This window comes from Candidimonas nitroreducens (assembly GCF_002209565.1).
GTDB classification, from domain to species: Bacteria; Pseudomonadota; Gammaproteobacteria; order Burkholderiales; family Burkholderiaceae_B; genus Candidimonas; species Candidimonas nitroreducens.
The window spans coordinates 1-112,293 of sequence record NZ_NJIH01000001.1; the positions used below are offsets into that span (position 1 = coordinate 1).

Here is a 112,293-nt window from a genome sequence, read left to right on the forward strand (position 1 = left end):
TGTTTTATAACCCCGTTCGCATACATTCCACATTGGGGTACTTAGCCCCCGACGCCTATGAGCAAGTAGAAGCCCAAAAAACTCGCTTTAAACTGTCTACTAAAACTTGACCACAACAAGGCCTACATCGCGGCCCGGATAGCTGCGGGCGATGCGTTGTGGGGTGTATTCCCCGCTGATGACCGAACCAAGGCGGATTATCAGAATTGGGTGTCGAGTGGACGCCCGCTCGTGGCGGCCGCGCCTCGGGAGCATTCATGAGCAAGGCGCGTCCCGTGAGGATGGGAACACTGATCGATTGCGAGGCGCACGCCCCGCAAATCAGGTCGTCCGATGGCGTCTGCCACTGGGTGTTGCGTTGCGCCCGCTTCCTGGTCGTCTTGACGCGCACGGTCGATGAAACCACGTTGGTGCGTGAATCGGACGTGGATGAACACATGGCGATCATTCCCCCCGGCATGGAGGCCGTCGCCGATGTCGAGGGCGACCGGCGGGCGTCTTCGGGTGACGCTTTGCTCATTATGCCGCCCGGACGCAGCGAATTGCGCCTGCGCGGAGGCGGCGTCTTGACGCGGGTCTTCTCGAGCCGGGCTGTCGACCTCGCGGCAAGGGCCGTCAATGCGGCAGACTATGAAACGCTTGAGCCAAGTTTGCGGCAGGTAGCCGATTGGCCGCCGCCCCTGGAGGGATATCGCCTACGGCACTACGCCTTGTCGGGATACGCGCCGCATAAGGGCATTTCCAGGGTTTTCCGCTCGACGAACCTCATGGTCAACATCATGTTCCCCTACGAGTCACCGCGTGATCCGCACGATTTGATGCCTCATGCGCACGAGGATTTCGAGCAGATCACGGTCACTCCGGCAGGGCGGTTCATTCATCATCTGCGCACCCCTTGGGACATGGATTCCGCGCAATGGAGGGATGATGTGCACATGCGGGTCGGCAGCCCGTCAGCCTTGTCCATCCCGGATCGCCTGATCCATACCACCCAGGCGATGGAGGCGGGATGTCGAATCATCGATGTATTCGGGCCTCCTCGTATGGACTTCTCTCTTGTCCCCGGCATGGTTCTCAATGGCCACGAGTATCCCATGCCTGAAGCGGGGGCTGGAGCCTCGGGTCTCGAAGATACATAGAAGATATACATAGGGGTCTCAGAGGCCTCGCAAGCGGCAATAGTTTTCTGAAGCAAACCATAAGGTGCGGCATGTTGCGCCGAGCACCGCGGCAGGGTGTTGCCTTTCGGCACGCTTCAAACAATGCAATTTGAAATCAAAAACCAGGAGATATTCATGCGTGCACTGATCAAGGCCTTCTATTTGATGATGGCGTTCGTTTTTTTGCCCTCCGCGTGGGCCGGAGCTTATCCGGACAAGCCCATACGGCTGATCGTCCCTTATGCCGCCGGCGGTGCGACAGATGTTCTTGCACGTATGCTGGCCATGAAGATGGGAGCGCTGCTCAAGCAGCCTATTATCGTGGTCGACCAGGCGGGGGCTGGCGGCACGATAGGCGCTGCCAATGTCGCGCACGCGACCCCGGACGGCTATACGTTATTGTTTGGTACCAGCTCCACCCAGGCGATCAACCCTGTCGTCTACTCGAAGCTGAGCTACGATGCCGTCAAGGACTTTGCGCCCATTACCACCGTGGCCATGAGCGACTACGCTCTAGTAGTTCCTGGCAATTCTCCCTATAAGACTATAGGCGAGCTGCTGCATAGCAAATCGTCCAAGCCTTTGCGGTATGCGTCGAATGGCGTCGGCACCACCAGTCACCTTGCGTCGGCGCTGCTGGCTATAAAGACCGGGCTCAATGTCCTACATATTCCGTATCGCGCCAGTGCGCCCGCCGAAAACGACCTCATGGGTGGGCAAGTCGATTTTCTGATCGACAATTCGTCGACCGCGGTACAGAACGCCAGCACGGGAAAACTGCGGATTCTGGCGACCACGGGCGCTGAGCGCGGAGACATCACCAAGAATATCCCGACGCTTGCCGAAGCGGGTGTAAAGGGCTACGAGATAGTAGGCTGGTGGATGCTTGTCGCTCCCAAAGGAACTCCGGACAACGTCCTGGAAAAGCTGCATTCCGCGGCCGTCCAAGCCATGAAAGACCCGGAGGTGGCCAAACGCATGAAAGCGCTTGGTGCCTCGCCCACTCCGTCTTCCAGCGAAGATGCACAGAAGTTCGTTGCGTCCGAGCTGAAGAAATTCAAGGACATAGCCGCCGCGATCCATCTTCAGCTGGATTGACGTTTTTTTTGAAACACTAATGGAGCCATCATCATGCCGATACGCGATTACGCTCGCTTTCCGGTGGTCTCGGTAGTCTCGGTTCTTCGCCGGCTTTTTATCTGCGAGGGCCTCGACGCGGACAAGGCGCGCAGCGTATCGGAAGCCTTGGTTCGCGCCGATATGATGGGCCACCATAGCCATGGCGTGGCGCTTGTTCCTTGGTACATGCAGGCGCTGACGTCGGGGCAGATGGCACGGCAGGGCGAGCCTGCCGTGCTCTCCGACAGGGGCGCTTGCATTGCCTGGCAGGGGAATCGCCTGCCCGGAGCCTGGCTGCTGGACTTGGCTTCTGATTTGCTGATCGAGAGATCGGCGCAGTTCGGGGTGGTAACCCTGACCATCGCCGGCGCGCATCACACAGGCGCGCTGGCGGTCTACTTGCCGCGGTTCACTGAACGCGGATTGATGCCGATAATCAGTTGCTCGGGGCCGGCGGCCCAAGGCGTTGCGCCTTACGGCGGACGGCAGGGCGTGTTCACGCCCAACCCCCTGGCCTGCGGCATTCCCAGCACGGACGATCCCATACTCATCGATATTAGCGCGTCGATCACCACTACCAACCGAGCGAGGCAATTGACACAGGCTGGAGAGCTGTTTCCGGCCGAATGGGTGCTGGATGCGCAGGGCTGCCCGACACGGGATCCCGCCGCATTGACCTCCGGCGGGGGAACCCTGCTGCCCGTGGGGGGGCTGGATCACGGCCACAAAGGCTACGCAATGGCCTTGCTGGTCGAAGCGCTCACTCAAGGCCTGTCGGGGCTTGGCCGGCACACCGCACCTACAGGGGTGCTGATGAACGTTTTCCTGCAGGTCATCGACCCTGGCGCTTTTGGCGGCGCGGATGCCTTCAAAGAAGAAATGTCCTGGCTCAGACGCTCCTGTAGGGATAATCCGCCTCGTCCAGGCGTAGAGCGTGTGCGTGTTCCGGGCGAGCATGGTTTGGCCGAAATGCGCCGGGCGCAAGAGCAGGGGGTCTTGCTGCCCGCGGCGGCATTGTCCGGACTGGGCCCATATTTGAATAAGCATGAGTTACAGTGGCCCGACTGTGTCGAGGCCGGGTCAGCACGGAGAGTCGAGCAATGAACAAAGAAGCAAGCGATTTGCGGTTCCAAGGGTACCTGCGCAAGGACGGCAAGGTCGGGACGCGCAACTTCCTGGCCGTGGCGATCGTGGGAAACTGCGCAGCCTCGGCCGCGCGCATGGTAGCGCAATGGTTCACCCCGGAACGCCTTGCGCGATATCCCAATGTCGACGGCGTAATTCCCGTCATACACGAGTTGGGCTGCGGCATGGAAAAAAGCGGCGAGCCCATGAACTTGTTGCGCCGTACTCTTGGAGGAGCCATACGCAACCCCAACGTTGCAGGTGCGGTGGTAATGGCTCTGGGTTGTGACCGGAACAATATTTATGCCTTTCTCGAGCAAGAGCATCTCGAGGTCGGGCCGGCTTTGCAGTCCGTGGTACTGCAGGAGGTCGGAGGAACCGCCCGGGCTGTCGAGCGAGGCGTGGCGGCGATCGAAGCCATGCTGCCGTGGGCGAATGAAACCAGCCGCAGGCAAGTCGCGCTCGAGCACTTGTGCGTGGGCGTCCTGCTGGAGCGGGAAGTCCGTGGATCCATGTCGCACGCGGCGATCAACGCGGCGGTCGACCTGCTTGTGGCCGCCGGCGGTACTGTGGTGATGTCGCAGACCATGGATGCCGCCACGGAACTTGCCGGGAGATCCACCGAAACGTCGCGCCAGGCGCTGGAGCAGCGTATTCATTGGTGGAAGTCGCAATTATCGGCTGCGGCGCCGGAGCATACTGCTACCGCGGCGACGCCCGCCCCGGGCATCCCTGCATACACCGGGCGCGCACATGTGGAAGACGTGGTCGCCTATGCGCACGCTGTGTCGGGTTCGGGCTTGATACTGATGGATTCTCCGTCCAACCTTGCCGTGTGCGCCACCGGGCAGATTGCCGCCGGCGCGACTTTGCTTTGTGCGTCGGCCCGCGGCGCTGATGTGTTCAACGCTGCGGGGGCACCGGCAATGTGCATGTCGGCAGCCGACCGCAGTACGCCGGGCCTGAGTGCCGATCTGGACTTGTATTTCGACGCGGATGCCTTGGCCGTTCAGTCGCCCGAGCAGTTGGGATCGATTCTCTTGAATCAATGGATTGCTCATGCGGGCGGTGAGCCGACCAGGGGCGAGGAGTTCGGCATGGCCGAGACCGGATTTGCGCCTTGGCCTATCGGTGTATTTGCGTAAGGAATGATCTCCATGGAAACCAAAACCGTCGAACCCAAACCCTTGAATATCCCGGTTGCAAGCGCGCCTGGCGCTGCGGCCTTGCGCAACCCCTTCATCAGGCTGGATCCCAACGACAATATCGTGGTCGCCCGCGTCGACGTTCCTGCGGGAACTTTCGTGCACAGCGTGGGGGTGACGACACTGCACCGCGTGCCAGCGGGGCACAAGATTGCGGTGCGCGGTTTGAAGAAGGGCGAACCGATTTTGAAACACAACACCACGATAGGGTTTGCCGGCGAGAATATCGAGGCGGGAAGCTGGGTTCATAGCCATAACATCGAGTTCGGCAACCTGGTGAAGGACTATCGCCACGGCCTCGATTATCGGCCGACGGAGTTCCTGCCTTTCGAGCAGCGTGCCCGGTTTCAGGGCATTGTACGCAGCGACGGCTCCGTGGCAACCCGGAATTATGTCGGTGTCATCGCGGTCAGCCAGCGGGCCGCTGCCGTGGTGCGGAAGATATGCGCTGCATTCGGCGCCGACAAAATGCAGCAATATCCGCAGGTCGATGGCGTCGCGCCCTATACCTATACTCTGGGCGCCGATGAGAGATCCGCAGAGGAGGCCATCGGCGTGCTGCAGCGAACCTTGGCCGGGTACGCACGCCATGTCAATCATGCCGGCGTGCTGCTTGTCGCGTACGGGGAAGAGCACTTGGGTATCGAGTCGTTGCTGCAAAACGAGGCGCTTACGCCTTCCGAGACATTGCGGACGCTGGTCATACGCGATGCCGGCGGCATATCCGCCGCAGTGGCGCAGGGCGTGCAGGCCGTCGAGAACCTGCTGGCTACCGCGAATCAGGTGCGGCGCGAAAGTGTTTCCGCCGAACATATCGTCGTCGCGCTGCAGTGCGGCGGCTCGGACGGCTTCTCGGGCCTTTCGGCAAACCCGGCCTTGGGCAGGGCCATGGAACTGCTGATCCGCAACGGCGGTACGGCGGTGCTGTCCGAGACCTCCGAGATTTTCGGCGTCGAGCAGACATTGACCGCACGCGCCCGGACTCCGGACATCGGACGCAAGCTGGTGCGCCGCATCGAGTGGTGGCTGGATTACAACCGGGGCCGGGACACGCAAATCAACGGCCAGGTAAGCCCTGGGAACAACGCGGGCGGCTTGGCGAATGTGCTGGAGAAATCACTGGGAGGCGTAAAGAAGGGGGGCAATGCTCCATTGATGCAGGTCTATGAATACGCCGAGCCTATCAAAGAGCATGGCCTCGTCTTCATGGATACCCCGGGCTATGACCCCGTGGCCGCCACGGGCCAGATCGCCGGCGGTGCGAACTTGGTATGTTTTACTACCGGCCGAGGGTCGTGTTTCGGCTCGTTGCCCGCGCCGACCATAAAACTGGCCAGCAATACGCCGATGTTCGTCCGCATGGAGGCTGATATGGACATCAACTGCGGCCCGGTGATCGATGGCGAAATGGATATCGAAGAAATGGGGCAGCAGATCTTTGCCCGCATTCTTTCCCACGCCTCGGGGGTAGCGACGAAAAGCGAATCTCTGGGCGTCGGCAGCAACGAGTTCGTGCCTTGGCCGGTGGGCGTCATGCGATAACTGCCGCTATTGAGCCGCGTGGGTTCCCATAACGTGGGATTTCTATAAGAAATACCGGCGCATAGGCCAAAAAATACTTTTGCGGAACCGATGCGGCATGCAGAATGAATACGTGTTCATTCTTTGCTGCGGTTCGGGTCGGAGGCGTTCGACTCGATCCGAACCGGGATTCTCATGTATATCAGCGAGCAATTGCTCAATCCGGACGAACGTCGGCTGCGTCTGTCCGCTCAACTCGGTGTGGAGCACGTCGTCCTGGACAATCGCGGCACCGAGATGGTGTCGGCTGCGGGCGGCGTCAATGCCTGGGACTCGGCCAGGCTCAAAGCCTATCGGCAATGGGTCGAAGGTTTCGATCTGAAGCTCGATGTGTTTGCATTGGACGTCGGGTCGATTTTGCTGGATTCCTTGCTGGATCTGGAAGGCGCCCGGCGCCAGCGCGACGTCCTGGCGCAGAACATAAAAAAGGCTGCGGATGCCGGCATCACTTGTTTGAAGTACAACGTGCAGATGGTGGGCATTACACGTACCGGCATGAAGCCGGGGCGGGGTGGGGCACGCAACTCGAGTTTCGTCCATGCCGAGTATCGGCCGGAAGAAGACCGCAAGCATTCGTATTGGGGGGTGGGCTACCCTACAGATCAGGCAGAGGGCGGAACGGATACGGCGATGCTCTGCGGCCAGAAGGTTGCGCGCGAGGTGCCCCCGGTGACGGAAAAGGCGGGATGGGATGCGATCGAGTTCTTGATCGAAGGCCTGGTGCCGGCCGCCGACAATGCGGGCGTGCGCCTGGCGTGCCATCCCCACGACCCGGCCTATCCGGTGGGTGGGTTGAACGGTGTCGAACATGTGGTGGGTTCGGCAGACGGGTTGCGTAAATTCTTGTCGCTGAGCTCGAGCCGCAACCATGGATTGAACTTCTGCCAGGGGACGGTTGCGGAAATGTTCCGTGACCCGGGTGCGGCGATGATTCCGGTCATAGAAGAGTTTGCCGCCACCGGCCGGATTTTCATGGTGCATTTTCGCAATATCCGCGGCGGCTACCTGGATTTCCAGGAGGTGTTCCCGGACGAAGGCGACGTGGACATGTTCCAGGCCATCAAGGCTTACCAGCGAGGCGGCTATGCCGGGCCTCTGTGTCCCGACCACGTGCCCATTTCAGCTCTGGACGAGAAGCGCGAGCGTTTCATGGCGTTTGCCCTGGGCTATACAAGAGGCCTGCTGCAGGCCGCGGGCGTCTGGCATACCCCCGCAAGATGACTGCGCCGTGCGGGTGGCGCCGCCACGGGTGGCCGCTGCGGCGCCCGGTTATGCGCTTTCCCGTTCGATAATTTCGAAACCGACGTCCAGGATGCGTTGGTGGCGAGCCCGAGGCTCGCCACCGAATCTGCGCAACAAGGCTTGCGCAGTCTGCCGCCCGATTTCCCGCGCCTGTACCCGTACGGTCGTCAGGGGCGGGTAGCTGGCTTCGGCCATGGCGAGATCCGAAAAACCGATGACTGCCAAACGTCCGGGAACGTCCCAGCCGCGGCGGCGGCATTCCAGCAGGGCGCCCGCGGCGAGGCTGTCGTTGCTGCAGAACACGCCCTGGATGTCAGGCTGTTTGCGCAGCAGCGAATTCGCGGCCTGGGCGCCCAGGGCGATGGATGAAGGCGGGTGCAGCAGCTCGGCATGCGCAGGCTGGGCTCCCAGCGCCGCCAGGCCCCGGTTGAGGCCGGCCAGGCGCTTCAGCGAGCGTTCTTCGCGCGCGCCGATGAAGCCGATGCGCAGCCGTGCACGACTGCCGAAATAGGCGGCCACGGCCTGGCCCGCGCCCGTATTGGAAAAGCCCACCACCGTATCGATAGGACTGTCGGTCAGATCCCAGGTCTCGATCACGGGCAGGCCGAGCTTGCGCAATTTGCCGCGGACGCCGCGGTCGCGGGTGACGCCGGTGAGTACGATCGCGTCTACGCGCCGGCCGAGAAATGCATCTACGAGGCCGGCTTCCGCACGGGGATGATAATTGGACTGCGCCAGCATCAAGTGATAGCCGCTGGGCCCCAGCACTGCCGCCAGCCCCTCCATGGTGTCGGCGTACCATGAGTTCGACAGTGTGGGCACGATCGCGCCCACGATGCGTGAGCGCGCGGAAGCCAGGCTGCCCGCGGTCAGATCCGGCACATAGCCCAGGCGCCGGATTGTGTCGAGCACCTTGGCCAGCGTCGCGGGTGCCAGCGTCTCGGGATAGTTCAGTGCGCGCGATACGGTCACCCGCGCCACCCCCGCGGCCTGGGCCACGTCTGACATGCGCACCGGCTGTCTGAGCCCTGATGCCGAGGACGAAGAAGATACGGAAGTGGCTGCCGGCGCGCCGATCCGTTTTGCCATGGTTTTACCTCTGTTTGCCGTGGATGCCTGGGTACCGGGATCCGGATGCGGCGTGGCTGCGATTTTGTCTCATATCATGAGACTGAAGCTCTCGAGCAGCGCCGGCACCGCGTTTTGCAGCTTGCAGTATGGGGCCTGGGCGACAAAAATGGAAGCGCGTCCATATTGGAAGATGCAATTTGCTTTGATCCGAATGTGCAGGGCGTTCTTCGTTCGCACAAATGGCCGAAACACCACTAATTCAGTTCGAGGAGATAAAGGCATGAAAAACTACCGACACCTTCTGGCGGCCTGGTCGCTGGCGCTGGGTGCCGCGCTGCCCGGGTTGGCCCAGGCACAGGACAATTACCCTTCGCGGCCCGTCACGGTCATTGTTCCCTTCCCCGTGGGCGGAACCAGTGACATGATGGGGCGCATGATGGCCGATCAACTCGGCAAGCAGCTGCACCAATCCTTTGTGGTCGAGAACAAGGGCGGGGCCGGCGGCATGATCGGTACGGGCGTTGCCGCCCGGGCCAAGCCGGACGGCTACACGCTGCTATTGTCGGGCATAGGCAGCAACGCCATCGCCCATGGCCTGGAGCCCAAGCCCGCTTACGATTCCATGAAGGATTTCGTGCATATCTCTCAGCTGGAGTCGGGCCCGAACGTGCTTGTGGTCAATCCCAAGTTTCCGGCCAAGACCTTCAAGGAGTTTGTAGCGTATGTGAAAGCCCACCCCGGGCAGGTCAATTATGCTGCTACGTATGCGTCGTCCGGCCAGCTGTCCATGGAGTATCTCAAGCAAGTGGCGGGGCTGAATATCGTCGGCATTCCTTATCGTGGTGGCAATCCGGGGCTGACGGACGTAATGGCGAACCGGGTGCAGACCATGTTCGTCAATCAGGATGCCGTGCTCGGCCAAGTGCGCGCGGGTACCCTGCGTGCATTGGCGGTAACCAGCGCCAGGCGCAACCCGCAGTTTCCGGACGTGCCGACCGTGGCCGAATCGGGGTACCCGGGCTTTACCGCCGTGTCCTGGGTCGGCCTGTCTGCGCCGGCGGGGACGCCCAAGGCGATCGTCGACAAGCTGCAGCAAGCGCTGGCCCAAGGATTCGGGCCGTCTTCGCCGGCACGCGCCAAGCTCGAGGCCAGCGGTTTTGTGGTCGTGGTGTCCAAGCCGGAACAATATACGGCTTTCTTGAAGTCGGAAATCGAGCGCTGGGGCAAGGTCATCAAAGAGGCCGGCATCAAGCCGCAGCACTAATGCAGTGTCTGGCGCAGTATTCATAGCAGTATCGATAGCAGGCCGGGCGCTTCCAGGCGCGGTGTCCGGCGAGCAGACAAGGTGGCGCCGCAGTCATTTCAGGATGGAACATGAGCAAGTCCAAGCAAACACTTTCCCCAGGGCAGGCGCTGCCGGTACTGGACACCGACCGCATAGAGCGGGTGCGTGTGTCTCTGGCTTTTCTGCCCCTGGCGGCGCCCATCAGCGACGCCAAAGTTCTTACGGGCCGCCAGAAGCCCTTGACCGAAATAGCTTTTATTTTCGCGGAAATCCAGACCCGGGACGGCCATGAGGGGGTGGGCTTCGGTTATTCGAAGCGTGCCGGCGGCCCCGGCATGTATGCACATGCCAAGGAAATCGCACCGAATCTGATCGGCGAAGATCCGAACGACATCGCCAAGATCTGGAACAAGCTATGCTGGGCGGGCGCTTCGATGGGGCGCAGCGGCCTGACTACCCAGGCCATTGCTCCCTTCGACATAGCCTTGTGGGACATGAAGGCCAAGCGCGCCGGCCTGCCGCTGGCGAAGCTGCTGGGGGCGCAGCGTGATTCGGTGCAGTGCTACAACACCTCGGGCGGCTATCTTTCCATGCCCTTGCCCCAAGTGCTGGATAACATCGACGCCGCGCGCGCCAACGGCATCGGAGGCATCAAGATCAAGGTCGGCCAGCCCGACACGGCGGCCGACTTGAAGCGTGTCGAAGCCGTGCGCAAGCATCTGGGCGACGATTTCTGCTTCATGGTCGACGCCAATCAGCAATGGGATCGCGGCACGGCTCAGCGCATGGGACGCACGCTGGAGCAATACAATCTGGTGTGGATCGAAGAGCCGCTGGATGCCTATGACCACGAGGGCCATGCCGCATTGGCCGCAAGCTTGGACACTCCGGTTGCCACGGGAGAAATGCTCACCAGCTTCGGCGAGCACGCGCAGCTCATTACCTCGGGCGCTTGCGATTTCGTGCAGCCCGACGCTCCGCGCGTTGGCGGCATCACGCCATTTCTGCAGATCATGAGCCTGGCCGATTTTAAGGGCCTGAAGCTCGCGCCTCATTTCGCCATGGAAATCCACTTGCATCTGGCGGCCGCCTATGCGCGCGAACCCTGGCTCGAGCATTTCGAATGGCTGGAACCTTTGTTCAATGAGCGCCTGGAGCTGCGCGATGGCCGCATGCTGGTGCCGAACCGCCCCGGCCTGGGCTTCAGCCTGAGCGAACAGACGCGCAAGTGGACCAGCGAAAGCGCGTCGTTCGATGGCAAATCGTAATCGCTGAAATTTGCGGAAGCCCCGTTTGCCGGGCAGCCGGGCTGCAGTGGTGGCTCGGCCGGGGCTTCGGCAGGCTGGGCTCAGGGCGCCGTGTAGTCCACGGCCGCCCATTCGAAGTAGGGTTTCAGATCGGCGACCAAGGCCTGATGCAGCGGGTGGAACAGATAGGCGTCCAGCGCCTGCGCATCGTCCACTTCCGCCTCCAGTACGTAGTCCCAGCTGATGGCGCGCTGCAGCTCGTTGGGGGCAAAAAACCACTTCCGCACCGCCGGAATTTGCGAGCCAAGCCCGGCCATGCGCGCCGTAAGGGCCTGCTCCTTGTCATGGTCGGGCCGGCCGCCCGGATTGCGGCGGAACAATACGATGTGTCTTAGCATGAAGCGATCTCCGGATCGCGGGCGCCGCAGGGGTGCCCGCGGATCTTGTTCATAAACTGCCGAGATGGTAGCCGCGGCCGGAATAGTCGAAGCCTGCCAGCTCATTGATTGGCGTCTCCGGATTCGCGGGCGAGGCGTAATACGCGCGGATTTCCGCGATGCGGCCGGTTGCGGGGTCGAAGTCGTACCACTCGGCGCCGCGCAGTGCAGTGCCCGACTTGTTCTTCCAGTGGGTCCATTCGATCATGGCTTCCGGCGAATCATGGCTGACGATGATGCGCTCGATGGTCCATTGAGAACCCAGGGTCTGGACGCACCATACCCATTTCCGTGCAATCGTATCCGCGCCGCGCCAGGGCACTTCGGGCAAGCCCGGTGGAAAATAGTGCACGGCGTCCGGTGTGAAGCAGTCTACCAGCGCTTCGTAGTCGCCGGCATTGCAGGCGGCGAAATAGCGTCGGATCAGCGCGGCGTGATCCTCCGGGGTGTGTCGTGAATTCATGCAGCTTCCCTTTGTTGTGGATTCAACGCGAGCCCAGCGGGCGGGCCGGCGCAATCGCCGGCTTGCCCGCGGCAAGCCAGTCCCGGTACTGGCGGCGTGTTGCGTCGCTTGGCGGGTACAGGCCCCACAGCGGTTCGCCGGCCTGGACTCGCAAAGCCAGATAGGCCTCGATTTCGTCGCGCTGTTCGCACAGGTCGGCCATTTCTTCGGCAAAGTGGGCGGGCACGACAGTGATGTTGTCGCCGTCGCCATGGATCACGTCGCCGGGGTAGACCGCCACGCCGGCGCAGCCGATGGGCACCTGCAGATCCGCCACATGATGGTAGGCCAGCCGGGTGGTTGCCGTGACGCCAGTGCTCCAGATGGGAAAAGCCAGCTCCGACAGCTCGGTGCCGTCGCGGAAAGTGCCGTCGGTGACCACGCCGCGCGCGCCGCGCATCATCATCCGGGTGATCAGCATATTGCCCATCGATGCGGCGCGGCCGTCCTTGTTGCTGTCGATGACGAGCACGTGCCCGGGCTCGATCTGTTCCACGCCGACCCATTGCAGATTGTCGGCCGATGGCGATGTGGTCAGGTTGCCGTAGATGTCCACGTCTTCGCGGGCCGGGATGAAGCGCATCGTGTATGCGCGGCCCGCGAAGCGCTGGGTCTGCTTGTTCAGCGGGCGCAAGCCGTGCATGACGGGTTGACGGAACCCTTTGATATAGAGCTGCGTGGTCAAAGATCCGCTGCTCACGCGGGCCAGCCGATCCAGTATTGCGTCGGACACGTGGGGCGCGGCCTTGTGGCGGGGAATTTCGGCAAGAGGTGGGGGAGCGTTGAGAGTCATGATTGTCGTAGCTGATGCGTATGTGGGCGTGGTGTTCCAGAGCTTGGGATAAAACGTGCCTGAACCGTACCTGTCCGGCAGTCCTGGCGTACAAAGGCATGGTAGACACATGGGGGGAAACTTAAAATACGGATAAGCGGCCCGGCTCTCGTGGTCGTGGCGGAATTTCCATATATTGAGATAAAACACTATGCCCGTGAACCCTGGCGATGGAACCGGAGCCATCGAGAAGGCCATCGACGTGCTGGAGAAGGTGGGGGCGGCGCCCGACGGCGTAAGCCAGGCCGAGCTCGCTGCCCAGCTGTCGCTGCCTCGCACTACGGCTTACCGCCTGCTGGCGACATTGGTGGCGCGGGGCATGTTGCGCCGTGATCCCCTGCGCAAGGTGTATCGCCTCGGGCCCCTGTGCTTCGAGATGGCCAGGCGCGCGTACATCATGCCCGACCTGGCCGCCGCGGCCATGCATGAATTGCGGGGCTTGCGCGACCTGACCGGGGAAACCTGCTACCTGGCCGCGCTGGACGGCCTGGAGGTTGTTTCCCTGGAGCGTTGCGACGGGGCGCACAGCGAAAGGTCGGCCGCCGCGCTGGGCCAGCGCAAGAGTGTGTATTGCACCAGCCAGGGCAAGGCGATCTTGTCCGCGATGGCGCCCGAGGCCCGCGATGCCCTGGTGCGCGAGCTGTCGCTCAAATCATTGACTCCGAACACCATCACCGACCGGCGCCGATTGAATGCGGAGTTGAGAATAATTTCGGCGCGCGGCTATGCCATCGACGACGAGGAAATCGTGCCGGGGGTGCGCTGCGCCGGGGCGGCCATCGTCGATGCCCAGGGCGCGGTGCGCGGCGCCCTGAGCGTTGCGGGCCCCGCGTATCGGCTCACGCGCGAGCGCCTGGAGCTTCTGGGCCCCGAAATTGCGCAGGCGGCAAGACGGGTGGGGGCCCAGCTCGCTCCCATGCGGGCTCTGCAGGAGGATGCGGTGGTCAGGGCCGTGTCCAAGCCCTGGGCTTTCCACGGGGCGTTTCCCGCCTGGGACTCGGCGCGGCAAAGACTGGTGTGGGCGGACACTCTCGCGCCGTCGATACGGGTTTTTGATCCGTGTTCCGCTTCTCCGGCGGGCGGCGATTTGGCCTTGCTGGATATGCCCGTCCGCGGCTTGATGCTGCATGGCGACGAGATCTGGGTGGCGCGTGGCGAAGGCTTGGTGGCGGTTGCGCCGGACGGCAGCTGCCGTAGTCTCGGCCCATGGCTGCGCGGCCTGTGCCACGCATTTTGCGCAGGCGATCAAGACGATATCTGGGCGGCGCTGCCGGCTTCGGAAGACACGTCGTCCACGGTAGTGGGGCTGGCCAGCCCCGACGGCGGCTTCAGCGCCCAGTGGCAGCTGAGCGAGGCCGTGCAAGCATTGCGCTGGTCCGCGCAGGACGGGCTGCTGTACGCGGCGGCGCCTGATTCGGGCTCCATACTGGTGTTTAGGCCCGGTACGGCGGCCGTCAGGCGTTTGGCTACGATGCCTCGGGGCGCCGGCCGGGTCTGCGGCCTGGCACTGGATCCGGCCGGAGGCATCTGGGTCGCGCTGTATGAGGGGTGGAGTGTGCTGAGGTTCTTGCGGGACGGCTCGCTCGATCGAGTCGTCGGACTACCCGTGCCGTGTCCCACCGACCTGGCGATCGGTGGCCAAAATCTCGATAAATTGTACGTAACGACAGCCCGGCAGAACGTCCCATTGGAAATGCTGGCCAAGGCTCCCCTGTCCGGCTGCCTGTTCGAGATGCCCGTGGCGGATCTGGGCGAAGAGGCATTGGCCTGATCGCGGGCCGCGATCCGGCCGGCGCCGGCTGCGGTGGCGACGCGGCGTAGGCAAGCGCTGTCGGCCCGGGGCGCCGGGCAGGAAGCTGGCCAGCGCGCATCTGGGTGCCGGGCTGCCGGGTTTTGCCCTATGATGCGGGTACGTCCATCTGTTTATTCCTGAGGAATGACCCGCATGATCCATGTCATCGCCACCATCACCGCCAAGCCCGGGCAGCGCGAGGCCGTGCTGGCCTTGTTCAAGAAGAACGTGCCGGCCGTGCTGGCCGAGAAGGGCTGCATCAGCTACGAGGCGGTAGTCGACGTGCCGGGGTTCGGCGGCCCGCAGACTGATCTGGGGCCCGATACTTTTGCGGTGATCGAACGCTGGGAAAGTGCCGAGGCACTGCGGGCTCATGCGGCGTCGGCGCATATGGCGGAGTACGGGCGCAACACCAAGGAAATGCTGGCCGGTCGGGTAATCAACGTACTGCAGGCCTGCTAGCGCTGCCGGAATTGCGCCGCGCCCTTGCCGGGCGCGGACGCACGACGGCTTCGCCTCTCAGGGCAGCGCTATCCCTTCTTGTTCGAGCGTGCGCCGAACCGCGGGCCGCTCGCCCACGCGGCGGGCATGCTCGGTCCAGACGGGAAAATCGCGTGCCATGTCATAGCCCAGGCGGGTGCTGCGGCCCCAGTTCCAGAAGACGAACGCATAGGCGTCGGCGACGCTGTAGTGCTCTCCCGCCACCCAGGTGGATTTCGCTGCGGCCAGCTTGGCTTCGACCATCTCCCAGGCCTCGCGCGATGCGCTGCGGGCTTTGGCTTTGACGTCTTCGATGGCGGCCTCTGTGTTGGTATAGCGTTCGGGGCGCGACAAATGGGCGTAGGTGACGTGTATGCCCGACGAACCCCAGGCCAGCCATTCCGCGCAGCGGGCCGCGGCCTGCGGGTCGCCGGGCCATAGCCCGGCGGCCGGAAAGCGTTGTGCCAGATAGTAGAGAATGGCGGGGCTTTCCGTCAGCACGAAATCGCCGTCGACGATGACGGGCACGCGGCCCTTGGGGTTCAAGGCCAGGTAGTCCGGCTGCCGCTGGGCGCCCTCGGCCAGGGCGATCCGCACGGCTTCGTATGCGGCGCCGGTTTCTTCGAGCACGATGTGCGATGCCAGCGAGCAGGCTCCGGGAGAATAGAAAAATTTGATCGGGCGGGTGTTCATGGCTGTCTCCTTGGTGTGATGGGCCGCAGCCTACTGCAGCGTGATGTGTGCTTCCTTGATGATGCGCGCATTGCTGACCGACTGGCGCTCGATTTCCTGTTTGAAGGATTCGGGTGTGCCGCCGGTGGCGACGTTGTCGCTGTGCGTCAGGATGCCGGCCACCTTCGGGTCTTTCAGTGCCTTGTTGACTGCGGCGTTCATGCGCTGCAGGATCGCTGCGGGCAGGCCCGCGGGCGCGTAGATGCCGAACAGCGACGACAGGTTGGCGCCCGGGTAGCCCAGTTCCGCGAAGGTGGGTATGGTGGGATATTCAACCAGGCGCTGCGGGGCGGCCACGGCCAGCGGGCGCAGCTTGCCCGCCTTGATCTGCGGCGCCAGCATGGGCGCCGAATTGACCGACAGCACGTCGAACTGGGCGCCCAGGGCGTCCTGCATCTGTTGGCCGGCGCCCTTGTAGGGTACGTCCAGGATCTTCACATTGGCCTTGCGCATGACTTGTTCGGCCATGATGTGGCCGACCGAGCCCTTGCCCGACGTGGCCCATGACACCATGCCCGGCTTGCGGCGCGCCAGGTCGATCAGGGCGGGGAAGTCCTTGACGTCTTTCATGTCCGGGGCCTGGGTGGCCAGCAGCACGACCGGCGAATACATGACGCTGACGACCGGCAGGATGTCCTTTTCGGGATTGAAGGGCGGCTTCATCAGGTGCGGATTCAGGGCCAGCGGGCTGATGGAGGAAAAACCGAAGGTGTAGCCGTCGGGGGCGGCCTTGGCGACCACGTCCATGCCTATGGTGCCGGCCGCACCGCCGCGGTTTTCCACGACCACCGGTTGACCGAGGTCGCCGGTGAGCTTTTCTGCCAGGGCGCGGGTGACCGTGTCGCTGACGCCGCCGGCCGGATAGGCCACGATCATGTGGATCGCGTGCGTGGGCCAGGCAGGCTTGTCGGCCGCGTGGGCCTGGAATCCGGCCACGGCAGCGGTGCAGAACAGGGTGCTTGCAGCAATTCGTGCTAAGGACATGGTAGGGTTTCCGTTGGTTGGGTGCGGGCAATTTTACGCGCTAGCGCCGTCCTGCAGGATCCATGACGGCGAATACGCCGCTGGCTCGCAGAACCTTGTCTTCTTCCACGTATACGGAACATTCGGCAAACGCCATGCGCCTGCCCGCCCGTTGTACGTCGACGATCGCCCGCGCCCAGTCGCCGATCTTGGTGGGCCGCAGGAAATCGGTGCTCAGGGTCACGGTGACCAGGCCGATGGGTTCGTCGTAGCACTCGATGATGGCGTCGCCCAAGGCGCTGTCGGCCAGCGTGACCAGCAGGCCGCCGTGGGCGATGCCGCGCAGATTGCGATGCTTGTCCTGGATGCGCATTGCCAGTTCGGTGCGCACGCCGTTTTCTTTTTTTTCGTAAAAGGGGCCGCACAGATCCGTGAACTCGCTGGGTCTGTGCACGATGGTATAGCCTGAAGGTATGCTCATTGTCTGTCGATAGGGCGGCAAGCCGCGATGTGTCGAAGCTGTGAAGCATAGCGCATCCGGCTCTTGCTCAAAAAACCGGCAGACGGGCGGGGGCAGCCGTAGCCGTACCGGCATGCGGGTGGCGCACGCGGCGGGTGGCACGCCGCGAGCCGCGTGCGCGCCCGCGGCCCGACCGCCGTAGAGCCGGCGCGGGCGCAGGGGCCGAGCCCGGCCGCGCGGCTTATTTCACCTGCAAGGTAATGCCCGAGGCCTTGATCTGCTTGGACCAGAATTCACGCTGCTGGGTTGCGTACTGATGGAATTCGTCCGGGGTCATGTGCATGGCCTGCAGGCCCAGCATGTCGTGCACCTGGCTCTGGAAGTTGGCCGAGGCCAGGCCTTCATTGATGGCCTTGTTCAGCTTCAGCACGACGTCCTTGGGCATGCCTGCGGGCCCGACGATGCCGGTCCAGGCGTTGGACGACAGGCCCTTGACGCCAGCCTCTTCGATCGTCGGCACGTCGGGCAGAATATCCATGCGTTTCGGTGTGATGGTCGCCAGGATGCGCACCCGATGGCTCTTGTAGAAGGGCATGATGGTGGCGATGTCGGTGATGTCCATTACGGTTTGCTTGCTGACCAGGCCTTGAGCCGCGGGCGCGCCGCCCTTGTAGGGCACGTGGGTGATCTTCAGGCCTTCCAGACGTGCGAACAGATCCAGGGTGAGGTGGTGCGGGGTGCCCACGCCGGGCGATCCGCAGGTGACCTTGCCCGGATGCTCGCGTGCGTCCTTGATGAGATCGGCCAGGGTTTTATAGGGCGAGCTGGCCTCGACGGCGATGACCAGCGGGAAGATGCCCAGGCCCGAAATATAGGTGAACTTCTTCGGATCGTAGGGCAGGGACGCGTACAGCGAGGGGTTGTAGGCCAGCGCCGTGGCGTCCATGGTGCCTATGGTGTAGCCGTCGGGCTTGGCGTTGAGTATGGCGTTGGCGCCGATGATGGTGCCGGCGCCGGGCTTGTTCTCGACGATGATGCTCTGGCCCAGTTTGCTGGAAATTTCCTTGCCCAGCAGGCGCACCACGAAGTCTATGCCGCCGCCGGCGGAATAGGGCACGATCCAGGCTATGGAGTGGGACGGCCAATCGTTGGCGGCGGCCGGTGCGGCGGCCGCCGCGGCCATGGCCATGCAGGCCAGATATTTGCTTAGGTGCTTGAACATGTGTCTCCTCGTTGGTGTGTTGGTAGCGTGGGTGGTGGATGGGACTGCGTATGAGCTTGGGTTCGGGTGCGCGGCTTTAGCTTGCGGCGGCGGGGCCGGGCGGCCTTTCGGGCCACGCTACGCGCACCAGTTCGGATATGTCTGCCGGGCCCAGGCCTAGCCGCGCCGCTTCGCGATAGCTGTCCAGCACCGCGCGCAGCCCGCGCATGTCGGTGCCGGTCTGCTGCGCCAGCGCGGCGATGTTCTCGACGTCTTTGAGCATGGTGGCCAGGGCTCCGAGGGGCTGCCCGGCGGGCGCGGTCATGCGCGGCACGAAAATCTGCAATAGCGCGGAATCGGCCCAGCCGCCGGCCAGCGCGCCGTTCAAGACTGATGCGTCCATGCCGCTGTGGGCGGCCAGCGCCACGGCTTCGGCGATGGCGTTGATGGTGCTGGCGACGATGGTCTGGTTGCACAGCTTGGCGGTCTGGCCGGCGCCGCTGTCGCCCACGCGCGTGATGCGCGCGGCATAGGCGCGTATCCACGGCTCGACCTGTTGCAAGGCCTCTGCCGGGCCGCCGGCCATCACCGACAGCGTGCCGGCGGCCGCGCCCGCAGTGCCGCCCGACACCGGAGCGTCGATCCAGACACGGCCGGTGGTCTCGTAAAGCTGACGGGCATAGTCGCGCGTGGCCGCGGGCGAAATGCTGGAATGATCGATCAGCCAGCCGCCCTGGGTCTGCTGTATGCCCTGGGGCCCGAATACGGTGGACTCGACGGCGTTCTGATCCGTCAGGCAAAGGAATACCGCCTGTGCTCCCGCCGCGGCCTCGGCGGGATTGGCGACGGCTTGCGCGCCGTCGGCGGCCAGTGCCTGCGCCTTTGCGGGGCTGCGGTTCCAGACGTGCACCTGATGCCCCGCGGCCAGCAGGCGCCTGATCATGGGCGCGCCCATCAGGCCCGCGCCGCAGAATCCCAGTACCGCGCTCATGAGCCCTCCGGTGTTTCGTAGGGCCACTGCAGGTTGCCGGAGTGGGTGACCGCGCCTTCGTGCGCGGGCCGCACCAGCGCGGCGTATTTTTCCAGTGCGCCGGCCAGGCGCGGCTGGGCGGCGGGCACGTGGCTGGCGCGGCGCGCTTGCAGTTCGGCCTCGCTCAGGTCGACACTCAGCGTGCCCGCTTCGGCGTCGATGTGGATCATGTCGCCGTCGCGCAGCAGCGCGATGGGGCCGCCGGCGGCGGCCTCGGGGCCGATGTAGCCGATGCACAGGCCGCGGGTCGCGCCGGAGAAGCGGCCGTCGGTCAGCAGCGCTACCTTCTCGCCCATGCCCTGGCCATACAGCGCCGCCGTGACGCTAAGCATTTCGCGCATGCCCGGGCCGCCCTTGGGGCCTTCGTTGCGTATCACCAGCGCCTCGCCGGGCTGGTACGTGCGCTGCGAGACGACGTGCATGCAGGACTCTTCGTTTTCGAAGACGCGCGCCGGCCCGGAGAACTTCAGCGATTTCAGTCCGGCGATCTTCAGCAGGGCGCCATCGGGGCACAGATTGCCCTTGAGCACGGTGACGCCGCCGGTCGGGTGCATGGCCTGCGAGCAAGGGCGCAGCACCTTGCCGTCGGGTTCGGGTACGTCGGCCAGGGCCTCGGCCAGCGTGCGGCCGTCCAGCGTCAGCACGCTGCCGTCCACGTAGCCGCCTACCAGCAGCGCCTTGAGCACCGCCGGCACGCCGCCGGCTTCGTGCAGGTCGCGCGCCAGGTAGCGGCCGCCGGGCTGCAGGTCGCCGATCAGCGGGGTGCGGCGGAACACCGCGGCGACGTCGTCCAGCGTGTAGCGGATGCCGGCCTCGTGCGCGATGGCCGGCACGTGCAGGGCGGCGTTGGTCGATCCGCCGGTGGCGGCCACCGCCGCGCAGGCATTGTCCAGGCTGGCGCGGGTGACGAGGTCGCGCGGCAGCGGGCCGCCGTCGTTCAGGCAGCGCATGACTTGCTCGCCGGCGCGGTAGGCGATGGCCAGGCGCTCGGTATAGACCGCCGGCATCATGGCCGAGCCCAGCGGCGACAGGCCCAGCGCTTCGCCCACCATGGCCATGGTATTGGCCGTGAACTGGCCCGGACAGGAGCCGACCGAGGGCAGGCAGGTGCGTTCCATGGCCTGCAGGTCGGTCAGCGGCATCTCGCCGTTCTGCACCCGGCCCACGGCCTCGATGGTGTCGAGTATGGTGGCCTGGCCGCCCAGGCCGCGGCCCGGCAGCGTCGCGCCGCCGTACAGGAATACCCCCGGCACGTTGACGCGCAGCAAGGCCATCATCATGGCGGGCAGCGTCTTGTCGCAGCCCGCGAAGGCCACCAGCCCGTCGTAGCCGTGGCCGCGCACCACCAGCTCGACGCTGTCGGCGATGGTCTCGCGCGACACCAGGCTCATGCGCATGCCGCCATGGTTCATCGAGGTGCCGTCGGATATCGAGATCGTCGAAAAGCTGACCGGCACGCCGCCGCCGGCGGCCACCCCCAGGCGGGCGCGATCGGCCAGCGGCGCCAGGCCCATGGAGCAGGGCGTGTTGTCCCCCTGGGTGCTGACGATGCCGACCATGGATTTTTCCAGGGCAGCATCGTCCAGGCCGGTGCCGCGCAGGAAAGCGCGGTTGGGCGTATGGGTGAGCCCTTGGGTGACGATGCGGGAGCGGTGCTTGTGCAGGGAAGGCATATTGGGAATCCGGTGTGACGGTTATGAGCGGGCGGTAGGTGTGTAAGTGGCTTTGGAGTTTTCGAGTCGGTGTTTTTCAGGTGTATGGCTTTGGGGGTGTTGCTTCCGGCTTTCCAGGCTTCCGGGTGTGTCGGGGCTTTGAGGCGTGTAATTTCTCAGGCATATGTGGGACTGCGTTGCCGCCGCTGCCGCGGCGGCGCGGACTCGGGCGCGATGCCGTGTTCGAGCAGCAGGTCGAACGACCAGCAGATATCGCGCTCGAGCGCATCGCGCGCGCCGCTGGCGTCGCGCTGTTCGATGGCTGCGACGATGGCGGCGTGCAGTTCGACGGGCGGGCGCTCGTCCGCACGCATCAGCGCCCGGGCGGCGCGCAGGCAGGGGCCGGATTGCAGCCACAGGTTTTCTATCATGGCCAGCAGCGATTCCGAGGCGCTGGCCCGGTAGATCGTGAAATGAAAGGCCTGGTTGCTGGTCACCCACTCGGACAGTGCATCCGGGCGCGCCAGAGATTGGCCGATGCGGCGCGCCAGGCGGCGCAGTTCGGCGAGTTCCGCGGTGCCCATGCGCTCGACCGCCCATTCGGTGGCGGCGCCTTCCACCAGCACGCGGGCGCGCCGTATGTCGTGCAGGCGCTGCACCGACAGCACGGGTACGCGCATCGAACGGCTTTTCATGGGTTCCAGCGCGCGCTGCGCGGCCAGGCGGCGCAAGGCTTCGCGCACCGGCATGGCGCTGGTGCCGAAGGCGTCGGCCAGCTCCTGGATGCCCAGTACCGACCCGGCCGCGTAGTCGCCGCGCATCAGGTGGTCGCACAAGCGCCGGTAAACCGCCAGGTTTACGGACACGTGTTCTACGGGGGAGGGTTCGAATCTGCCGTTCGTAGATGCCATGTGGAATGGGAATGCCGGTGTAGGGAAGCTGGCCCGCATGCCGGGCCGTGCAGAAATCAAATCTTTGATCAAAGATTTGTAACTATGTGGGCAGTATATAAATGAAGGTGGGTCGCGGCGTATCCGGACTTTCCCTCAAGCAAGCCGGCTCTGGGCCGCCAATGGACAAGCGGGGAAAAATCGTCATATAATCAAGAGCTTTTCTGGCTGGCTTACAAACTTGTGCGATCGAGGCCTGTTTACCCAGACTATATGGGTTTTCAATAAGATGGACTTCATCGTAACGGTTTGCATTGAATTGGCGTCAGGGTGCTTTGCATGGATAGTGCAGGGCTTCTCGGATCGAATGTCCGAGGTTCGGCCATAGGCTTCTGGCGCATTGCCATCCGGGAAATAAAACAAGTGAAGCTGGGTCGTACAAGCATTGCCGGTACCGTCTTGGTATCAGCGGCAATCACCTCTCTTCACACATCAGTGAGCTATGTCATGCCCAAGATGAAAACCAAGAAAAGCGCTGCGAAGCGCTTTCAGGTTCGCGGCAGCGGATCGATCAAGCGGGGTCAGGCGTTCAAGCGCCATATCCTGACCAAGAAAACCACGAAGAACAAGCGCCATCTGCGCGGTTCTGCCGCGGTGCACGAGACGAATATCGCCTCGGTCAAGGCAATGATGCCTTTCGCTTGATTATCGGAGATCTGCCATGCCTCGAGTAAAACGCGGCGTTACCGCCCGCGCCCGCCATAAAAAAGTCATCAAGGCCGCCAAGGGCTACCGCGGCCGCCGCGGCAATGTATTCCGCATTGCCAAGCAAGCGGTCATGCGCGCCGGGCAATATGCCTACCGCGACCGCCGCAACAAGAAGCGCACCTTCCGTGCGCTGTGGATCACGCGTATCAACGCGGCCTGCCGCGAACTCGGCATTACCTACAGCGTGTTCATCGCCGGCACCAAGAAGGCCTCGATCGAACTGGATCGCAAGGTGCTTGCCGACATGGCCGTGAACGACAAGGCCGGCTTTGCCGCCGTTGTCGCCCAAGCCAGGTCCGCGTTGGCCGCCTGATCGATTTCGATCCTGTAGTGTCGCGAACGGGGCTCTGTCGGGCTCCGTTTGCATTTGGGAAAGCGATAAACATGACTTCTCCGGATGATGGCCTGATCGATCAGGCAAAAGAACAGTTCGCGCATGCGCAGGACGCGGCGGCGCTAGAGAACGCCAAGGCCAGGTTCCTGGGCAAGCAGGGCGCGCTGACGGCGCTGCTCAAGGGCCTGGCGCAACTGGATCCGGAGCGCAAGCGCGCCGAAGGCGCGCGCATCAATCAGCTCAAGCAGCAAATCGAGGGCCTGCTCAACGAGCGCCGCGCGCAGCTGGCGCAGGCCGATCTCGACCGCCGCCTGGCGGCGGAAACCATAGACGTGACTCTGCCGGGGCGCGGCCGCGGCACCGGCGGCATCCATCCGGTGATCCGCACCTGGCAGCGGGTAGAGGCCATTTTCCGCTCGATCGGCTTCGACGTGGCCGATGGCCCCGAAATCGAAAATGACTGGACCAATTTCACTGCGCTGAACAACCCGGAGAACCATCCGGCGCGCTCGATGCAGGACACCTTCTATATAGACATGCAGGACGCCGGCGGCCTGCCGCTGCTGCTGCGCACGCACACCAGCCCCATGCAGGTGCGCTACGCCCGCATGCACAAGCCGCCCATCAAGGTCATTGCGCCCGGGCGCACCTATCGCGTCGACAGCGATGCCACCCATTCGCCCATGTTCCACCAGGTCGAGGGCCTGTGGGTCGCCGAGGACATCTCGTTTGCGGATCTCAAGGGCGTCTACACCAATTTTCTGCGGGCCTTCTTCGAGACGGATGACCTTTCGGTGCGCTTCCGCCCGTCGTTCTTCCCGTTCACGGAACCCTCGGCGGAAATCGACATGATGTTCACGTCGGGGCCGAACCGCGGGCGCTGGCTTGAAATTTCAGGCTCGGGCCAGGTGCACCCGCAGGTCGTGCGCAATTTCGGACTCGATCCCGAGCGCTATATCGGCTTCGCCTTCGGCTCGGGGCTCGAGCGCCTGACCATGCTGCGCTACGGCGTGAATGATCTGCGCCAGTTCTTCGAGGGCGATCTGCGCTTCCTGCGCCAGTTCAACAGCTAGCGCCGGCGCCCGAGTCCGCACCGGCGGGCCGGCAGGCCAGCTCGCCGGGGCGTACCGGGCGGGCACCAAGGCTCCGGCAAGTCCGCACGCAACGTCAACCGAATCCAGATCTCATTCCATCATGCAATTTCCCGAATCCTGGCTGCGCACTTTTTCCAACCCCGACATCGATACCGAAGCGCTGTCGCAGCGCCTGACCATGGCCGGTCTGGAGGTCGAAGAAACGCGGCCGGTCGCGCCGCCGTTCTCCGGCGTGGTGGTGGCGCACATCGTTGCCGTCGAGGCGCATCCGAATGCCGACAAGCTGCGCGTGTGCCGGGTCGACGACGGCTCGGGGGAGCCGCTGCAGATCGTCTGCGGCGCGCCGAATGCCGCGGCCGGCCTGAAGGTGCCGCTGGCGCGCATCGGCGCCGTGCTGCCCGGCGGCATGCGCATCGGCCGCGCCAAGATGCGCGGCGTGGAGTCGCTGGGCATGCTGTGCTCGGCGCGCGAGCTGGGCCTGTCGCAGGATCACGCCGGCCTGCTGGTGCTGGATGTTGCGGCCCAGCCCGGCCAGTCGCTGCGCGAAGCGCTGGATCTGGACGATACCCTGTTCACCCTGAAGCTGACTCCCAACCGTGCGGACTGCCTGTCGATACTGGGCGTGGCGCGCGAAGTCTCGGCCTTGACCGGCGCCGCGCTGACGCCGCCGGTAATCGAGGCGGCGCCTGTGGCGCTGGACGACCGCCTGCCCGTCACGGTGCAGGCGCCCGATCTGTGCGGCCGCTTTGCCGGACGCATCCTGCGCGGCGTGAACGCGCGCGCGGCCACGCCCGACTGGATCAAGTCCCGCCTGGAACGTGCCGGCCAGCGCTCGATCTCGGCGCTGGTGGATATTTCCAACTACATCATGCTGGAGCTGGGGCGGCCCACCCACGTGTTCGACCTGAAACGCATCCAGGGCGGCCTGACCGTGCGCTGGGCGCGGGAAGGCGAGTCGCTCGAGCTGCTCAATGGCCAGACCGTCGCGCTGGCGCCCGACGTGGGCGTGATCGTCGCCGGCGATGAGGTCGAAAGCCTGGCGGGCATCATGGGCGGCGAGGCCACCGCGGTCACCCTGGACACCACCGACATCTATCTGGAAGCGGCATTCTGGTGGCCCGAGGCGATCATGGGGCGCGCGCGCCGCTACAAGTTCAGCTCCGAGGCCAGCCACCGCTTCGAGCGCGGCGTCGATTTCGCATCGGTAGTCGAGCACCTGGAGCGCATGACCGGCCTGATCCTGGAAATCTGCGGCGGCAGCGCCGGCCCGGTGGACGACCAAGTCATAGACCTGCCGCGCCGCGACCCGGTCGCCATGCGCCTGGCGCGCTGCCATCGCGTGCTGGGCGTGCCGGTGCCGCGCGATGAAATCCTCGGCATCTTCCGCAGCCTCGGCCTGCCGTGCCGGCTCGAGGACGATACCTTCCTGGTGACGCCGCCGTCCTACCGCTACGACTTGTTCCTCGAAGAAGACCTCATCGAGGAAGTGGCGCGCATCTATGGTTTCGAGCGCATTCCCGACCTGCCGCCGCTGGCGCGCGCCGAAATGCGCTGCGAGCCCGAGACGCTGCGCGGCCCGCACGCACTGCGCGGCAGCATGGCGGCGCTGGACTACCAGGAAGTCATCAATTTTTCTTTCGTCGAGCAGGCCTGGGAACACGACTACGCCGGCAACGACGATCCGATCCGGCTGCTCAACCCCATTGCCAGCCAGCTGGCCGTGATGCGTTCCAGCCTGATCGCGGGGCTGGTGGCCAATATTCAGCACAACATCAACCGCAAGCAAAGCCGCATCCGGGTGTTCGAGCTGGGCCGCGTCTTTGCGCGCGACGCCTCGGTTGCCGACGGCGAACTCAGCGTGGCCGGCGTCAGCCAGCCGCTGCGCCTGGCGGGCGCGGCCTGGGGGCCGGCGCTCGAAGAGCAGTGGGGCGCGGCATCGCGTCCGGTGGATTTCTACGACGTCAAGAAAGACGTCGAAACGCTGCTCGGCGCGCAGGCCGACGCGTTGCGCTGCGTGGCGGCGCCGCACCCGGCGCTGCATCCTGGGCGCTCGGCGCGCCTGGAACTGCATGGCCAGCCCATAGGCTGGCTGGGCGAGCTGCATCCGCGGCTGGCGCAACAGGCCGAACTGAACCGGGCGCCCGTGGTCTTCGAGCTGGATGAGGCGTCGATATCGACGGCGCTGATGCCCCAGCCCGGCGAGCTGTCGCGCCAGCCCGTGGTGATCCGCGACCTGGCGGTGTGGGTCGCGCCGCAAGTGGCTTATCAGAGCCTGCTCGATACGCTCGCCCAAGTCATTGCTTCCGATGGTAAGCTATCCATCGTACGCGACATACGCCTGTTCGACGTGTGGCGCGACGCCGCCGCGGGGCCGGCTTCGGAAAAGAGCATGGCGTTTCGCTTTTGGTTACAAGATCCAGAGGTCACTCTGGACGATGCCACTGTGGAACAGTGTATAAATCGGCTATTAGAGGCGCTCGTCAGCGCTCATGGGGTGCGCCTGCGCGCATAAGGAGTGGACCGATGAATCAGGAAGAATCCCGTACCTTGACCAAAGCCGAGCTGGCCGAGCTGCTGTTCGACCGTGTCGGCCTGAACAAGCGCGAAGCCAAAGACATAGTCGATACGTTCTTCGAAGAAATCCGCGAATCCCTGGCGCGCGGGGTCGAAGTGAAGCTCTCGGGCTTCGGCAATTTCCAGGTGCGCGACAAGCCGCCGCGCCCCGGCCGCAACCCCAAGACCGGCGAAGTGATCCCGATCGCAGCCAGGCGCGTGGTAACTTTCCACGCCAGCCAGAAACTCAAGGGCGTGGTCGAGCAATCGGCCGCGGCCGCGGCGGGCGAATAAGCGCTGCCGCCCTGTTTGTCGTGGCGGCGCAGGCGCGACAGCTTGCCTTTCCCGCGTTTCTCAGCAACTGAATATAGAATCCGCTCATGAGCCCGACCGAAGCCCCAGTCACCTTGCCGCCGATTCCGGCCAAGCGCTATTTCACGATCGGCGAAGTCAGCGAACTGTGCTGCGTCAAGCCCCACGTATTGCGCTACTGGGAGCAGGAATTCACTCAGCTCAAGCCGGTCAAGCGCCGCGGCAACCGGCGCTACTATCAACATCACGAAGTACTGCTGATCCGCCGCATCCGCGACCTGCTCTACGAGCAGGGTTTCACCATCAGCGGCGCGCGCAATCGCCTGGGCGACGCGCGCGAGGCGCCGCACGATCAAGAGGCCGCGGTGCGCCTCAGCGGCCAGGAATTCCAGGCCCTGCGTGCCGATCTGGTGGCCGCCAGCGATCTGCTGGCCGAGGCCATAGGGGCCGCGCCCGACGAATCGGCCTGACGTGGCGCAGGCCTCGCGGCACAGCCTCAGGCAGGTCGCGCTTGCGGCGCTGGCGATTGCCGACCCGCAAGCCAAGCTGGCTGCGCTGGGCGCGCTGGACGACAGCCTGGAGGCGGGCGCCGCAGCCGTGCTGGCCCAGCCCGAAGGCTTGCCGGGCCACCCGGCCAAGCCCGAGCTGGTGCCGCCCCAGCGCCTGCGCAAGCGCGCCGTGCATACCCCGGCCGGCCTGGCCGCGCTGATCCATTCCCTGGCGCATATCGAGTTCAACGCCATCAACCTAGCCCTGGATGCCGTCTGGCGTTTCGCGGGCATGCCGGCGCAGTATTACCGTGACTGGGCTCGCGTGGCGCGCGAAGAGGGCGAGCACTTCGGCCTGCTGGATGCGCATCTGCGCGGCCTGGGCCATGAGTATGGCGATTTCCCGGCGCACGACGGCTTGTGGGAAATGGCCCAGCGCACCCGCGGCGACGCGCTGGCGCGCATGGCGCTGGTGCCGCGCACGCTGGAAGCCCGCGGGCTGGACGCCTCGCCCGTGGTGCGCGGCAAGCTGGCGGCGGCCGGCGATGCGCGCGGCGCGGCCATTGTCGACATCATCCTCAGGGACGAGATCGGCCATGTAGCCGTCGGCAACCGGTGGTATCGTTACTTGTGCGAGCAGCAGGGCCTGGATCCCCATCAAAACTATCAAGCCCTGGCCGCCGCCTATCGCGCCCCGCGCCTGCACGGCCCCTTCAATCTCGAGGCCCGGCGGGCCGCCGGATTCAATGACCGGGAATTGGAGGCTCTGCAGGATGACGCTGTCGGTATTTGACATCTTCAAAATAGGCATAGGGCCGTCCAGCTCGCATACCGTGGGCCCGATGCGCGCCGCCCGCAATTTCGCCCGCAGCCTGCAGCAGGCGGGCCAGCTGGCGCAGGTACGCGCGCTGCGGGTGGAACTTTATGGCTCGCTGGCCGCGACCGGCCGTGGCCATGGCACCGACCGCGGCATCATGCTCGGCCTGATGGGCGAGGCGCCCGATACGGTCGACCCCGACCGCATCGGTGCGCTGATCGATGGCGTACGCCAGGCACGCGAATTGCGGCTGTGGAATTCCCACATCATCGCCTTCGATCCGGACAAAGACTTCTCCTACCACCTCAAGCCCATGACGGAGCATCCCAACGGCATGCGCTTCAGCGCGCTCGATGCCCAGAGGCAGTTGCTGCGCACCGAACGCTATCTCTCCATAGGCGGCGGCTTCATCCAGGGGCTGGATGCGGCCGACGCCGATGAAAGCCGTCTGGCCGGCAATCCGGCGGCCGGCGATCCGGTGCCATACCCGTTCGCAAGCGGCGCCCAGCTCATGCAGCAGTGCGACCAGAGCGGCCTGTCGATCGCGGCGCTGATGCGCGCCAACGAATGCGTACGCGTGCCGCCGGCCGAGCTCGAAGCCGGTGTGCTGCGCATCGCGCACGTCATGAATGCCTGTATGGATCGCGGCTGCGGCCTGGGCAGCCAGCCGGTCGACGACATGCTGCCCGGGCCGCTCAGGGTGCGGCGCCGTGCTCCGGCCCTGTACCGCGAGCTGCAGCAGGACACCGCCCGCCAAGACCCACTGAACGCCATGGACTGGGTCAATGTGTACGCCATGGCCGTCAATGAAGAGAACGCCGCCGGGGGCCGGGTGGTGACCGCACCCACCAACGGCGCGGCCGGCCTGGTGCCGGCGGTGCTGCGCTATTACCAGGCGTTCGTGCCGGGCAGTTGCGACGCCGGCATTATCGATTTTCTTTTGACCGCTGCCGCGATCGCTTTCCTGTACAAGCGCAATGCTTCGATTTCCGGCGCCGAAGTCGGCTGCCAGGGCGAGGTCGGCGTGGCTTGTTCCATGGCCGCCGCCGGGCTGGCGGCGGTGTCGGGCGGCACGCCGCATCAGGTGGAAAACGCCGCCGAAATCGGCATGGAGCACAATCTGGGCCTGACCTGCGACCCCATAGGCGGGCTGGTGCAGATCCCCTGTATCGAGCGCAATGCCATGGGGGCCGTCAAGGCCATCAATGCCGCGCGCCTGGCCCTGCAGGGCGACGGCACGCACCATGTGTCGCTGGACGCCGTCATCGAAACCATGCGCCAGACCGGCGCCGACATGCGCAGCAAGTACAAGGAAACCTCGCGCGGCGGCCTGGCCGTGAACGTGGTGCTTTGCTAGCGCCGGTTCGGCACTAAGGCGCCAGCGCTATCATCCGCCCTATGAACAGCACCGGGCCGGTGGGGCCGGTGGCCGAACCGCCCTGCGGTTCGAGCGTGATCTCGAAAATCTGGCCTGGCACGATGTCGCCCGCGTTCGCTGCTGTGATCTTGGTCGTCTGGTTCGGGTCGATGACGCCTAGCGACCTGGGCGTGGCGCTTTCGGTGGAGTGTGTCCAGAGCTGTGCCGACGAGGTGGCAGGAATGTCGCTGTGCACCAGGGGCTTGAATACCAGATCGTGCTGCGCATCGAACATGACTGTCCAGGCCGGTGTAGAGCTTTGTCCCGGAGCCTGCAGAATCGCCAGTTGCGGCGGCAGGGCTTGCGGCGCTGCTGCCGGGGTCGCCGCCTGAGGCGAGTCCGCGGTCTGCTGGCCCTGTCGGGTCGTGGCTCCCGGCGGGGGCTTGCGAGCCAGCCCCAGGCCGATGGCCAGGACGGCCAGGCACAGGCTCACGGCGCGCCACAACCACACGCTGCTCCAGATGGAGGCGGAGCGGGTTCCGTCCTGTTCTTGAGATGGCTTGGCGCGCTGCCCTCGCTTGCGTTCCGGGCGCGTTGCCTGCAGGCCCAGGCGCGCCTGGATGTGCTGCAGCATTTGCGCCGAGGGCTCCACGGGCGGCAGCTGATCGACCAGCCTCAGGAAGCGGTTTTCCCATTGCAGCGCGGCGACTGCCGCAACCTTGTCTGTGCTCAGCAGGGTCTGGGCCTGGGCGGTTTCGTGCCCGTCGAGCAGGCCCAGGGTGTATTCGGCTATCAGCAGCTCTTTGTCTGCCGCCAGTTCGGTGCTCATGTTTGTGCGGTCTCTTGCAGCGCACGCAATCCGGCGCGGACGTGTGCCTTGATCTGGGCTACGGGCGCGGCCAGGCGCACCGCGATCTGTTCGTAGGTCAGGCCGTTATAAAAAGCCATCATGATGGGGCGGCGCTGCGTGTCGTCGAGCTCGGCCAGGCGCTGCGCCACCTCGTCCGGCGCCGTGTCCGCGGTGCTGGCGCAAGGCTGGTCGGGCAAGGTGTCGATCCAGGCATCGTCGGCGCCGCCGGGCCGGCCGGGCTGGCGCAACTGCTGCAGGACGCGGTAGCGCAGGATGCTGTAGATCCAGGCGCGCGCGGGGCCCATGGCGGGGTCGTAGCTCGCAGCATTCTTCCAGATCAGCACATAGGAATCGCGCACCAGTTCTTCCGCATCGGCGCGCCGCGACAGCATCTTCGCGGCCAGCGCCAGCATGCGTGGGGATTCGTGCCGGAACAGTTCCTGGAATGCCGTCTGGTCGCCTTGCGCGCAGGCGGCCAGCGCGGCTTCGTAATCGAACGAAGGGTCGGACATCAATACTCCGTTTTACGGTCGGGATTTATTGCGCAAGTATTGTATAGGGAGTCTGATAACGCGAAAGTTCCGGACGCCCGGGGCAAGGGTAACAATACATTGCCGCTGTCTTCTGGGTGCCGGGGCGTCTGCGCGTACACGCCCGGCGCCGATGTCTTCCGTGCAGTCATGTTAATGTTTCAGGCTGCTTGGAAGACCTACCTCGATGAGATTCACCCACACCGGCCCGGCGCCCGAACACCGCAACGATTGGCAGACCATCCGTTCGCTGTTGCCCTTTCTTTGGCAGTCCAAGCTGCGCGTGCTGCTGGCCCTGGGCTGCCTGATCGCCGCCAAGGTGGCCAGTGTGGTGCTGCCTATTTACTTGAAGCGCATCGTCGACGCCTTGAGCGTGCCGGCCACGCTGCTGGCGCTGCCGGTGGCGGCGCTGCTGGGCTATGGCTTCGCGCGGCTGGCCGGCAGCATATTCGGCGAGCTGCGCGACGCCTTGTTCGCGCGCGTCACGCAAGAAGCCATCCGCAGTGTCGCCACCAAGGTGTTCCAGCACTTGCTGGCGCTGTCGCTGCGTTTTCACATGCAGCGCCAGACCGGGGGCCTGAGCCGCGACATCGAGCGCGGCACCAAGGGCATAGGCTTCCTGCTCAACTTCACCGTCTTCAACATCCTGCCGACCCTGCTGGAAATCGGCATGGTCACGGGGATACTGCTGTGGCGCTACGCCTGGCCGTTTGCCGTGGTGACCCTGGGCACCATCGTCTGCTACATAGTCTTCACGCTGCTGGTGACCGAAAAGCGCATGGTGTATCGGCGCAGCATGAACGACTTGGACAGCAAGGCCAACAGCAAGGCGATCGATGCGCTGATCAATTACGAAACCGTCAAGTATTTCGGCAACGAGGGCTACGAGCTGGATCGCTACGACCGTAATCTGGGCAAGTGGGTCGATTCGGCGGTGCGCAACCAGGTTTCGCTGAACTTCCTGAACATGGGGCAGGGCGCCATCATCACCGTCGGCATCACGCTGCTGCTGTGGCTGGCGGCGCGCGGCGTATTGCACGGTGGCATGACGGTGGGCGACGTGGTGCTGGTGTCGGCCTACCTGACCCAGCTGTACGCGCCTTTGAATTTCCTGGGCTTCGTGTACCGCGAGATCAAGCACGCGCTGGCCGACATGGAGCGCATGTTCGGCCTGCTCGAGCAGGATATGGAAGTCGCCGACAGGCCGCCGGCGCGCGCGCTGGATACCGCGCGCGCCGGCGTCGAATTCGAGCACGTCGATTTCGGCTACGACAGCCGGCGCCGCATATTGCACGACGTCAGCTTCACGATTCCGGCCGGCCGTACGCTGGCGGTGGTCGGGGCCTCGGGAGCCGGCAAGTCGACCCTGTCGCGCCTGCTGTTCCGCTTCTATGATGCGCAGGGCGGCACGGTTCGCATCAACGGCACGGACGTACGCGACCTGACCCAGGCCAGCCTGCGCCGGCATATCGGCATCGTGCCCCAGGACACGGTGCTGTTCAACGACACTATTTTCTATAACATTGCCTACGGCAAGCCGCAGGCCAGCCGCGAAGACGTCATCCAGGCGGCCACCTCGGCACGCATCCACGATTTCGTGATGAGCCTGCCCGACCAGTACGAGACCCAGGTGGGCGAGCGCGGGCTGAAGCTGTCGGGCGGGGAAAAACAGCGCGTGGCGATCGCCCGCACCTTGCTGAAGAACCCGCCGATACTGATTTTCGACGAGGCCACCAGCGCCCTGGACAGCCGCACCGAGCGGGCCATACAGGAAGAGCTGGAGCAGATCTCGCGCGACCGCACCACTTTGATCATCGCCCACCGGCTGTCGACCATCGCGCATGCCGATGAGATCCTAGTGCTGGATCATGGCCGCGTCGTCGAGCGCGGCACGCACGCCGGCCTGCTGGCGGCGGGCGGCCGCTACGCGCAGATGTGGCGCCTGCAGCAGGCCGGCGACGCCACGCAGGCGCAGCGGATGGCCGCGCCTGGCCCGCGCTGAGCGACCGCCTACGGAGCCGGGTCTTTTCCGGGGCTCGCGCCTGGCCTGGCGCCCGCTTGCCCGCCAGTGCGGTACCCTTTTCGTGTGAACAGGGCCTAGTGCAAGATGACGCGGCCGTTCAGGGGCTGAACCGGCCTGTCGTTGGGCTGGTGCATGACTTTCTTGAAGGCGTCGACCTGGGCCTGGGACACGCTGAGGGGCTTGCTGAGCACCAGCCAGCGTACGCCTTCAGTGCAGGGCGGGGTGGTCAGCGAGCCGTTGTAGCGGTAGTAGTGCAGCGAAACCGGCATCAGGGCCGAGGGCCTGACGGTGGCCTTCAGTGCCGCCGGCTGGCCGGGCTCGGCGGGCATTTGCGCCCAGAGCCGGGTGACGCCCGGATTGGCGCGCCCCAACTGGAACAGCACGGCGACGACGGCCAGGTTGCCGTGCTTGTCGGCATGCACGAAATGGGCTTCGAGCGGATACACCTTGCCCTTGATGCGATGTTCGCTGGGCGCGTGGAAATACACCTGCTGCATCTGGAACTGCGTGTCGTCCAGGGTCAGGACATTGCCAGGGGGGAAGTCGGCCTGGACGCCGTGACCGTTGTTGACGACGGTCTTGGCGGCCTGCGGATACTTGATGCGCAGCTTGGGCAGGGCTGCGCTGACCGTGCTGCGTATGTCGACCGGGGACTGGTTCTTGCCCAGCTCGCAGGTGGCATAGCCCGGAGCCAGCGTGCCCCAGTGCGCGGGGCCGTCGGCTCCCTGGTACGACCACGCCGGGCCGTCCGCCCGCGCCGCTGCGGCGCATAGCAGGGCGCCGGCCAACGCGATCGCGACCGTAGCGGCGCGGTGCTTGTTCTTGTATACGCGAGACGTATTCATGATCCAGTCCTCTTGGTGGGCAAGGCAGGGCTGCGCCGGCAGTGGCGCCGGCCGCCGCGGGATGCCGGCGGGCTGCGGCCAAGCAAGCGTTGCGGTGGATGCGATACCCATCGTAGCCAAAAAGGCCGGCCTCTGGAACCCCCATGCAACACACACCCCTGAAGGCAGCAGGGTGTTTCTTGCTAAAATAGTACCAAAGAAGTACTGTTTAGCCCGGTTCAGGAACCCTCCGGAGGCCCGCAGCATGTTGCGCATCAGCAAAATCGTCGATTACGGCACCCTCGTGCTTACGCACATGGCTGCCTGTCCCGATCGCGTATTCAGCGTGGCCGACCTGGCCTCTACGCTGGGGCTGGGTCAACCCACGGTCAGCAAGGTGCTCAAGGCGCTGGCGCGCAACGAGCTGGTCAAAAGCAGCCGCGGCCCGCACGGCGGCTACGTGCTGAGCCGGCCGCCCGAACGCATCAGCATCGCCCAGCTGGTCGATGCGCTGGAAGACCAGCCCTTCGGCCTGACCGAATGCAGTGCCACGCCGGGCGTGTGCAGCTTCGAGGCCGGCTGCCAGATCCGCAGCAACTGGCGGCACATCAATGCCATCGTGCGCCGCACGCTGGAAGAGGTCAGCGTGGCCGACATGCTGCATCCGCTGCCTCTCGATTACCCAGGGCATGGCCTGGAGCTGCCGCAGGCGGCGCCCGGCGCATGTGATGTATCCCAATCATGGAGTTTGCGTAAATGAGTCCAGTCACCGAAAAGATCGACTCTTTTCTAGACCGGGAGTACGAGGCCGGTTTCGTCACCGAGCTGGAATCCGACACCGTGCCCAAGGGCCTGTCGGAAGACACCATACGCCTGATCTCGGCCAAGAAGGGCGAGCCCGAATTCATGCTCGAATGGCGCCTGGCCGCCTATCGGCACTGGCTTACCATGCGCCTGCCGGAATGGGCGCGGGTCAAGTACCCGGCGGTCGATTTCCAGGACATCATCTATTATTCGGCGCCCAAGCAGAAGAAAGACGGCCCCAAGAGCCTGGACGAGGTCGACCCCGAATTGCTGCGCACCTATGAAAAGCTGGGCGTGCCCTTGCACGAGCGCGCCCGCCTGGCCGGGGTGGCCGTAGACGCGGTGTTCGATTCGGTGTCCGTGGCCACCACCTTCCAGAAGCAGCTGGCTGAACACGGCGTGATCTTCTGTTCGTTTTCCGAAGCGGTGAAGAACCATCCCGACCTGGTGCGCCAGTACCTGGGCAGCGTGGTGCCGCCCAACGACAATTTCTACGCCGCGCTGAATTCCGCGGTGTTCTCCGACGGCTCTTTCGTGTACATACCCAAAGGGGTGCGATGTCCGATGGAACTGTCCACGTATTTCCGCATCAATGCGCAGAATTCCGGACAGTTCGAACGCACCCTGATCATCGCTGCCGAGGGCGCCTCGGTCAGCTACCTGGAAGGCTGTACGGCGCCCATGCGCGACGAGAACCAGCTGCACGCCGCGGTGGTGGAACTGGTGGCGCTGGACGACGCGCGCATCAAGTATTCCACGGTACAGAACTGGTACCCGGGCGACAAGGAAGGCAAGGGCGGCATCTACAACTTCGTCACCAAGCGCGGCGACTGCCGCGGCCCGCGTTCGCGCATTTCCTGGACGCAAGTGGAAACCGGTTCGGCCATCACCTGGAAATACCCCAGCGTGGTGCTGCACGGCGACGGTTCCGTGGGCGAGTTCTATTCGGTGGCGTTGACCAACAACTACCAGCAGGCCGACACCGGCTCGAAGATGATCCACATGGGGCGCAACACGCGCAGCACCATATTGTCCAAGGGCATCTCGGCCGGGCGCGGCAGCAACGTGTTCCGCGGCCTGGTGCGCATGACGCCCAAGGCGGAAGGTGCGCGCAACTTCACCCAGTGCGATTCGCTGCTCATCGGCAAGACCTGTGCGGCGCACACGTTTCCCACCATCGAGGTGCGCAACCCCAGCGCCCAGGTCGAGCACGAGGCCACTACCTCGCGCATCGGCGAAGAGCAGCTGTTCTACGCCATGCAGCGCGGCCTGTCGGCCGAAGACGCGGTGTCGATGATCGTCAATGGATTCTGCAAGGAAGTATTCAAGGAACTGCCGATGGAATTTGCGGTAGAGGCACAGAAATTGCTGGGCGTGAGCCTGGAAGGCAGCGTAGGCTAGGAGAAATAATGCTGGACATCAAGAATTTGCACGCTTCGATCGAAGACAAGAAGATCTTGCGTGGGTTGAACCTGAGCATCGGCCAGGGCGAAGTACATGCCATCATGGGCCCCAACGGCTCGGGCAAGAGCACACTGGCCTCGGTGCTGGCCGGGCGCGAAGACTACCGCGTCGAGCAGGGCAGCGTAGACTGGGACGGCCAAGACTTGCTGGCCATGCCGGCCGAAGAACGCGCCCGCGCCGGGCTGTTCCTGGCCTTCCAGTATCCGGTCGAAATACCGGGCGTTTCCAATGCCTATTTCCTGAAGGCGGCCGTCAATGCGGTGCGGCGCCACCGCGGCCTGCCCGAGCTCGACGCCATGGACTTCATCAAGCGCGTCAAGAGCGAGATGAAGGCGGTCGACATGCGCGAAGAATTCCTGTATCGCTCGGTCAATGAAGGCTTTTCGGGCGGCGAGAAGAAGCGCAACGAGGTGCTGCAGATGGCCTTGCTGGAACCGCGCCTGGCGATTCTGGACGAGACCGATTCGGGCCTGGACATCGACGCGCTGCGCATCGTTGCCGACGGTGTCAACCGCCTGCGCTCGCCCGAGCGCTCGCTGATCGTCATTACCCACTACCAGCGCCTGCTGGACTACATCGTGCCCGATTTCGTGCACGTGCTGGCGCACGGGCGCATCGTGCGCTCGGGCGGGCGCGAACTCGCGCTCGAACTGGAAGAGCGCGGCTACGGCTGGATCGAAGAGGAAGTGGCAGCGGCGGCGCGGCAAGGGGCAGCGTCATGAGCGGTGCAGGGCAACTGGGCGCTGTAGCGGCGCAGGCCGTGCAGCGCTGGACGCAGGAATTCGCCCGGCGCGGCGCCGGCCTGGCCGGTGCGCGAGCGCCCTGGCTGGCCGAAACCCGCCGGCTGGCCATCGAGCGTTTTGCGGATCTGGGCTGGCCCGGCACCGGCCTGGAAGACTGGCACCACACTTCGCTGGCCAGCCTGCAGCAGCAGGAATTCGCCGATGCTGGCGCGGCGGCGGATGAATCCCTGGCCTTGGCCAAGCCGCTGCTGGACAGCCTGGCGGGCCATGTCCTGGCATTCGTGGACGGCCGCTACGATGCGGCGCTGTCGCACATCGGCGCCTTGCCGGCCGCGGTGCGCGTCGAGCCGCTGGCCGCCGTGCTGGAAGCCGACCCCGAACTGCTGCGCCCGTACCTGGGCGCGCCCGGCGATGGCGCGACCACCGAGGCCTTGAACCTGGCCCTGGCCGCCGACGGGGCTTACATCCATATAGGGCGCGGCGTGGCGCTGGAAGCGCCCGTGCATCTGGTGTTCATCGCCGCCGCGCGCGGCGCCAGCTTCCCGCGCAACGTGATCGTGGCCGAGGCCGGTGCGCAGGCGACCATCGTCGAGCACTACCTGGGCGCCGACGGCCCCACCACTTTCACCAATGCCGTGACGCGCGGTCATCTCGACCGCGACGCCCGCATCACCCACTGCAAGCTGCAGGAAGAGTCCGCCCAGGCCTTCCACCTTGCGGCCACCGACGTGGTGCAGCAGCGCGGTTCGGCCTTCGTGTCGCATTCCCTGTCGCTGGGCGCCCGGCTGGCGCGCAACGACATCACCACGAGCTTTCAGGGCGAGGCCTGTGAAACCTTGTTCAATGGCCTGTACTATGCCGATGCGCGCCGCCACGTAGACCATCACACCCGCATCGATCATGCGCGCCCCGGCTGCAACAGCCGCGAGTACTATCGCGGCATTCTCGATGGCGCGGCGCGCGGCGTGTTCGCCGGGCGCATACTCGTGGCGGAAGGCGCCGACCGCACCGATGCCGTGCAGCGCTCCGACAGCCTGCTGCTGTCCAAGCTGGCCCAGGCCGATACGCGCCCCGAGCTGGAAATCTACGCCGACGACGTCAAGTGCGCCCACGGCGCCACGGTGGGGCAGATCGACGATTCCAGCCTGTTCTATCTGCGTTCGCGCGGCTTCGACCCGGCCCACGCGCGCAACCTGCTGACCTATGCCTTCGCCGCCGAGACCCTGCAGCGCATCGAGCTCGAACCCCTGCGCCGGCGCGCTTCGGCAGCGGTACGCCGGCGCCTGCCGGGCGGGGCCGACCTGGAGGAACTGGCATGAACGCGAACACGCAACGCTCGGAAAATCTTGCCGCCGCTTCGGTGCTGTCGGATGGTACTTCCGACCAGGGCCTGCAGTGGGCCGCCGACTTTCCCATATTGCAGCGCCCCATACGCAAGCGGCGCCTGGTGTATCTGGACAATGGCGCCACTACCCAGAAGCCGCGTTCGGTCATTGACGCCGAAAGCCGCTACTACCTGGAGGACAACGCCAATATCCACCGCGGCGTGCATTGGCTGTCGCAGCACGCCACCGACCTGTACGAGGCTGGGCGCGAGCGCGTGCGTGCTTTGCTGAACGCGGCGCGCAGCGACGAAATCATCTTCACCCGCGGCACCACCGAGGCCATCAACCTGGTGGCGCAAACCTGGGGCCAGGCCAATCTGAAGGCGGGCGACGAGATCCTGCTGACCGCCCTGGAGCACCACTCCAACATCGTGCCCTGGCAGATGCTGGCCGCGCGCACCGGCGCCGTCATCAAGGTGGTGCCCATCAGCGACAGCGGCGAACTGGACATGGACGCCTTCCACGGCCTGCTGGGTGCGCGCACCCGGCTGGTGGCGGCGGCCCATGTTTCCAATGCCCTGGGCACCGTCAACCCGGTGGCCGAGATCGTGCGCGCCGCGCATGCGGCGGGTGCGCTGGTGCTGCTGGACGGCGCCCAGGCCGTGGCGCACCAGGCCGTGGACGTGCAGGCCCTGGGCTGCGATTTTTATGCGTTTTCCGGGCACAAGCTGTACGGCCCCACTGGCATAGGCGCGCTGTACGGGCGCCACGAATTGCTGCAGGCCATGCCGCCCTGGCAGGGCGGGGGCGACATGATACGCACCGTGTCCTTCGAGGCCAGCACCTATGCCGACGTGCCGCAGCGCTTCGAGGCCGGCACCCCCAATATCGCCGGCGTGGTCGGGCTGGACGCGGCCATCGCCTACGTACAGCAGCTGGGCCTGGACGCGATCGAAGCCCACGAACAGGAACTGCTGGCCTACGGCACTCAGGCGCTGTCGGGCATCGAGGGCCTGCGCCTGATAGGCACCGCGCGGCACAAGGCCGCCATCCTGTCCTTCGTGATCGATGGCATTCATCCGCATGACCTGGGCACCATACTCGACATGGAAGGGGTGGCGATACGCGCCGGCCACCATTGCGCCATGCCGCTGATGACGCGCTATGGCATACCCGGCACTGCACGCGCTTCGCTCGGCCTGTACAACTGCCTGGCCGACATCGACGCGCTGGCCGCCGCAGTGCGCAAGGCCATCGATCTGTTCAACGGGGGTAGCAAATGACGATGTCGCGCAGGAGGGCTCTGCAATGAGCGAATACGGCGGCGATCTGCGCGAGCTTTACCAGGAAGTGATCTTCGACCACAACCGCCAGCCGCGCAATTTCCACCCCATGCCCGAGGCCAACCACCATGCCGACGGGCACAACCCGCTATGCGGCGACCAGCTTACCGTGTATCTGCGCCTCGAAGGCGGCGTGGTGGCCGACGTCAGCTTCGTGGGCCACGGCTGTGCCATATCCACGGCTTCGGCCTCGCTCATGACCGAGGCGGTCAAGGGCAAGCCGGTGGCCGAGGTCGAGGCGTTGTTCCAGGATTTCCACGCCATGCTTACCGGCCCGGATCATCCAGGGCGCGATTTCGGCAAGCTCGAGGTGCTGTCCGGTGTGAAGGAATTCCCCGCCCGGGTGAAGTGCGCCACGCTGGCCTGGCACACCCTACACAACGCGCTGGTGGATGCCGCGGACACCGCGCAAACGGAATAATGCAACGCAACAACGTAGTAACGCAGCAATGACGAGGCAATGATGATAGGTCGCACTTACGATATAGAACTCACCCGCGACTGCCCGGCGGTTCAGGTGCCCTGGGGCTCGCCGGTGACGCTGGACGCAGGCAGCCAGGCGCAGATCACCCAGCACCTGGGCGGCAGCTACACGGTCATGGTGCGGGGCAATCTGTACCGCATCCAGGATCGCGACGCCGATGCGCTGGGGCTCGAACCCGAAGAAGCCGAACAGGTCGACGCGCCGCAAGGGCCGGCCACGGCTGAATCCGTGGAGCAATCGGCCTGGGAACTGCTGGCCACCTGCTATGACCCCGAGATTCCCATCGACATCGTCAATCTCGGCCTGGTCTACGGCTGTACCGTCAGCCCGCTGGCCGAAGCAGGGCACTTCCGCATCGAGGTCAACATGACCTTGACCGCGCCCGGTTGCGGCATGGGCACCCTGATCGCCGACGAGGCGCGCGCCAAGCTGCTTTCCATAAATGGCGTGGACGAGGCCGAAGTGCAACTGGTGTGGGATCCACCCTGGAGCCGCGAGATGATCAGCGAGGCGGCGCGGCTGGAAATGGGTATGATCTAGGGCCTGTTCGCAGTTTGCACAAAAAGGGGGCCGCCTGCATGGCTACGCGTCGCAACGAGTACGAGCAGCCCGTGGGTTTTGCGGTCGACGGCTGGGCCGCCCGCAGCCTGCCTGCGCGCAGCGCAATCGACGGCCGCTACTGCCGTCTGGAACCGCTGCACATGCGCCATGCGGCGGATCTTTACGAGGCCTACGGCAGCGCCGCCGACGGGCGCGACTGGACTTACATGTCGGTGGGCCCGTTCGCCGCTTTCGAAGACTACCGCAGCTGGCTGGAACATGCCGCAAGCCTGGATGACCCGCTGCATCACGCCATCATCGATCTTGCCACGGGCAAGGCCGTCGGCACACTTGCGCTGATGCGCATTGACCGGGCCAACGGCGTGATCGAAGTCGGCTCTGTGGCCTATTCTCCACGAGTCAAGCGCACGCCCGCAGGCACCGAGGCCCAGTTCCTGCTGATGCGCCGGGCCTTCGACGAGCTGGGCTACCGCCGCTACGAATGGAAGTGCGACAGCCTGAACGCCGCCTCGCGCGCCGCCGCCTTGCGCTATGGCTTCCGGTTCGAGGGCATATTCCGCCAGGCCGTGGTCTACAAAGGCCGCAACCGTGACACCGCGTGGTTCTCGATACTGGACAGCGAATGGCCGGCAATCAAGCGCGGCTTCGAGCAGTGGCTGGATCCGCGCAATTTCGATGCCGCGGGCAAACAATGCCGCAAGCTGGCGGATCTGGTCGGCGAGGCCGTGGCTGCAGCCGGCCATACCTAGAGCCTAGAGCCGCCTGTTCACACTACAAGGCGAGCCGCGCTATTGCGCGGCTCGGCATTTAAAGCATTCTCGTGCCGCGAGTGCGGCGCGGTGCTAGGCCTGTTGCCGCTGGGCTTCGAACGTAGCGGCTTCCTGGGCCAGCCAGGCGCGGAATTCCTGGGCGTAATACTTGTCGGCCGTGGCCTCGGAATGGATCAGGTAGAACGCGTCGGGGATCTTGACACGCTCGGGGAAGGGCGCGGCCAGCGCACCGGATTCCAGATCCTCGACCACCAGCGCGTGCTGCGCAATGGCGATGCCATAGCCTTCTCTGGCGAACTGGTAGGCCAGGCTGACGCTGCCGAAACGTATGCCTTCTTGCGTGTCCGCATGCGCCACCCGCATGGCCCGAAACCAGGTGTTCCAGTAGTCCGGGTGCACCATGGAGTGCAGCAGGGTATGGCGATTCAGGTCGTCGTAGCAGGCCAGGGGGTGGCTCGCCAGGAATGCCGGGCTGCATACCGGAATCAACTCGATGTCGATCAGCTTCTGGCTGGACAGGTTGGGCCAGTTGCCGCGACCGATGCGTATCGCCACGTCGGCGTTGTTCAGGCGGTAGTCGACGGGCGCCAGCGTGGTCGAGAAGGTAACGTGGCATTCCGGGAATTCAACTTGAAATTTCATCAATCGAGGAATCAGCCAGCGCAGGGAAAAAGTCATGGGGCACCAGATGTGCAGCGCATTCATCCGGTTGCGCTGGCGCACGGCCGTGGTGGCCGTGGAAAGCTGCTGCAGGGGTGCGGAAATCTGCTCCCAGTAGTCTTTGCCGCTGGCCGTGAGCCTGACCTCGCGGTGCAGCCTGTGGAACAAAGGGGTGCCCAGGTGTTTCTCGAGCAGGGCGATCTGCCGGCTGACGGCGCCGGCCGTCAGCGACAACTCGATGGCGGCCTGCTTGAAGCTTTCATGGCGCGCGGCGATCTCGAATACTTTGATCGCATACAAGGGTGGCGCGTTCATGGTCGGCTGGTTTTCACTTTAAAAATACTCAAGCTAGAGCGAGTTTATATCGTTTGACCCTGATGCAGGCGGTCTTCCATAATTTCCTGGTCACATACCCTAAGGACGAAGGAAAAAAATGGCACCGAAGGACAAGCCGCTAACCGGCAAGATAGACGCCAGCCGCATCAAAATGATGGAAGTCCCGCGCCCCGAGCAAGGCCTCATAGAAGGCTTCAAGGCGCTCGGAGACGCGTCGTGCGTGGTCAGCGACGTGCTCGACGAGTTGGGCATCACCGGCGTCCTGGGCGCCTCGCTCTACAGGCCCACTATTGCCGGGCGCTGCATCGTCGGGCCCGCGCTCACGGTGCGCAACATCGTGCAGCGCGAGCATCCCTACGAGACCGCGCGCAACAAGGTCAATAAAATGGCCGAGTTCGAAGCCCACAATCTGGCGCTGCCGGGCGACGTCATTGTCATCGATGGGGTGGTCGGCATCTCGAACATGGGCGGCATCTCGGCGCAGACCGGCAAGCGCCAGGGCGAGGCCGGCGCCATTATTTCGGGCGCGATACGCGACGTGGCCCATTCCCGCTCGGTCGACTACCCGGTCTGGGCAACGGAAATCACGCCGGTTACCGGCAAGTGGCGCATCCAGACCGTGGAAATCAATGGCGATATCGACATGAGCGGCGTCCGTGTGTCGCCGGGCGACATCGTCATCGCTGACGACACCGGCGTCTGCTTCGTCCCTATTTCCAGGGCCGCCGAGGTGCTGCGCGCCGCGACCCGCAAGGCTCAGCTGGAACAAGAGAAGTGCAAGGTGATCGACACCGGTATTCCGGTCTATGAAGTCACTCGCTTCCAGACCGATACCGCTCACAAGCAATAAAAGGGCCGGGCGGGCGCCCGGCATTTGCCAGGAATACGATATGACCCTAAGCGATATGACTCTACGGAAAATGGCTCGCCTCGGGTGGGTATCCGGCCTAGCGCTGATGGCGGCGGGCCTGCACGTCACGGCGACGGCGGCCGCCGCGGCACAGGCCTATCCCAGCCACATGATCAAGTTCGTGGTGCCGTTTCCGCCGGGCGGCGGCACCGACACGCTGGCCCGCTATGCCGCGCAAGCCCTGGAAAAAGAGCTGAAGCAGCCCGTGGTGGTCGAAAACAAGCCCGGTGCGGGCACGGTGATCGGCACTTCTTATGTGGCCCACGCGCCCGCCGACGGCTACACGATACTGGTGGGCTCCATCAATACCGCGACCAATCGCTACCTGTACAAGAAGCTGCCCTACGATCCCGCTGCCATCATGCCCCTGGGGGGCCTGGCTTACTCGCCGTCCATCATCGTCACCAGCGAAAAAAAGCGCTTCCATGACGTCAAGGATCTGGTTGCTTATTCCAAGGCGCATCCCGGCAAGCTGAATTTCGCTTCCTACGGCATAGGCAGCAGTCCCCATCTGGGCACCGAGCTGCTGATCCAGGCGACCGGCCTGGATGCTACCCATGTGCCGTATCAAGGCGGTGGCCCGGCGCAAGCTTCCGTGCTTGCCGGCCAGACCGATTTTCTGATGTCCAGCATCCTGCCCGTGTTGTCGCTGATAAAAAGCGGCAGGCTGGCCGGCCTGGGCGTGGCGGCCGACAAGCGCCTGGATGCCTTGCCGCAGGTGCCCACACTGAAAGAGCAGGGCATAGACCTGGCCACCGGCACATGGTTCGGCTTTTTCATCAATTCGAATACCCCGGCGCCGATTGTGCACAAGCTCGACACGGCCTTGTCCGCGGTCATGGCGCGGCAAGGCGTGCTCGACTTCATCGCGAAAGAGGGTGCCCAGGCCATGCCGGGCGGGCGCAAGGCCTTCACTCAATTCGTCACCAATGAAGAGCAGCGCTGGCAGAAGGTGATTCAGCTGGGGAAAATCAGCGTGGATTGACGCCTGACAACAAGCCTGCATGCAGGCACACCAATCGAGGAAGACAAAATGAAAAATCTGTTGATGAAGGTCGCCGTGGCGGCCTGCCTGGCAGCTTCGGGCTCCATTGCCGCCGCAGCGGCTACCTCCGGCTCGTATCCGAACCGGCCCGTCAAAGTCATCGTGGGCTTCGTGCCCGGAGGCCCGACCGATCTCTATGCAAGAATCGCGGCGCATGGGCTGGAGCAGATACTCGGGCAGCAATTCGTGGTGGAAAACCTGGCGGGGGCCAGCGGTGCGATCGCGGCTGCAACCGTAGCCAAATCCAAGCCCGATGGCTACACCCTGCTGGTGAATGTCGTGTCCGACATCATCACCCCGCTTGCCAAGAAAAGCACGGGGTACAACCTGCAGAAAGATTTCGCACCTATAGGCTTGATTGCCGACGCCCCGAACGTGCTGGTGGTGAATCCCAGCGTACCCGTAGACTCCCTCAAGGGTCTGATCGATTACGCGCGCCAGCATCCCCATACGCTCAATTACGGCTCTGCCGGCACCGGCACCGTGAGCCATCTGGCGGGCGCGCTGCTCGGCTCCGCCGCCAAGATCGACATCACGCACGTGCCGTACAAGGGCACCAATGCGGCGCAGATGGACTTGCTGGCCGGGCGCGTCTCAATGATGTTCGACAATTTGACCAATGGCCTGGCCAACGCGAAGGCCGGCAAAGTAAAGGCCCTGGCCATTACGTCCTCGCAGCGCTGGCCTGGCGCCAAAGATTTGCCGACCATGGCGGAGCTGGGGTTCCCTGGCGTGACCATAACTTCGGTTTTCGGGCTCATGGCTCCCGCCGGAACCCCCAAGCCGGTCGTCGACAAGTTGTCGCACGCCCTTGCCAGCGTACTGAAGGACAAAACCTATCAGGACAAAATCATTCAGTCCGGAGCGCAGCCAGGCACCCTGGACGCGAAGGGGTACGGGGACTATATTGCCAAGCAATCCAAGCGCTGGGAACAGTTCCTGCAGCAGCATCCCGGCATCATCCCCGCCAAGTAGCTGACCGCCCTTGCTGCCCGGGCGGCTCGGCCGTCCGGCGGCGCGGTCAGGCGTGGATGCCGGCGGATCAATCGGGAATACGGCAGAATAATGCCTTTGGCGCCATGCTGGCGCATTCCCGGAGAGATTCAATGGATACGATCGCGGATCGCGAGCCGAGCCTGGCAGTCGAAGGGCCCGTGGCCACCTTGACGCTGTGCCGCCCCAGCCAGCACAACCGCATCGCGCCCGAAGACTGCACCGTCATCGACGGCTTGCTGGCGCGCGCCGCGTCCACGCAAGGCGTGCGGGTGCTGGTGATCACCGGTACGGGCGACAAGACCTTCAGCTCGGGCTATACGCTGGGGGCGATCCTGGATCAGCTCGACAGCCGCTTCGAAGACATGCTCGACCGGCTCGAACGCTTCGCGCTACCCACGGTATGCGCGATGAACGGCAGCATATATGGCGGGGCAACCGACCTGGCGCTGTGCTGCGACCTGCGCATCGGGGTGCGGGGCAGCCGCATGCTGATGCCGGCCAGCCGCTTCGGGCTGCATTATTATCCCGGCGGCCTGCGCCGCTACGTGGGTACGCTGGGGCTGGCCACGGCCAAGAAGCTGTTCATGACGGCGCGCGCCATTTCCGACGAAGAGATGCTGCGTGTCGGCTTCCTGAGCGAGCTGGTCGAGCCCGCCGCCTTGCGCAGCACGGTGGACTCCTACGTGCAGGATCTATTGGCCTGCGCGCCGGGGGTGCTGGCCACCATCAAGTCCGACCTGATGGACACGGCTTACTGCACCGCGATCCCCGAGGTGCTGCGCGCTCATTACCAGGAGTCGCTGGCTTCGCCCGAACTGGCGCAGCGCCTGGTGGCCATGGGGGTGGGCAAGGCCGTCAGTTGAGCGATCCCGTGTCTAAATGAAACCAAAATTATCTTTGGTTGACTTTTGTGTAATTAGGTAGAGACTTTCCTATATACAGCCGCATCGGGTTGCGTGTGCGGTAGTGGTGCATGAAGCGCGTATCTCGCAAAGGAAGGTCGTCATGAATCATACCCAAATTCCCGGCCAGCCCAAGCGCTCGGCGCAGCGGGGCTTCGCGGCTTGCGCCGTTCTGGCGATGGCGGCGGGCTTGACGTTCGCAACCGTCTCGATGGCCGATTCTTCGGGCATTGGCACCTATGCGCCCATAGGCAGTTTCACTCCGGTGGCCCCTTATGGCCAGGGCCTGTCGTCAGACAGCCAGAAATGGCCGGCGCTCACATTCAGCTCCGGCATGTCCTCGTCCTCTCACAACGACGCAAGCCAGTCGGGCGTTGCCTTGCATACTCTGGGCGACAGCGTGCTGGCGCGCAACATACAAGTCGGGCTGGCTGCGGGCAACACGGCGGTTCTCACCGGCAGTTCAAGCTCCTTCATTTCCACTGGAAACACGAACAGCGCGTCCCAGACGTCGAACGTGGTGCTGCTCGGCAAATAGCCGCAAGGCCTTGTTTGTCCGCTTGCTTACCCATAGGCTTGCCGGTTGCCGGTTGCCGCTGCCGCAGCGCTTCGCGGAAAGCTCGGCGCACCGTATAAGCGGTGTGGCCGCTGGATAGTGCCCGCTCGCATCTGCGACAAAATATTTATGCTAGAATCTCGGCTTTCGCTGACCGGGGGCGTAGCCCGCGGAAGGCAAGCCGGTAGCCGCAAGGTGTCCGGTATCGGGGCGTAGCGCAGCCTGGTAGCGCACTTGCATGGGGTGCAAGGGGTCGCGAGTTCGAATCCCGCCGTCCCGACCAACAAAATCAAGGGCTTACGTGAGAAATCACGTAAGCCCTTGAGTCTTTCCTGGGGCTGAATTTCTTCCGTACCCCCACGCCCGTACCCACGCCTACCCCAGGTTCTTAGCCTGCCGGGCCTGTTCGTGTCGCTGGGGCTGCTTGCGGTGGCTTTGGTTCGCCGACTTTCCACGATCCCGTAGGGGCTTTGTATTCGTCCACAACGGCAACGTCTAGGCGGCTGGATGCCCAGCCACCCAGGAGTACGGCGCTCGCCGTCTGCTCAAATGCGTCTTCGTGATTATTTTGTTCCGGAGCCCGGCGACAGCCACAGGTAGCCGGTGGGGTCGTCGGGGCAGGGGCCGAAGCCGCATTCAAGAGTCGTCGACAGCGCATTGGCGGCGCTTAGCACCAGAAACAGCCACATGACGAGCGCAACCGCGAAGCCGCTGCGCGACTGCCGAGTGTCGTGCCCAGTGAAGCGCTCGAAAGTAAGCACGACGCTGCAAAACACGATGAGCGCGGCAAATGCGATGAATGCCCAGGTATAAAAATGCAGCCCCAGGAACGGGCTGCCGAAGCCGGCGTCATTGGGAGCGATGTGCAGCAGAATCTGGCGGCCGGCCACGAACATGCCGCCCAGCGCCGAGAGAATGACGATTCCGTAATGCAGGGGCGAAGCGCCGAATCGTATGTTCAACAGCAAGCCTACGCCGGCCATGGCGAAGGCCGCGCGCTGCAGCAGGCATAGGGGGCAGGGCGGCTCGCTGAAAAGTATTTGCCAGGCAAACGCGAACAGCAGCACGGCGCACAGGCCGGCCAGTGCGAGGCAATTGAGGGGGCGCGACCACGGGTGGGCTTGAATGCTTGTGTAGTTTGCCATGGCGCGTTATAGCGAGATAGACAATGTACCGGTCATGTGCTGATAGCACCAGGCGGCAAAAATAATCGAGGTCAACAGCCACAACCACAAACAAGGGCTGCGCCTGCCTGTCAGGCCCAGCCAGAGCGCGATGGCAGCGGTAAGAAAAGGAAGCATCATGACTATAGGGTTTGCCTCGGGGTTGTCCTCGCCGGTGTGGGGGACGATGTTCTGCTTAGCAGGCCATAATGTAATTGATAGTTGTGCCATTGCCTACGCCCCATGCGTGTGACGTCTCGCATGGGCTCGATTTGCGCGGCCTGAGATTGAATCGCTGTTGATAGGGGCTGGATGTGAATGCTCAGCCTCTGTCTTCCAGCATTCCAAAGGCCTGCACCGCCGTGTCGATTCCACTCGATGCAGCGGCCCAGACGGCGCAGGCTGTGCCTTGCCACCCATACACGGCAATGTCGCTGCCCGGGCCGCTGCCGCTATGGCCTATGGGATGCGCGAGCGGATCCGTTGCTTGCAGCATGAGGCCCATACCGTAGGCGGGGTCGGGATAGCGCTCGGTGCGAAACTGCGGAAGGGCTTTGGGTGCCAGCATTCTGGCAAGCGTGCGTTCCTGCATCAATCGGCCTTGCAGCAGACGGAGCAATAGCCGCGCGGCGTCCGTCGCCGTTCCGACGACCAGGCCGTGATACACCCAGCCTGGATGATAGCCGCTGGCATCGCCCATGCAGACGTCCGCAAGATCGCCGGGTGTAGCGGCAAGCCTGGCCGTGGGCAACCCGGCCGGAGCGAAAACGAGATCGGCAAGTGCCTCGGCTAGCGGCCGGCCCGTTATTTGTTCGATCAGGCGCGCGACCTGCCAGTAGCCGATGTTCGAGTAGGCCCAGCCCTGGCCGGGCTCGTAGCGCAACCGGTCTGCATCGATGGCCTTCATCAAGGCATCGATCGTCCACGGCGGGCGACCCGCACGGACGTCAGCATGGTAGGCCGCAAGCAAGCCGTAATCCGGCAAGCCGGCTTCGTGTCGCAGCAGTTGGGCGGGCGTGTACGGCTTGCCATCGACGGTTTCGTCGAGGTCGATCTTGCCGTCTTCCGACAGGCGCAGCAGCGCAATGGACAATGCCGTCTTGGTATAGCTCCACCACGGGATCAATGTTTCGACGCCCGTGATGCGAGCCTTGCCGTCCGCAGCAATGATGGCGCTTGCCTGCATCCGAGTAGCCGTTGCGTAGCGCCGGAAGTCGCTATGCCTATTCGCGCCTATTGAGATTGCAGGCCGATACGCTTGACGACCGCAGTCCACTTTTTGGTGTCTTGCGTGATGCGTTCGGCGCCTTGTTCCGCGGTGGATCCGACGGGGGTGAGATCCAGCGAGGTCAGCTTGCTGCGCACGTCCGGTTCCTTGACGATGTGCTGCGTCGCGTTCTGCAGCAGCTGCTGGATATTGGCGGGAATGCCTTTGGGCGCCATGAGGTATTCGTTGAACGAGCCTTCGATATCGCGCAGCCCGACTTGGGGCAGGGTGGGGACGTTGGGCGCCATGGGCGAAGGCGTTGAAGAGGAAACCAGGAGTGCCGTCAGGCGCCCGCTCTTGACGTGGGGCAGCACGGTGGGCGTGGTCAGGAAGCCGCAATCGACCTGGCCGCCCATGATGGCGGTGACCGCGGGGCTGGGGCCCTTGTAGGGAATGTGGGTCATCTTGATGCCGGCCGCGTCCAGGAACAGCTCGGCGGCCAGATTGCCCGGCGAGCCCCGCCCGCCGGATGCATAGGTCAGGTTTTCCTTCTTGGCGCGCGCCACCAGTTCTTTGACGTTGTGGATATTGCGCGAGGCATTGCAGATAAGTATTTGATTGAAGCTGGCGACCAGCGATATGGGAACCAGATCGGTGCGCGGGTTGAAGCGTTCCTTGGGGTACAGCAGCGGGTTGACCGTGACGGCAGTGCCGGGCGTAACCAACAGGGTATAGCCGTCCGCGTCGGCCCTGGCAACTGCCTGGGCTGCCAAGCTGTTATTGGCCCCGGCGCGGTTTTCGACGACAACCGGCTGCTTGAGCTGCTTGCTTAGCTTGTCGGCCAGGATGCGGGCGACCAGATCGGAGGGAGCCCCTGGAGACGAGCCCGTCAGAATATGGATGGGCTTGCTGGGATACGGGCTTTGCGCCTGGCTGGGTGCGGCGGCCAGGGCGATGGCGCCGGCCAGGGTTGTGAGACAGGCCTTGATGATATGCACGGTTGTCGCTCCATGAAAATTATTGTTGTCGAACCGTAGTTTATGGGATCATTTTGGTTATGAAAAATGAAATTAAATTAAAGGTATTTTCGATCTGGTTATGATATGACCGCTGATTTTGCCCCTCCGGAACCTGTATCCGGTACCGCCACGGATGTCCAGGATACATTTTCAGAGGCCATGTCCGGGCTCGGCCGGGTCAAGCTGCGGCACTTGCAGTGCCTGGTCGCTATAGCCGCCCATCGCCACATGGGCCGCGCGGCAGAGTCCCTGTGTATTTCACAGCCGGCCATATCCAAGACGCTGACGGAACTGGAAAGCCTGCTGGACACGGCCCTGGTCGTGCGCTCGCGGCGCGGCGCCGCGCTGACGGAAAAAGGCTTGGTGCTGCTCGGCTACGCCGGCAGCAGCCTGAGAACCCTGCGCGAAGGCCTGGATCAGATTTCGTCCGCGGTTCGATCCGATGTCGTCACGATTGCCATTGGCACTCTGCCGACGGTGGCTTCCACTGTGGTTCCGCGGGCGGTTCAATTATTCAAGCAAAGCTGGCCGGCGGCCCGCCTGAGCGTGCGTGCGGGGGTCAATGCGGATCTGCTGGCGCTGCTCAAGCGCGGCGAGCTGGATCTGGTGCTGGGCCGCCTGGCGGAGCCCGCCGAGATGCAAGGGCTGTCGTACGAGCATTTCTATGAAGAAGAGCTGGTGCTGGTGGCGCGGCCGGGCCATCCGCTGGCGGTAGGCCATCAGGTCGAGCCGGCGGCCGTATTGGCCTATCCCATGGTGATCGCGCCGGTTGGTACCGCCATCCGGCATAGCGTGGATTTGTTTTTTCTGCGTCATGGGCTGGGCATAGGCAGGGACACGGTCGAGACTGTGTCCGACACGTTTTCCCGTGCGTACGTCTGCAGCAGCCAGGCCGTCTGGGTGATTGCGATAGGCGTGGTGGAAGAAGACCTGCGTACCGGCCGCCTGGTGCGCTTGCCTTGCGTTGCGCTAAATACCAGAGCCTCGGTCGGCCTGACCCTGCGCAGCGACGTGGTGCCGTCGCGCGCGGTTCGAGCTTTGCTCGATAGCGTGCGCCAGGTTGCGGCGCAGCGAGCCGCGGGCGCGAGGCCGTCGTGAGCCTCTTCAGGCTGAATGCCGCTTGGCGGAGGTTTCGTTTGTGATCCTGAGCATGGCGGTGCGCGTCGTCGTTCTTGCGGACGGCTCCTGTGCAGTTTAGGTACGCGTAGTATGCTCTGACCCACCATTACCCGTCTGGACGATTATGATGCCCTCTATGTCGATGACATTGCCCCGATATCTGGCTGCCGCCGTATTCAGTCTTTCCATGGCCTCTGCCGGGGTAGCCCGGGCCGCGCCACATCCGTGCGCGCAAGATGCGGTTGCGCAGGCCTTGAAGCTGCTGAAATTCCACGTGGACGGCGATACGCGCGCCGAGGTCGACGACGATGTGAAGGTACTGCACCCCTTCAAGAATCCCGCCAATCCGAAACAGAAATTCGATGTGCTGGAAGTCTGGGGCAGTGTCTACAAGGGGCAGTACCGCATGCATCTGATCTATGCGCAGATGCCGGGCCAATGCGTATTGATGGGGCAGGAAATCCTGGAGCATGCCTCGCTGTAGTCGTAATAGTGCTGCAATTTACACGCGGGCCATGGTGAATCAGGTTTTCGCGCTCTTTGCATGGCCTGCTGACACCAGCCGGACTACGGCTCGGCTGCCGGTCGCTTCGGCGTACCGCGACAAAGTGCGTAATGAAGGCAAACCGCGGCCGCTTTCCATACGCGCGATGGTAGATTGCGTCGTCTGCATTCTGCGCGCCAGCTGTTCTTGCGTCAGGCCCGCACGGGTACGGGCAGTGATGAGTTCTCTGGCCAGAGCAAACTCGGGGGCCAGGGCATCGTACTCGGCCTTGACCTTGGGATTGGCCAGCAGGCGCTTTTTCAGGCTTGTATAGTCAGTCATGTTATTTCTCCTTCATCCGGGCGTAGGCTATTTCGATAGCCCGGCGTGGGGTTTTCTGCGTTTTCTTTATGAACACGTGAAGTACTGTCAGTTGTTGGGCGGCCTGTGCCATATAAATAGCGCGAGCGATGCCATCACGGCCTGCCAAACGAATTTCCCATAGTTTTCCCTCCACGATGCGTACATGGGGCATACCGACGCGTTGCGGCCCCAGGTCTTCCAGTAAGTCGACGATACGCAGGAATCGAGCCTGCATGTCTTCGGGCAAGGCCAATAATTCCGCTTCTGCTTCGGGTATGAGAACGATACGCCATGCCATAATTTTATCTCTTTTTTGCTATGTATGAAGTTAGGCTAGCACCTTCGAAGCCGTACGGGCGCCATGTGAGACACAACCATCATCGGCTAATTGCGGTTTCGAAGCTTTTGCTTGCATTTTTGGTGGTTTTCCCTGCGGGTTCGGCGCTGGGGGCTTTGGTATAAAGACGGCTGGAATAGCTTTATCAAGGCCTAGTGCATGTCTGTTCGAATCTTGTGCCGTTGTGGTGCGGCGCTGTTCTTTGTTTTGCTTGCTTCGGGGTGCAGTTCATCCGGCACTTCGAGCGCTCGTCGCGACACGCTGTTGGGCAATCAGTGCAAGTGGAGTCCTCGCAGCTGCGATTACTCGGGGCCTTATGATCCGGGCGAACGGGCGTATGCCGAGAAAGAGGCGGCACGCTTGAACCAGGCCGAAACGGAAAGGCTGCGCCATATCAATTTGTCCGGGAAATAAGCCGGCACCGACCCAGCCCGCAGCGGCCCTGCGCCGCCTGTTTGCCTGTCCGGTAAACTGAACGGTTATGGGCCGCGTCACGATTTCCGCCGCGCGGTTCGGCATTTGCCGCAATCCAGGTTTTAATCGTGACCAAAAATAAGCAAAGTTTCGAGGCGCTGCTGGCTTCCATCCGCGCCTGTAGGGCTTGTCGCGACCAGCCCCGCTACGGGAGCCCCTTGCCGCACGAGCCGCGGCCGGTGGTGCAGGTTGCCCAGACAGCCCGCATCTGTATTGCCAGCCAGGCGCCGGGCGCGCGCGTGCATGAAAGCGGCCGCCCGTTCAATGACCGCTCGGGGATACGATTGCGGCAGTGGATGGGTATTGAAGACAGCGAATTCTATGATGCCTCGCGCGTGGCGATCGTGCCCATGGGCTTTTGTTTCCCCGGCAACAAGAGCGACGGCAGCGATTTGCCGCCGCGCCGGGAATGCGCGGAAATCTGGCGCGAGCCCTTGTTCGCGCAACTGCCGAATTTGACGCTGCTGTTGCTGATCGGCGGCTACGCGCAACGCTGGCACCTGGATCGACTGGCGCCGGGGCTGCCCAAGCGCAACGTTACGGACACAGTGCATTCGTGGCGCGAACTGCGCCAGACCATCCCGGCGCTGCACGTGTTTCCCTTGCCGCATCCATCGTGGCACAACCAGAATTGGCTCAAGCGCAATCCCTGGTTCGAGGCCGAGGTGCTGCCGGTGCTGCGGGCGGATGTGCGAGAGGCCCTGGCCTGATAGCCGGAGGGGGCCCCTGCACTGGGCCTGTTGATGCAGTAGAGACGCCTCTTCCCGCAGCAATAGGCCCTGGCGTCTAGGCGGCAAAGGATGTCCCCAATCCTTTTTCGTCCAGGATCGAGGCGCCTTCCCATGCGCCGTCGCGAATCAGCTCATGCGCCACTTCCTTGAGGACGACGCGGGTGGCCAGGGCCGCGGGCGACAGTTCGTCGTCGGGGTGGCTGGTGAGTATGCTGCAGCGGTACAGGGATTTGTCGGCGATGGGCACCAGCACGATGCGCTCGTCGTTCGTGACCGAGACCGCCGAGCTGGGGTGTATGGTGGCGCCCATGCCGGCTTGCACCGCGCCCATCAGGGTGTTCAGCCCGTCGATTTCCGACACCACGTTGGGTATGGTGTTGCGCCGCTTGAAGGCATTCATGATGATGCTGACCAGGGTGTGCCGGCCGCTGGGCAGTATCAGCGGCAGCTTGGCCAGGTGCTCCAGGCGCGTGCTGCGCCCCAGGGGCATGCCGGGCAGGTCGTTGCGGCCGATGACGTACAGGTATTCCTTGAGCAGCGGGGTGACGTGCATGCGCGGGTCTTCGCCCATGTCGAAGCGCAGGCTCAGATCGAGCCGGCGGGCGTCGATCAGCACGGTCAGGTAGGCCGACAGGCCTTCGACGATGTTGACCCGTATTTTGGGATAGCGTTCGCGCATGGCGCGGATCAGGGGCAGCGCCAGGCGCAGCGCCAAGGTGGGCGCCATGCCTATTCTTACCGCTCCCGACAGCCGGCCTTCCTGCGCCGCGTTGGCGGCGATCTCTACTTGGCGCAGCACGGTCTGCGCATGCTGCCAGAACTCGATGCCGGCGCCCGTGGGCACGACGCCGGTGGACAGACGCTGCAGCAGCCGGGTCGACAGTTCGCTTTCGAGCCGGCTGATCTGCTGGCTGAGGGTGGAGGTGGTCACGCCCAGTTCCAGCGCGGCGCGGCCCATGCTGCCCAGCTCGACGACCCGCACGAAGTAGCGCAATTGCCTGAGTTCCATATTTGCCTGATCCCGTTGTTTGTGGTGCCGCCGGACATAAGGCGCCAGCCCTACGCGGCCGGTAATCCCGGCTGTTGACGGCGCTGGCGCTGCGGCAGATGATGGGCGGATGATCAGGCCGATGGCGGGCCGGTAGCCGGCTTGCAAGCCTGGTCGATGGCCCTCAAGCCTTAAATTTTATTAAACCCCCCTTGCGCCTCGCTGTCTAGCGTCCGGAGGGAACAGGGCATAGAGTCTAGGGCTGAGGTGCGGGGTCGCGGCGCCGGCCTCGGGCGGCTTGCCCCCGGCGGGCGGGCCGCTCCGCCCATACATTCATCCATCCGCACGTTGCAGAGGTTAGCCATGGCCGAGCAGGCATTGAAAATATCTTCCATGAAGGGCAAGTGTTCCCCCGAGGAATGGCAGCGGCGCGTCGACCTGGCCGCCTGTTACCGCTTGGTGCAGCTGTACGGCATGTCGGACATGATCGCCAATCACATTTCCACCAATGTGCCGGGCGAGGAGGGGGCTTTCCTCATCAACGCCTACGGCATGATGTACGAAGAGATCACGGCGTCCAGCCTGATCAAGGTGGATCTGAGCGGCAAGGTGCTCTCCAAGCCCGATTTCGGGTCTTTGGACTATGGCGTCAACAAGGCCGGCTATGTCATACATAGCGCCATCCACGCGGCACGCCACGACGTGGCCTGCGTCATCCACATCCACAGCTGGCCCACCATGGCGGTGTCGGCGCTGGAATGCGGGCTGCTGCCCATTACCCAGACGGCGATGCGCTTCCTGAAGATCGGCTATCACGACTATGTGGGCGTGGTGCTCAACGAGGAAGAAAAAGAGTCGCTGGTGCGCGACCTGGGCGACAGCGAGGCGTTGATCCTGCGCAACCACGGTGCGATCACGGTGGGCAAGAGCATCGGCGAGGCTTTCAACTGGATGCACCGGCTCGAGCTTGCGTGCCGTTCGCAGCTTGCCGCCATGGCATGCAATACCCCGTTGTCCAAGGTCAGCCAGCAGGTGCTGGATGAAACCTGGAACAACTATCAACCCGGCACCCGCCGGCCCTACGGGCTGATGGAATGGCCCGCGCTGCTCAGGAAGCTCGATCGCATCGATCCTTCCTATCGCGACTAGCGCCCCGCTTGCCTGGCGCCTGGGGCGAACCGAACAGGCCCTGGCCCAGGTACATGGGGCACTATCGCCTGGCCCGGCCGGCCCTGCGGGTTCGGCCGGCACAGGTGTTTTGCGGCCCGCGCCGCCCCGGCGCGGCGCCGTGTTCTACACATAACTTATATAAACACCCAAGGAGAACCATATGTCGAAGAAGAGGCTTTTCAAGCTGTCCCTGCTATGCGCCGCCGTGGCGGCAAGCTCGACGGCGCTGGCCGCCTACCCCGACCGAGCCATCACGATGATCGTGCCTTTCGCCCCCGGCGGCAATCTGGACATCACGGCGCGCGCGGTCGCCCCGGCCCTGTCCAAGGCGCTGGGCGGCCAGTCGGTCGTAGTCGAGAACAAGCCCGGCGCCGGCGGCTCCATCGGCGCCGGCTACGTGGCGCGCGGCAAGGCCGACGGCTACACGCTGCTGGTAAGCACGCCCAATGCGATCGCGGTTACGCCCTACATGACCAAGACGCCCTATACCCTCAAGAGCTTCCGGGCGATCGGGCTGGTGGCCCACACGCCGCTGCTCATCGACGTCAACGGCAAAAGCAAGTACAAGACCATACAGGAATTGATGAAGTACGCTTGCGCCAATCCCGGCAAAGTGACGGTGGGCCACTCGGGCATCGGCACCACCAACTATCTCGGCCTGATCAGCATGGAAGAGGCCTCGCACTGCAAGTTCTCGGCCGTCCCCTACAAAGGATCGGGCCCCGCCCTGGTCGACTTGCTGGGCAACCAGATCGACATGGTCGTCGATCAGCTCAGCAGCTCGGCGGCGCAGATCCATTCCGGCAATCTCAAGGCCCTGGCGGTGATGACGGCCGAACGGGTGCCCAGCCTGCCCAATGTGCCGACCTTGCAAGAGGCGGGCGTCAAGGGGGTGGACGCTTCCACCAACACCGGCCTGCTGGTGGCCGCCGGCACCCCCGACGACATCGTGGACACGCTCAACAAGGCGCTGCAGAAGGTTGCGCAAGACCCGTCGGTGCGCAATGTGCTCGGCAAAGTGGGCAGCACGGCCATGTCGTCCACGCCGCAGAAGTTCATGGGCATGATCGAGGCGGAAAGCAAGGTCGCCGCCAAGCTTAGCGCCGAAGGTAAATTGACGAAATAGTGGTATAGGAGCTGCGGGTCGGTATGTCGAAGCCATGTTACGCGCCCCTGGACGCATTCCAGGAACTGACGTTCGCGGTGCCTGACCATGCCTGCGATTCCCATGCCCATATCTTCGGGCCGTACGAGCGCTATCCGCTGGCCGAGGAACGCAGCTATACACCGCCGGAAAACGGTGTAGAGCGTTTCTTATGGCACCTGGACACGCTGGGGCTGGCGCGGGGGGTGCTGGTTACGGCCAGCGCCTGCGGCACCGACAACAGTTCGGTGCTGGACGCGCTGCGCAGTCATCCGCAGCGCCTGCGCGGCGTGGCGGTGTGCGACGGCAATACCGACCGCGCTACCCTGGCGGCCTGGCGCGAGGCCGGGGTGGCGGGCCTGCGCTTCAACCTGTATCAGCTCAACGGCCAGGCCGTGTACAAGAACGGCGTCGGGCTGCAGGCGCTGCAGGCCCTGGCGCCCGTCATGCGCGAGCTTGGTATGCATGCGCAGGTATGGGTGCATGCGCCCGACCTGCCCGATCTGGCGCCTGAACTCGAACGGCTCGGCGTGCCGCTGGTGGTGGATCACATGGGCCGCATGAATGCGGCGCTGGGCACCGACAACCCCGGCTTCGGCAAGCTGTGCGCGATGCTGGCCGACGGAACGGCCTGGACCAAGATATCCGGTGCCGACCGCAACACCAACCGCAAGGGCGTCTACGATGACATCGACGCCTATGCGCTGGGTTTGTTGCGCGCCAACCCCGAGCATGTCGTATGGGGTTCGGACTGGCCGCACATCAATTATTTCCAGCCGGGCGACGTGCCCGACGACGGCGTGCTGCTCAATACTTTGCGGCGCTGGGTTCCCGACGATGCGCTGCTGCGCCGCGTGCTGGTAGACAATCCCGCGACGCTGTACGGCTTCGGGAACTAGCGCCAGTTCACCCTGAAAGGGGAGCCGCACTGGTGCGGCAAGTGGGCGCCGGGCCAGGCGCCGGCGTACTTTTTTTGCGGCGCAGCATAGCGTACACTCGAAGCCGTGATCCTGACACGGAAGTGAAGCTATGACCGATCTGTTTCAACCTGTGCGGCTTGGTGCCACCGAGCTGAAGAACCGCATCGTCATGTCGCCGCTGACGCGTACCCGCGCTTCGGCCGGCCGCGTGCCCAACGATTTGATGCTGGAATATTACCGGCAGCGCGCCGGCGCCGGCCTGATATTGTCCGAGGCTACCGTGGTGTCCGCGCAGGGCGTGGGCTATCCCGATACCCCGGGCATCTGGTCGCCCGAACAGGTGCAGGGCTGGCGCCGCATCACGCGCGCGGTGCACGAGCACGGCGGCAAGATGTTCCTGCAGCTTTGGCACGTGGGCCGGGTCTCCGACCCGGTTTACCTGGATGGCAACCTGCCGGTGGCGCCCAGCGCCATACCCTGCGGCGGCCATGTCAGCCTGCTGCGGCCCAGGGTCGGCTATGTAACGCCGCGCGCGCTGGATCTGGCCGAGCTGCCCGGCATCGTCGCCGATTTCGAGCGTGGCGCCCGCAATGCGCTCGAAGCCGGCTTTGACGGCGTGGAAGTCCATGGCGCCAACGGATACCTGCTCGATCAATTCCTGCAGGACGGCACCAACAAGCGCCTCGATGCCTATGGCGGGCCGATACAGAACCGCGCGCGCCTGCTGCTGGAAGTCGTCGACATTTGCGTCGGCGTGTGGGGCGCCGAGCGGGTCGGCGTGCATCTGTCGCCCCGCGGCGGCGCGCATTCGGTGTCCGACTCCAACCCCGCGGCCTTGTTCAGCCACGTGGCCGCAGAACTGGGCCGGCGTGGCCTGGCTTTCCTGTGCGTACGCGAAGCGCTGGGCCCGGACAGCCTGCTGCCCGTGGTCAAGCGCGCTTTCGGCGGCCCGATCATTGCCAACGAAGGCTTTGACCTGGACAGCGCGCAACAGGTGCTGGGCCGCGGCGATGCCGATGCGGTCGCTTTCGGCAAGCTGTACATTGCCAACCCCGACCTGGCGCAGCGCTTGCGCAATGGCAGCGACCTGAACCGATGGAACGCCGAAACTTTCTATGCGTCGGGGCCCGAAGGGTATACCGACTACCCCAGCCTGGAGTCCGAGGCGGATGCGGCCGAGCTGACAGTTTGCGGCGGTTGAGGCGGGCGACAAGGGGCGGGCCGGGCGGCGTCGGCCGCGAGCCCTGGCGCTGAGCCGGGATCTTGCTCAGTGCTCGACCGAGATCTTGTTGTGCTTGATGACCTCGGCCCATTTATTGTCTTCCTTGCCCATCCAGGCGCCCAGCGCCGCCGCGTCCCTGTATGACGCCTGGGCTCCCTGCAAGGTGAACGCGGCGATGACCTTCTTGTTCTGCACCGCCTTGCTCAGCACTGAGCCGATGCGCTGGATGCGCTGCGCATCGAAACCCTTGGGCGCCAGCAGGAACACGCCGGAATTCACGTCGTAGCCGGGAATATAGCTGTCGATCGCGGGGATGTCGTAGCCCGCGTACTTGTCTTCCGACAGCAGGGCCAGGGCGCGAATCTTGTGATCCTTGATAAAGGACGCGGATGCGCCCAGGCTGACGATGGCCATGGACACGTCGCCGGCCGCCAGGCCCTGCAGCGAGGGGCTGCCGCCGCGGTACGGCACGTGCACCAGCTTGATGCCGGTTTTCATCTGCAGCATTTCCCCGGACAGGTGATGAATGGAGCCCACCCCCGAAGACCCGTAGGTGTAGAAGCCGGGCTTGGCCTTGGCCATCTTGATGTAGTCGGCCAGCGTATGGGCCGGACTGTTCGGCGGTACGGCGACCACGAAGTCGACCACGCCCAGCATGGCCACGGGGCTGAAGTCCCGGGCCCAGTTGTAGGTGACTTGCTTGTAGATGTGCGGTGCGATCAGCATCGACGTGTCGGCGAACAGCAGGGTATTGTCGCTGGGTGACGAATGCGCCACGTATGCGGTGGCGATGGTGCCCCCGGCGCCGGGCTTGTTGTCGACGATAACGGGCTCGTTCAGCTGTTTGCTGAGGTCGTGGGCGACGATGCGGGCCAGCGCGTCCAGTGCGCCGCCTGGCGGGAAGCCGACCACGATGCGCAGCGGCGGCTGGCTGGCGCGGGCCGCCGGGGCGGCGAGCAGGCAGCCGGAAATACAGGCCAGCAGGCCCAGGCGGGCGAACAGTCTTTTCATGTCGATGTCTCCTGGTGATCGTGTTCAGTCTTGGTTATGAGTTGGTGGCCCGGCCAGCGGGCCGGCATGCCCGGCATGTTCCGCGCTTGCCCTGGCGCGCCTGCGCGAGCCTCGGGCCTATGCCTTGCCACGGCCTTGCGACAAGGGCCGCCGCGCCAGTTCCCGGATGGCGTCCCAGTCGGGGTCGAAGCCCAAGCCGGGGGTTTGGGGCAGGGTCAGCCAGCCGGCCTCGGGGCTGGGCAGCTTGCGGAATATCTGCTCGCAGACCAATACCGAGATCCAGTGGTATTCGATGAAGCCGCCGTGAGCCAGGCCGGCGTGCAGGTGCATATTGTGAAAGGGCCAGGCGCCGCCGTTCGCCAGGGCCACATTGCAGGCCTGGGCCATGCCGGCGATGCGCAGGCATTGCGTATAGCCGCCCGTGATGGCGACGTTGGGCTGCAGGATGTCCAGGGATCGCAGTTGGCAGAATTCGGCAAAGCGGGCGGCCTGGCCTTCGTTCTGCCCGCCGGCCAGGGGTATGGCCGTTTGGCGCCGCAAATCGGCCAGCGCCCGGGCGTCGTTCTGGGTCAGCGGTTCTTCGAAGAAGGCGATGCCGCAGTCTTCCAGCCGCTGGGACAACAGGCGGGCGTGATAGGGATCCAGGCTGCAGTTGGCGTCGATGCAGATCTCTACGCCAGGGCCGACCGCGCTACGCACGGCGCGCACCCGTTCTTCGTCTTCGCGGATCACCCGATCCAGAGGCCGGGGCTCGTCGCGGCGTTGCAGCGCGTGGTTGCCGACCGTCATTTTCAGGCGATTGAAGCCGCGCTCTACCCAGCTGCGCGCTGCTTGGGCAAGCTGCTCGCGATCCAGGAAGCCGAAGCCGAAGGTGCTGTACACCGGCACCTTGTCGCGCGCGCCGCCGAGCAGGGCCCACAGGGGCTGGCGCAGCGCCTGGGCCTTGATGTCCCAGATGGCCACGTCGAGGGCGGCGATGGCGTGCGAGGCGTAGCCGTTTTGGCCGCGCGGCGTCAGCAGCCAGTAGAGCCGTTCCCAGATGCGTTCGTTGTGCAGCGCCGACATGCCCAGGATATTGGGCGCGACGATGGCGTTGATGGCGCTTGCCACCACTTCTTCTTCCGTGATGGCGGTGAAGCCGCAACCGACCAGGCCGCCCTCGGTCTCGACGCGCACTACTACGCAAGACAGGCTGGTGGTCTTGCTGACGCCCGAAATTTCGGCCTGCACTTCCAGATTCAATGGATAGGCTTGAACTTTTGCGATGTTCAGTTCGCGGCTGGGCAAGGCTGTCGCGGCCTCTGGGCTCATCTGCTGGGTCTCCTGGTTGTGCCGTCCCGCCGTGCGGGCGGCCGGCTGGGGCAGGGCTCATTCTATGTCGGGGAGAGGGAGGCCCGACAAGACGTATTTTTTTGAAGAGGTTTCGAAGAATGCGAAAGCTGGAGCCACGGCAGCGGGCAGCCCGCCAGGCTGCGCAAGCGGAGCACGGAAAAATGCGGACGCTGCGGGTAATCCGAGCCTTGCGGGTAATGCGGGTGCTACGGGTGATGCGAGAGAGGCGCCATGCGGCCGTGGGTCTGATCAGGCCGTTTGCGGAGCGGTTCCGGTGGTGCGCGTCAGGTGCTCGACCAGATTGGTGGCGCCGGGGGTCAGATGCCGCTGGGCGGGCCAGCCCAGCACCAGCTGGCGCTTGGCCCATGGGTCGTCGAGTTCGGCCGCGGCGATGCGCTTCAGGTCGAGATAGATCTGCGCGGCGCGGATCGGCACGATGCCTATGCCTATGCCGCTTTCGACCATGCTGCATACCGCGTCGAAGCTGTTGACCTGGATGCGCAGGCGCAGCAGGCGCCCGGCGCGGCCGGCCGACTGGGTCATCTTGGTAAGAATTGCCGTGCCCGCGTGCAGGCCCACGTAGTCATATTTGAGCGTTTCGGCAAAGTCGATGTGCTTGTACCGCGCTAGCGGGTGCCCGCGGGCGGTGACCAGCATCAGGCGATCTTCGCGATACGGCCGGGTATGCACGCCCATGGGGGTGTGATCGGCGTCGAATATGCCGAGATCGGTCTGGTTGGACTGCAGCAGTTCGGCGATGCGCAGGCTGGTTTGTTCCTGCAGGTCGACGCGCAGACGCGGATTGGCGCCCAGGTAGCTGGCCAGGTCGGAGGGCAGGAAGTGCAGGATCGAAGCCGCGTTGGCCATGATGCCGATGCGGTCTTCGACGCCCTGGGCGTAGTCGCTCAGTTCTTCTTCCATGGTGTCGGCAAGCTGCATCATGGCCAGCGCCTTCTGGTGGAAGGCGCCGCCCGCCGGCGTCAGGGAAATGCCGCGTGCGCCGCGGCGCAGCAGCCTGACGCCGATGCGCGATTCGATGTCGCTGATGCGCTTGCTGGCGGCCGCCACCGACAGGTGTATGCGGGCCGCGCCCTCGCTGATGCTGCCGGCCTGGGCGATGGCGATGAACAGGCGTAGGGCCGTGATGTCGATTTGAGAGAGTTGGCTCATGGGGCGGATTCCAAGGGTTTGAAGCCCGGCGCGGAACTCGCGGCCGGCCCGGCCGGGCTTCCTGTGTCCTGCCGTGCGTGCGATCGCCGCTTGCGGCATGGTTTCGGGACGCGCGGGCGCACTCCTGCATATAATCCCATGGTTGATGATATAGGCGCGGGCACCAAGGAGCCAGAGTGAAGATTTGGATTTGCGGCCTGCTGGCCGCCGGATTGTTGTCGGGTTGCGCGGCAGGCATACAAGGGAATTCGCCCACGGTTTCTTATACGGTGCCGCGGGGCTACCTGGCGGTGTATCACCGCGCGCAAGACCAGGCGCAGAAGTGCCTGCGCGGGCAGAACGCCTATCGCGTGCAGGGCAAGCTGGATCGGGCCTCGGGTTCGGGCAGCGTCGACGTGGTGGCTCCGTTTGGAAGCAATGTGGTGGCGCGTACGCAGTTCCGGGCGCTGGATTCCGGGCACACGCGCGTCACCCAGAGCGTATGGGGCAGGTCGATCTGGGACAGCAAGGCGCTGGCCGCCATGCGCGAGTCCGTCTACATGGATACCTCGGAGTGCACCGCGTATCTCTGAGCGGGAGCGCCGATCCGGGCGTGGCACGGGCGTCTTGGCGCCCGGGCGCTGGTCGAGCCTCGCGCCTGATGCCGCGTAGCGCAGCGCGGCGGCCGGATACGCGTGTGCCGCTGCGGGAATTCAGGCCAGCCTGGCCTTGACCTGGGCGGAAACGGCGGCCATGTCGGCGCGGCCGGCCAGGCGCGCTTTCAGCAGGCCCATGACCTTGCCCATGGCGGGCCCGCCGCTCAGCCCCTGGGCCGAGACTTCGGCCACGGCGGCCTGGATGGCGGCATCGACTTCCTCGGCGCTGGCGGCCTGGGGCAGGAATTCCTGCAGCACGGCCAGCTCGGCCTGTTCCTGCGCGGCGGTTTCGGTGCGGCCGGCCTGCTGGAAGGCGGCGATGGATTCGCGCCGCTGCTTGACTTGTTTCTCGATGATGGCGGTGACGGCGGCGTCGTCGAGTTCGCGGCGCTCGTCGACTTCTTTCTGTTTGACGGCGGCCAGCAGAAAACGCAGCGTGCCCAGCCGGGCGGTGTCCTTGGCGCGCATGGCGCTCTTGACGGCCTCGGCCAGCCGGGGCTTGAGCGTGTTGCTCATGTTTCTTTTCCTATAGTTTGATGCGGATTCACGGTTGCGGCGGCAAGCGGGGCTGTATGGCAGCGCCCAGCCGGCGCGGCACGTTCGCCGTGACGATTTCGAGCCCGCATGGATGCCGCGGCGCCGACCGATTGCGCGGCGCCGTACTTCCGGCATTTTAGCGCGCGGCCGCAGGCCGTCGATGGCAAGCGCAATCGAAGCGGCGCCCGTGGCGGCCACGTCGCCGTGCACGGTTGATCTGGAAATGGAGTCAATGAAAGTCGCGGCTGGGCACTTCCAGGCCGCCCAGCAGCGGGCTGAGATCGACCAGCCGGTAGGCGATCAGGTGCGCCACTTCGTGGCGGCGCTGCCAGACGCCGTAGACCCCCAGCAGCCGGGAGTGCACGAGTTCGACGCGCTGGCGCTCGACCAGATCGGGCCGCACGATCAGGTTGACCATTCCGGTTTCGTCTTCGATGCTGACGAAGACGATGCCCTGGGCGGTCAGCGGGCGCTGGCGCATGGTGACCAGCCCGCAGGCTCGCGCCAAGCGCCGGTCGGGGTAGCCGGCGAGCGTGGCGGCGCTGGCGTAGCGCCGTGCCTGCAGCATGGGGCGCAGCAGCGCCACGGGGTGCCGGCCCAGTGTCAGCCCGGTGGAACGGTAGTCGGCCAGTACCGCCTGGCCCTCGGTGGGTGCGGGCAGCGTGGGCTGTTCCGCCTCGACGACGGGCGCGGGCCGCAGCATGTCTCTGAACGGAATGTTCGCCGCCTGCCAGTGCGCCTGGCGCCTGTGGCCGCTAAGCGAGCGCAGCGCGTCGGCCGCCGCCAGCGCGTCCATGTCGTGGCGTTCCAGCCCGGCGCGCAGCGCCAGGTCGTGCGTGCCGGCATAGGGCCTTGCGCTGCGGGCTTCCTGGATGCGCTGCGCCGCCTGGGGCGACAAGCCCTTGACCTGGTTCAGGCCCAGCCGTACTTGAGGGCGCGGCATGGCAGGATCGGGGGCGCCGGGCGCGGGCCATTCGAAGCCGGCTTCCCAGTTGCTGGCGGCCACATCCACCGGCAGCACTTGCACGCCGTGTCTGCGGGCGTCCTGCACCAGCTGGCGCGAGGAGTAAAAGCCCATGGGCTGCGAGTTCAGCAGGGCGACCAGAAAGGCCTCGGGCTCGTGCCGCTTCAGCCAGGCGCTGACGTAGGCCAGGATGGCGAAGCTGGCCGCGTGGCTTTCGGGAAAGCCGTATTCGCCGAAGCCTTCCAGCTGTTGGAAGATACGCTCGGCGAAACTTTCTTCGTAGCCCTTTCCCTTCATGCCGTCTATCAGCTTGTCGTGGAACTTGTGAATGCCGCCCTTGCGGCGCCAGGCCGCCATGGAGCGGCGCAGTTCGTCGGCCTCGTCGTCGCTGAAGCCCGCGGCTTCCTTGGCGATCTGCATGGCCTGTTCCTGGAAGATGGGTATGCCCAGGGTACGTCCGAGTATGCCTTCCAGGCCGGGCGGGCAGACATCGGCCCGATAGCTTTCGCGCTGCTGCAGGTAGGGGTGCACCATGCCGCCCTGGATCGGGCCGGGCCGCACGATGGCCACCTGCACCACCAGGTCGTAGAAGGCCTTGGGCTTCAGGCGCGGCAGCATGCTCATCTGCGCCCGCGATTCGATCTGGAATACACCTATGGTGTCGGCCTGCTGGATCATGTCGTAGACCGCGGCATCGTCGCGGGGTATGTCCTGTACGGCCAGCGGCCGTTGCCGGCACCAAGAGGTCAGGGCCAGGGCGCGGCGCAGCGCCGACAGCATGCCCAGGGCCAGCACGTCGACCTTGAGCAGGCCCAGGGCGTCGAGGTCGTCCTTGTCCCACTGCACTACGCGGCGCTCGGCCATGGCGGCGTTTTCGATGGGCACCAGGCGCGTGAGCTTGCTGCGCGCAATCACGAAGCCCCCCGGGTGCTGCGACAGGTGGCGCGGAAAGCCGATCAGCAGTTCGGTCAGCCAGACCCAGGACTGAGTGGTGGGCGACAGCGGATCCAGGCCTTGCGCGGCGGCCTTGGCCAGCAGGGCCTGCTTGCCGTCCCAGTACTGGCACGAACCCACCACCCGTTCGATGAGTTCCAGATCCAGCCCCAGCGCCTTGCCGGTGTCGCGCAGGGCGCTGCGCAGCCGGTAGGTGATGGCGACCGCGGCCAGCGCGGTGCGATGAAGGCCGTATTTGCCGTAGATGTACTGAATGATGTCTTCGCGGCGCTGGTGCTCGAAGTCTACGTCGATGTCGGGCGGCTCGTTGCGCTTGCGGCTGATGAAGCGCGCGAACAGCAGCTTGCTGTGGGCGGGATCGACCTCGGTGATGTGCAGGCAGTAGCACACGGCCGAGTTGGCCGCCGAGCCGCGGCCCTGGCAGAGTATGTTCAGTTCGCGAGCACGACGCACGATGTCGTACACGGTCAGGAAATAGGGTTCGTATTCCAGCTCGGCAATAATGGCCAGCTCTTCTTCGAGCTGTTTGCCGACCGTGTCGGGAATGCCTGCGGGGTAGCGCTTCTGCGCGCCGGCGTAGACCTCTGCGCGCAAATAGGCCTGCACGCTGCGCCCGGCCGGCACGATTTCTTCCGGGTACTCGTACTTGATTTGTTTCAGGCTGAAGGTGCAGCGCCGGCTGATTTCCAGGGTTTGCAGCAGAACGTCTGTGGGATAGAGCTGCGCCAGGCGCTCCAGCGGCCGCAAGTGCTGCTCGGCATTGGCCTTGAGCGCAAAGCCGCATTCGCGTATGGGGCGCTTGAGGCGGATGGCCGTCAGGGTGTCGTGCAGCGACTGGCGCGAGCGCCGGTGCATTTCCACCCCGCCCAGCGCCACCAGGGGAACGCCGAGCCGCTGCGACCAGGCCCGCAGCGCCGCATCGGGACGCAGCTCGCCGGCCCGGTAGTGCCGGTTCAGCCCCAGCCACAGCCGGCCCGCGTAGGGCGTCTGTAGCGCTTCCAGCTGTGCCTGCCAGGCATCTGTCTGCGCCGCGCCGCCGGGCTTGAAAAGAATCAGGCAGTCCGGCATGTGGCGCAGGTGTTCCCAGCCGCAAGGGGGCGCGAGCAGGTCGGCCGGCTCCAGGCGGTAGCTGCCCTTGGCGCAGCGCGAGCGCGCCAGGGTGATCAGTTCAGACAGGTTGCCGTAGCCTTCCAGCGTGCAGGCCAGGATGATGATCTCGGCGCGGCTGTCGTGCAATACGAAGCGGCTGCCCACGATCAGCTTGATGCCGCATTCTTGGGCTGCGACGTGCGCCCGCACGATGCCGGCCAGCGAGCATTCGTCGGCCAGGGCCAGCGCCTGGTAGCGCAGCGCGGCGGCTTGTTGCAGCAGTTCGTGGGGGTACGAGGCGCCGCGCAGGAAAGAAAAATTCGACAGGCAGTCGAGCTCGGCATAGCCGGGCAGCGCCAGGCCGGCAGCAGCGGCGGGTATGGCGCTACCCTCGGGCGGATCGGGCGCGGCGGGTGAGGGGGAGAGAGGCATGATGGGCGGTGTGATGGGTGGCGTGGTGGGAATGGGCGCAAGGCCAAGCCAGAGTCCCAGCTCTGCGCCAGGCACGGACAGTCCGCAGGGACTGTCCGTGTCCGGGCTTAGCCTCGCGATAGTTACGACTATCGCTGCGGTTTGCGCCTTGCCCTGCACACGAATCCATCAATTTCATTATGGGCACGAACTTCTGAGACACGACACTAGGCAAACCCTAAGCGAACAAGCCATGCAGGAACCAGCGCGGCCGGCCCGGTTCGCGGTCGAGATAGATCCAGTAGCGCGCCGCGCTGGCGTCCTGCGCCACGAAGTAATCGCGCGAGACGTGGCCGGTTTCGTCCCACCAGCCGGCCTCGATGCGCTCGGGGCCGCGTACCAGCCGCAGCGCCGCACCCTGGTAGCAGGGCCGGTCGTTGCGGGTTTCCAGGGGAACGGCGGCGCGCAGCAGCCAGAAGGGCCTGCCTGTGCCCGGAAAGCGGCCGGCGTCTTGTTCGCCAGGCATATCGGCGCAGGCTTCTTCGTGCTGCCGCGCCGCATTGCGGCTGGTGTGGCCGGTGTGATCAGCCGGCGCCAGGGGTTCCCACGAATTGGCGTGTTCGGGCCTGTGGTCGGCGCGCGGGCGCGGCTGCCACAGGCCCTGCGGCCCCAGGCGGGCGCGCAGCAGATCCAGCAGGCGGCTCTCGCGGGAAGCCCATAGTGCCGGTTCGATGAACAGGCTCTGGCTGGCCCCCGGCCGGGGTTCGACGTGGTCGACGGCCAGTTCCAGCGCGATGGCCGGGGCTTCCAGGCTCGTGTTGCGCAGGCGCTCGTCGAGCACCGCCAAGAAATCGCCGGCCTGCCACGCGGCCTGCGAGTAGGCCAGGCTCAGGGCGGTGGGTGGCCGGGCGTGGCGGCCTTTTTCGTAGTGCAGCAGGAAGTGCAGTTTGTCGGTGGCGCCGTGGCGCGCCTGCAGCCAGCCGCACAGCAGCTCGATGAGCCGGATGGCGGCGTGCCGCAGGCCGGCGACGTGCTCGATGCGCTCGATGAAGTCGTGGCGCTGCGCGAATCGGGGCGGCGCCTCGAACCACAGGAAGTGTTCGTCGGTGTCGCCGTAGGCGGCATCCAGGCTTTGCACCACGGCCGGCGCGCTGCGGCGCTGCAGGCCCTTGCGGGGCAGGCGGCGCAGCTGGCCCAGGCTGCGGCAGCCTATGTTGTCGAACCACGCGGCATGGGCGTCGCCGGCGGGCAGCGCGGCGGCAGGGATCTGGTTCAGCAGGCGGCGCAGCGTGGCCAAGTGCAGCGTGCGGCGCCGTGTACCGGCGCCTGCTTGCCAGGCCAGCATGCAGGCGCCGGCGGCGGTGGGCGCCATGCCCAGGCGGGCCCTGGCCTGCAGCGCGGCCAGGCTGGCGCCGAGCCTGCGCCACAGCGCGCGCGGGCCGCCGAACAGGCGCAGGCTGGCGCCGATATCGAGCACCAGCGTGTGGGCGTCGAAGCAGGCCAGCCGTGGCGTGTACTGCAGCAGGGCCAGCGCCAGCTGCTGCAGGTAGGCGGCTTCGGCCTGCGGGTCGGCTTCGCGCAGGGCGGCGCCCGGGGCCACGCCCAGGGCGCTGCCACGGCGCATGCCGGGACGCAGCCCCAGTGCCAGGGCGGCCGGCGTGCAGGCGCAGACCCGGCCCTGGCACAGTACCGCCGCCTGGGTCGTTTCAGCCGACCAGTTCGGGAACAGGGCGTCCAGGCTGTGCGTGGGCAGGTAGAGGCTGATCCAGAGCCGCATGGTACGAGGCGGCGCCGGCGTAGGTACGCATGCCGCTGAAGGACAGGACGATGGGATGCGGGCAGGCCGGCCCGTGCCGCTTGACGATGGTCAGGGCCACCCCTTGCGCTGCGGCGGCCAGCTGCAGGCGCAGCGGCGCGGCGCTGGGCTGGCGCGCGGCCTCGGGCGGCCGGAACAGGGCGCAAAAAGTGCCGCTGCCCTGTGCCAGCCATTGCAGGCGCCGCAGCGCGGGATTGCGCACGCGGCCGGCCCAGGCCAGCACGGCCGCGCAGGCCTGGTGGCGCAGTATTTGTTCGACCGCCCACAGGGCGTCGGCGGCCGTGGCGGGACAGACCCAGAGCAGGCTTTGTGGCGACAGGCGCCAGCGCTGCCAGCAGGCGATGTCGGGCACGTGGGGTGGGTCGACCAGCACGATGCGGCGCGCCGGATCCAGCTGCTGCATGGCCGGGCGCAACAGCTGGATTTCGCCTATGCCGGGGTGGCGCGGCATGAGCTCGACCAGCGCGCCCAGCGGCCAGCCGCCGCCGGGCAATTCGCGGTCGAGCTCGGCAAAGCCGGTGGAAATAGTGGCCTGCCGCCCCTGCGCGAGCTGCGAGCCCCGCCACAGGGCGGGGTGAATGCGCTCGGGGTGCAGCAGGGCGGGGGAACGCGGGGGTTTCATGGCATGGCTGGGGCTAAGGGTGTCGTGATTATTTTACTGTATAAAAAAACAGTATAAATGGGATGTGCCGCGAGATTGATGTAACAGTGCCGATATCGCGGCTGGATGCACCCTGGCGTGTTCTTCTGCCGCTGTGTGGCATCTTTCTTTGGAAGAGGGCGCTGCCCTCGGGGCGGCCCGACCTACACGGCTCGACCTACGCGGCCCGACCTACGCGGCCCGACCCAGCTTCGGCGCCGAATATGTGTATGATCGGAATTCAAGCTTGCGCGCGCCGCTGCGCGCCGCAGTCCCGCAACACGACACAACCACCGCGCCTCTATGCCGACTTCAGCGCCTACCGTTCCCGAGCCCTTGACCTTGTTTCCCGAGCAGGGCGACCCGCAGCAGCTTTTCGTGCTGGTGCACGACGCGGCGGCCGGCCCGCAGCAATTGCTGCCGCTGGCGCAGGCCTGCAAGAAGGCTTTCGTCAATGCGCTGGTGGTGCTGCCGTATGGCCCGATACCCGGCGAAAGCGGCCAATACGGCTGGCTCGAACCCGACGCCGAGGGCAAGGGCGAGGCGGCCCTGCCCGAGCGCGTGGCGCGCGCGCTGCCCGCGCTGATAGAGCTGGTGCGAGGTCTGCAGGCCCGCTATGCGCTGTCCGGCGAGCAGACCGCCCTGGCCGGCTTCGGCGAGGGGGCGATGCTGGTGCTGGAGGCCTGCTCGGCGCAGCCTGGCCTGGCCGGCCGGGTCCTGGCGTTTTCCGGGCGCTACGCCCGCCTGCCGCTGCAGGCGCCGCCGGTTACCACACTGCATCTGCTGCACGGCGCCGCCGACCGCGTCATACCCGCCGACCGGGCGCGCGAGGCCCATGCCCACCTGGCCGAGCTGCGCGGCGACGCCACCCTGGACATCGCCTCGACTGTCGGCCACGAATTGCACGAGGCCCTGATCCAGCAGGCCCTGCATCGCCTGCAGACCTGCCTGCCTCTTAGAAGCTGGGAAGCGGCCCTGGGCGACCTGAGCGCCGCGCCGCAGGGCCACGAAGACGATGTCGACGACTCGGTGCATGGCGGGTCTACCGCAGACGCCAGGGGGGGCGGCAAGCCGACCTTGCATTGATACGGATTCGCGATCAAAAAGAAGATAAGGGCATTGCTTCGCCTTGCCGTACTCTTTGTACCCCCTGCGGCTTCGCGCCTTGTTCTCTGCTTGATCGCGAACCCGTATGAGTCATCGCGGGGCAAGGCAAGGAAGAAACACAACAAGCCGGCCTGCACTGGGCGAGCCGGGCTCGGCGGGCAAGCTCCTTTGCGTTGAGGCTGCCTTGACGGATGGCCAGGTGCAGCCGCCGCGGGGCTGCGCCCACGGCAAGCTATTGTGCCGGCTTACTTCCATTCGAAGACGGCGCGCGTGGTGCCCTGGTCGTGCACCTGCACGCTGCGCGATTGGGTCTTGCCTTTGTAGGTGGCGTCCACCTTGTAGTCGCCGGCAGGCAGGCGCACCAGGAAATAAGGCCCTTGCGAGGTGGCGTTCAGCACACTGGCGTCGTGGCTGTCGCGTACGACCACCTGCACGTCGGCCACGTAGGCGCCATTGCCGTCGGCATTGCTGGCGAACGTCAGCGCCAGCGGATACTTGGCGGCGGCTTCTTTAAACGAGGCGGACTCGTCGCTGCCTATGCCGCCGCTGACATACTCCACCGAGCCCTGGTGCTGGACGGGCGGCAGCGCGGCGTAAGCTTGCATGCCCGCCAGCGCGCCGGCCAGCACGATTGCCGCCCACGATAGTTTCGGTGCGATGCGGCGCCGCGCGCCGTTGGAAGAATGCCGGGTGCTTGCGTGTATCGTCTGCATGCTGGTTCTCCTTTAGAGCCGGGCTTGTGATCTTCCGATTTTATTCCTGCAGCTGCCGGCACGCATTTTTGGCATGGCCGAGGGCGTGTGCAAGAGGATGCAGCGTGCAGGCAATGCGAAAGCCGCAGCCATCGGCCATGGGCTGAGATCAGCGGTGGTTCGAGTCTTGCGCCGTGCGCCGATAGGGCCAGTCGTGGCGCTCGATCGCGGTGCCTTGCGGATCGTAGCTGGTCTCACTCAGGATGCAGTGGCCGTCGGCGCGCATGGCCACCACGGTCGAACAGCGCGTGCCGTAGTCGGGGCTGACGATGAAGGGGCTGCTCAGCAGCCGCTCGCGTTCCAGCGGAATGCCGGTGCGCGGCAAGGCGTGGTCTTCGGCCGGCGTGCCGTCGCGCAAGATCTCGAACACCGGCGCCAGAGAAAGCTCGAGCCCGTTAGGATCCAGCGCATCCAGCGCCGCGCGCAGCCGCTGCGATTTGGGCCAGGGGGTGTCCAGCAAATGGTTGGACAGCACGTAGCGGCCCGCGCCCAAGGCATGCGCCTGGCCGGCGGGGTCGCGGTTGCCCAGGTAGTAGGCGCCTGCGGTGTCGCCCACGATCAGGTTGAAGCCGTTGTACGCGGCGGCGCTGGCGTGCACTTGCCGGATATAGGCGCCGGCGCTCAGGTCGCCCGTCAGAAAGTCGCTGACCAGCGCGCCGCGCGACGGTGCCGCGGGCAGCAGGCCGGCGCCCGGATCGCGGTAGTTGGTGACCAGGGCATAGCGGCCGTCGCGGCGCACGCCCAGCCAGGTGCCGCCGGCACGGATGTCGCAGCCGGCGATGATTTCGGGTTGTTGCGGCCAGGGCGCGGCCGCGCGGGTCGGGCGGGCGTGGAATTCGTCACGATTGGCGGCTATCAGTACCGGCCAGTCGCGGTGCACGCCCAGCGCCAGATAAGCAATACACATGCGACGTGCGCCGGCAGGGCGGGGACAGGCCCGCGCCCTACATCATGGCCAGGTTGGTTTCGCGTTCAACCAGATTGCGTACCCGCATGGCGTCGCCCACGCGGGAATAGCGGCCGACCGAGTTCAACAGCACGATGGCGACCTCGCGGCCGTCGATGCGGGTGAGCATGACCAGGCACTCGCCGGATTCATTGATGAAGCCGGTCTTGGATATCTGGATGTCCCATTTATGGTTGCGCACCAGCCCGTTGGTGTTGTTGTAGGCCAGGCGACGGCCGCGGCCGATGTCGACTTCGTAGTGATCGTCGGTGGTGTAGCGGTGGATCAGCGGCTGCCTGCTGGCGGCCACCAGCAGCTTGACCAGGTCACGCGGTGTCGACACGTTTTCACTGGACAAGCCGGTGGGTTCGAGGAAGTGCGTCTGGCGCATGCCCAGGGCGCGGGCCTTGTCGTTCATGGCGCGTACGAAAGCGCGCTCGCCGCCGGGATAGTAGCGCGACAGCGCGTGCGCCGCGCGGTTCTCGGACGACATCAGCGCCAGGTGCAGCATATCGGCGCGGCTCAGGCGCGCGCCCACGGACAGCCGCGAACGCGAGTGGCGCAGATGATCGACGTCGGCTTCGGTGATGGTGAGCATGTCCTGCATCGACTGCCCGGACTCGGTCACGATCAGCGCGGTCATGAGTTTGGAGATCGAGGCGATGGGGCGCACTTCGTCGCTGTTCTTGTTATACAGCACCGTGGAATTTTCCAGATCCTGCACGTAGGCGACCTCGGATTTCAGCGAGGCGTGGGCGGCCAGGGACTGGATGCTGCGGCGCGCGGCGGAGTCGCGATTGTCGTACGAAACCTTGTGTGCGGCGCCGGCATGGCTGCGATGCGCGTGGCGCACCACAGGGCGGCGATGCACCACTTTGCGGGCGTGTTGGCTTTTCTTGGCCTGGGTATGCTGCGCGGCCGGCTGGGCGGCTTGCACCACCGTGGGCGTGGCGAGACCGAAGGCGAATGCTGCGGCGGGCAGCAGAGCCAATAAGATCTTGTGCTTCAAGAAGTGTCGCATGATGGTCGCTGGGCGGTAGGCGTCGGGTTGCGCGGCGCGCATGCGGTATATGTGCATGCGGTTCACTGCGCGTAATGGGGCAGATGATATCAGAGAAAAAACAAAAAACTACCAGCGTTATTAGCAAGTTACATCATTTTTCTAAGTTCGATTTTAAGTTGGTGGCGATATCGGTGCGGCAGAGGCATTTTTTCCTGTGCATAAAAACAGTGTTTTGTCACGCGGCTGCCGTGTCCCTGTTGCGGCGCTGCCATCCCGCTGCGCTATGCAAGCCCACGCACAAGTGTATATCCAAGCAGGAATGTCGTATGCGCGGCATGCCGGCACGAATTGTCCGACAAAAATTGTCAATTCGGGTGCCTTCTGCACCCGGTTCACGCATCGCGACATTACTATGTGTAGCCATGAGTGCGCGGCGTCAGCAACAGGCCTACGCAACGAACAATGAACTGAAGCACAGGAGAAAATCATGCCATTGTCCAAACGCGCCTTGGCGGAATTGATCGGTACCTTTTGGCTGGTGTTGGGGGGCTGCGGCAGTGCGGTGCTGGCCGCGGGATTTCCGCAGTTCGGCATCGGGTTCGCGGGCGTCGCCCTGGCCTTCGGCCTGACCTTGCTGACCATGGCCTTTGCCATCGGCCATATTTCGGGCTGCCATCTCAACCCGGCGGTTTCCATCGGCCTGGCCGCGGGCGGGCGCTTTCCGGCCCGCGAGCTGCCGGCCTATATCGTGGCGCAGGTAGTGGGCGCGATTATCGCGGCCGGGGTGCTGTATGTCATCGCCAGTGGCAAGGCCGGATTCAGCCTGTCGTCGGGCCTGGCCTCGAACGGCTACGGCGCGCATTCGCCGGGCGGGTATAGTCTGCTGTCCTGCGTGGTGATAGAAGTGGTGATGACGGCCGCCTTCCTGTTCGTGATCATGGGCGCCACCGACAAGCGGGCGCCGGCGGCCCTGGCGCCGATTGCGATCGGCCTGTGCCTGACCTTGATCCACCTGGTCACCATCCCGGTGACCAACACTTCGGTCAATCCGGCGCGCAGTACCGGGCCGGCCTTGTTCGTGGGCGATTGGGCGCTGTCGCAGTTGTGGCTGTTCTGGCTCGCGCCCATCGTGGGCGGCATCATCGGCGCGCTGATCTATCGGGGCGTGGCCGGCGAGCCGCCGCGCGACTGATACGGATTCACGGATTCGCGCTCGAAAAGGCAAGGGCGCTGCTTCGCCTTGATGGATTAGGGCCTGTTATGAGCAACGCCGAGGGGCGGGCTTTTTGTGGCCACCCTTCGGGCTGGCGGGCAAATGGGCTCGTTGCGTGGAGCGGCCACGCGGTCTCGCCCGCGCCTAGCCTGGCGCCCATTTGCCCGCCAGTGCGGCTCCCCCTCTAGTGTGAACAAGGCCCTAGTTGTATTGCTCTGTCTCTGGCTGAGCGCCTTGTGCGCTACGCGCTTGCCGTTTCGATCGCAAACCCTATGAGTGTTCTATAGTACGGCCTTCAGTGCGGCCATTGCCGGCTACGGAGCGATCGATATGGGCGAGAATCGGGCGGCCGCCAGCGGCCTGTTTGCAGGCGAAGACAAGCTCAAGCGCTGTATCTGGTGCCAGGCCAGCGAGGCCTACCGCCATTACCACGACCACGAATGGGGCTTTCCCGTCATCGACGAGACGCGGCTGTTCGAGAAGATCTGCCTGGAAGGCTTCCAGGCCGGGCTCAGCTGGAGCACCATCCTGCACAAGCGCCCGGCTTTCCGCGAGGCCTTTGCCGGTTTCGACATGGAGCGCGTGGCGCGCTTCGGCGCGCGCGATGTGCAGCGGCTGATGGAAAATGCGGGCATCGTGCGCCATCGCGGCAAGATCGACTCGGCCATCAACAACGCCCAGAGGGCGCTGGAACTGCGCGAGCAGTGCGGCTCGCTGGCGGCCTACTTGTGGCGCTACGAGCCCGAGCGCGCCTCGCGCCCCAGGCGCATTACGTACGAAGCGCTGCGCGCCATGACGACCTCGCCCGAGTCGGTGGCGCTGTCCAAAGACTTGAAGAAACGCGGCTGGACTTTCGTCGGCCCCACCACCATGTATGCGCTGATGCAGGCCATGGGGCTGGTCAACGACCATGTAGACGGCTGCCATGCCCGCAAGCAGGCGCTGGCGGCCCGCGCCGCCTTGCAGGTTCCGGCTTGATGCGGGCCTCGCTATCGCAGGGCCCGGCGGTTGCGAAAATCGCTGTCGAAGAGCCTTCGTTGAAGGGCCTTCGTTGAAGATGTGAAAGTGAAAGGGCGGCAGTGGAAGGGGCCGGCCGCGACATGGTGTCGCGAATACCGCCTGCGGCCCGGCGCCTTGTTTTCGCGGGCGATGATCCCCGGGGCGATGCCCCGAGGTCAATATTCGCGCGGCGCAGCTTACTTGTCTTCGAGCTTGGGCAGCGGTGCGTTGCCCGCCGAGCTGAGCAGGCCGCTGCGGGCGTAGGTCATCAGCTTCTCGCGCGTATCGACGATGTCCAGTGTACGCATGGTGAGCTGGCCGATGCGATCCAGCGGCGAGAACGCCGATTCGCCTTTTTCCATGGTAAGCCGCTCGGGCTTGTAGGTCAGATTGGGCGAAGTCGTGTCGAGAATCGAATAGTCGTTGCCGCGGCGCAGTTCCAGCGTGACTTCGCCGGTGACGGCGCGCGCCACCCAGCGCTGCGCGGTTTCACGCAGCATCAGTGCCTGCGGGTCGAACCAGCGGCCCTGGTACAGCAGCCGGCCCAGATGGCGGCCATTGTCACGGTACTGCTGGATAGTATCTTCATTGTGGATACCAGTGACCAGGCGCTCGTAGGCGGCGAACAGCAGCGCCAGCCCCGGAGCCTCGTAGATGCCGCGGCTCTTGGCCTCGATGATGCGGTTTTCGATCTGGTCGCTCATGCCCAGGCCGTGGCGTCCGCCGATGCGGTTGGCTTCCAATATCAGTTCGACGGCGTCGGTGTATTCCGCGCCATTGAGCGCCACCGGCCGGCCTTCCTCGAAGCGCACCGTGACCTCTTCGGCCTTGACCGCCACGTCTTCGCGCCAGAAGGCCACGCCCATGATGGGCTGCACGATCTTGATGCCGCGGTTCAGGTGCTCGAGGTCTTTGGCCTCGTGCGTGGCCCCCAGCATATTGGAGTCGGTGGAATAGGCCTTTTCCGCCGACATGCGGTAGTCGAAGCCGGCCTGGCGCATGAATTCCGACATTTCGGCGCGACCGCCCAGCTCGTCGATGAAGGCCTGGTCGAGCCAGGGCTTGTAGATCTGCAGGTTCGGGTTGGTGAGCAGGCCGTAGCGGTGGAAGCGCTCGATGTCGTTGCCCTTGAAGGTGCTGCCGTCGCCCCAGATATTGACGTCGTCTTCCTTCATGGCGGCCACCAGCATCGTGCCGGTGACGGCGCGCCCCAGCGGCGTGGTGTTGAAGTAGGTGACGCCGGCGGTGGAAATATGGAAGGCCCCGGCCTGCAGCGCCGCGATCCCCTCGGCCGCGAGTTGCTGGCGGCAGTCGACCAGGCGCGCATTTTCCGCGCCGTACTCGCGGGCACGGCGCGGGATGTCTTCGTAGTCGGGCTCGTCGGGCTGGCCGAGATTGGCCGTGTAGGCGTAGGGAATCGCGCCTTTCTGGCGCATCCAGAGCAGGGCCGCACTGGTGTCCAGGCCGCCGGAAAAGGCAATGCCGACGCGCTTGCCGGTGGGGATATGCTGCAGAATGTGGGTCATCGGTATGGATCGAAAGAATGTAGGTCATGGGCGGGCGCCGCAAGGCCGCCCGAAGCAGGGCCGGGCCCCGCGCCAACCCGACATTGTACGCGGTCGAGCCCGAGCCCGCAGGCTGATCCGGCGGCCGATCCGCCCGGCTGGTTTGGCTTGTGCGCGCCGGGGAATGCTGCGACGCCGCGCCGTCGTTATGCCCGTGCCCGGTTCTCGCTTGCCGCACGAGGCGCCTGCATCGGCTCCACCCGCCACCACGGCGGCAGCAGGCCGCGCACCTGGGCGCGGTCGTAGCGGTCGTCGATCAGGTACAGCACGCCCTGGTCGTCATGGCCGCGGATGATGCGGCCTGCGGCCTGCACCACTTTGCGCAGGCCGGGGTATAGGTAGGCGTAGTCGTAGCCGCGGCCGAAGGCGGCGTCCATGCGCCGCATGATTTCTTCATTCACGGGGTTGATCTGCGGCAGGCCCAGGGTGGCGATGAAGGCGCCGATCAGGCGGCGGCCGGGCAGATCCACGCCTTCGGCGAAGGCGCCGCCCAGCACCGCGAAGCCTATGCCCTGGCCCTGGTCGGTGAAGTTTTCCAGGAAGGCCAGCCGCTCGGCTTCGTTCATCGAAGGCGCTTGCTCCCAGGCGGGAATGTCCGGATGCAATTGGCGGAACAGGCCGGCGAGCTGCCCCAGGTAGTCGAAGCTGCTGAGGAAAGCCAGATAGTTGCCGGGCCGCGCCCGGTATTGCTGCGCCATCAGTTCTACCACCGGTGCCAGCGAAGCCTGGCGATGCCGGTAGCGCGTGGAGATGTGGCGGGCGATGCGCACCTGCAACTGCTCGGCCTTGAATGGCGAGGCCACGTCGACCCAGGCGGCCTGCGCGGGCAGGCCGAGGGTGTCGGCGTAATAGGCCCAGGGCGTCAGCGTGGCCGAGAACAGGGTGCAGGTATGCGCGGCGGCGTAGCGTTCGGCCAGGAAGGGTGCCGGAATCAGGTTCCTGATGCACAGCGCCGATTGCCCGCGCACTGTGGCGCCTTCTTGCCCGCGTGCTGCGGTGCCGGCGGCGCCCGGCGCGGCCAGGCTTACGTCCCACACCGAATGGGCGCGGTCGTAGAGTTCGGCCAGTTGCAGGAAGTGCAGGGCATCGAAGTAGAAGCGCAGCAGCGCGCTGTCGGCGCTGCGCGGGTTGGCGTCCTGCTCGTCGGACAGTACGCCGACGGCGCGCTGCAGTGCGGCGATGAAGGCCGCGGGCAGTTCGTCGCGCGCCTCGTAAGCTTCGGTTTGATCCGCGCACAGTGCGTTCCAGCGGCGCGCCACGGCGTCCAGCGCGCGCCTGGCGGCCGCGGGTGCCGCGCGGCGCGCCGCCGCCAGCTGGGATCTGTGCAGTTGTGCCGTGTACATGCCGCGCGCGCGTTCGAGCAGGTTGTGGGCCTCGTCCACCAGCACCCCGACGCGCCATTCATAGTCCTGGGCCAGGCGGTACAGGGGCGCGTGCAGGTCGAAGTAATAATTGAAATCGCCTACCGCCACGTCGCACCAGCGCATCAGATCCTGGCCCAGGTAGTAGGGGCAGACCTGGTGCTGCGCCGCGACCGCGCGCAGGGCGGGGCGGTCGAGCCGGGTGCCTTGCAGCGCCTGTGCCCTGGCCTGGGGCAGGCGGTCGTAGAAGCCCTGGGCCAGCGGGCAGGATTCGCCGTGGCAGGCTTTGTCGGGATGTTCGCAAGCCTTGTCGCGCGCCTGCAGTTCCAGCACCCGCAAGACGGGCGCATCCTGCGCCGCCTCGATCCGCTGCAGTGCCTGCAGCGCCAGCGCGCGGCCGGGTGTCTTGGCCGTCAGGAAGAAGATCTTGTCCAGGCCCTGCGCCGGCGCCGCCTTCAACAAGGGAAACAGGGTGCCTATGGTCTTGCCTATGCCGGTCGGAGCCTGCGCGCCCAGGCACAGCCCGGCGCGCGCCGCGTTGTACACGGCTACGGCCAGTGGCCGCTGGCCTTCGCGAAAGCCGGGGTAGGGGAATGACAGCCGCGCCAGGGCCGCATCGCGCCGCGCGCGGTGCGCCAGTTCCTGTTCGGACCAGTCCAGGAAGCTTGAGCACAGCGCCTCGAAGCGCCGCCGCAGTTCGGCCGCCTCGTGGGTTTCGGCGAGCACGGTTTCGCGCCTGGCGGCGATGTCGAAATAGACCAGGGCCACTTCGATGCGCGCCAGCCCTTGCCGTTCGCACATCAGGTGCGCGTAGGTAAGCGCCTGGGCCCAATGCAGGTGGCGATGGTTTTCCGGCATGTGGCGCAGATCGCCGCGGTAGGTCTTGATTTCTTCGAGCCGGTTACGCGCCGGATCGTAGCCGTCGGCGCGGCCGCGCACCCGCAGGTGGCGGAAGCTGCCGCTTAGCGCCACTTCGGCCTGATAGCCTGCGCCGCGCTGCGACCTGACCCAGGCGTGGCCGGCGATGCCCTCGCGGGCGCTGGGCGCCGGCGTGAAGCGCAGGTCGAGATCGCCGCGGCGCGCACCGAATTCACACAGCGCACGCACTGCGATCGTGTAGGCGGCGGCCGGGGTCGGGTGATCCTCGCAGGCCTGGATGGGGCTTGTCGATTCCCCGGAGCTTCTCGCCGGCCCTCGAACGATGCTATCTGGCTCCGGAGCGATGCTCTTCGGCCTTCGAGCGGCGGCCTCGGGGCCCTGTTCAAGATCGTCCGGCCTTTGGTCAAGGTTCTTTACGGCGCAAGCGGGCCGTTCTTGCGGCTGGGCGTTCATGGCGCTGCGGCTTCCCACTGCACGTGGCAGACCGCCACCGGCATGCCGTGCGTGATGCAGTCGTCCAGCCAGCGGCGCTGGTTGTCTTGCACCCGGTCGCCCGGGCCCTTGACCTCGACTAGGCGATATCCGCCAGTATCCGGCCAGAACTGGATCAGGTCGGGCAGGCCGGCGCGATTGGCGGCCGGGTCGGCCAGCAGGCGCTCGAACCAGCGCCGCAGGTGCGCCGCCGGTATGCATTCCAGGGCAAGTTCCAGCAGCGTCTCGTCCAGGGCCTGCCAGGCGACGAACTGCGATTGCAGGCCTGTTTTTGCGTGGAAATTGCGCCGGATGACGCGCTTGTATGCGTCGCTGTCCAGGTGCGCCAGGCAGGCGTCGAACAGCGCCTGGCGCCGCTTGTGGAAGGCCGGGCTGCGCAGATCCGCCGGGCCGCTCTGGAATGGATGGAAGAACGCGCCCGGCAGGGCGGCATACAGGGCATCCCAGCACAGCAGGCCGAACAGCGCATTGATCAAGGTGTTCTCGACGTAATAGACCGTGCCGCCGTCGCGTTCCAGACGGGCTCTGGCGGCTTCTTCCACCGAACCGGGCGCCGGCGGCAGGCGCAGCCGCAACAGCGGGATGGCGGCCGCCTTCGGCACCGGCGCGGCGGGTAGCCCGAGCCTGCGCCGCAGCCGCGGGCCGATGCGCCGCAGCGCCTGCAGCTCGGCCTCGTCGGCGCGCCCATCCCGTGCAATGGCCTCGAGCCAGCGCAGCGCGGTGCGCGTGCGCCCCAGGCGCTCGAGCATGCGAATGGCGCGCACCCGGCATGCGCCGGGGCCGCCGCGGCGATAGGCGCGCAGGGCGGCGGGCAACTGGCCCGATCTTTCCAGTTCCCTGCCCAGGTGTTCCAGCAGGCGCACGCGGCGGCGTTCGACCCATTCATTGGCGTAGGGCCGCGGCGGAATTTCAAGCAGCAGCGTGTCGGCCTGCCCGCCGGCTTGCTCTGCGGCTTCGAGCCGCTCGCCGCAGTGGTGCAGGAACAGGTAGTCGTCGACGTCGTTGCGGCGCGGGAAGGCGCGTGCCGAAGGCGCGAAATCGACTTTTTCGTAGCGGTACATACCGAGGTCGGCCAGCACGAATTCCGTCCAGTCCTGGCGCAGGTTGCCAAAGAACATCAGGCGCACGCGTTCGCACAGCGGCATGATCCGCAGCTCATAGACCGGGCCGGCGGCCTGGGGATGCCAGGCGGACAGCGCTTGCGGCCGTTCGCGGCCCGGCAGCAGTGCCGCCAGCATCTGGGCCTTGCGGCCGGCCGTCGCCGCCGGCTTACCGAACATCTGCGCCAGCTCTGCCTTGCCGTACAGGCCGAAGAGCTGTTCCAGCCCGAGCAGCGGGTTGGCGTCGACCCAGCCACGCTCGGCCAGGGCGGCGGCGGCCGCAAGGGGACAGCCGATTTCCGCATAGCGCAGCTTGTCGCTGCGAAACAGCGTGCCCTTGCGCATGATCATGCGCACCAGCAGCGCCCGCGAGGCGCGCGGCAACGTGGGGAATTCGCTCATGAAGCCCGATTCCGCCGCGTCGAGCAGGTCGGCGCTGCGCGTGCGCACCCATGCGAGTGCCGTCTCGAAATTGGCGAGGTAGTAGTAGGGATCTTCCAGAACCCGCTTCATGGCTGTGTATGTCGTGCAAGCCGGCGCGATGGCGCCGGCACGTTGCGATGCTTATGGCTATGGCTATGGCTGCGGCAGCGGGCGTGGCAACGGGCTGGGCCCGGCCTACCCTTGCTGGCATCACACCAGGCATCACACCAGGCATCACACCAGGCATCACACCAGGCATCACACCAGGGGCGCCGCTCTCGTACTGTACATCAATACAGTATGTGGCGCACTTACATGCAATTACAATGCTCCGCACGCGGGGCTGCCCGCAAACCTACAGGAATCCGCCATGTCCATGCCCAAGCTGTTGCGCGCGCTTATGTTCACCTTTGTCGTGCTGCTGTGCTCGGGCGTGTCCTGGCTCGGCCTGACTGGGCCGGCGGCCGCCGCCGAGCTGCTCGACGGCACGCCGCGCATCGCCGTGATCTCGGCCTTCCAGCCCGAGCTGGCCCTATTGCTGAAAAAAGTGCAAGAGCCGCATGAATATTCGGCCAATGGCGTGCAGTTCACCACCGGCACGCTGCAGGGCAAACCGGTGGTGCTGTTCCTTAGCGGCATCAGCATGACCAATGCCGCGATGACCACGCAACTGGCGCTGGATCGCTTCCGCATCAGCCACATCGTGTTCAGCGGCATCGCCGGCGGCGTCAACCCGCAATTGCACATCGGCGACGTCACCGTGGCACAGCGCTGGGGCCAGTATCTGGAACTGCTGATGGCGCGTGAAACCGCGCCGGGGGTATACACGCCGCCGCCCGGCAAAGACACCCTGCACCTGCCGCATTACGGCATGATGTTCGTGCGCCCCGTGCGGGTGCGCTCGGCCGCGCATCCGCAGCTGGAAAGCAAGTTCTGGTTCGACGTCGATCCGCAGATGCTGGAAGTGGCGCGCAGCCTGCGCGGCGTGCAGCTGGGCGCCTGCGACCATGCCGGCAAATGCCTGAGCCGGCCGCCCGAGCTGGTGGTGGGCGGCAGCGGCGTTTCGGGTTCGGCCTTCGTCGACAATGCGGCGTTTCGCCGCTACGTGTACGACACCTTCCATGCCAATGTGCTGGACATGGAAAGCGCCGCCTGCGCCGCGGTGGCCTACAGCAACGCGGTACCGTTCATCGCTTTTCGATCCCTTAGCGACCTGGCCGGCGGCGGCGAGGGCGTCAACGAAATGCACACCTTCCTGAGCATCGCGGCCGACAATTCCGCCAAGGTGCTGCTGGCCTTCCTGGAGGCATGGCATTGACGCGGTGCTTTTCGCCCGGGCTCATAAGCTGGGGTCTGCCGACGCCGACGCCGAAGTCGAAGCCGGCTTGCCGGCGCTACGACGCTACGACGCTGCGACACTATGGCGCTATTGATCCGGCATGGTTGTGTCTGAACTTATTGCCCTTGGCGCAGCCAGTGGCGTCAATTCAAACTTCATCGTGCCGGATCTACAGGAAGGTGGCGCCACTTTCAACGCCGACACGCCCTGGGCAGACCAGGCATTATCCGCAAGGTGCACCATGCACGACATCGCCACAGAACTGATCCGCCGCCTGGGCCTGCAGCCGCATCCCGAGGGCGGCCATTATCGCGAAACCTACCGCGGCGCGCAGCAGGTGCTGCGCACGCCGCAGGGCCCGGCGCGCAGCGCCGGCACGGCCATTTATTACCTGCTGCATGACCAGGCCTATTCCGCCTGGCACCGCATCGCCTCGGACGAGATCTGGCATTTTTACGCCGGCGGCACTTTGCTCGTGCACGTGCTGCAAGAGGGGGCAGCCATACCCATACACACTCATCGGCTCGGCGACGCTTTGCGCGACCCGGCCGCGGCCTACCAGGCGGTGGTGCCGGCGGGTAGCTGGTTCGGCGCGGAACTGGCCGAGCCCGACGGCTACGCGCTGGTGGGCTGTACGGTGGCGCCGGGCTTCGAGTTCAGCGAATTCGAACTGGCCGATACCGATGCGCTGCTGGCCGGCCATCCCGGCCACGGCGACCTGATCCGCCGCCTGGCTCCTAAACAGGGTTGAGAGGAGCCGAACCCGGGCGGCTTGCCCGCGTGTGGGGCTCGGCACACCTGTGGGCCGTTTGCCGCGGCCCGGCACACCTCTACGCCATTTGCTTCGGCACGGGTCGGCAGCGCCGCACCGCCCGGCGCTCTTGCTGGAGCGTAGGCCCGTCGGCTGCGCGCCGCCGCCTTATTTCCCGAACAACCGGCCTATGCCGCCCACCAGATGCGCGGTCATGGCCTCGCGCGCGGCCGCCGGGTCGCCCGAGGCGATGGCCTGCTCGATGGCGCTGTGTTCGCGGTACACATCCTGCATGCGCTGTGCCAGCGGCCGATCCGACAGCTGGCGTATCAGCCCGATGCTGAAGCGGGTCTGTGCGGCCAGCGCTTCCATGGTCATGGAAAAGAACCTGTTGCCGCTGGCCTGGGCGATGGCGGCGTGGAAGGCGATGTCTTCTTCGATGCCGTCGCCGCCGGCCGCCATGGCGGACTCCAGCCGGCGGCGGCGCCGGCCGATTTCCGCCAGGCCTTCGCGATCGTGCAGCGTGGCTGCCCGCGCCGCCATTTCCCCTTCAAGACTGCTGCGGAATTCCAGGAAGCTGCGCACGTCGGGAATGCTGGTGAGCGGGCCGAAGCTGACCTTGGGGCTGGACGCGCTAGCGGTGTCTGCAACGTAGTTGCCGGCGCCCTTGCGGGTGGAAATCCGCCCCTCGGCGCGCAGCCGGGTCAGGGCCTGGCGCAGCACCGGCCGCGAAACGCGCAAGCGCTGCGCCAGCTCGTTTTCGGAAGGCAGCCGCGACAGCGGCGGCAGTTCCCCGGAGCCCAGCCACGCTGTCAGCTCTTCGTAGACTACATCGCCCAGCAGGCGTTCGGATTGAGGCTTGTTCATGCGGCGTAAGTGTGGGGCAAGTTGCCCGGCCCGGGCAAGCGGAGGCGGAACCAGAAGCAGCGCGTGGCGCTGGCACGCGCCCCGGCGCCCGGGCCGCACGCTGCTGCTGGTCTATTCGGCACGGCTTGCCTGGGCCGGCTCGACACGGCCGATTCTACGGAGCCGATGCCGATGGCAGAGAGTGGATTGAACGGCCGTGCGTATCATCGCACAGCCTGGTAAACGTGTAAAATCAGTAAATCAAATAAAAGTTAAATAAAAAATTTGATTGACAGATTTTACATGGATGCGCAGAATAGCGTGCATTCCAATTCCGCATCCGGGTTGTACGTCTCCTGTGCGGCCTGGCACCCGTCGTCCATTTAATCGTCAGAGCTCGTGGAGCACCATGTCACGCATCACCGCATTACGCAGCATACGCATTGCCGAACGGCCCAATCTCATCTGGGTCGAACTAGAAACCGAAGACGGCCTGACCGGCCTGGGGGAGTCCTTCCGCGGCGCGCAGGCGGTCGAAGCCGTGCTGCACGAGCAGGTGGCGCCCTGGCTGCTGGGACGCGACGCCCGGCACATCGAAGCCGTCTCGAATCAGCTCATGAACCCCTACCTGGGCTTCAATAGCACGGGCGCGGAAACGCGCGCGGCCAGCGCCGTCGACATTGCCTTGTGGGATCTGGCCGGACAGCGCCAGGGTGTGCCGGTGCACATCGCGCTGGGCGGCGGCGTGCGCGACAGCATCCGCGTCTACAACACCTGCGCGGGCTACGCCTACAACACGGCAGGCGTGAATCGGCGCCATGCCACGGCCGACGATGCCATGGCCGGCCCCTACGATGACCAGGTGGCCTTCATGACGGACGCGGGCCGGCTGGCCGAAAGCCTGCTGGAAGAGGGCTATGCGGCGATGAAGATCTGGCCCTTCGACGGTTATGCCGCGGCCAGCGGCGGCCACATGATTTCGCTGACCGATCTGAAGGCCGGGCTCGAGCCTTTTCGCAAGGTGCGCCAGGCGGTGGGCGATCGCATCGAAGTCATGTGCGAGTTGCACAGCCTGTGGAACGCCCCGGCCGCGGCGCGCATCTGCCAGGCGCTGGAAGATTACGGCGTGTTCTGGGCCGAAGACCCCGTGTGCAAGATGAGCGATGCGGCTGCGCTGGCCGATCTGCGCAGCCGCACCCGCATGCCGATCTGCGGCAGCGAGACCCTGGGCAGCGCCCGCGCCTTTCGCGATCATCTGGCCGCCGGCGCCCTGGACATCGTGATGCTGGATCTTGCCTGGTGCGGCGGGCTGACCGAAGGGCGCAAGATCGCGGCCCTGGCGCAGGCCTATGCCAAGCCCATCGCGCCGCACGACTGCACCGGGCCGGTCACGCTGATGGCGGGGCTGCACCTGGCCTTGCATGCGCCCAACGCCATATTCCAGGAAGTCGTGCGGGCCACGCTGGCGAGCTGGTACCGCGACCTGGTCAGCGGCCTGCCCGAGATCCGCGACGGCATGGCCTTGGCGCCGGCCGCGCCAGGGCTGGGCATGGCGCTGGCGCCCGATCTGCGCAAGCGGCCCGATGCCACGGTGCGGGTAAGCGGCACGGCGCGATAAGTGTGACGGCCTGCTTGGCCGGCCTGGCGCGTGCCCATGCGGCCATGCGGCCATGCGGCTCGCGAATCGGCGGGCAGGCCCGGGCGGCGCATGGAGATGCGCGGCGGGCAGGGACGCTGAACGGCCGCGCCATCGGCGAACGCCGAACCCGCATGCGCAGCCGGTATTAGGGAAAACACAGGGCCGGATTGTTTGAAAGCAGATTGACAGTATGCGCATACATTGTCAAAATCCTGCTAGGCTGAATTTACAAAATCTGACATCGTACAACTTAGATGATGGCTCTTGTAAAGGCCCTATGAATTCCTCTAAATAAATAGGGCTATATAGCGATACTTTTACAACACATCGTATTTCATACCTTTAACCTGACGGAGGGTACATGTTGAAACTCAAGACCTTGATGGGCGCCGCGCTGCTGGCGGCCACCGCCGCCACGGCCCAGGCCGCGTCTTATCCGGATCATGCCGTTACTATCGTCGTGCCGTTTCCGGCCGGCGGATCCACCGATTACGCCGGGCGGCTTGCGGCAGACATCCTGTCCAAGCAACTGCACGGCAACTTCATCGTGCAGAACAAGCCGGGCGCCACGGGTTCCATAGGCGCGGCCGAAGTAAAGCGTTCCGCAGCCGATGGCTATACGCTGCTGGTGTCGTCGCCCGCGGTGTACGCCGTCAATCAATACTTGTTCAAGAGCCTGCAGTACGATCCGGTGAAGGATTTCGACCCCATTACCATTCTGGTGCGGGCGCCCAATGTGCTGGTGGCCAATCCCAAGTCGCCGGCGCAAGACGTGCCCAGCCTCATCCGCTTGCTGAAGGAGCACCCCGGCACCGTTACTTTTGCCTCGTCGGGCAACGGCGCCACCGACCACCTTACCGCTGAACTCTTCTGGCAGAAAACCGGCACCAAGGGGCTGCATGTCCCGTATAAAGGCGGTGCGCCGGCTATTGCCGACCTGATGGGCGGCCAGGTGCAGTATTCCTTCCAGAACGTCAACGCCGTCATCGGGCAGATTCGCTCGGGCAAACTCAAGGCCCTGGCTGTCACCGCGGATCAGCGTTCGCCGGTGCTGCCCGACGTGCCCACCATGGCCGAGGCCGGCGTGCCGGGCCTGGCGGTCTATTCTTGGCAGGCTGCGGTCGCGCCCCATGGCATACCCGCCGATATTCAGGCCAAGCTCAACCAGGCGCTGGTCAAGGGCCTGCATCAGCCGGACGTCAAGGCCAAGCTGGAACATCTGGGCTTCGAAGTCGTGGGCGACACGCCCGAAGACTTCCGCAAGTTCCAGTTGGCGGAAATGGCGCGCTGGAAGAACGTAATCGAAACCGCGCACATCTCCATCAACTGATCGCAGCGGCAGCCGTCCGCCGGATCCGGTGGACGGCCGAGCGGGCCTGCGGCCCGCAGCCTGTTCTACGGGCTTGGCGTCGTGCCTGACCAGGGGTTCCAGCCGCAGGGCCGGAACCCCTGGTTACATGAACCGCTCGTCAATCGATCAGCTTACCCTCGGCATCGTAGAAGGGATACCTGCCGCCGTATTCTTCCACGTACACGGTGTGCGTCACCCAGCGCCCCTGCACTCGGGCGTGCATGAGCAGGGCGGGCGGCTCCATGATGAAGGCGCTGGGCCCGTCGGGCGCCAGGTCGTAGGCCACCTGATGCGCGGGCGAGGGGCAGATGCTGGCGACGGTGTGCGCGTAGCGCATTGTCACCGAACGGTGCACGTGGCCGCAGATCAGGCGTTCGACGTGATCGTGGCGCAGCAGCAGGGCTTCCAGGCGCCGCGCGTCGCCCGCCGCCAAAGCCTGCACGTCCATGTGCCGGATGCCGCAGGCGAAGGGCGGGTGGTGCATGCCGACTATCACGGCCTTGCCGCGGCGCGCCTCCAGCTGCGCGTCCAGCCAGGCCAGGCGCTCGTCGTCCAGGCGGCCGCCGCTGTTGGGCGGGTCTTGCGTGTCCAGCGCGATCAGGCTCAGCTCGTCGAAGTCTATGGCGTACTGTATGTAGCCCGGGCCGCCGCCCAGATAGCTGTGATCCGGAAAGGCCGCGCGCAGATTCTCGCGGTGGTCGTGATTGCCTACCATCAGGTAGCAGGGCATTTGCAGCAGTGCCAGTTCGCGGCGCAGCGACTCGTATTCCTGCGGCGCGCCGAAATCGCTCAGATCGCCCGTGATGACCAAGGCATGCGGGCGCGGCGCGAGCGTATTGAGCCTGGCCACGCAGCGGCGCAGGTAGGCGGTGGTGTCGACCTTTTTGTAGGCCAGCAGGCCCGGCCTCTTGATATGCAGATCGCTGATCTGTGCCAGCAGCATGCTCATTGATGGGCCCTCCTGTCGCTGTGCGACATCTTCGCCGAGGGAGGAACCGCACGCCCTCCGGGCGGCCGCGCGGGCGCGCTCACTCCCCCTCCATGATCAACAGCCGTTCGGGGGGGATGTGCACGCCCACTTGCTCGCCCGGCTGCAGCGTGCTGCGGCTGGGGGCTTCGACGCAGACGCGGGTTTCGGACAGGCCGTCCAGGTAGACGCGGCTGCGGTCGCCCAGGAATTGCACGCTGGCCACCGTGCCGCGCAAGGCGGCATCGGCCGCGGGCAGCAGGCTCGCGTCCTCGGGCCTGAAGTGGATTTCGGCCAGGCCCGCGGCCCGTTCCGGGCAGGCCAGCCGGCCGCCCTGCACATGGAACTCGCCGTCGCGATAGGCGCCGCGCAGGCTGTTGAGCGAGCCCAGGAACTGCGCTACGTGGCGGCTGCCGGGGTTGAAATAGATTTCGTGCGGAGTGCCGGCCTGTTCGATGCGGCCGTTGCTCATGACCACCACCCGGTCGCCCAGCACCATGGCTTCGGCCTGGTCGTGGGTGACGTACACCGTGGTCACGCCCAGGTTCTTCAGCAGCAGATCCATGTCGGTGCGCAAGGTCTCGCGCAGCTTGGCGTCCAGCGCCGTCAGCGGCTCGTCCAGTAGCAGCACGCGCGGCTCGGGAGCCAGGGCGCGCGCCAGCGCCACGCGCTGCTTCTGGCCGCCCGACAGCTGCGAGATCTGCTTGTCGCCGTGTTCGGTCAAGTGCACCAGTTCCAGCAGCTCGTCGACCCGCTGGGCGCGTTCGCGCGCCGGCATCTTTTTGATCTTCAGGCCGTAGCCGATGTTGTCGCGCACGCTGAAGTTGGGGAACAGCGCATAGTTCTGGAACACCATGCCGACGCGCCGTTCTTCGATCGGCTTGGCGGTAACGTCTTCGTCGCCGAAGTACACCCGGCCGCCCGGGTCGGGCCGCTCCAGGCCGGCGATCAGGCGCAGGGTCGTGGTCTTGCCGCAGCCCGAAGGCCCCAGCAGCACCACGGTCTCGCCCGCGCCGATGCTCAGGCTGGTGGGCTGCAGCACGCGGGCGTTCGAGCCGTAGGTCTTGGCGCAACCTTCCAGTCTTATGGGTATCGAGTTCAGCTTCATTGATCTGTTCTTGACGCTTGATGTGTTCTTGGCAGTTCGTATGCCCCTGGCACGTTCACGGCTTGCGGCGCTGCGAGCGATCCATGGCCTGCAGCACCAGCAGCAGGGGTATGACGATGATGAAGAATATCGTCGTATAGGCGCTGCCCACCTCGATGCGCAGCGACGCATAGGCGTCGGCCAGCCCCACTGGCAAGGTCTTGGTCTGCGGCGTGTGCAGCATCCAGGTCAGGTTGAATTCGCCCAGCGACAGGGTCACCACCATCAGGGCGCCGGCCGTGATGCCGGAACGGATATTGGGAATCACCACCGTAGTGAAGCGCTGCGCGAAGCGCGCGCCCAGGCTGGCCGCGCCTTCTTCCAGCAGCCGGATGTTCTGGCCGGCGCAGGCAGCGGCCACCGAGCGCACCATGAAGGGCAGGGTGAACACCACGTGGCCGGCGATGATGAACCAGAGGCTGATGCGAAAGCCCCGCAGGCCGCCATATACGCTGATGATGGCCAGGGCGCTGGCCAGCCCCGGCAGGGCGATGGGCAGGGTGATCAGCTCTTCGATGAAGCGCGACGCGCGGCTTTGCCAGCGCGACAGCACGTAGCCGGCCGGCACGCCCACCAGCGTCACGATGACCAGGGTGCACGCGGCCACCAGCAGCGAATTGACGATGGCGCCGTGGTAATCGGTGATGACCTCCAGCACCCATTTCCAGGTCAGGCCGGCCTTGATGCCCCTGAAGTAGTTCACCAGGAAACCGGTCAGCGCCGAGGTAAGCACCGGCACGAACAGGAACGCGCACAGGGCCAGCGTGACCAAAAGCTGAGCGGCGAACAGCAGGCGTTTGCGCAGCTTCATCAGCCCCCCGCTGCCATGGTGGCCGGGCCGGCCGCATTGCGCGCCAGCATGAGTATGGCCCAGGTGACCACGCCCAGAATCACGCTCAGCGCCGCGGCCGTTACCAGGTTGGCGTTCAGCGTGAACTCGGTGTAGATCGTCATGGGCAGCACGTTGATGTCGGTGGCCAGCGTGAAGGCCGTGCCGAAGGCGCCGATGGAGGTGGCGAAGCAGATGGCACCCGAGGCGATCAGCGAGGGCGCCAGCGCCGGCAGCGTGACGTCGCGCATCACCGCCCACGAGCCCGCACCCAGCGAGCGCGCCGCCTCGGCCACGGATTTGTCCAGCGATTGCGCGGCGGCCATCACCGTCAGCACGATCTTGGGTATGGAAAAGTACAAGTAGCCCAGGAACAGGCCCGACATGGAATAGGCGAACACCAGCTTGTGGCCGAACAGCGCCTGGCTGATGCTGCCTATCAGCCCCTGGCGCCCGGCCAGCATGATCACCATGAAGCCCACCACCACCCCGGGAAAGGCCAGCGGCAGCGTCAGCAGCGACACCAGCAGGCGCTTGCCCGGGAACTCGTGCTCGGTCAGGAACAGCCCGGCGATCACCGACAGCACGATGGTGGCGGCGGTGACCAGCAGCGACAGCAGCACCGTCTGCCACAGGCTGTTCACGTAGCGCGCATCGGTAAGTATGTCGGCGTAGGTGGCCAGGAAATGCCCGCCCGCGCTGATGCGCACCAGCACCGCGATGGGTATCAGCCAGAATGCGGCGAACAGGCTCAGCGCGGGCAGCAGCAGCGCCAGTCGCCACTGGGCGGGCAGGGTCAGGTCACGCATCGGGCGGCAGCTGGCTTTGCGCTAGTGCACCTGATCCAGGTACAGGCGCTGGAAGGGTTCCTGCTGCTTGGCGACCTCGGCGTAGTTCACCGTCTTGGAGCGCGCGTAGTCCGAAGCCGGCAGGAACTTGGCCGCGATGTCGGCGGGGATCTTCACGTTGCGCACCGGCTTCAGGAACGCGTTGGCCCAGTGCGCCTGGCCCTTGTCCGACAGCAGGTAGTCCAGCACCTTGTGGGCATTGGCCGGGTGCGGCGCGCCCTTGACCATGGCCATTACATAGGGGAACGAGACCGTGCCTTCCTTGGGTATGACGAAGGCGATGTTGGCGTGGTCTTTGTACTTGCCGCGATAGGCATTGAAGTCGAAGTCGATCAGGATCGGGATTTCGCCTGACAGCACGCGCGCATAGGCGGTCTGCTTGGGGATGATGGCCTGGTTCTGCTTGAGCTTCTTGAAGTAGTCGATGACCGGCTTGAAGTTGGACAGCGAGCCGCCCAGCGCCTGGTTGATGGCGATGGCCGCAGCGTAGCCCACGAAGGCGCTGCTGGGATCCAGGCAGCCCACCATGCCCTTGTATTCGGGCTTGAGCAGGTCGGCCCACGACTGCGGCACCGGCTTGCCTTCCAGTGCGTCCTTGTTGATGAACAGGCCCACCGAGCCGGAATGGATCGCCACCCAGTGCCCGTTCGGGTCTTTCAGGTCGGCCGGGATTTCATCCCAGTGCTTGGGCTTGTAGCTGCCCAGCACGTCGTACTTCATGGCCTCGATGGCCGAGGTGATGCCCAGGTAGACCACGTCGGCCACCGGGCTTTTCTTCTCGGCGATGATCTGGGCCAGCGATTGGCCGGAATTCTTGTTGTCCAGCGGTACCGTGATGCCGGTGTCGCGCTTGATGTTCTTGACCTGGCCGGCCCAGTCGGCCCATTCAGGCGGACAGTTGTAGCAGATGGCCATTTCGTCGGCCCGGGCCGCACCCGCGCCCAGGCAGGCCGCCATCGCGAACAGGCCGATCAGCCCGCGCAGTCTAGTCTTCATGTCTCGACTCCTTTGAAGTGATATGGGCGGCCTGCGCATGCGTGGCCGCCGCGTGCCGCCGGTTTGCCCTGGCCGGAAAGCCGAAAAGAGCGGGCCACCCCCTGTCGGCGGCATGAAGCTTGGCACGGATTCTTGGCGTTTTTATGACCGGTATGCGCCATTTTTTTGCCGTGTGGTTGAAAACGTTTTCATCTGGCCCGAATGAAGTTTATATCAGGCCTTGCCGGATTTATGCCTAGGGAAACTACCGAGGCTGCGGGCGGATGCAAGGCGCCGGATCCTGCGGCGGCCAGCGCCCCGTGCCGGAAAACCACCACGCTGCGGGTATAGCAGGCGCCGCAGCCCGCGTGTGCCGGGGGCGTGCGGGCATGGCCGCGGGGCGCCCGTAAAGATTGCGTACAGCTTGTAGCGGTGCCCCGAAACGCAATCGGTCTTAGAATAGTCATTTTCGCCGCCGCGCCGCCGGCCTTTCGGGGCCGGACAGACACTGCGCAGGCCGGCCGCCGCACGGCTCGATGCCGTGCCGCCTTGCCGCAGATTCCACCTTAGATCCCACGGAGAATCCTGTCCATGAATGCTGCAGCCGCTGTTGGTACCCCCATCGAACTGAACGCCCCCGACTGGGTGCGCCATGCGCGCCTGAAGGAATGGGTGGCCGGCATCGCCGCACTGACCCGGCCCGACCGCATCGAATGGTGCGATGGCTCCCAGGAAGAATATGACCGCCTGTGCGCCGCAATGGTCGAGGCCGGCACTTTGCGCCGCCTGAACCCGGCCAAGCGTCCCAATTCGTACCTGGCATGGTCCGACCCGGCCGACGTGGCGCGCGTCGAAGACCGCACCTTCATCTGCTCGGAACAGCAGGCCGACGCCGGCCCCACCAACAACTGGGTCGCGCCCGCCGAAATGCGCCAGACCTTGCGCGGCCTGTTCGACGGCTGCATGCGCGGGCGCACGCTGTATGTCATTCCGTTTTCCATGGGGCCGCTGGGCTCGCCCATCGCCCACATCGGCGTAGAGCTCAGCGATTCGCCTTATGTGGTGGCGAATATGCGCATCATGACCCGCATGGGCCGCAAGGTCTACGACGTGCTGGGCGCCGACGGCGAGTTCGTGCCCTGCGTGCACAGCGTGGGCAAGCCGCTGGCCGCGGGCGAGGCCGACGTGGCCTGGCCCTGCAACACCACCAAGTACATCGTGCATTTCCCGGAAAGCCGCCAGATCTGGTCGTTCGGCTCGGGCTACGGTGGCAATGCGCTGCTGGGCAAGAAGTGCTTCGCCCTGCGCATCGCTTCCACCATGGGGCGCGACCAGGGCTGGATGGCCGAGCACATGCTGGTGCTGGGCGTCACCTCGCCCGAGGGCAAGAAAATGCACGTGGCCGCGGCCTTCCCCTCGGCCTGCGGCAAGACCAATTTCGCCATGCTGATCCCGCCGCAGGCGCTGTCCGGCTGGAAAGTCACCACCATCGGCGACGACATCGCCTGGATCAAGCCGGGCGCCGACGGCAAGCTCTACGCCATCAACCCCGAGGCCGGCTATTTCGGCGTGGCGCCGGGCACTAGCGAAAAAACCAACTACAACTGCATGGCCTCGCTGCGCGAGAACGTGATATTTACCAATGTGGCCCTGACCGACGACGGCGACGTCTGGTGGGAAGGCATGGGCCCTGCGCCCGAGCACTGCATCGACTGGCAGGGCAATGACTGGACGCCGGGCTGCGGCCGCAAGGCGGCTCACCCCAACGCACGCTTCACCGTGGCCGCGGTGCAGAACCCGGCCATCGACCCGGAATGGGACAACCCCGCCGGCGTGGCGATCGACGCCTTCATCGTCGGCGGCCGGCGCTCCGACACCGTGCCGCTGGTGACCGAGGCGCGCAACTGGGTCGAAGGCGTGTACATGGCGGCCACGTTGGGTTCCGAGACCACCGCGGCGGCCGCCGGCGCGCAAGGCGTGGTGCGCCGCGACCCGTTCGCCATGCTGCCGTTCTGCGGCTACAACATGAGCTCTTATTTTGCCCACTGGCTGGAGCTGGGCGAGCGGCTGCGCGCCGCCGGCGCCAAGCTGCCGCGCTTCTTCTGCGTCAACTGGTTCCAGGTCGACGACCAGGGCAAGTTCATCTGGCCGGGCTTCGGCGAGAACATGCGGGTGCTGAAGTGGATGCTCGACCGCATCGAAGGCGGCGCGCAAGGCCAGGACAACCTCATCGGCATCTCGCCGCGCTATGAAGACATTGCCTGGGACGGCCTGGATTTCAGCGCCGGCGACTTCGCCCGCATCACCGCCGTCGATGCCGAAAACTGGCGCAGGGAACTTGGCCTGCATGCCGAACTGTTCGATCGCCTGAAAGACCGGCTGCCCGCCGAACTGCGCAGTCACCAGCAGGGCTTGCTGCAGCGCCTGCAGGCCTGAGTCCGGCGCGTATGCGCCGCCTTGCCGGGCCAGAGTGGCCCGGCAGTGCAAGGGCGCCGGGCCGGCGCAGTCGGCCGGTGCCGCTACATGCCGGCGCTGCGTAGCCGTGCATCCGCCCGAGGGGCTTATGGAACTGCGCCAGATCCGTTACTTCGTCAGGGTAGTCGAGCTGGGCAGCATGAGCCGGGCGGCGCTGGATCTGGGCGTCGTGCAGTCCGCGCTCAGCCAGCAGATCAGCCGCCTCGAAAGCGGTCTTGCGGTGCGGCTGCTGCTGCGCACCAGCCGCGGCGTGACGCCCACCGAGGCGGGGCTGGCCTTTCTGCGCGAGGCGCAGCTGATCCTGCGCCATGCCGACCAGGCGGCTCGGGCGGCGCAGCACTCGCGGCTTAGCGGCACCACCAGCGTGGGCCTGGCGCCGACCACCGCGGCGCGCCTGGCGATTCCATTCGTGTATGCCATGCGCGAGCGCTATCCCGATGTCAGGGTGCATTTGGTGGAAAGCCTGTCCGGGCATCTGGCCAGAATGCTCAACGACAGGCAGATAGACTTTGCGGTGCTGTTCAATGTCGACACGGCGCTGCGCTGGAACGTGGCGCCCCTGCTGCAAGAGCAGCTGTACTTGATTCGCGCCAGGCCGGCGGCCAGGCAGCCGCGGCAGCGCGCGGTGCGCATCGCGCAGCTGGCAAAACTGCCCTTGATCCTGCCGACCGCGGCCCACGGCCTGCGCAGCCTGCTCGACGCCGCGCTGGCGCGCGCCGGCATCAAGCCCATGGTAGTGGCCGAGATCGATTCGCTGACCGCGCTAATGGACGCCGTGGATCAGGGCCTGGGGGCGACCATCCAGCCGCATGCCGCGGTGGCGCGCTTCCCGGACGCCCGCACACGCTTCGAAGTCCGTGCGATCGCCGATCTCCAGGCCCCGCACATCAATTCCCTGTGCAGTCTTTCCGACGACGAGCTTTCGCCTGCCGCCCTGGGGGCGCGCATGGTGCTGATACGCTGCGCGCACGACCTGGTGCGGGCCGGCAAATGGCCAGGCGCCCGCGTGATCGATCACAATTTGTGATAGCCCCATATGGAAATCGGCCTGGGCGCCGTTCCTCTATGTGCGTAAAGTCGAATCTATGGCTCGCAAGACCGGGCCTGTAGCCGACAGCCTGGGCCCGAGCCCCGGCAGACCGCAAGGAGGAAGACATGAATAAAAGAATCAGCATCGCGGGGCGGCTGTGCGCCGCCGCATTCTTCCTGTGCGCCGCTGCCGGCGCGCAGGCCGATTCCTGGCCCAGCCGATCCATCAGGATGGTGGTGCCGTTTGCCGCCGGCGGTTCGGTGGACGTCACCGGCCGGGTGCTGGCGCGTGCGCTGGCGCGGCGCCTGGGCCAACCCATCGTGGTCGAGAACCGCAGCGGCGCCGCCGGCATGATAGGTACCGATTATGTGGTCAAGGCGGCGCCCGACGGTTATACCATCGTCATGGCCAGCGCCGGCATCGTTGCCGTCGGCCCGCACATCTACAAGCACATGCCTTTCGATCCGTTCAAGGATCTCGAGCCCGTCAGCCGCGTGGTCGACGGCGTCAATGTTGCGGTGGTCAGGCCCTCCAGCCCGATCAAGTCCATCAAGGATCTGATTGCGGCGGCCAAGGCGTCTCCGGGCAAGATCAATTTCGGTTCTTCCGGCATAGGCGCCTCCGACGACATGGCCACCGAGCTGTTCACCAACATGACTCATACGAAGATGACCAATATCGCCTACAAGGGCGGCGGGCCGGCCATCATAGACTTGCTGGGCGGCAACATCGACGTGATCTTCTCGGCCGTGGCGCCGGCCATCGGCCATATCAAATCGGGGAAGCTGCGCCCGCTGGGGGTGACCACCCCAGAACGCCTGGCGATCCTGCCGAACGTGCCCACCATCGCGCAGGCCGGGGTGCCCGGCTATGAGTCGGTGGCCTGGTACGGGCTGTTCGCGCCGCGCGGCACGCCGAAAGCCGTGGTCGAAAGGCTCAGCGTAGCCACCAGGGAAGCGCTGAAGGATCCGGCGGTAAGCAAGCAGCTCATGGATTCCGGCCTGATCCCCCACGGCAGTACGCCCTCGAGCTTTGCCGCCTATATCCGGCAGGACTCCCAGAAGTGGGCCAAGGTCGTCAAGGACAACGGCATCAAGGTGGAATAGGAATACAGGCGTGGCAGGCCGGCTCGCCTGAGCGCGCCGGTGCAGGCCGCCGCCTGTCCGGCCGCGGCGCCGCTGCGTGCCGGGCCGGCCGGCGCAAGCCGCTGCATGGCGCAGACCGCAGCATTGTTTGAATGAACTGAACGGCTAGACTGAATTGAACGGCTAGACTGAATTGAACAGTTTGAATGGATTGAACAGCATGAGTGCGCAGCACTATCTCGATGAGCTCAGCGATTTCATTTGCAATACGCAGATCGACGATGTCGACGCGCAGGTACGGGCCTACGGGCGCCGCGTCATTGCCGACTCCATACCCGTCATCGCCGCCGGCATGCAGGTGGCTGAAATGCGCGCGCTGGTCGCGGCGCAGCTGCAACATGCCGCGCCCGGGCGCGCCTGGGTCATAGGCAGCGGCCGCCGTGCCGGCGCGCAGCGGGCGGCATTGCTCAACGGCACCGCCGGCACCTGGCTGGAGCTGGACGAGGGCAATCAATACGCCAAGGGGCACCCCGGCATACAAGTGGTGCCGGCGGCGCTGGCCGTGGCGCAGGAACTGGGGTCTGCGGGCAGCGAGCTGTTGCTGGCCGTGATGCTGGGCTACGAAGTGTCCGCCCGCATCAGCCGGGCCGCCAATATCAGCCTCAAGGTTCATCCCCATGGCACCTACGGCGTGATCGGTGCCGCGGTGGCCGCCGGCAGGCTGCATGGCCTGGCGCCCGCGCAGATGCGCAACCTCATCAGCATGGCCGCCACCCTGGGCCTGGCGACCAGCCGCAATACGCTGCTCGAGGGTTCCACGGTACGCAATATCTACGCCGGCCATTCGGGCTTCATGGGCCAGGTGGCGCTGGACATGGCGCGAGCCGGCTTCACCGGCGAAGCCGACGGCGTAGCCTCGGTTTACGCGGGGGTGCTGTCCGATCGCTGCGACCCGGCCGTGGCGGTGGCGGGGCTGGGCAGCCAATGGCTGATGGCCATGGGTTACTTCAAGCTGCACCCGGCGGGGCGCTATGTGCATTCGGCCATCGATGCGCTGGACGACGCGCTGTCCAGGGCGCCGCAGGGGCGCATTGACGCCGCTTCCATCGAACGCATCGAGGTCACGGCCTACAAGCTGGCGGCCATGCTCGACGGCACGCAGATCACCACCAGCTTCGGCGCGCGCTTCTCTATCCCTTTTGCGCTGGCCAGCCTGCTGCAGCGCGGCCGCCGCGGCCTGGCGGCCTTCGACGACGAGGCGGTGGCCGATCCCGCCGTGCAAAGCCTGGCGCGGCGCGTGTCGGTGCGCGAGGACGTGTCTTATACGGCTGCCTATCCGGAGCGCAATTTGTGCGATGTACGGATCCGCATGCGCGACGGCAGCACGCTGGCCGGCCATTGCGAGCTGACCAAGGGCGAGCCGGGCAATCCGCACAAAGAGGCCGAGCTCGAAGAAAAATTCTTCGAACTCGGCCGCCCGGTGTGGGGCGAGGCCGTGACGCGCCAACTGTATGATGCCTGCATGGATCTGGAGCGCATCGACGATTTCGGCAGGTTTTCCGAGAGCCTGACACTGTAAGCTGCAATGCCGGCCCGCCGCGCGGCCACGCCGGCGCGTTCATCGCATTCTTCTGCCGGGCGCACGCACAGACCGATGCGCGGCGCCCGCGCGCATCCACTCCGGAGGCATTGAAACCATGTTGAAGACCCACGGCCGCTATCAGTATTCGGCAATTTCCAAGCGCCCCGACTACAGCTTTCCGGACGGCAAGCGGCTGGCGCTGCACCTGGCGCTGAACGTCGAGCATTTTGCCTTCGGAGAAGGGCTGGGCAATGATTACGGGCCGCCCGCGGCCCAGCCCAATACCCGCAGCTATGCCTGGCGCGATTACGGCAACCGCGTGGGGGCCTGGCGCCTGCTGGAATTCGCCCGCCAGCATGAGCTGCCGCTGGGCCTGCTGGTGAACACCGAGCTGTACGACTACTGCCCCGAGATGATCGCGGCGTTCCGCGAGCGCGGCGATGAAATCGTCGCCCATGGGCGCACCAACAGCGAGCGGCAGGCAGACATGAGCTGCGATCAAGAGCGCGCCTGCATCGCCGAGGCCACCCGCCGCATTACGGAACACGAGGGCCGTCCGCCCATGGGCTGGCTGGCGCCGTATATTTCCCAAACCTGCGATTCGCTTGACCTGCTGCGCGAAGCCGGCTATCGCTACATGATGGACTGGCCGCTCGACGACCAGCCGGTATGGTTCGCTACCCGGCACGGCCCGATACTGTCCATCCCTTATGCGCACGACCTGAACGATTCGCTGGAGGCGGTGTCGCGCCGCACCCCGTCGCAGATCTATTGCGAAAACGTGGTGGATCAGTTCGACGAGATGCTGGAAGAGTCCCAGCGCCGCCCGCTGGTCATGAGCATCGTGCTGCACAGCTTCATCCTGGGCCAGCCGCACCGGCTGCGCCGCCTGCGCAGCGTCATCGAGCACATATTGCGGCATCGTTCACAGGTCTGGCTGGCCAGATCCGGCGAGATATGCGCCTTCATCGAATCGCTGCCCGATGGTATCGTGCCAGGGAGCCCGGGCTACCGCGATCGCGATTGATGGACGGGCGGGTATGCTTGTCTGCACCAGCACCAGCACCAGCACCAGCACCTGCATCTGCATCTGTATCTGTATCTGTATCTGTATCTGCACGGGCCCGCGGCTGGGCCCGCAAGAAGCTTGCGGTGGCGCTTGCACTGCATAGGGAAGGGCCTCGCCGGGGGCGCGGTGAATGAATGTTTCAAGAAGGAGCACAGTCCATGTCGATTCCATCGCCGCCGCCCGCGGATAGTTTGTGCAGCTTGCCGGCTGCGCGCCTGGCTGAAGGCGTGCGTGCCGGCCGGCTCGATGTCGAAGAGCTGGTGGATGCGTTCTTGCAGCGGATTGCGCAGACCGAGCCCGGCGTAGCGGCCTGGGCCTGGCACCAGGCTCAGGCGGTACGGAGCCAGCTGCAGGGTCTGCCGCGTATGGAGCCGGGCCGTGCATTACCGCTGCTGGGCGTGCCGGTGGGTGTCAAGGACATCTTCGATACTGCCGATATGCCGACCGCTTACGGATCCACGATCTACCGCGGCCACCAGCCCTTGCAGGACGCCGAGGCCGTGGCGCGCCTGCGCAGGGCGGGGGCCCTGATCATGGGCAAGACGGTGACGACGGAATTTGCCTATGCCCACCCCGGGCCGACCGTCAATCCGCATAATCCGCGGCACACGCCCGGCGGCTCGTCCAGCGGCTCGGCCGCGGCCGTGGCCGATTTCATGGTTCCCCTGGCACTGGGCAGCCAGACGGGCGGCTCCACCATACGTCCGGCGGCATACTGCGGGGTCGTGGGCTTCAAGCCCAGCTTCGACGCCATTTCCACACAGGGCATGAAAGCGCTGTCTCCTTCGATGGATACCGTCGGCATCATGGGCCGCTGCATGGAAGACATCGCGTTGGCCTATAGCGTGCTCGCGCAAGGTGCGGCGCCCGGTGCGCCGCGGCCCGCGTCGACAGGCGGCCTGGCGGCGCGCCTGTGCTGGTATCCCGGGCCGGATGCGGCTCAAGCCGACGACGATGCCTGGCGCGCCCTGCATGGGGCACGCCAGATGCTGCTCGATGCCGGGGTTCCCGTCGGCAACGTAGCGCTGTCCGACGCATTCGGGCGGCTGAGCGAGGCCAATCGCTGCATCATGCGTTTCGAGGCGGTGCGCAGCCTGGACAACGAATTCACCCGGCATTCCGAGGGGCTGAGCGCCATGACCGCCGAGCTGATCGCCGCCGGCCGCAGGACAGACGAGCCGCAATATCGGGAAGCCCGCGCCTTGGTTGCCGGCTGCGCGCGCGAGTTGAGCAAGGCTTTGCGCGAGACTGATGTGCTCATGAGCTTCAGCACCCCGGGCACCGCACCATTGCTGGCCACCGGCACCGGTAATTCGGTGTTCAATCGCGGCTGGACTGCCATGGGCGCACCCAGCCTGACACTGCCGTTCGGCGCCGGCGCCGAGTCCGGCCTGCCTCTGGGCGTACAGTTCGTGGCCGCCCCGGGCTGCGACGCGTTGCTGCTTGCACTGGGTGCGCAGCTGGAACGCCTGTTCGCGGCCGGCCCGCACTGATCGATAGCCCCGCGCGTTTTCTCCGCGGCGCGGCATAGGGGCTGCACGGAGTCCCTATAATAAAAATTTTCCTTGCAGCGCATGGCCATCAATCCGTCCAGCTTTCCCGACTCGCCCGCCGATATCGCCGCCGCTTCCGTACAGACCGAGCTCGTTGCCGTGCTGGTAGCCGTCAGCGGCGGCCAGCCGCGGGTGCTGACGCGCGGCCGCCTGGAGCTGCTGCCCGCCGGCCCGTTCCAGTCCGGCCACCGCTCGCTGCAGGCCGGCCTGCGCGCCTGGGTCGAAACGCAGACGCATCATCCCCTGGGCTATGTCGAGCAGCTCTACACCTTTGCCGATGGCGACCGCGCCAACTGGCAAGGCCAGCGCATCATCTCCGTCAGCTACCTGGGCCTGACCCGTGAAGGGCAGGGTTCCGAGGCCGTGCAGTGGCAGGACTGGTACCGTTATTTCCCTTGGGAAGATTGGCGCGCGGGCTGCCCGGCCATGCTGCAGGAATACATCCTGCCGGCCCTGCAGCAATGGTGCGCCGCGCAGCCCGACGCGGCGCTGCGGCGCCGGCGGCGCCAGCGCGTGGACTTCACTTTCGGGCCCGACGAGGCCTCGTGGAACGAAGAGCTGGTGCTGCAGCGCTACGAGCTGCTGTTCGAGGCCGGGCTGGTGCAGGAAGCCGCGCGGCGCGCGCAGGCCGGGCAGGGCGGTGCCGTGGCGGCCGGTGTATCCGCCTTGGCGCCGGCAGTGATGCCCGGCGCGGCCATGCAGCACGACCATCGCCGCATCCTGGCCACCGCCATGGCGCGCCTGCGCGCCAAGATCCGCTACCGGCCGGTGGTGTTTGAATTGATGCCGCCCGAATTCACCTTGCTGCAGCTGCAGCAGACTTTCGAGGCGGTGGCCGGACGCAGCCTGCACAAGCAGAACTTCCGCCGCCTCATCGCCCAGCAGTCGCTGGTCGAAGACACCGGCCGCATGACCCGGGGCGCCGCCGGCCGCCCCGCCAAGCTGTTCCAATTCCGCGGCGACGTGGTGCTGGAACGTGCCATATCCGGCAGCAAGCTGCCGCTGTCCAGATAGCGGGCTTCGTACCGGGTAGTCGATTCCGCAGCAGGCGGTCAAACAGGCATGTTCAGGCAGCAGGCTGCCGCGATCCAGTTAGAAGACTTCGAATCGGGTAGCCGATTTCGCGCCAGGCAGCCAGGCCTCGGCATGGAGAAGCATTGCCTCTATTTTTTATCGGTATTGTTTTTTTTATCGGTATTGTTGCTATTTGACGAGTTTTTTTATTGTAACTTGCAATTTCTGTTATTGCTTTTATCATGATGCTTGAACTTCTCCATACCTGTAATAAATCTAGTCAACAACAAGCTTTTAACAATAGATTTTTGCTGCATTACATACGGTTACGGAATTAGGGCTGAAGCCCGCAAGGGTCGATACGCTGCACATCCTGCAACTGTGGCAGCTGTAACCCTGCGTAGAGTCAAGGAGACTCGATGTCCAAGCCCGTATCTGTCGTCCACGGAGCGCATACGCGCCCGCTCTCCAAGTCTTCCCCATCCTGTTCCACCGCTACACCCGCTACCCGCGCTGTCAAGGCAGGCACACCGGTGCGCTGGAAGTTGGCGGCGTGTACGCTTGCCGTGCTGGGGGTGTTGTCCCAGCCCGTTTGGGCCGATGGCGGCGGTGGCTCGTCAAGCCTGAGCGGTTTTGCGGGAGGTCAGGGTGGTACGGCTGCCAGCCCTGATGGCGGGCCCGGCAGTCCCGATAACAGCTCTCCTTCCGAATCAGCCAGCGGAGGCGGTGGTGGCGGCGGCGGTGTCAGCCTATTGACTGGCCACGGAGGGGACGGGGGTGCCGGGGGGGCTTCTGTCTCCAATGAAGGCCAGGCTCATTCCGGTGGTGCAGGCGGCACAGTGGGCGGTACGGCGTCCAGCAACAGCGGCGACATTGATGGTATCGCTGGCGGCGTGCCGGACAATAGTTTGGATGGCGGTGGCGCAGGCGGCGGCGGTGGTGGCGGCTTCGGATTGTTTTTGAATGCCTCGGGCGACAATAGTGGCAATGTCACTGGGGGAGCTGGTGGAGGCGGCGGTTTCACTACCTTGGGGGCCGGGGCTGGCGGCGGTGGCGAGGGCGGCGGCGGCCTGTTGTTTACCGTGGATGGCACTTATAGCAATGTCGTTAATGGTTTCTTGAGGGGAGGAGCTGGCGGGACAGGCGGCCGCGGTGACCACGTGAGCGGCGGCGCGGGCGGCTCCGGTGGCGCGGGCGCCGTATTTACCAGCGGCGGTACGCTCAACAATGACGGTTCAATATATGGGGGCGCTGGCGGTTCGGGCGGAGCGAGTACTGCTGGGGCAGGTAAAAGCGGTGGTGCCGGCGGTTCGGGCGGCGCAGGTGTCAGCGGTGACCATCTGACTATCATCAACAGCGGAATGATCTCGGGCGGCAGTGGTGGTACTGGTGGTGTTGGTGGCAGCGGCGAGGATGGCGACACGGCTTCGGGAGCTGGAGGTGCCGGAGGCGTCGGCATCATTGGGTCGAACCTGGATATCGTCAACAGCGGCAATATCATGGGCGGCTCGTCTGGTAATGGATCCCAGGCCGACGCTATCCAGTTCACAGGGGGTGTGAATACACTTGAACTTCACGAAGGGGGCAACACCAGCGGGCCCGTGGATGCCACAGCCGGCACATACAATACGCTGATTCTGGGGGGGACGGGCGAAGATGCGAGCTTCAACGTTTCACGGATTGGAGGCGAGGACAGCTTCAGGTACGAAGGGTTCAATGCCTTTGAAAAGACGGGCACAGGCACCTGGACACTCCTAAGCTCGACCACGGAACTCACGCCCTGGACCTTGTCAGGCGGCACCCTGATCATCAGCGATGACGATAGCCTGGGCGAAGATTCGGGCGTCCTGACCTTCAATGGCGGCACGCTGGAGACCAGCAGCGGCTTTGCCACCAGCCGCGCGATCACGCTGGCCAGCGCCGGCACGATCCGGGCCGACCTTGATTCCTCGCCCCTGGAGCTCAACGGCCTGATACAAGGGCCGGGCAGTTTGACCTTGACGGGCAGTGGCTTCGTCGAGATCAATCACGCCAATACCTATCTGGGTGGTACGAATGTCTATACCGACGTGGACGTGCACACCACGGGCGCCCTGGGCACGGGCCCGGTGGCGGTAGTGGGCGGCATGGAAGGCGGCCCGGACGATCCGATCCTGACCTTCGAGAACGGCGCCAGCGCTGGCAGCCTGTCGATCACCAATAGCGTCAGTGCGGTGACCGGCTTTGCAGACAACGCCACGGCCGGCAATGCCACGATCACCAACACCCAGGGTGGTGTGACGGCCTTCTACGACACGGCCAGCGCGGGGGCTGCATCGATCATCAACCAGAACATCGGCTCAACGGCGTTTGCTGAAAACGCCAGCGCCGGCAGCGCGACGATCACCAACCAGGAGCACGGCGCGCTGCTGATCATGGATCAGGCCACGGCGGCCGGCGCCAAGGTAATCAACCAGGCGGGCGGCATCGTGGACATCAGCTACACGGATACCGGCACGAGCATCGGCTCGCTGTCGGGGGCCGGTGACGTCTACCTGGGCGGCAAGCCGCTGACCCTGGGGGCCTTGGGGGGCAACGATACGATCTCCGGCGTCATCTCCGACGGCAGCCTGCTTGCCGATACGGACGACACGCTTGGGGAAGTGGCTCACGCCACCGGAGTTACCCATGCGTCGACACAGGCTGACAAGGGCGGCAGCCTGGTGAAAGTCGGTAGCGGCACGCTGATTCTGAACGGCGCGAACACCTATACCGGCGGCACGACGGTGGACGCGGGGACGCTGGCCATAGGCGATGCGGATCACCTCTCGGCCAGCATCAAAGGCGATGTGCAGGTCAATGCCGCGGGCACGCTGCGCGGCCACGGCAGCATCGCGGGCAATGTGAACAACGCCGGTATCGTCTGGCCGGGCGGCTCGATCGGCACGCTGACGATAGGCGGCAACTACACGCAGTCGCCCAGCGGTACGCTGCAGATGGAAATCAGCCCCACGGACTACTCGCGCCTGATCGTGGGCGGCACGGCCACGCTGGCCGGCACACTGAACCTGCTGTACGCGCCAGGCACCTACACCGCCAAGAGCTACTCCCTGGTCAAAGCAGGCTCAGTCCAGGGCAGTTTCTCGAAGGTAGCGGGCAATACGCCCTCGGGGTTTGCGCAGTCGGTGGCGTATGCGGCCGACGCGGTGGATCTGAACTTGACGGGCTCGGGCCCGGTGCAGCCGGTAGTGGTGGCGCCGACCCAGGCCACGATCTTCGGCGCGATGGGCTCTTCGGCGCTGCGCGCCGGACAGGGCGCCAACGAGGTCTTGCTGGATCGGCTGGCCGGGCCTTGCGGTGTAGCGGCCGCCGGTGCTACGTCGTCCGGCGGCGCCGGCGCTGCAAGTGGAGATGCCGCCGTGCAATCCCTGTCCTGCGCGCGCCAGGGCAACGGCCTGTGGATCCAGGCCCACGGCACCGACACCCGCATCGACGGCAATCACGGCGCACCGGATGCGCGCGACCGCCGCTACGGCTTCCTGACCGGCGTCGATCATCAGTGGCAGGGCTGGACAGTGGGCGTGGCTGGCGGCTACAGCCATGCCGACATAAGCGAATCTGGCAACGGCTCCAAGGGTACGCTGGACACCTTGCGCCTCGCTGGCTACGGCGCGAAGCAGTTCGACGCCTACACCCTGGCCGGCACCCTGGGCTATGCCTATGACTTCTCTTCCACCACGCGCTCCTTTGGTGCGCTGGGCTCGGCCCGCGGCGACGGCCACGGCCAGGAATTCACCGCTGGCCTGCAGGCCAGCCGCCCGTGGTCGCTGGGCCCGGTGGTGCTCACACCGCGGCTTGGCGTGCGCTACGCCTACCTGGACGGGCTGGGCACGGACGAGTCCGGCCCGACCGCGCAGAACCTGGGCGTGGCCAACCAGCATCTGCAAAGCCTGCAGCCCTATGTGGGCGTGACGCTGGACTACCCCTTCACCCTGCACAACAACGACCGGCCGGCCTCGGTGCAGCTGCGGGCGGGTTATGCCTACGAGACGCAGAGCACGGGCCGCGACGTATCGGTGACGGCCGTCGACGGCACGGGCTTTGTCATCGCAGGTACGCGCGACACGCGCGGGCTGGTGACGGCGGGGCTGGGTGCGACGCTGCCGATCGGCAAGTCGGCCAGCGCCTACGTGCGCTACGACAGCGTGCTGCATACGGGCAACGTCAATGCGCAGTCGCTGCAGGCGGGGGTGGATTACCGGTTCTAGCGGATTCCGGGCCGTGGCCCGCGTCGAATCAACGCCCGCTGGTTTCGATGTCTCCTGCCGTCGCGGCGGCATCGGGTTCGTCGCTGGAATGCAAATGGAACCGCCGGTTCATCGTTGGCGTTGCCTGGCGGCCCACAATAGCGCGCCAACGCCGGCGACGCCCAGGAGCAGCCGGCTGCGATGCTCGTTAGCCCAAAGCTTCGGCCGGTTCGGCATGCGGTTGCGTGCCCAGCTATCAAGGAGAAGGGGCGACATTGGCTATTCGGTTTGACGTTCAGAGTAAATTTGGATATCTTATTGATATCCATAAGGAGTTCCGTATGACCGCCCGTACTACTGCGAATCAGATTGCCTTTCGCTACCGCTCGGAGGATAGTGCCACCGGCGTGACACGTGAAACCGCCAAGCGTTTAGCCGAATATCTCGGCGTCGACGAAACGCAGGCGATCCACCGTGCGCTGCATGATCTGGCCATTCGGGTGTTGCCGCAATATGAGGCGGACGATGGCCCGCTGACGGCCGCGCAGGTTCGCCAGATCAAGAAGCGGGTTCCCCAGAGAGAGAAGCGGTCGGTGAAGTCGAGCCTGTTCGACATGGAAACGGCGTGATCCTGCAATGGTGGGCAGAACCCACCGCGGGCGAGATCGTCTGGTGTCATTTCCCCGATGGCATTCATCCTCGACCGAAGCCCCGGCCCGCGTTGATCTTGGCCGTGTTTGATGATGATGCACCACAGTTCACCGTCCGAGTCGCCTACGGTACCAGCCAGCGCACCATGACCTTGTACCGAGGTGAATTCGCTATTTTGAGGGATCGCAATCAGGCGGCCTATGCGGCTGCCGGGTTGAGCTACGACACTAAGTTCAACCTCAAGCAGGCCCTAGACCTGCCGTATAACATCGAATGGTTTTCAGTGCCGCCCGCTGCACCCCACGGACAGACGCCCAAGCTGGGTATGCTGCATCCTTCTCTGGTACGTGCCGTCCAGGCGGCATATAAGGCGGTAATCGAATGAGCCGGCGCTTGATGGCGGCTCTTGTGATTGGCAACGCTGCCTGTGAGAACGTGGGGTGCTGAAAAACTCCGCCAATGTCCCCTGTTCGAAGCGCATAAACCTTGTATAGGTGCATTTGTATTAGCGCGTGCGGTGGCGGGCGCCACTTCCGCCGTGAGGAGGCGCTACGCCAGCGCCGAGCGGATTTCAGCCACGAGCATCGCGGCGGTTTCACGCGTTGAAACTCGACATCGTCAAGCATGGCCAGTCGCCCAGCCTGCGCGTCGGCCATGCCGCCCCATGCATCGACGACCAATTCACCGTCCAGGTAGGCGGCGATCAGCGCCAACGGAATCAGCACACCGATTCCCAGCGTCTTGTGCAAGGATCGCCGGTATCCCTGGCCGCCTATGCGGTGGGGTACGGCAATCCGGCAAATTTTTCCACGGCCTTCAGGCGCTGCTTTGGCGTGACGCCCAAGCACATGCGCTTGGCTGTTTGATGGATCCTATTTGGGCGTGCGCCTGCGCAAACCGTCTGGATATGAGCACTTTCGGACACGTAGGACAGCCATGGCCGGCGATTCTGCGGTGTCGGTGCGAGCAATGAACAGGAGATCGCATGACTGACGAAGTCGAAAGAATATTCGATGAACTAGCAGCAATTAAGCGCCCGAACCACGGCCCTGAGTATCTGTTGAAATCGACGATCCGCGCAGTGTGCCCCCAGTGTCAGACTAGTTGTCGCCTCTGATTTGGAATGAAGCGATGAACTTGACACAATACAGCCCGGCCTTCAAGGAAGAAGTCGTTCGTAAGGTACTGATGCGAGGCGGCTGCACGATTGCGGACATGGCAGCCGAGCTCAACGTCCCGTACATAGTGTGCGAAACGGGTTACGGAACCCCAAGATGTCCTCTCTTCATCGACCCGACTCGGGTGAGAAACGCGCTCAGGAATGGAGTCTAGCGCAATGCTGCGCTCAAAGTGGGAAGGAACTTTCTTGCGACCTTGAAATGCAACTGGTAAAGAGTAATTCGCGGGTGCGCGAACTTTGCAGAGCGGGGATTAGGGGACGTAGCAGATCAGACACTTGCCCAAAGAACGTGCAGACAAGTTCGAATTAGGTTATAAACAGAAACCATTCTCATTTACAAGTTTCTGTTTAAGAAGGGGCTGTCTAGTGTCGGCTGCGGAACCTGCCATGCAGCAGGGTATGCACACGCTCTATCGTGACCATCACGGCTGGTTGCTGGGGTTTCTTCGCCGCAAGCTGGGCAATTCGCCCGATGCGGCCGACCTTGCCCAGGACACCTTCGTGCGCTTGCTGGCCACCCCCGACAGCACGCCGGAGAAGCAGGCCAATTGGCAGTTGGAGCAGCCGCGCGCCTACCTTGCGGTCATCGCCAAACGGCTGGTGAGCAACCTCTATCGGCGGCGGTCGCTGGAACAAGCCTATATCGAGGCCCTGGCCTCGATGCCGGAACCTGTGGCGCCTTCGGAAGAGCAGCGGCTCATCATCTTCGAAACGCTGCAGGAGATCGATGCGCTGCTGGGCGGCCTGCCCGCAAAGACTCGCGCCGCTTTCCTGATGGCCCAGCTGGAGGGCCTGGGCTATGACGACATTGCGGCACGGCTCGCGGTCAGCGAGCGCACGGCCAGGCGGTACGTTGCCCAGGCATTGGCACGATGCATACTCCTGATGGAATAGGCCTGTTTCCGCAGGGCGGCAAGGGCGGTTTGAGCGAAGCCGTAGCCCTGCAAGCGGCCGAATGGTTCCTGCTGCTGAAGTCTGACCAGGCGTCGCAGGAGGATCATGCGCGCCTGCGGGAATGGCGCCAGGCCGACGCGGCGCATGAGCTCGCCTGGCAGCGCGTCCAGCGGCTGGAACAGAAGCTGGGCCATGTGCCGGCCGCATTGTCGATGCCGGTGTTGAACCGCGGCGCGCGGCTGGATCGGCGCACGGCCGTCAAGGCCCTGGCGTTCTTGCTGATCGCGCCGCCCGCGGCATGGGTCGCCTGGCGCGCCTCGCCTGCGCGCGAGTGGCTGGCCGACTATCGCACCGCGACGGGTGAAATGCGTGAGCTGAAGCTGGCCGATGGCTCGCGTGTCTGGCTGAATACCGCTACCGCTGTGGATGTGGCTTACGGCGACAAGGAGCGCCTGGTTCGGTTGCGTGCAGGAGAAATCCTGGTCGAAACGGCACCGGATATTGTGCCGCCGGACAATGCGGCCTATCGCCCTTTTATCGTGGCTTCGGCGCATGGCCGGCTGCGGGCGCTCGGCACGCGATTCGTCGTGCGGGATACCGGCGGCAGCCGTACCCATCTTGCCGTGCTGGAGGGCGCCGTCGAAGTGCGCCCGATGGATGCTGCGGACGATGCCGTGGTATTGCAGGCGGGGCAACAGGTGGATTTTTCTTCCCACGCCGTGGGCAGGGCGTCGGCGGCTGGTTCGCAGGCAGCGGATTGGGCAAGCGGCGTGCTTCGGGTCAAGAACATGCGCCTGGGCGACTTCGTCGCCGAACTGGGACGCTATCGGCCGGGCGTGCTGCGCTGCGACCCCGCGGTAGCGGGCCTGCGGATCTCCGGCGTATTCCAGTTGCACGATACCGGTGCAGTGCTCGACAGCTTGCAGCGCGCGCTTCCGGTGGCAGTGGTCTATCGGACTCGTTACTGGGTCACGGTGACACAAGCTGGCAGCTGAGCTTGGAGGCTGCGACGGTTCCATCGTTACGAATTTCTTTGCCGACGCCTGTCCATTTTCCGGATCTCGCGTGTGAAGCAGGTAGGAGCCTCACTTCATACATTTCCGGGAGAAAAAGTCATCATGGCCCGTCGCCGTCATCTTTCCTGCGCAACCGGCACCCTCGGTCGCACTGCCCTGTCGCAAGCCATGCAAGGCCTTGTGTTTGCCTTTGCCTGCGCCGCGTGCGCTACTGTACAGGCACAGCCAGCGGCAGCTTCCCGAACGGCCACGCAGGCGGCCGATTTCAGGCAGCCATACAAGATCGCGCCCGGGGCGCTGGACGATGCCCTGGCGAACTTCGCCGCAGCGGCGCGTGTGAGCCTGACCATTCCTCCCGTGCTGACCCGCGGGAAGACAGCGGCCGGCCTGGACGGCAGCTACACCGTTGGCGAAGGGTTTGCCCGCCTGCTTGCCGGCTCGGGGCTGGAAGCGGTCGCCGGCAGCGGGGGCGTCTATGTATTGCGCCAGGCGCCCGCGGACATTTCGGGAGCCGGGGTGACGACCCTGCCGGCCATCGCGGTGCAAGGCCAGGCGGGCACGGGCGGGCTGCCGCCCGTCTATGCCGGCGGGCAGGTCGCGAGTGGCGGCCGCCTGGGGATGCTGGGCAACACGGACGTCATGGATACACCCTTCAACCAGACGAGCTATACGTCGGAGCTGATCGCCGATCAGCAAGCCCGTAGCGTCGGCGATGTGCTGGACAACGATCCTTCTGTGCGCCGCGCCTGGCCGGCCAGCGGGTTCTACGAATATTTCCAGATCCGGGGATTCAACGTCAATAGCGGCGACATTGCCTTCAATGGCTTGTATGGCATCATCCCGCGATACGGCGCCGTGCCGGTCGATTTCGCCGAGCGTATCGAGGTGCTGAAAGGGCCGAGCGCGCTGCTCGGCGGCATGTCCCCGAACGGCGTGGTCGGCGGCGCGATCAACCTCGTGCCCAAGCGGGCGGGGAACGATCCGCTGACACGCCTGTCGCTGGGCTTGGAGTCGGACTCGCTGTGGCATACCAATGTAGACATAGGTCGGCGCTTCGGGCAGAACAAGGAATGGGGCGTGCGCTTCAATGGCGGCTATAGCAGCGGCGACACGTACATCGATGGCCAGTCGAAGCGCGGCAGCAATACGGGTTCCCTGGCACTGGATTATCGGGGAGACCGCGTGCGCGTGGCATTGGATGCCTACCGCATCGAAGACCGGAACCGGGACGGATCGTCCCTGGCCGTAAGCCTGGCCGATGGCCTGACAGCTGTGCCTCGCGCGCCGGACGGGAGCACCAATATCTCTCCCTGGGCGAGCGGCAATGCGAGAACCGAGGGGGTCGTGCTGAGCGGCGAGGTCGATCTTGCGGATCACTTGACGGCCTACGCCAAGGCCGGCTACCGACACTATCAGTACAGCGGTTATTTGCTCAGCAGCGTCTACAACGTCCAGGCAAACGGCGACGCCAACACCTTGGTGATGCAGTTTCCTTATGACACGCATGGAGACTCGGAAGAGATCGGCTTGCGCGGCGCCTTCGATACCGGGCCAGTGCGCCACACGCTTGTTTTGAGCGGGGCCCGGCAGACGGACTACGTGAAGGACAACTATTCATACAACCCATTTACGACGAATATCTATGCCCCGCGCACGCCTGTGCTGCCGTCGGAATCGGTGCAGCCCCTCAAGGATTCGACGATGGAGTTGAGCAGCCTGGCCGTGGCCGATACCTTGAGCATGTTCGACGAGCGCGTGCTGCTCACCCTGGGCGTGCGCCGGCAGAACGTGGAAACGGAGAATTTCGATCACAACAGCGGCGCAATGACCGCCCGCTATGATCAGGGCGCATGGACCCCGATGCTCGGCCTGGTTGTGAAACCTTACGAGCATCTTTCGCTCTATGGCAATGTGATCGAAGGCCTGTCGGCAGGGGCGACGGTAGGCAATACTTACCAGAACGCCGGGGAAGTATTTCCGCCCTACAAGACCAAGCAAATCGAGGTCGGCGCCAAGCTGGAAACGGGGCGCGTCACCAACACGCTCAGCCTTTTCGAGATCAGAAAGCCCAGCACCCTGGCGGATTACAGTACTTCGCCATTGCCCACGCTGCGCCTCGATGGGGAGCAGCGCAACCGCGGCATCGAATGGAACATCTTCGGCGAAATCACGCCGCGCCTGCGCGTGCTGGGCGGCGTGACCTATATCCAGGGCCGGCTCACCAGGACGCA

At 65.1% G+C, this 112,293-nt stretch carries 102 protein-coding genes and 1 tRNA gene (1 of these 103 only partly in view); 62 read left to right on the top strand and 41 right to left on the bottom strand.

What is annotated here, in order from left to right; all coding sequences use genetic code 11:
• Positions 1-257: 257 nt before the first annotated feature.
• The 6 genes from CEY11_RS00005 to CEY11_RS00030 all read left to right on the top strand — a co-directional run bounded on the left by CEY11_RS00005 (position 258) and on the right by CEY11_RS00030 (position 7,411).
• Positions 258-1,139 carry a cupin domain-containing protein gene (locus CEY11_RS00005; protein WP_143322629.1) on the top strand — a complete coding sequence of 294 codons (882 nt, stop codon included), beginning with the start codon at positions 258-260 and terminating at the stop codon, positions 1,137-1,139.
• A gap of 156 nt (positions 1,140-1,295) precedes the next feature.
• Positions 1,296-2,258, top strand: a complete 963-nt coding sequence (locus tag CEY11_RS00010; RefSeq protein WP_158215144.1) for a Bug family tripartite tricarboxylate transporter substrate binding protein — start codon at positions 1,296-1,298, stop codon at positions 2,256-2,258.
• Between the two features lie 33 nt (positions 2,259-2,291).
• Entirely contained in the window at positions 2,292-3,383 is a 1,092-nt protein-coding gene (locus CEY11_RS00015; RefSeq protein ID WP_088601302.1) for an Ldh family oxidoreductase, read from the top strand.
• Positions 3,380-4,549, top strand: a complete 1,170-nt coding sequence (locus tag CEY11_RS00020; protein WP_088601303.1) for a UxaA family hydrolase — start codon at positions 3,380-3,382, stop codon at positions 4,547-4,549. The genes CEY11_RS00015 and CEY11_RS00020 overlap by 4 nt, the downstream gene beginning before the upstream one ends.
• A gap of 12 nt (positions 4,550-4,561) precedes the next feature.
• Entirely contained in the window at positions 4,562-6,151 is a 1,590-nt protein-coding gene (locus tag CEY11_RS00025; protein WP_088601304.1) for a UxaA family hydrolase, read from the top strand.
• 174 nt (positions 6,152-6,325) lie between these two features.
• A complete protein-coding gene (locus tag CEY11_RS00030; RefSeq protein ID WP_088601305.1) occupies positions 6,326-7,411 on the top strand; it encodes a mannonate dehydratase in 1,086 nt (361 codons plus the stop codon).
• Between the two features lie 48 nt (positions 7,412-7,459).
• On the opposite strand, the gene CEY11_RS00035 is transcribed toward CEY11_RS00030, so the two are convergent.
• A complete protein-coding gene (locus CEY11_RS00035; protein ID WP_088601306.1) occupies positions 7,460-8,521 on the bottom strand; it encodes a LacI family DNA-binding transcriptional regulator in 1,062 nt (353 codons plus the stop codon).
• 262 nt (positions 8,522-8,783) lie between these two features.
• Here CEY11_RS00035 and CEY11_RS00040 point away from each other — a divergent pair, with 262 nt between their 5' ends.
• Both CEY11_RS00040 and CEY11_RS00045 read left to right on the top strand, forming a co-directional pair.
• Positions 8,784-9,767 (top strand): Bug family tripartite tricarboxylate transporter substrate binding protein, encoded by a 984-nt coding sequence (locus CEY11_RS00040; RefSeq protein WP_088601307.1) that lies wholly within the window; start codon positions 8,784-8,786, stop codon positions 9,765-9,767.
• A gap of 110 nt (positions 9,768-9,877) precedes the next feature.
• Positions 9,878-11,056 (top strand): L-talarate/galactarate dehydratase, encoded by a 1,179-nt coding sequence (locus tag CEY11_RS00045; protein ID WP_088601308.1) that lies wholly within the window; start codon positions 9,878-9,880, stop codon positions 11,054-11,056.
• A gap of 80 nt (positions 11,057-11,136) precedes the next feature.
• Here the strand turns inward: CEY11_RS00045 and CEY11_RS00050 are convergent, their stop codons facing one another.
• The 3 genes from CEY11_RS00050 to CEY11_RS00060 are packed head-to-tail and all read right to left on the bottom strand — an operon-like array spanning position 11,137 to position 12,767.
• A complete protein-coding gene (locus CEY11_RS00050; RefSeq protein WP_088601309.1) occupies positions 11,137-11,433 on the bottom strand; it encodes a Dabb family protein in 297 nt (98 codons plus the stop codon).
• Positions 11,434-11,482: 49 nt separating this feature from the next.
• Positions 11,483-11,935 (bottom strand): nuclear transport factor 2 family protein, encoded by a 453-nt coding sequence (locus CEY11_RS00055; RefSeq protein WP_088601310.1) that lies wholly within the window; start codon positions 11,933-11,935, stop codon positions 11,483-11,485.
• Between the two features lie 22 nt (positions 11,936-11,957).
• Positions 11,958-12,767 carry an RraA family protein gene (locus CEY11_RS00060; RefSeq protein ID WP_088601311.1) on the bottom strand — a complete coding sequence of 270 codons (810 nt, stop codon included), beginning with the start codon at positions 12,765-12,767 and terminating at the stop codon, positions 11,958-11,960.
• A gap of 190 nt (positions 12,768-12,957) precedes the next feature.
• Here CEY11_RS00060 and CEY11_RS00065 point away from each other — a divergent pair, with 190 nt between their 5' ends.
• Both CEY11_RS00065 and CEY11_RS00070 read left to right on the top strand, forming a co-directional pair.
• The gene (locus CEY11_RS00065) at positions 12,958-14,577 is read left to right on the top strand and encodes an IclR family transcriptional regulator domain-containing protein (RefSeq protein ID WP_088601312.1); all 1,620 of its coding nucleotides are present in this window, start codon (positions 12,958-12,960) and stop codon (positions 14,575-14,577) included.
• A 174-nt stretch (positions 14,578-14,751) separates the two neighbouring features.
• Entirely contained in the window at positions 14,752-15,060 is a 309-nt protein-coding gene (locus tag CEY11_RS00070) for a putative quinol monooxygenase (protein WP_088601313.1), read from the top strand.
• 57 nt (positions 15,061-15,117) lie between these two features.
• On the opposite strand, the gene CEY11_RS00075 is transcribed toward CEY11_RS00070, so the two are convergent.
• The 7 genes from CEY11_RS00075 to CEY11_RS00105 all read right to left on the bottom strand — a co-directional run bounded on the left by CEY11_RS00075 (position 15,118) and on the right by CEY11_RS00105 (position 21,982).
• Positions 15,118-15,771 (bottom strand): glutathione S-transferase family protein, encoded by a 654-nt coding sequence (locus CEY11_RS00075; RefSeq protein ID WP_088601314.1) that lies wholly within the window; start codon positions 15,769-15,771, stop codon positions 15,118-15,120.
• A 30-nt stretch (positions 15,772-15,801) separates the two neighbouring features.
• A complete protein-coding gene (locus CEY11_RS00080; protein WP_088601315.1) occupies positions 15,802-16,794 on the bottom strand; it encodes a Bug family tripartite tricarboxylate transporter substrate binding protein in 993 nt (330 codons plus the stop codon).
• Positions 16,795-16,834: 40 nt separating this feature from the next.
• Positions 16,835-17,254 (bottom strand): PaaI family thioesterase, encoded by a 420-nt coding sequence (locus tag CEY11_RS00085; protein ID WP_158215145.1) that lies wholly within the window; start codon positions 17,252-17,254, stop codon positions 16,835-16,837.
• Positions 17,255-17,474: 220 nt separating this feature from the next.
• Positions 17,475-18,455, bottom strand: a complete 981-nt coding sequence (locus CEY11_RS00090) for a Bug family tripartite tricarboxylate transporter substrate binding protein (RefSeq protein ID WP_088601317.1) — start codon at positions 18,453-18,455, stop codon at positions 17,475-17,477.
• A 76-nt stretch (positions 18,456-18,531) separates the two neighbouring features.
• On the bottom strand, positions 18,532-19,425 hold the full coding sequence (locus tag CEY11_RS00095) for an NAD(P)-dependent oxidoreductase (RefSeq protein ID WP_088601318.1): 894 nt from the start codon (positions 19,423-19,425) through the stop codon (positions 18,532-18,534).
• On the bottom strand, positions 19,422-21,137 hold the full coding sequence (gene ilvD / locus CEY11_RS00100; RefSeq protein WP_088601319.1) for a dihydroxy-acid dehydratase: 1,716 nt from the start codon (positions 21,135-21,137) through the stop codon (positions 19,422-19,424). The genes CEY11_RS00095 and ilvD overlap by 4 nt, the downstream gene beginning before the upstream one ends.
• Positions 21,138-21,292: 155 nt before the next feature.
• Positions 21,293-21,982, bottom strand: coding sequence for a GntR family transcriptional regulator (locus CEY11_RS00105; protein WP_233154647.1), 690 nt, complete (start codon positions 21,980-21,982; stop codon positions 21,293-21,295).
• Positions 21,983-22,513: 531 nt separating this feature from the next.
• On the opposite strand from CEY11_RS00105, the gene rpmI reads away from it, so the two are divergent.
• From rpmI to CEY11_RS00145, 8 genes are all read left to right on the top strand, one after another.
• A complete protein-coding gene (rpmI, locus tag CEY11_RS00110) occupies positions 22,514-22,711 on the top strand; it encodes a 50S ribosomal protein L35 (RefSeq protein WP_088601321.1) in 198 nt (65 codons plus the stop codon).
• 16 nt (positions 22,712-22,727) lie between these two features.
• Positions 22,728-23,087 carry a 50S ribosomal protein L20 gene (rplT, locus tag CEY11_RS00115; RefSeq protein WP_088601322.1) on the top strand — a complete coding sequence of 120 codons (360 nt, stop codon included), beginning with the start codon at positions 22,728-22,730 and terminating at the stop codon, positions 23,085-23,087.
• Between the two features lie 71 nt (positions 23,088-23,158).
• Positions 23,159-24,181, top strand: a complete 1,023-nt coding sequence (gene pheS, locus CEY11_RS00120) for a phenylalanine--tRNA ligase subunit alpha (RefSeq protein ID WP_088601323.1) — start codon at positions 23,159-23,161, stop codon at positions 24,179-24,181.
• Between the two features lie 121 nt (positions 24,182-24,302).
• The gene (gene pheT, locus CEY11_RS00125; RefSeq protein WP_088601324.1) at positions 24,303-26,714 is read left to right on the top strand and encodes a phenylalanine--tRNA ligase subunit beta; all 2,412 of its coding nucleotides are present in this window, start codon (positions 24,303-24,305) and stop codon (positions 26,712-26,714) included.
• A gap of 11 nt (positions 26,715-26,725) precedes the next feature.
• Positions 26,726-27,049 (top strand): integration host factor subunit alpha, encoded by a 324-nt coding sequence (locus tag CEY11_RS00130; protein WP_088601325.1) that lies wholly within the window; start codon positions 26,726-26,728, stop codon positions 27,047-27,049.
• Between the two features lie 86 nt (positions 27,050-27,135).
• Positions 27,136-27,537 carry a MerR family transcriptional regulator gene (locus CEY11_RS00135; RefSeq protein WP_088601326.1) on the top strand — a complete coding sequence of 134 codons (402 nt, stop codon included), beginning with the start codon at positions 27,136-27,138 and terminating at the stop codon, positions 27,535-27,537.
• 1 nt (position 27,538) lies between these two features.
• On the top strand, positions 27,539-28,348 hold the full coding sequence (locus CEY11_RS00140; RefSeq protein WP_088601327.1) for a ferritin-like domain-containing protein: 810 nt from the start codon (positions 27,539-27,541) through the stop codon (positions 28,346-28,348).
• The gene (locus tag CEY11_RS00145; protein ID WP_088601328.1) at positions 28,329-29,729 is read left to right on the top strand and encodes an L-serine ammonia-lyase; all 1,401 of its coding nucleotides are present in this window, start codon (positions 28,329-28,331) and stop codon (positions 29,727-29,729) included. Before CEY11_RS00140 ends, CEY11_RS00145 begins: the two co-directional genes overlap by 20 nt.
• A 13-nt stretch (positions 29,730-29,742) precedes the next feature.
• On the opposite strand, the gene CEY11_RS00150 is transcribed toward CEY11_RS00145, so the two are convergent.
• Complete coding sequence (locus tag CEY11_RS00150; RefSeq protein ID WP_088601329.1) at positions 29,743-30,558, bottom strand: anti-sigma factor; 816 nt, start codon at positions 30,556-30,558, stop codon at positions 29,743-29,745.
• Positions 30,555-31,091 (bottom strand): sigma-70 family RNA polymerase sigma factor, encoded by a 537-nt coding sequence (locus CEY11_RS00155; protein ID WP_088601330.1) that lies wholly within the window; start codon positions 31,089-31,091, stop codon positions 30,555-30,557. Before CEY11_RS00155 ends, CEY11_RS00150 begins: the two co-directional genes overlap by 4 nt.
• A gap of 205 nt (positions 31,092-31,296) precedes the next feature.
• Between CEY11_RS00155 and CEY11_RS00160 the strand changes: the two genes are divergently transcribed.
• Positions 31,297-33,111 carry an ABCB family ABC transporter ATP-binding protein/permease gene (locus CEY11_RS00160; protein WP_088601331.1) on the top strand — a complete coding sequence of 605 codons (1,815 nt, stop codon included), beginning with the start codon at positions 31,297-31,299 and terminating at the stop codon, positions 33,109-33,111.
• Between the two features lie 95 nt (positions 33,112-33,206).
• Here CEY11_RS00160 and CEY11_RS00165 read toward each other — a convergent pair whose 3' ends face one another.
• Positions 33,207-33,977, bottom strand: coding sequence for a carbonic anhydrase (locus CEY11_RS00165; protein WP_088601557.1), 771 nt, complete (start codon positions 33,975-33,977; stop codon positions 33,207-33,209).
• Between the two features lie 244 nt (positions 33,978-34,221).
• Between CEY11_RS00165 and CEY11_RS00170 the strand changes: the two genes are divergently transcribed.
• Genes CEY11_RS00170 through CEY11_RS00205 form a run of 8 tightly spaced genes read left to right on the top strand, consistent with a single transcriptional unit; the run spans position 34,222 to position 41,429 of the window.
• Positions 34,222-34,716: an SUF system Fe-S cluster assembly regulator gene (locus CEY11_RS00170; protein ID WP_088601332.1), complete on the top strand. Its 495-nt coding sequence runs from the start codon at positions 34,222-34,224 to the stop codon at positions 34,714-34,716.
• Positions 34,713-36,161 (top strand): Fe-S cluster assembly protein SufB, encoded by a 1,449-nt coding sequence (gene sufB, locus CEY11_RS00175; protein WP_088601333.1) that lies wholly within the window; start codon positions 34,713-34,715, stop codon positions 36,159-36,161. The genes CEY11_RS00170 and sufB overlap by 4 nt, the downstream gene beginning before the upstream one ends.
• 8 nt (positions 36,162-36,169) lie before the next feature.
• Complete coding sequence (sufC, locus tag CEY11_RS00180) at positions 36,170-36,946, top strand: Fe-S cluster assembly ATPase SufC (protein ID WP_088601334.1); 777 nt, start codon at positions 36,170-36,172, stop codon at positions 36,944-36,946.
• Entirely contained in the window at positions 36,943-38,286 is a 1,344-nt protein-coding gene (gene sufD / locus CEY11_RS00185) for a Fe-S cluster assembly protein SufD (RefSeq protein WP_088601335.1), read from the top strand. Before sufC ends, sufD begins: the two co-directional genes overlap by 4 nt.
• The gene (locus CEY11_RS00190) at positions 38,283-39,575 is read left to right on the top strand and encodes a cysteine desulfurase (protein ID WP_088601336.1); all 1,293 of its coding nucleotides are present in this window, start codon (positions 38,283-38,285) and stop codon (positions 39,573-39,575) included. Before sufD ends, CEY11_RS00190 begins: the two co-directional genes overlap by 4 nt.
• Positions 39,576-39,600: 25 nt before the next feature.
• Entirely contained in the window at positions 39,601-40,056 is a 456-nt protein-coding gene (sufU, locus tag CEY11_RS00195; RefSeq protein WP_088601337.1) for a Fe-S cluster assembly sulfur transfer protein SufU, read from the top strand.
• Positions 40,057-40,095: 39 nt separating this feature from the next.
• Complete coding sequence (gene sufT, locus CEY11_RS00200; RefSeq protein WP_408608089.1) at positions 40,096-40,659, top strand: putative Fe-S cluster assembly protein SufT; 564 nt, start codon at positions 40,096-40,098, stop codon at positions 40,657-40,659.
• A 38-nt stretch (positions 40,660-40,697) separates the two neighbouring features.
• Positions 40,698-41,429 carry a GNAT family N-acetyltransferase gene (locus CEY11_RS00205; protein ID WP_088601559.1) on the top strand — a complete coding sequence of 244 codons (732 nt, stop codon included), beginning with the start codon at positions 40,698-40,700 and terminating at the stop codon, positions 41,427-41,429.
• Between the two features lie 93 nt (positions 41,430-41,522).
• Here CEY11_RS00205 and gcvA read toward each other — a convergent pair whose 3' ends face one another.
• Entirely contained in the window at positions 41,523-42,425 is a 903-nt protein-coding gene (gene gcvA, locus CEY11_RS00210; RefSeq protein WP_088601338.1) for a transcriptional regulator GcvA, read from the bottom strand.
• A 118-nt stretch (positions 42,426-42,543) separates the two neighbouring features.
• Between gcvA and CEY11_RS00215 the strand changes: the two genes are divergently transcribed.
• The 6 genes from CEY11_RS00215 (at position 42,544) to CEY11_RS00240 (ending at position 47,138) form a co-directional block, all read left to right on the top strand.
• Positions 42,544-43,296 carry an RraA family protein gene (locus CEY11_RS00215; RefSeq protein WP_088601339.1) on the top strand — a complete coding sequence of 251 codons (753 nt, stop codon included), beginning with the start codon at positions 42,544-42,546 and terminating at the stop codon, positions 43,294-43,296.
• A gap of 40 nt (positions 43,297-43,336) precedes the next feature.
• The gene (locus CEY11_RS00220; RefSeq protein WP_158215146.1) at positions 43,337-44,341 is read left to right on the top strand and encodes a Bug family tripartite tricarboxylate transporter substrate binding protein; all 1,005 of its coding nucleotides are present in this window, start codon (positions 43,337-43,339) and stop codon (positions 44,339-44,341) included.
• A gap of 48 nt (positions 44,342-44,389) precedes the next feature.
• Entirely contained in the window at positions 44,390-45,376 is a 987-nt protein-coding gene (locus CEY11_RS00225; RefSeq protein ID WP_088601341.1) for a Bug family tripartite tricarboxylate transporter substrate binding protein, read from the top strand.
• Positions 45,377-45,507: 131 nt separating this feature from the next.
• Entirely contained in the window at positions 45,508-46,260 is a 753-nt protein-coding gene (locus CEY11_RS00230; protein ID WP_158215147.1) for an enoyl-CoA hydratase/isomerase family protein, read from the top strand.
• Between the two features lie 142 nt (positions 46,261-46,402).
• Positions 46,403-46,837 carry a hypothetical protein gene (locus tag CEY11_RS00235; protein WP_088601343.1) on the top strand — a complete coding sequence of 145 codons (435 nt, stop codon included), beginning with the start codon at positions 46,403-46,405 and terminating at the stop codon, positions 46,835-46,837.
• Between the two features lie 224 nt (positions 46,838-47,061).
• Positions 47,062-47,138, top strand: a tRNA-Pro gene (locus tag CEY11_RS00240).
• A 280-nt stretch (positions 47,139-47,418) separates the two neighbouring features.
• On the opposite strand, the gene CEY11_RS00245 is transcribed toward CEY11_RS00240, so the two are convergent.
• The 4 genes from CEY11_RS00245 to CEY11_RS00260 form a co-directional block, all read right to left on the bottom strand.
• Positions 47,419-48,000, bottom strand: a complete 582-nt coding sequence (locus CEY11_RS00245; protein ID WP_088601344.1) for a disulfide bond formation protein B — start codon at positions 47,998-48,000, stop codon at positions 47,419-47,421.
• Positions 48,001-48,006: 6 nt separating this feature from the next.
• A complete protein-coding gene (locus CEY11_RS00250; RefSeq protein WP_088601345.1) occupies positions 48,007-48,249 on the bottom strand; it encodes a DUF5993 family protein in 243 nt (80 codons plus the stop codon).
• A 91-nt stretch (positions 48,250-48,340) separates the two neighbouring features.
• Positions 48,341-49,204 carry a serine hydrolase domain-containing protein gene (locus tag CEY11_RS00255; protein ID WP_088601346.1) on the bottom strand — a complete coding sequence of 288 codons (864 nt, stop codon included), beginning with the start codon at positions 49,202-49,204 and terminating at the stop codon, positions 48,341-48,343.
• A 47-nt stretch (positions 49,205-49,251) separates the two neighbouring features.
• Positions 49,252-50,223 carry a Bug family tripartite tricarboxylate transporter substrate binding protein gene (locus tag CEY11_RS00260; RefSeq protein WP_088601347.1) on the bottom strand — a complete coding sequence of 324 codons (972 nt, stop codon included), beginning with the start codon at positions 50,221-50,223 and terminating at the stop codon, positions 49,252-49,254.
• Positions 50,224-50,403: 180 nt separating this feature from the next.
• On the opposite strand from CEY11_RS00260, the gene pcaQ reads away from it, so the two are divergent.
• Both pcaQ and CEY11_RS00270 read left to right on the top strand, forming a co-directional pair.
• Positions 50,404-51,342 (top strand): pca operon transcription factor PcaQ, encoded by a 939-nt coding sequence (gene pcaQ / locus CEY11_RS00265; protein ID WP_158215148.1) that lies wholly within the window; start codon positions 50,404-50,406, stop codon positions 51,340-51,342.
• Between the two features lie 157 nt (positions 51,343-51,499).
• Positions 51,500-51,847, top strand: coding sequence for a hypothetical protein (locus CEY11_RS00270; protein WP_233154648.1), 348 nt, complete (start codon positions 51,500-51,502; stop codon positions 51,845-51,847).
• A 39-nt stretch (positions 51,848-51,886) separates the two neighbouring features.
• On the opposite strand, the gene CEY11_RS00275 is transcribed toward CEY11_RS00270, so the two are convergent.
• Both CEY11_RS00275 and CEY11_RS00280 read right to left on the bottom strand, forming a co-directional pair.
• A complete protein-coding gene (locus CEY11_RS00275; RefSeq protein ID WP_088601349.1) occupies positions 51,887-52,189 on the bottom strand; it encodes a helix-turn-helix domain-containing protein in 303 nt (100 codons plus the stop codon).
• Position 52,190: 1 nt separating this feature from the next.
• Positions 52,191-52,508 carry a type II toxin-antitoxin system RelE/ParE family toxin gene (locus tag CEY11_RS00280; protein ID WP_088601350.1) on the bottom strand — a complete coding sequence of 106 codons (318 nt, stop codon included), beginning with the start codon at positions 52,506-52,508 and terminating at the stop codon, positions 52,191-52,193.
• Between the two features lie 578 nt (positions 52,509-53,086).
• Between CEY11_RS00280 and CEY11_RS00290 the strand changes: the two genes are divergently transcribed.
• Positions 53,087-53,731 (top strand): uracil-DNA glycosylase family protein, encoded by a 645-nt coding sequence (locus tag CEY11_RS00290; RefSeq protein ID WP_408608093.1) that lies wholly within the window; start codon positions 53,087-53,089, stop codon positions 53,729-53,731.
• Between the two features lie 76 nt (positions 53,732-53,807).
• Here the strand turns inward: CEY11_RS00290 and CEY11_RS00295 are convergent, their stop codons facing one another.
• Complete coding sequence (locus CEY11_RS00295; RefSeq protein ID WP_088601353.1) at positions 53,808-54,761, bottom strand: LysR family transcriptional regulator; 954 nt, start codon at positions 54,759-54,761, stop codon at positions 53,808-53,810.
• 342 nt (positions 54,762-55,103) lie between these two features.
• Between CEY11_RS00295 and CEY11_RS00300 the strand changes: the two genes are divergently transcribed.
• The 4 genes from CEY11_RS00300 to CEY11_RS00315 all read left to right on the top strand — a co-directional run bounded on the left by CEY11_RS00300 (position 55,104) and on the right by CEY11_RS00315 (position 59,175).
• On the top strand, positions 55,104-55,889 hold the full coding sequence (locus CEY11_RS00300; protein ID WP_233154649.1) for a class II aldolase/adducin family protein: 786 nt from the start codon (positions 55,104-55,106) through the stop codon (positions 55,887-55,889).
• Between the two features lie 181 nt (positions 55,890-56,070).
• Complete coding sequence (locus CEY11_RS00305) at positions 56,071-57,036, top strand: Bug family tripartite tricarboxylate transporter substrate binding protein (RefSeq protein ID WP_088601354.1); 966 nt, start codon at positions 56,071-56,073, stop codon at positions 57,034-57,036.
• 23 nt (positions 57,037-57,059) lie between these two features.
• Positions 57,060-57,953: an amidohydrolase family protein gene (locus tag CEY11_RS00310; RefSeq protein WP_088601355.1), complete on the top strand. Its 894-nt coding sequence runs from the start codon at positions 57,060-57,062 to the stop codon at positions 57,951-57,953.
• A 130-nt stretch (positions 57,954-58,083) separates the two neighbouring features.
• The gene (locus CEY11_RS00315; RefSeq protein WP_088601356.1) at positions 58,084-59,175 is read left to right on the top strand and encodes an alkene reductase; all 1,092 of its coding nucleotides are present in this window, start codon (positions 58,084-58,086) and stop codon (positions 59,173-59,175) included.
• A gap of 66 nt (positions 59,176-59,241) precedes the next feature.
• Here CEY11_RS00315 and CEY11_RS00320 read toward each other — a convergent pair whose 3' ends face one another.
• From CEY11_RS00320 to CEY11_RS00330, 3 genes are all read right to left on the bottom strand, one after another.
• The gene (locus tag CEY11_RS00320) at positions 59,242-60,207 is read right to left on the bottom strand and encodes a Bug family tripartite tricarboxylate transporter substrate binding protein (protein WP_088601357.1); all 966 of its coding nucleotides are present in this window, start codon (positions 60,205-60,207) and stop codon (positions 59,242-59,244) included.
• A 117-nt stretch (positions 60,208-60,324) separates the two neighbouring features.
• Positions 60,325-61,518, bottom strand: coding sequence for a mandelate racemase/muconate lactonizing enzyme family protein (locus CEY11_RS00325; RefSeq protein WP_088601358.1), 1,194 nt, complete (start codon positions 61,516-61,518; stop codon positions 60,325-60,327).
• 270 nt (positions 61,519-61,788) lie between these two features.
• Entirely contained in the window at positions 61,789-62,709 is a 921-nt protein-coding gene (locus tag CEY11_RS00330) for a LysR family transcriptional regulator (protein WP_088601359.1), read from the bottom strand.
• 176 nt (positions 62,710-62,885) lie between these two features.
• Between CEY11_RS00330 and CEY11_RS00335 the strand changes: the two genes are divergently transcribed.
• Positions 62,886-63,281: a BPTD_2524 family lipoprotein gene (locus CEY11_RS00335; protein WP_088601360.1), complete on the top strand. Its 396-nt coding sequence runs from the start codon at positions 62,886-62,888 to the stop codon at positions 63,279-63,281.
• A gap of 120 nt (positions 63,282-63,401) precedes the next feature.
• Here CEY11_RS00335 and CEY11_RS00340 read toward each other — a convergent pair whose 3' ends face one another.
• From CEY11_RS00340 to imuA, 4 genes are all read right to left on the bottom strand, one after another.
• The gene (locus CEY11_RS00340; protein WP_088601361.1) at positions 63,402-63,860 is read right to left on the bottom strand and encodes a GatB/YqeY domain-containing protein; all 459 of its coding nucleotides are present in this window, start codon (positions 63,858-63,860) and stop codon (positions 63,402-63,404) included.
• Between the two features lie 250 nt (positions 63,861-64,110).
• The gene (locus tag CEY11_RS00345; RefSeq protein ID WP_088601362.1) at positions 64,111-67,320 is read right to left on the bottom strand and encodes an error-prone DNA polymerase; all 3,210 of its coding nucleotides are present in this window, start codon (positions 67,318-67,320) and stop codon (positions 64,111-64,113) included.
• Between the two features lie 217 nt (positions 67,321-67,537).
• On the bottom strand, positions 67,538-69,076 hold the full coding sequence (locus CEY11_RS00350; protein ID WP_088601363.1) for a Y-family DNA polymerase: 1,539 nt from the start codon (positions 69,074-69,076) through the stop codon (positions 67,538-67,540).
• Positions 69,006-69,737, bottom strand: coding sequence for a translesion DNA synthesis-associated protein ImuA (gene imuA, locus CEY11_RS00355; RefSeq protein WP_233154650.1), 732 nt, complete (start codon positions 69,735-69,737; stop codon positions 69,006-69,008). Before imuA ends, CEY11_RS00350 begins: the two co-directional genes overlap by 71 nt.
• Before the next feature lie 321 nt (positions 69,738-70,058).
• On the opposite strand from imuA, the gene ypfH reads away from it, so the two are divergent.
• On the top strand, positions 70,059-70,841 hold the full coding sequence (gene ypfH, locus CEY11_RS00360; RefSeq protein WP_088601364.1) for an esterase: 783 nt from the start codon (positions 70,059-70,061) through the stop codon (positions 70,839-70,841).
• A 266-nt stretch (positions 70,842-71,107) separates the two neighbouring features.
• Here ypfH and CEY11_RS00365 read toward each other — a convergent pair whose 3' ends face one another.
• From CEY11_RS00365 to pbpG, 3 genes are all read right to left on the bottom strand, one after another.
• Positions 71,108-71,575, bottom strand: coding sequence for a carboxypeptidase-like regulatory domain-containing protein (locus CEY11_RS00365; RefSeq protein WP_088601365.1), 468 nt, complete (start codon positions 71,573-71,575; stop codon positions 71,108-71,110).
• A 148-nt stretch (positions 71,576-71,723) separates the two neighbouring features.
• On the bottom strand, positions 71,724-72,521 hold the full coding sequence (locus CEY11_RS00370; RefSeq protein WP_088601366.1) for an NRDE family protein: 798 nt from the start codon (positions 72,519-72,521) through the stop codon (positions 71,724-71,726).
• Between the two features lie 37 nt (positions 72,522-72,558).
• Positions 72,559-73,638: a D-alanyl-D-alanine endopeptidase gene (pbpG, locus tag CEY11_RS00375; RefSeq protein WP_088601367.1), complete on the bottom strand. Its 1,080-nt coding sequence runs from the start codon at positions 73,636-73,638 to the stop codon at positions 72,559-72,561.
• 412 nt (positions 73,639-74,050) lie between these two features.
• Between pbpG and aqpZ the strand changes: the two genes are divergently transcribed.
• Positions 74,051-74,755, top strand: a complete 705-nt coding sequence (gene aqpZ / locus CEY11_RS00380) for an aquaporin Z (protein ID WP_088601368.1) — start codon at positions 74,051-74,053, stop codon at positions 74,753-74,755.
• 351 nt (positions 74,756-75,106) lie between these two features.
• Positions 75,107-75,754 (top strand): DNA-3-methyladenine glycosylase I, encoded by a 648-nt coding sequence (locus CEY11_RS00385; RefSeq protein ID WP_088601369.1) that lies wholly within the window; start codon positions 75,107-75,109, stop codon positions 75,752-75,754.
• Between the two features lie 218 nt (positions 75,755-75,972).
• Here the strand turns inward: CEY11_RS00385 and argG are convergent, their stop codons facing one another.
• The 3 genes from argG to CEY11_RS00400 form a co-directional block, all read right to left on the bottom strand.
• Positions 75,973-77,301: an argininosuccinate synthase gene (gene argG, locus CEY11_RS00390; RefSeq protein WP_088601370.1), complete on the bottom strand. Its 1,329-nt coding sequence runs from the start codon at positions 77,299-77,301 to the stop codon at positions 75,973-75,975.
• Positions 77,302-77,486: 185 nt separating this feature from the next.
• On the bottom strand, positions 77,487-79,808 hold the full coding sequence (locus CEY11_RS00395) for an ATP-dependent DNA helicase (protein WP_233154651.1): 2,322 nt from the start codon (positions 79,806-79,808) through the stop codon (positions 77,487-77,489).
• Between the two features lie 221 nt (positions 79,809-80,029).
• Complete coding sequence (locus tag CEY11_RS00400; RefSeq protein WP_088601372.1) at positions 80,030-81,685, bottom strand: VRR-NUC domain-containing protein; 1,656 nt, start codon at positions 81,683-81,685, stop codon at positions 80,030-80,032.
• 280 nt (positions 81,686-81,965) lie between these two features.
• Here CEY11_RS00400 and CEY11_RS00405 point away from each other — a divergent pair, with 280 nt between their 5' ends.
• Both CEY11_RS00405 and CEY11_RS00410 read left to right on the top strand, forming a co-directional pair.
• A complete protein-coding gene (locus tag CEY11_RS00405; protein WP_233154652.1) occupies positions 81,966-82,913 on the top strand; it encodes a 5'-methylthioadenosine/S-adenosylhomocysteine nucleosidase in 948 nt (315 codons plus the stop codon).
• A 262-nt stretch (positions 82,914-83,175) separates the two neighbouring features.
• Positions 83,176-83,685 (top strand): cupin domain-containing protein, encoded by a 510-nt coding sequence (locus CEY11_RS00410; protein ID WP_088601373.1) that lies wholly within the window; start codon positions 83,176-83,178, stop codon positions 83,683-83,685.
• A gap of 168 nt (positions 83,686-83,853) precedes the next feature.
• On the opposite strand, the gene CEY11_RS00415 is transcribed toward CEY11_RS00410, so the two are convergent.
• Complete coding sequence (locus CEY11_RS00415) at positions 83,854-84,552, bottom strand: FadR/GntR family transcriptional regulator (RefSeq protein ID WP_088601374.1); 699 nt, start codon at positions 84,550-84,552, stop codon at positions 83,854-83,856.
• A gap of 388 nt (positions 84,553-84,940) precedes the next feature.
• On the opposite strand from CEY11_RS00415, the gene CEY11_RS00420 reads away from it, so the two are divergent.
• Positions 84,941-86,149 (top strand): mandelate racemase/muconate lactonizing enzyme family protein, encoded by a 1,209-nt coding sequence (locus tag CEY11_RS00420; protein ID WP_088601375.1) that lies wholly within the window; start codon positions 84,941-84,943, stop codon positions 86,147-86,149.
• Between the two features lie 382 nt (positions 86,150-86,531).
• Positions 86,532-87,500, top strand: a complete 969-nt coding sequence (locus tag CEY11_RS00425; RefSeq protein WP_088601376.1) for a Bug family tripartite tricarboxylate transporter substrate binding protein — start codon at positions 86,532-86,534, stop codon at positions 87,498-87,500.
• 139 nt (positions 87,501-87,639) lie between these two features.
• Here CEY11_RS00425 and CEY11_RS00430 read toward each other — a convergent pair whose 3' ends face one another.
• From CEY11_RS00430 to CEY11_RS00450, 5 genes are all read right to left on the bottom strand, one after another.
• Entirely contained in the window at positions 87,640-88,464 is an 825-nt protein-coding gene (locus CEY11_RS00430) for a phosphodiesterase (protein WP_088601564.1), read from the bottom strand.
• Positions 88,465-88,549: 85 nt separating this feature from the next.
• Positions 88,550-89,596 carry an ABC transporter ATP-binding protein gene (locus CEY11_RS00435; RefSeq protein WP_088601377.1) on the bottom strand — a complete coding sequence of 349 codons (1,047 nt, stop codon included), beginning with the start codon at positions 89,594-89,596 and terminating at the stop codon, positions 88,550-88,552.
• A 55-nt stretch (positions 89,597-89,651) separates the two neighbouring features.
• The gene (locus tag CEY11_RS00440) at positions 89,652-90,446 is read right to left on the bottom strand and encodes an ABC transporter permease (RefSeq protein ID WP_088601378.1); all 795 of its coding nucleotides are present in this window, start codon (positions 90,444-90,446) and stop codon (positions 89,652-89,654) included.
• Positions 90,446-91,273 (bottom strand): ABC transporter permease, encoded by an 828-nt coding sequence (locus tag CEY11_RS00445; RefSeq protein ID WP_088601379.1) that lies wholly within the window; start codon positions 91,271-91,273, stop codon positions 90,446-90,448. The genes CEY11_RS00440 and CEY11_RS00445 overlap by 1 nt, the downstream gene beginning before the upstream one ends.
• Before the next feature lie 21 nt (positions 91,274-91,294).
• Entirely contained in the window at positions 91,295-92,308 is a 1,014-nt protein-coding gene (locus CEY11_RS00450; RefSeq protein ID WP_088601380.1) for an ABC transporter substrate-binding protein, read from the bottom strand.
• 570 nt (positions 92,309-92,878) lie between these two features.
• On the opposite strand from CEY11_RS00450, the gene CEY11_RS00455 reads away from it, so the two are divergent.
• The 14 genes from CEY11_RS00455 to CEY11_RS00530 all read left to right on the top strand — a co-directional run.
• Positions 92,879-94,723: a phosphoenolpyruvate carboxykinase (GTP) gene (locus CEY11_RS00455; RefSeq protein WP_088601381.1), complete on the top strand. Its 1,845-nt coding sequence runs from the start codon at positions 92,879-92,881 to the stop codon at positions 94,721-94,723.
• A gap of 127 nt (positions 94,724-94,850) precedes the next feature.
• On the top strand, positions 94,851-95,789 hold the full coding sequence (locus CEY11_RS00460; protein WP_088601382.1) for a LysR family transcriptional regulator: 939 nt from the start codon (positions 94,851-94,853) through the stop codon (positions 95,787-95,789).
• A gap of 128 nt (positions 95,790-95,917) precedes the next feature.
• Positions 95,918-96,898 (top strand): Bug family tripartite tricarboxylate transporter substrate binding protein, encoded by a 981-nt coding sequence (locus tag CEY11_RS00465; RefSeq protein WP_088601383.1) that lies wholly within the window; start codon positions 95,918-95,920, stop codon positions 96,896-96,898.
• Between the two features lie 199 nt (positions 96,899-97,097).
• Complete coding sequence (locus CEY11_RS00470; RefSeq protein ID WP_088601384.1) at positions 97,098-98,456, top strand: MmgE/PrpD family protein; 1,359 nt, start codon at positions 97,098-97,100, stop codon at positions 98,454-98,456.
• A gap of 118 nt (positions 98,457-98,574) precedes the next feature.
• Complete coding sequence (locus CEY11_RS00475) at positions 98,575-99,486, top strand: polysaccharide deacetylase family protein (protein ID WP_088601385.1); 912 nt, start codon at positions 98,575-98,577, stop codon at positions 99,484-99,486.
• Between the two features lie 200 nt (positions 99,487-99,686).
• Complete coding sequence (locus CEY11_RS00480) at positions 99,687-101,021, top strand: amidase (protein ID WP_158215149.1); 1,335 nt, start codon at positions 99,687-99,689, stop codon at positions 101,019-101,021.
• An 81-nt stretch (positions 101,022-101,102) separates the two neighbouring features.
• Complete coding sequence (locus tag CEY11_RS00485; protein ID WP_088601387.1) at positions 101,103-102,095, top strand: NUDIX hydrolase; 993 nt, start codon at positions 101,103-101,105, stop codon at positions 102,093-102,095.
• A 1,361-nt stretch (positions 102,096-103,456) separates the two neighbouring features.
• Positions 103,457-106,342 carry an autotransporter outer membrane beta-barrel domain-containing protein gene (locus CEY11_RS00500; RefSeq protein WP_088601390.1) on the top strand — a complete coding sequence of 962 codons (2,886 nt, stop codon included), beginning with the start codon at positions 103,457-103,459 and terminating at the stop codon, positions 106,340-106,342.
• 320 nt (positions 106,343-106,662) lie between these two features.
• Positions 106,663-106,950, top strand: a complete 288-nt coding sequence (locus CEY11_RS00505; RefSeq protein WP_088601391.1) for a hypothetical protein — start codon at positions 106,663-106,665, stop codon at positions 106,948-106,950.
• Complete coding sequence (locus tag CEY11_RS00510) at positions 106,947-107,357, top strand: hypothetical protein (RefSeq protein ID WP_088601392.1); 411 nt, start codon at positions 106,947-106,949, stop codon at positions 107,355-107,357. Before CEY11_RS00505 ends, CEY11_RS00510 begins: the two co-directional genes overlap by 4 nt.
• 217 nt (positions 107,358-107,574) lie before the next feature.
• Positions 107,575-107,838, top strand: a complete 264-nt coding sequence (locus tag CEY11_RS00515) for a helix-turn-helix domain-containing protein (RefSeq protein ID WP_088601393.1) — start codon at positions 107,575-107,577, stop codon at positions 107,836-107,838.
• Between the two features lie 701 nt (positions 107,839-108,539).
• Positions 108,540-109,046, top strand: coding sequence for a sigma-70 family RNA polymerase sigma factor (locus CEY11_RS00520; RefSeq protein ID WP_088601565.1), 507 nt, complete (start codon positions 108,540-108,542; stop codon positions 109,044-109,046).
• A complete protein-coding gene (locus CEY11_RS00525) occupies positions 109,025-110,041 on the top strand; it encodes a FecR domain-containing protein (protein ID WP_088601394.1) in 1,017 nt (338 codons plus the stop codon). Before CEY11_RS00520 ends, CEY11_RS00525 begins: the two co-directional genes overlap by 22 nt.
• 123 nt (positions 110,042-110,164) lie before the next feature.
• On the top strand, positions 110,165-112,293 hold the 5' portion of the coding sequence (locus CEY11_RS00530; RefSeq protein ID WP_143322631.1) for a TonB-dependent receptor. 346 nt of this gene lie beyond the right edge of the window; 2,129 of the gene's 2,475 nt are visible here — the first part of the coding sequence; the start codon lies at positions 110,165-110,167; the stop codon falls past the right edge of the window.

What these genes read in the sequence shown, in the direction of transcription:
- CEY11_RS00005 (WP_143322629.1), top strand. Translation starts at nt 258, where the DNA reads ATGAGCAAGGCGCGTCCCGTGAGGATGGGAACACTGATCGATTGCGAG.
- CEY11_RS00010 (WP_158215144.1), top strand. Translation starts at nt 1,296, where the DNA reads ATGCGTGCACTGATCAAGGCCTTCTATTTGATGATGGCGTTCGTTTTT.
- CEY11_RS00015 (WP_088601302.1), top strand. Translation starts at nt 2,292, where the DNA reads ATGCCGATACGCGATTACGCTCGCTTTCCGGTGGTCTCGGTAGTCTCG.
- CEY11_RS00020 (WP_088601303.1), top strand. Translation starts at nt 3,380, where the DNA reads ATGAACAAAGAAGCAAGCGATTTGCGGTTCCAAGGGTACCTGCGCAAG.
- CEY11_RS00025 (WP_088601304.1), top strand. Translation starts at nt 4,562, where the DNA reads ATGGAAACCAAAACCGTCGAACCCAAACCCTTGAATATCCCGGTTGCA.
- CEY11_RS00030 (WP_088601305.1), top strand. Translation starts at nt 6,326, where the DNA reads ATGTATATCAGCGAGCAATTGCTCAATCCGGACGAACGTCGGCTGCGT.
- CEY11_RS00035 (WP_088601306.1), bottom strand. Translation starts at nt 8,521, where the DNA reads ATGGCAAAACGGATCGGCGCGCCGGCAGCCACTTCCGTATCTTCTTCG.
- CEY11_RS00040 (WP_088601307.1), top strand. Translation starts at nt 8,784, where the DNA reads ATGAAAAACTACCGACACCTTCTGGCGGCCTGGTCGCTGGCGCTGGGT.
- CEY11_RS00045 (WP_088601308.1), top strand. Translation starts at nt 9,878, where the DNA reads ATGAGCAAGTCCAAGCAAACACTTTCCCCAGGGCAGGCGCTGCCGGTA.
- CEY11_RS00050 (WP_088601309.1), bottom strand. Translation starts at nt 11,433, where the DNA reads ATGCTAAGACACATCGTATTGTTCCGCCGCAATCCGGGCGGCCGGCCC.
- CEY11_RS00055 (WP_088601310.1), bottom strand. Translation starts at nt 11,935, where the DNA reads ATGAATTCACGACACACCCCGGAGGATCACGCCGCGCTGATCCGACGC.
- CEY11_RS00060 (WP_088601311.1), bottom strand. Translation starts at nt 12,767, where the DNA reads ATGACTCTCAACGCTCCCCCACCTCTTGCCGAAATTCCCCGCCACAAG.
- CEY11_RS00065 (WP_088601312.1), top strand. Translation starts at nt 12,958, where the DNA reads ATGCCCGTGAACCCTGGCGATGGAACCGGAGCCATCGAGAAGGCCATC.
- CEY11_RS00070 (WP_088601313.1), top strand. Translation starts at nt 14,752, where the DNA reads ATGATCCATGTCATCGCCACCATCACCGCCAAGCCCGGGCAGCGCGAG.
- CEY11_RS00075 (WP_088601314.1), bottom strand. Translation starts at nt 15,771, where the DNA reads ATGAACACCCGCCCGATCAAATTTTTCTATTCTCCCGGAGCCTGCTCG.
- CEY11_RS00080 (WP_088601315.1), bottom strand. Translation starts at nt 16,794, where the DNA reads ATGTCCTTAGCACGAATTGCTGCAAGCACCCTGTTCTGCACCGCTGCC.
- CEY11_RS00085 (WP_158215145.1), bottom strand. Translation starts at nt 17,254, where the DNA reads ATGAGCATACCTTCAGGCTATACCATCGTGCACAGACCCAGCGAGTTC.
- CEY11_RS00090 (WP_088601317.1), bottom strand. Translation starts at nt 18,455, where the DNA reads ATGTTCAAGCACCTAAGCAAATATCTGGCCTGCATGGCCATGGCCGCG.
- CEY11_RS00095 (WP_088601318.1), bottom strand. Translation starts at nt 19,425, where the DNA reads ATGAGCGCGGTACTGGGATTCTGCGGCGCGGGCCTGATGGGCGCGCCC.
- ilvD (WP_088601319.1), bottom strand. Translation starts at nt 21,137, where the DNA reads ATGCCTTCCCTGCACAAGCACCGCTCCCGCATCGTCACCCAAGGGCTC.
- rpmI (WP_088601321.1), top strand. Translation starts at nt 22,514, where the DNA reads ATGCCCAAGATGAAAACCAAGAAAAGCGCTGCGAAGCGCTTTCAGGTT.
- rplT (WP_088601322.1), top strand. Translation starts at nt 22,728, where the DNA reads ATGCCTCGAGTAAAACGCGGCGTTACCGCCCGCGCCCGCCATAAAAAA.
- pheS (WP_088601323.1), top strand. Translation starts at nt 23,159, where the DNA reads ATGACTTCTCCGGATGATGGCCTGATCGATCAGGCAAAAGAACAGTTC.
- pheT (WP_088601324.1), top strand. Translation starts at nt 24,303, where the DNA reads ATGCAATTTCCCGAATCCTGGCTGCGCACTTTTTCCAACCCCGACATC.
- CEY11_RS00130 (WP_088601325.1), top strand. Translation starts at nt 26,726, where the DNA reads ATGAATCAGGAAGAATCCCGTACCTTGACCAAAGCCGAGCTGGCCGAG.
- CEY11_RS00135 (WP_088601326.1), top strand. Translation starts at nt 27,136, where the DNA reads ATGAGCCCGACCGAAGCCCCAGTCACCTTGCCGCCGATTCCGGCCAAG.
- CEY11_RS00145 (WP_088601328.1), top strand. Translation starts at nt 28,329, where the DNA reads ATGACGCTGTCGGTATTTGACATCTTCAAAATAGGCATAGGGCCGTCC.
- CEY11_RS00150 (WP_088601329.1), bottom strand. Translation starts at nt 30,558, where the DNA reads ATGAGCACCGAACTGGCGGCAGACAAAGAGCTGCTGATAGCCGAATAC.
- CEY11_RS00155 (WP_088601330.1), bottom strand. Translation starts at nt 31,091, where the DNA reads ATGTCCGACCCTTCGTTCGATTACGAAGCCGCGCTGGCCGCCTGCGCG.
- CEY11_RS00160 (WP_088601331.1), top strand. Translation starts at nt 31,297, where the DNA reads ATGAGATTCACCCACACCGGCCCGGCGCCCGAACACCGCAACGATTGG.
- CEY11_RS00165 (WP_088601557.1), bottom strand. Translation starts at nt 33,977, where the DNA reads ATGAATACGTCTCGCGTATACAAGAACAAGCACCGCGCCGCTACGGTC.
- CEY11_RS00170 (WP_088601332.1), top strand. Translation starts at nt 34,222, where the DNA reads ATGTTGCGCATCAGCAAAATCGTCGATTACGGCACCCTCGTGCTTACG.
- sufB (WP_088601333.1), top strand. Translation starts at nt 34,713, where the DNA reads ATGAGTCCAGTCACCGAAAAGATCGACTCTTTTCTAGACCGGGAGTAC.
- sufC (WP_088601334.1), top strand. Translation starts at nt 36,170, where the DNA reads ATGCTGGACATCAAGAATTTGCACGCTTCGATCGAAGACAAGAAGATC.
- sufD (WP_088601335.1), top strand. Translation starts at nt 36,943, where the DNA reads ATGAGCGGTGCAGGGCAACTGGGCGCTGTAGCGGCGCAGGCCGTGCAG.
- CEY11_RS00190 (WP_088601336.1), top strand. Translation starts at nt 38,283, where the DNA reads ATGAACGCGAACACGCAACGCTCGGAAAATCTTGCCGCCGCTTCGGTG.
- sufU (WP_088601337.1), top strand. Translation starts at nt 39,601, where the DNA reads ATGAGCGAATACGGCGGCGATCTGCGCGAGCTTTACCAGGAAGTGATC.
- sufT (WP_408608089.1), top strand. Translation starts at nt 40,096, where the DNA reads ATGATGATAGGTCGCACTTACGATATAGAACTCACCCGCGACTGCCCG.
- CEY11_RS00205 (WP_088601559.1), top strand. Translation starts at nt 40,698, where the DNA reads ATGGCTACGCGTCGCAACGAGTACGAGCAGCCCGTGGGTTTTGCGGTC.
- gcvA (WP_088601338.1), bottom strand. Translation starts at nt 42,425, where the DNA reads ATGAACGCGCCACCCTTGTATGCGATCAAAGTATTCGAGATCGCCGCG.
- CEY11_RS00215 (WP_088601339.1), top strand. Translation starts at nt 42,544, where the DNA reads ATGGCACCGAAGGACAAGCCGCTAACCGGCAAGATAGACGCCAGCCGC.
- CEY11_RS00220 (WP_158215146.1), top strand. Translation starts at nt 43,337, where the DNA reads ATGACCCTAAGCGATATGACTCTACGGAAAATGGCTCGCCTCGGGTGG.
- CEY11_RS00225 (WP_088601341.1), top strand. Translation starts at nt 44,390, where the DNA reads ATGAAAAATCTGTTGATGAAGGTCGCCGTGGCGGCCTGCCTGGCAGCT.
- CEY11_RS00230 (WP_158215147.1), top strand. Translation starts at nt 45,508, where the DNA reads ATGGATACGATCGCGGATCGCGAGCCGAGCCTGGCAGTCGAAGGGCCC.
- CEY11_RS00235 (WP_088601343.1), top strand. Translation starts at nt 46,403, where the DNA reads ATGAATCATACCCAAATTCCCGGCCAGCCCAAGCGCTCGGCGCAGCGG.
- CEY11_RS00245 (WP_088601344.1), bottom strand. Translation starts at nt 48,000, where the DNA reads ATGGCAAACTACACAAGCATTCAAGCCCACCCGTGGTCGCGCCCCCTC.
- CEY11_RS00250 (WP_088601345.1), bottom strand. Translation starts at nt 48,249, where the DNA reads ATGGCACAACTATCAATTACATTATGGCCTGCTAAGCAGAACATCGTC.
- CEY11_RS00255 (WP_088601346.1), bottom strand. Translation starts at nt 49,204, where the DNA reads ATGCAGGCAAGCGCCATCATTGCTGCGGACGGCAAGGCTCGCATCACG.
- pcaQ (WP_158215148.1), top strand. Translation starts at nt 50,404, where the DNA reads ATGTCCGGGCTCGGCCGGGTCAAGCTGCGGCACTTGCAGTGCCTGGTC.
- CEY11_RS00270 (WP_233154648.1), top strand. Translation starts at nt 51,500, where the DNA reads ATGTCGATGACATTGCCCCGATATCTGGCTGCCGCCGTATTCAGTCTT.
- CEY11_RS00275 (WP_088601349.1), bottom strand. Translation starts at nt 52,189, where the DNA reads ATGACTGACTATACAAGCCTGAAAAAGCGCCTGCTGGCCAATCCCAAG.
- CEY11_RS00280 (WP_088601350.1), bottom strand. Translation starts at nt 52,508, where the DNA reads ATGGCATGGCGTATCGTTCTCATACCCGAAGCAGAAGCGGAATTATTG.
- CEY11_RS00295 (WP_088601353.1), bottom strand. Translation starts at nt 54,761, where the DNA reads ATGGAACTCAGGCAATTGCGCTACTTCGTGCGGGTCGTCGAGCTGGGC.
- CEY11_RS00300 (WP_233154649.1), top strand. Translation starts at nt 55,104, where the DNA reads ATGGCCGAGCAGGCATTGAAAATATCTTCCATGAAGGGCAAGTGTTCC.
- CEY11_RS00305 (WP_088601354.1), top strand. Translation starts at nt 56,071, where the DNA reads ATGTCGAAGAAGAGGCTTTTCAAGCTGTCCCTGCTATGCGCCGCCGTG.
- CEY11_RS00310 (WP_088601355.1), top strand. Translation starts at nt 57,060, where the DNA reads ATGTCGAAGCCATGTTACGCGCCCCTGGACGCATTCCAGGAACTGACG.
- CEY11_RS00315 (WP_088601356.1), top strand. Translation starts at nt 58,084, where the DNA reads ATGACCGATCTGTTTCAACCTGTGCGGCTTGGTGCCACCGAGCTGAAG.
- CEY11_RS00320 (WP_088601357.1), bottom strand. Translation starts at nt 60,207, where the DNA reads ATGAAAAGACTGTTCGCCCGCCTGGGCCTGCTGGCCTGTATTTCCGGC.
- CEY11_RS00325 (WP_088601358.1), bottom strand. Translation starts at nt 61,518, where the DNA reads ATGAGCCCAGAGGCCGCGACAGCCTTGCCCAGCCGCGAACTGAACATC.
- CEY11_RS00330 (WP_088601359.1), bottom strand. Translation starts at nt 62,709, where the DNA reads ATGAGCCAACTCTCTCAAATCGACATCACGGCCCTACGCCTGTTCATC.
- CEY11_RS00340 (WP_088601361.1), bottom strand. Translation starts at nt 63,860, where the DNA reads ATGAGCAACACGCTCAAGCCCCGGCTGGCCGAGGCCGTCAAGAGCGCC.
- CEY11_RS00345 (WP_088601362.1), bottom strand. Translation starts at nt 67,320, where the DNA reads ATGCCTCTCTCCCCCTCACCCGCCGCGCCCGATCCGCCCGAGGGTAGC.
- CEY11_RS00350 (WP_088601363.1), bottom strand. Translation starts at nt 69,076, where the DNA reads ATGCGGCTCTGGATCAGCCTCTACCTGCCCACGCACAGCCTGGACGCC.
- imuA (WP_233154650.1), bottom strand. Translation starts at nt 69,737, where the DNA reads ATGAAACCCCCGCGTTCCCCCGCCCTGCTGCACCCCGAGCGCATTCAC.
- ypfH (WP_088601364.1), top strand. Translation starts at nt 70,059, where the DNA reads ATGCCGACTTCAGCGCCTACCGTTCCCGAGCCCTTGACCTTGTTTCCC.
- CEY11_RS00365 (WP_088601365.1), bottom strand. Translation starts at nt 71,575, where the DNA reads ATGCAGACGATACACGCAAGCACCCGGCATTCTTCCAACGGCGCGCGG.
- CEY11_RS00370 (WP_088601366.1), bottom strand. Translation starts at nt 72,521, where the DNA reads ATGTGTATTGCTTATCTGGCGCTGGGCGTGCACCGCGACTGGCCGGTA.
- pbpG (WP_088601367.1), bottom strand. Translation starts at nt 73,638, where the DNA reads ATGCACATATACCGCATGCGCGCCGCGCAACCCGACGCCTACCGCCCA.
- aqpZ (WP_088601368.1), top strand. Translation starts at nt 74,051, where the DNA reads ATGCCATTGTCCAAACGCGCCTTGGCGGAATTGATCGGTACCTTTTGG.
- CEY11_RS00385 (WP_088601369.1), top strand. Translation starts at nt 75,107, where the DNA reads ATGGGCGAGAATCGGGCGGCCGCCAGCGGCCTGTTTGCAGGCGAAGAC.
- argG (WP_088601370.1), bottom strand. Translation starts at nt 77,301, where the DNA reads ATGACCCACATTCTGCAGCATATCCCCACCGGCAAGCGCGTCGGCATT.
- CEY11_RS00400 (WP_088601372.1), bottom strand. Translation starts at nt 81,685, where the DNA reads ATGAAGCGGGTTCTGGAAGATCCCTACTACTACCTCGCCAATTTCGAG.
- CEY11_RS00405 (WP_233154652.1), top strand. Translation starts at nt 81,966, where the DNA reads ATGTCCATGCCCAAGCTGTTGCGCGCGCTTATGTTCACCTTTGTCGTG.
- CEY11_RS00410 (WP_088601373.1), top strand. Translation starts at nt 83,176, where the DNA reads ATGCACGACATCGCCACAGAACTGATCCGCCGCCTGGGCCTGCAGCCG.
- CEY11_RS00415 (WP_088601374.1), bottom strand. Translation starts at nt 84,552, where the DNA reads ATGAACAAGCCTCAATCCGAACGCCTGCTGGGCGATGTAGTCTACGAA.
- CEY11_RS00420 (WP_088601375.1), top strand. Translation starts at nt 84,941, where the DNA reads ATGTCACGCATCACCGCATTACGCAGCATACGCATTGCCGAACGGCCC.
- CEY11_RS00425 (WP_088601376.1), top strand. Translation starts at nt 86,532, where the DNA reads ATGTTGAAACTCAAGACCTTGATGGGCGCCGCGCTGCTGGCGGCCACC.
- CEY11_RS00430 (WP_088601564.1), bottom strand. Translation starts at nt 88,464, where the DNA reads ATGCTGCTGGCACAGATCAGCGATCTGCATATCAAGAGGCCGGGCCTG.
- CEY11_RS00435 (WP_088601377.1), bottom strand. Translation starts at nt 89,596, where the DNA reads ATGAAGCTGAACTCGATACCCATAAGACTGGAAGGTTGCGCCAAGACC.
- CEY11_RS00440 (WP_088601378.1), bottom strand. Translation starts at nt 90,446, where the DNA reads ATGAAGCTGCGCAAACGCCTGCTGTTCGCCGCTCAGCTTTTGGTCACG.
- CEY11_RS00445 (WP_088601379.1), bottom strand. Translation starts at nt 91,273, where the DNA reads ATGCGTGACCTGACCCTGCCCGCCCAGTGGCGACTGGCGCTGCTGCTG.
- CEY11_RS00450 (WP_088601380.1), bottom strand. Translation starts at nt 92,308, where the DNA reads ATGAAGACTAGACTGCGCGGGCTGATCGGCCTGTTCGCGATGGCGGCC.
- CEY11_RS00455 (WP_088601381.1), top strand. Translation starts at nt 92,879, where the DNA reads ATGAATGCTGCAGCCGCTGTTGGTACCCCCATCGAACTGAACGCCCCC.
- CEY11_RS00460 (WP_088601382.1), top strand. Translation starts at nt 94,851, where the DNA reads ATGGAACTGCGCCAGATCCGTTACTTCGTCAGGGTAGTCGAGCTGGGC.
- CEY11_RS00465 (WP_088601383.1), top strand. Translation starts at nt 95,918, where the DNA reads ATGAATAAAAGAATCAGCATCGCGGGGCGGCTGTGCGCCGCCGCATTC.
- CEY11_RS00470 (WP_088601384.1), top strand. Translation starts at nt 97,098, where the DNA reads ATGAGTGCGCAGCACTATCTCGATGAGCTCAGCGATTTCATTTGCAAT.
- CEY11_RS00475 (WP_088601385.1), top strand. Translation starts at nt 98,575, where the DNA reads ATGTTGAAGACCCACGGCCGCTATCAGTATTCGGCAATTTCCAAGCGC.
- CEY11_RS00480 (WP_158215149.1), top strand. Translation starts at nt 99,687, where the DNA reads ATGTCGATTCCATCGCCGCCGCCCGCGGATAGTTTGTGCAGCTTGCCG.
- CEY11_RS00485 (WP_088601387.1), top strand. Translation starts at nt 101,103, where the DNA reads ATGGCCATCAATCCGTCCAGCTTTCCCGACTCGCCCGCCGATATCGCC.
- CEY11_RS00500 (WP_088601390.1), top strand. Translation starts at nt 103,457, where the DNA reads ATGATCTCGGGCGGCAGTGGTGGTACTGGTGGTGTTGGTGGCAGCGGC.
- CEY11_RS00505 (WP_088601391.1), top strand. Translation starts at nt 106,663, where the DNA reads ATGACCGCCCGTACTACTGCGAATCAGATTGCCTTTCGCTACCGCTCG.
- CEY11_RS00520 (WP_088601565.1), top strand. Translation starts at nt 108,540, where the DNA reads ATGCAGCAGGGTATGCACACGCTCTATCGTGACCATCACGGCTGGTTG.
- CEY11_RS00525 (WP_088601394.1), top strand. Translation starts at nt 109,025, where the DNA reads ATGCATACTCCTGATGGAATAGGCCTGTTTCCGCAGGGCGGCAAGGGC.